Origin of the sequence: Xanthomonas cannabis, from assembly GCF_040616535.1 — a bacterium.
Lineage (GTDB): Bacteria > Pseudomonadota > Gammaproteobacteria > Xanthomonadales > Xanthomonadaceae > Xanthomonas > Xanthomonas cannabis.
On the sequence record NZ_CP136580.1, the window covers coordinates 4028113 to 4141165 of the forward strand.

The following is a 113053-nucleotide window of genomic DNA, read 5'->3' on the forward strand; positions in this document are numbered from 1 at the left end:
CGGTGGCATCGTCCAGCGGGGTCACGAAGCTGTCCCAGTTCACCGGGCTGACCTGTTCGGCCGCTTTCACTGCCGCTTCGGCATCGGCGAGCAAGTGGTCGATCGCCGGGCCCACGTGTTCGGGGCGGATCGCATCGAAGGACGGCAGTCCGGACAGGTCGAGCAGCGGGTTGGTCATGGGGCGCTCCGGCGGGGACTGGATCAGGAATGACGAGGTTATCTGGTGACACGTACCGACAGTTGAGTGTCACTGCGTGGTGGATATGGCGGTCATTCCAGCGCGGCACAAGGCAAGGCGGGCAGATCGCCGCCGTTCACGGCCAGCGCAATGGCTGCATCGCTGCCGCTGACATCGATCTCGCGCGCCACGTACCAGGCCGGGTCGTAATAGCTGTGCGCGTAGCGCTCGCCGGCATCGCACAGGATGGTGACGATGGAGCCCTGACGGCCCTCCTCGCGCATCCGCTGCGCCGCCTGCAGGACGCCAACGAAGTTGGTGCCGGTGGAGCCGCCGACGCGGCGGCCCAGGGTGGCGCTGACATGGCGCATGGCCGCCAGGCTCAGCGCATCGGGCACCTTGATCATCACGTCCACGCAGCTGGCGATGAAGCTCGATTCCACCCGCGGCCGGCCGATGCCTTCGATGCGCGAGCCGCCGGTGATGGCCAGCTCCTTGGGGCATTGCCCATCCACCGCGCGGCAGTAACCGTCGAAGAACACCGACACTTCCGGGTCTGCGCACAGGATGCGGGTGGCATGCCGGCGGTAGCGCACATAGCGGCCCAACGTGGCGCTGGTGCCGCCGGTGCCGGGGCTGCAGACGATCCAGTCCGGAATCGGGTGCGGCTCCTCGGACAGCTGCTTGAAGATCGATTCGGCGATGTTGTTGTTGGCGCGCCAGTCGGTGGCGCGCTCGGCATAGGTGAACTGGTCCATGAAGTGCCCGCCGGTCTCGCGCGCAAGCGCATGCGAGGCGCTGTCCAGGTCGCAGGCGCGCTCCACCAGATGGCAGCGGCCGCCCTGGAATTCAATCGCGGCGATCTTCTCCGGCGAGGTCGACGCCGGCATCACCGCGATGAAGGGCACCCCCAGCAGGCGCGCGAAATACGCTTCGGAAATGGCGGTGGAGCCGCTCGATGCCTCGATCACCGGGCGCCCGGCACGCAGCCAGCCGTTGGTGAGCGCGTACAGGAACAGCGAGCGCGCCAGCCGGTGCTTGAGGCTACCAGTGGGGTGGCTGGACTCGTCCTTGAAGTACAGGTCGATGCCCGGATAACCCGGCAGGTCCATCGGGATCAGATGGGTGTCGGCCGAACGGTTGAAATCGGCCTCGATCTTCTGGATGGCGGCGGCCACCCACTGGCGCTGCGACATGGGCACGGACGTGATGCAAAGGAAGAACGCAATTCTAACGCCGCCAGGTGCGCTGCCGGGGCGGGCGGTCATCCGGCGGACAGTTGCCAGGCCGGTGGTATGCTCGTGGCCCCTGTCCGCTGCCTCCATTGCCCGTGCTGCGTTGCCTGCTCCGCCTGCTGCTGTGCCTGTGCCTGGTCGCCAATACGGCCACCGGCGCGTGGGCGTCGGTGGGCATGGCGATGCCGGATACGGTGATGCCGCAGGCCACGGCGCATGCGATGGCGGCGCACCCGTCGACCGCACCGGCCATGCCCTGCCACGACGCCATGGCGGCGCCGCACGACGCTGCGCCCGACGCACTGGCCGCGCAGGTCAAAGGCGACCAACCGCATGCGGCCGACTGCTGCAAGCTGGGCAGTTGCGACTGCCTGCAGCATTGCAGCCTGGCCCTGCTGACGCTGCCTGCGGTGCCGACGGCGATGCCGGGCCATTTTGCCGTGCCTGCCGCCCTGGACGAGGGCCGCAGCAGCCCGGCGCACGAGCAACCGGTGCGACCTCCCATCGGCTAAGCGGCCGACGGACCCTGTGCCCGCCAGCAGGCGGGCATGCTCGTCACCCGATGTCGTCAGGTCGTGCATGCGCGCTGCGCGTGCAATCGCGCCCTCGCCGCAGCCTGATGCCGGCTCCGCATCGTCTGTCAGCCACGTCTTATGCCCTTCGCCCTGCGTGCCTGCACGCGGGAGTTCCCAGCGATGCGCTGCGTCCGCCAGTTGGCGCAGACGCACCGGAGGTGTCATGTCTTCCGATTCCCATGTGTTCGATCCAACCTCCGTGCCAGGCCTGAGCCGGCGCCGCTTCGTGCAGGGCCTGGCCCTGGGCGGGGTTGCCGCCACCGCCGGGCTGTGGCGCAACAATGCACGCGCAGCCGGCGCCATGGCTGCGCCCGTCCTGCGCGGCAGCAGCCAGTCGCTGCAGATCGGCCGCCTGCCGGTCAACATCACCGGGCGCACCCGCCCGGCGATCACCGTCAACCAGAGCCTGCCCGCACCCACGCTGCGCTGGCGCGAGGGCGACACGGTGAGCGTGCGCGTGCGCAACGCGCTGCCCGACCAGCCCACCTCGGTGCATTGGCATGGGTTGTTGCTGCCGGCCAACATGGATGGCGTGCCGGGCATGAGCTTCGATGGCATCGCGCCGGGGCAGGAGTATCACTACCGCTTCGCGCTGCGCCAATCCGGCACCTACTGGTACCACAGCCATTCGATGTTTCAGGAGCAGGCAGGTTTGTACGGCGCCATCGTCATCGACCCGCTGACGCCAGCGCCGTATCGCTACGACCGCGAGCATGTGGTGCTGTTGTCGGACTGGACCGATCTGGACCCGGCCGCGCTGTTCCGCCGGCTCAAGCAGATGCCCAGCCACGACAACTACGCGCAGCGCACGGTGGGCGATTTCCTGCGCGATGCGCGCGAAGACGGTGTGCGGGCAACGTTGGCAGACCGCGGCATGTGGGGGCGCATGCGCATGACCCCCACCGACCTGTCCGACGTCAACGCCAACACCTACACCTACCTGCTCAACGGCGTGGCACCGGCCGGCAACTGGACCGGGCTGTTCACCCCCGGCGAGAAGGTGTTGCTGCGTTTCATCAATGGCTCGTCGATGACCTACTTCGACCTCCGCATCCCCGGGCTGCGCATGACGGTGGTGGCCGCCGATGGCCAGTACGTCCATCCGGTCAGCGTGGACGAACTACGCATTGCCGCAGCCGAAACCTTCGACGTCATCGTCGAACCGATCGGACAGGATGCATTTACGTTGTTCGCGCAGGACATGGGGCGTACCGGTTTCGCCTGCGGCACCTTGGCGGTACGGCACGGCTTGCAGGCGCCGATTCCTGCACTGGACCCGCGTGCGATTTTGACCATGCAGGACATGGGGCATGGCGATGGGATGCATCACGCAATGCCCGCAATGCATGACGCACCCGGGATGCAGGCCGCACATGCGATGCACGACATGCACTCGCATGACGATGCAAAGGCACACGACAAGACCCCGCACCACCCCGCCAGCGAGGCCGGCAACCCACTGATCGACATGCGCAGCAACGCCACCGCACCGCGGCTGGACGACCCCGGCGTGGGCCTGCGCGACAACGGCCTCCGCGTGCTGCGCTATGGCGATCTGCACAGCCTGTTCGACGACCCGGATGGGCGCGATCCCGGACGCGAGATCGAGCTGCATCTGACCGGGCATATGGAAAAATTCGCCTGGTCCTTCGATGGCATCGCCTTCGCTTCTGCAGAGCCGTTGCGCCTGCAGTACGGCGAGCGGCTGCGCATCGTGCTGGTCAACGACACCATGATGCAGCACCCCATCCATCTGCACGGCATGTGGAGCGACCTGGAAGATGCCGACGGCAACTTCCAGGTGCGCAAGCACACCATCGACATGCCGCCGGGCACCCGCCGCAGCTACCGCGTGCGCGCCGATGCGCTGGGCCGCTGGGCGTATCACTGCCATCTGCTGTACCACATGGAAGCGGGCATGATGCGCGAAGTGCGGGTGGAGGCATGAGCGCGCTTCGGCTCACGGCGCTGGTAGCGAGCAGCGTCTTGTTCAGTGCACCGCTGGCGGCGCAGGAGCACATGCATGCTGCGGTGGACATGGCAGCGCACGACCATCATGCCCATTCGATGCAGGCAGCAGACCAGCCCGGCGAAACCGGCACGCAGGCGCCAGCCTCTCCGGAAGCGCCGTCGTCCGCGCGCGATGCGACGCCCGCGATGGACATGACGCATGCGCATGCGCAGCACGCCAGCGATGACGCCGCTTCGACGGAGCCGGATGCTGCCACGCACGCTCCGGCACATCACCCGGCGCATGCCCACGGCGTAGTGCCCCCGCAGCATGCAGACTTCCCGCAAACACCGCAGCAAGCCGTGTCGCCTTCGCCAGCCGAGCAACGCCAGATGTCGCATGAGGGCATGGACCATGGCGCGATGCATCATGGGCCGACGGATCATGCCGCGACGGAGCACGCTGCAGTCGACCACGCGGCGATGGATCATACGGCGATGGATCACGCAACGATGGGTCATGCAACAGCCACGAGCACGCCCGCGCCCACATATGTCCCACGTGGCAACACCGCACTGCCACGCGAGCCAATTCCCGAGCCCACCAACGAGGACATCGCGGCGGCCTTTGCCCCGTTGCGTAGCCATGCGATGCACGGAACCGGCATCAATCGGTATGTCCTGCTCGATCGCCTGGAAGCCTTCGACACCGACCGCGGCAGCGGGCAAGCGTGGGAAGCACGGGCGTGGGTCGGCGGCGACATCAACCGGCTCTGGCTCCGCAGCGAAGGCGAGCGTCACCGCGGCCGCACACGGGATGCATCGGTCGAAGCGTTCTACGGTCATGCCATCTCACCGTGGTGGGATCTGCTGGCAGGCGTGCGTCAGGACGTGGGTGCAGACCATCGCAGCTGGGCCGCGTTCGGGGTGCAGGGAGTGGCGCCGTACAAGTTCGAAACCGAAGCCACGCTGTTTGTAGGCAATGGTCGCGCCGCCGTGCGGCTGGAAGGTGAGTACGACGTGCTGCTCACCAACCGCCTGATCCTGCAGCCACGTGCAGAGGCGACCATCGCAGTGACCGATGACGATCGACGCGGTATCGACAGCGGGCTGCAACAGGTCGAAGTAGGCGTGCGGTTGCGTTACGAAATCACCCGGCGGTTTGCGCCTTACATCGGCTGGGTGCATCACCGCAGCTTCGGTGACCGGGCCAACGCCACGATGGACGAGGAGCCTGCACGCGACAGTCGCTTCGTCGCCGGCGTGCGCATCTGGTTCTGAGCCAGTGGCAAGGGGGCCCAGACTGCTTATCTGGCCCCTGCCGCTGACACGCGTGGAAGGTGGCAGCGCGCTGCCATGACACGCACACAACCCCGCCCCCGCTAAAATCGCCGCCCGGCGCTCACCCTGCGCACTCAACTTTCAAGAGGAGATCACCATGCCTTTGACCGATCTGCAGCATGTTCCCGGTGCCAGTGCGGCGCCGGCACAGACCTACGGCTTCGTGTTCAACCACACCATGCTGCGCATCAAAGACGCGCCGCGCTCGCTGGATTTCTACACGCGCGTGCTCGGCTTCCGCCTGCTGGATGCACGTCACTACGCAGAAGCGAAATTCAGCCTGTACTTTCTCGCGTTGTTGCCGCAAGACACTGCCATTCCCGATGATGACGCACAGCGTCGCCTGTGGATGGCCGGCATCCCCGGCGTGCTCGAACTGACCCACAACCACGGCACCGAAACCGAAGACGGTCCCGTGTATCACGACGGCAACAGCGACCCACGCGGCTTCGGCCATATCTGCATCTCGGTGCCGGACATCCACGCCGCCTGCGCACGCTTCGACAGCCTCGAGGTGCCGTATCAAAAGCGCCTGGAAGACGGCCGCATGAAGCACCTGGCCTTCATCAAGGACCCGGACGGATACTGGGTAGAGATCATTTCCAATACGCCTCTGGCCTAAGAGCGGCACGCTCGGCAACCCTGACGTTTCAGCGGATGGGAGTAGACATGAAAACTCCTCCCATACCGCCCCAAGGTCCCACGCCACGGCGGAAAGCCGGCACCACCAGGCGCGGCGCGACGACTGGACACAACGGCGGGCTGGAGTAGACTTTCGCCGCCCTCCGCAATGGATGCACCCCAATGCTCGTCAGGAAGATTCCACTGATCCTTGCGCTAGCAACGATCGCCGCGTGCACGCCGGCGGCGCCAGACGCTACGGCTCCAAAGACGGCCACTGCCGACACGGCCAGAGCCACCACCCCTAAATCCGCAGACAAGGAAGCATCTCCCATGCAGGACGCAACCCAGGGATCGACTCAACAAGTGCAGCCGCCGCGACCCGATAGCGTGCTGTATTTCATCAGCAACGTGGACGGCGACGGCGCAACCTCTTACGAGGTCGCCAATGGCAGCTGGATCAATTACTGGTACGGCTTCCAGTTCGAACTTGGCGGTACGCGTTATTACACCGGCTTTGCCTGGGAAACGCCCGAGCTCTACGGTGCGGAGCGCGAGAATCACTACGCTGCCCCTGGTACCAAGGTGACACTTGCTCACGCCACGTTTGTGGCCAGCGAGCCGGGCAGCAAGTCCCCGTGGAAGCTGCTAGGCGTAGAACCCTACATTGGTGAATTCGGGGGTAGCGAAAAAGGCAACGAGATAGATACTGAGCGCAGGCCCCAGACATGGATCGCACCCTCGGGCGACATGCTACTGGCGTTACCCACCTGGTATCTGGTCTCGGGGGTCCGTATGCGGACGATCGAGATACTGCTATTCAATCCGCATGAACTGACGAAAACCGATGAAAATGTGTGGCGCTACCTGGCAACGCTCGAGGCTGGCTCCAATAACGATGCAAGTTGCGGACCGGACTCTCCGGGATCCATCCCTTGCATCGACATCACCGGCACGCTTGCGATCGTGCCGCAAGATGGTAGCGACATGCCCCTGTTGCGGGTAAGCATTCCTGGAGCAGCCGACCAGGGTGACACGGTAACCGAATATCTTTACGATACGTCGCAGAAAACCTACCGGTCGACCTCCCGGTAAGGGCCAATGGATTGGCTCAGGTCGACTTAACGCGGCAGCATCTGTTGCCGCCTCAATCGCATGGAGAACGCGATGGCACGTGACTACAACCGCGCTGAAGTGTTGGACATCATCGAACGTGAAGCTCAGCAGCGCGATATTCCGCGCGACGACTTCATGCGGTTCGCATATATTGAAACTGGCGGCCAGTTTAATGAACTGGCATCGCGCGGCCCCAATAGCGCCAAGGGTTTATTCCAGTTCGTACCAGAAACGGCTGAGCAATACGGCATCAGGGGCCGTGAGTTGGATGCGGTCGCTAACACCGATGCCGCTGCACAACTTTATCAGGACAACCGCCGCATCTTGGTAAACCGCCATGGAAGCAACGGCATGCCATATCTGTCGGGCAAAGAGCAGCCCGATGGAATGGACTTATACATGGCGCACCAGCAGGGTGCGGACGGCTATCGTTCAATCCAGTCGGCTATCACACGCGGCGAATTCATCCGTCCCGATACTCGCGCGAAGATCATCAACAATGTCTCCAGAGAAGACTTGAAGGACGTGACTGGGGTCGAATACGACGCGTTTAAACGCCTCCCCGACAGGGAAATGGCACAAACGTTCAGGCAATACTGGGATACCAAGTTTGATCGCATTCGCATTCCCGAAAAAGGAATTGAACCGGTTAACGATGCACCTTCACGCGCACCGACGCAGGCCCAGGGCACGCCCGCACAAACACAGCATAAGGGAGCTATCGCACTAAGCGCTGCCTATGATTTGACAGAGAAGTACGATCACGTCAAATACGCCATGAGCGGCAAGCATGCAGGTGTGGACGGGAAGCACCCCGAACAGGGATATGTTGATTGTTCTGGCTGGGTTGCCACCATGCAGAACGCAACCATGAAGGAGATCAACGAAAAGGCTGGGCATACCGTTTTCAGTAAGGGCGATCAATTCAAGCTGGCAATTGACGGCGCGGCGATGATCGTGGAAAAAGCGCAGGAGCGCTCCGGGGTTCTGATCCAGGGCAAAGACGTCACTGCCCAGAATCTCAAAGAAGGCATGATCATCGGCGAGGACAATGGCCCGCAGAGTTGGGACAAGGGGCGTTACAAGGGCATCGACCACATCACCATGGTGGTGCGCGACCCCAAGGATGGCGAGCTCAAGATCAGCCAGTCGCGTGGTGGCGAGGGTGTCGAACTCAGCTCGCTGGATTCCTACCTCGAGCGCAAGCACGCCAAGGGCGTCAAACTCTATGCCAGCGACCCGCTCTCCGAGGCGCGCGAGTTGCTGCAGGACCGCAGCCAGACCAAGCAGCAGTCGCACGACAGCAACGCGCACAAGCCCGCGCATGCACAAGCTGCGGCCGAAACCTCCGGCGTGCTGCGCGAGAAGGCCCACGGTGCCGATGTTCAAAAATTGCAGCAAACCTTGCAACAGCTGGGCTACAAGGACGCCAACGGCAATGAACTCAAAGCCGACAGCGCCTATGGCCAGCGGACGGGCGAGGCAGTCAAGGCGTTCCAGCGTGCACACGGGCTACAGGACGATGGCGTGGTTGGCCGCGATACGCTCAATGCGCTGAAGCAGGCAGAAAAAACACCGCTGCTCTCGGAGAAAACCAACCCCGACCACCCGCTATTCAACCAGGCTGTCAGCAAGCTGGAGCAACTGGGTCCGAATGCATTCGCCAACCGGCAGCAGTTGGTGAACGCTGCCGGCCACATGACCTTCGAAGCAAAAGTCAGTGGCCTGCAGCGAATCGACATGGTGGCGCAAAGCAAGGACGGCAGCGGGCTGTTTGCCGTACAGGGCCAGCCGAGCGACCCGGCGCATCAGCGGATCTACACCGACAAGGCAACCGCTGCGGAACGTCCCCTGGAGCAAAGCAGCAATGCCGTGCGGCAGGAAGCACAATCGCAGACGCAGGCACAAGATCAGCACGAGCAGCAACGCAACCAGGCGCGCAGCGTAGGCTGATCGCTCTGCAATGGAAAGACACAAGGGGCACTGATCGATGGATCAGTGCCCCTTGTGGTTTAGCGATATGTTTAGCGTGATTCTTGTCAGAGCACATCGGGTGCCCGATGTCCGGCATCGACAGATCCGGCCGTTCAATTGGACGTCGCAACAGCCTCTCTATCGGGGAACCACTGCGGCAACCGCTCGGCGAATTTCGCTGCGCATTCGTCGCTGTAGGCCTGTGCGGCCTCTTTGACCAAGGCGTAATCGTTGGCTTCCCACTGCTCCAGAGAAGCAGTCCGCGGTGTAGGTGTACAGTGCATGCTGACCGGGCTCGCCTTGCGCTTGAGAAGGCCGGTGCGCTCTCCGCCGATCGTCACTGCATAGCGCAATTCGTAGGGCGATTTGGTATCGGCCAGGCTCTGATACACCAGCAGCCAGTCGGACATCAGCACCTGCAATGGAAACGGATCTACCGGCAGCGCAGTCGGATGCCCGGTGAAATAGGTTTTCAAGTGCGCGTTGACCGCGTCGCGCTGCAATTGATAACCCGGATTGCCTACCCCTTCCATCTTCTCGCCTCTCAACTGCCCCTTGTTGAAGGCCGAGACCACGCCCCCACGCGCAAACAAGCTGGTGGCGATCTGCAATCCCACCACCGCCCCGGTATGCCCGCGACGCACCACGCGCAACATTTCATCGCCATTGGGCAGCCCGTTGGAGCCTACGCGCATGCTGGCATGCAACGGCAGCTGCAAGGCCCAGTCAGCCGATGTTGCAATGACGACATCTGCATCGGCTTGCGTTTGTGACGATGGCTGCCCTTCGGCTGCCGCAACCACAATCGTCCCCGCTTCAGCCGCCGCCGCATAGGCAGTTGCCGCAGAGAAATCACCGCCTGCAAACGCAGGCCCCACTGCCGTGGCTTCGGTCACGCGCGCAGGCGTACAAAACGTCCCGGCTGCACGCATCTGCGCTTCATGAAAGGCGATACCGCTGATCTGGTGCACATCGGCATCCTTGCCGTACCGCTCCACCAGCTTGCCGATCACTGCATCAGATGGCGTTTGCTGTGCGCAGACCTTGGCGGCGGCGATACGCGACCAGGCGAATTGCAGCGCAGGGTCCCAACCCATCGCATCTTCGCCTACGAACCCGTGGTCGTAGTGATACGCATAGATGGCAGGGTCGATTTCCTGCAGCGTCATTCCACCCTGACCGGCATAGCCCGGCGGCAAATCTTGCGCAACGGCAAGCCCAGGCAGTGCCAACAGCACCGCCGCGATACACGTCTTCATTGATCCCTGTCCCTATGGATGACTGCGACGCGCTGCATGTCCCCCATGCAGCGCGACCGATGCACCAACGCTTGCACGCGATGGCCTCCAACACTGCAGGGTTCGGATCGACAGGTAATGGCACAACGCACCCGCAGATCGTCCTGCAGGGATAGTGTGCCCGCACGAGGCAGCCATCGCAGTCGGGGCGGTCCCGACGCCGATGTGGGGACCGCCCCTGCGCACGTTCACTGGTTACGCATGCAATATCCCGCCAGCGCTCGGTTGCCAATCGTGTGGCGTGCGCAATGCAGCGAGTGTGCGCACCAGCTCGCGATAGCTGCCGGCCAGTTGTGCGAACAGTCCTGCATCGCTGTAGCGGGTGTCGGCTACTTCAGAATATGCGCCTCGCCCCAGGTCGATGAAGTAGTCCACACTCAGCCGACGGCGCTGCGCCACACCCGGGAACAGGCCTGCAATCAGCAGGCAACCGTCGCCCACATCGCGCAATGCATCGGCCCGTACGCTGCCGACCTGATCCTGCGCATGCAACCATGCCAGCGCCTGCGTGCGCGACAGCAGATGCGCATCGCGCTGGAAACGCAACAACACAAACACCAGATAATGCTCACGCGACTCGTCCAGCGGACGTGCGATCCGCTGCCCCGCCTCGCGCACCAACGCCTGCCACAATTCCGCTGGCGCCCCCTGTTTGAAAGACTCGTGCATACGTCCTCCTGCATGGTGTGACCCTCGCAAGAAGCTTATGCATAACCTGGGCCAAAGCGTTGGCAGCCTCGGAGCGCGGCTGCTAAGCGGCGTTACACGCAGCCGCCTTGATGGCGGCCTGCCGCCTGGCTGCCCGAGGACGACGATCGCCGCTATCTCTTGCGTAGCAGCAGCGGGGCAGCCACGCAGCCTGGCTGCGCACCGCCGTTGCACAAGGGCCGCAGGCTCACGCTTCGGTGCAGTGGCTCGATACGGCTAACGCACACAGGTCCTCGGCCAGGCCGGCACCGGCAGCGCGCAAGCACTGCATTCGGGTGGCACAGGCCAAGCAGAAACAACGCACTGACCGCGCCTGCCTGACGGCGGGCGCGGTCGTCCACTCGCGCGCTTACTCCACCGTCACCGACTTGGCCAGATTGCGCGGCTTGTCCACATCGGTGCCGCGTGCCAGGGCGGTGTGATACGCCAGCAGCTGCACCGGGATGGTGTGGATCACCGGCGACAGCACGCCGGCGTGGCGTGGCGTGCGGATGACATGCACCCCTTCGGACTCGCTGAAGTGGCTGTCCTGGTCGGCGAATACGAACAGCTCACCGCCACGTGCGCGCACTTCCTGCATGTTGGATTTGACCTTCTCCAGCAGGCGGTCGTTCGGTGCGATCACCACCACCGGCATCGCCGCGTCCACCAGTGCCAGCGGGCCGTGCTTCAACTCGCCAGCCGGATACGCTTCGGCATGGATATAGGAGATTTCCTTGAGCTTGAGCGCGCCTTCCAGCGCGATCGGGTAATGCAGGCCGCGGCCGAGAAACAGCGCATTTTCCTTCGCCGAAAACCGCTCGGCCCAGGCCATGATCTGCGGCTCCAGATTCAGGGCGTGCTGCACGCTGCCCGGCAGGAAACGCAGCTGCTCCAGATAATCGGCTTCTTCGGCCTCGCTGATGCGGCCCTGCAGCTTGCCCAGCACCATGGTGAGCTGGAACAGCACCGCCAGCTGCGTGGTGAACGCCTTGGTCGAGGCCACGCCGATCTCGGCGCCGGCGCGTGTATAGCAGACCAGTTCGCTGGCGCGCGGGATCGCGCTTTCGGGCACGTTGCAGATCGACAACGTATGCAGATGCCCCAGCGACTTGGCGTATTTCAGCGCTTCCATCGTGTCCAGCGTTTCACCGGACTGCGAGATGGTGACGATCAGGTGCTTGGGGTTGGCATACGCGGCGCGGTAGCGGTATTCGCTGGCGATTTCCACGCTGCACGGCAGGCCGGCGATGGCTTCGATCCAGTAGCGCGCAGTCATGCCGGCGTAGTAGCTGGTGCCGCAGGCCAGGATCTGCACGCCTTCGATGTCGCGCAACACCGCTTCCGCGTTGGCACCGAACAGCGACGCCGGAAAGCCCTTGGCATCGATGGCCGCTTCGATGGTGTCGGCCAGCGCACGCGGCTGCTCGTGGATTTCCTTCTGCATGAAATGGCGGAACGGGCCCAGTTCCAGCGACGCCAACGACACGTCCGACAGGTGCAACGGGCGCTCGACCGGCGCGTCGTTGCCATCGAAGATGCGCACGCCATCGCGACGCAGTTCGGCAGTGTCGCCTTCTTCGAGGAAGATCACCTGGCGGGTGGCCTGCACGATGGCCGACACATCGGAGGCGACGAAGTTCTCGCCCTCGCCCACCCCGATCAGCAACGGGCAGCCCATGCGCGCGCAGACAAACCGTTCCGGCTCGGCCTGGCTCATCACCGCCAGCGCGTAGGCACCGGTGAGCTCCTTGACGGTGCGCTGCAGCGCGGTCAGCAGGTCGCCCGCGCTGCCCAGATGGTGATGGATCAGGTGCGCGATGACCTCGGTGTCGGTCTGCGACTCGAAGGTGTAGCCCAGCGCGCGCAGTTTTTCGCGCTGCGCTTCGTGATTTTCGATGATGCCATTGTGCACCAGCGCCACGCCGGCGCTGATATGCGGGTGCGCATTGGCTTCGGTGACACCGCCATGCGTGGCCCAGCGCGTGTGGCCGATGCCCAACGTGGCGCCGAACTGTTCGGCCTGCGCGGCCTGGGCCATTTCGGCCACGCGCCCGGTGCGTCGCACCCGGCGCACCTGGTCGCCATCGAGCACCGCAATGCCGGAGGAATCGTAGCCGCGGTATTCCAGCCGCTTGAGTCCTTCGATCAGGACCGGGACCACATCGCGCCCGGCGATCGCTCCGACAATGCCGCACATAGGGACAGCTCTTTAGGAAGAAGACCGGCATTTTAGCGTGTCCGCTCTTGTCCACTGCATGACCGTCCCCGGACAGCGTGTCCGCGCAGGTGTCCGCGGACACTGCGGACACCTGCGCTGCGACCCTAAAGTGCAAACATTTCAGCCACTTGCCGGTTGGCACGCGTCCTGCTTTGTCATCGTGACGCCACCGAGCCCGCCGACCATGATTCGTGACACCTCTGCCCAGGACCAGGTTCTCAGCACCCCCAGCCGGGGCACGCCGTGGCGCCGCTGGCTGTGGCCCGGCATCGCTGCGGTCGCCGTGTTGGCCGGTATTGGCTGGGCGGTCACTGCATGGAGCGCCGGCAGCCGCTCGTTCGACGCCAGCCGGGTACGCATCGCCACGGTCAGCCAGGGCGACCTGGTGCGCGACATCGCCGCCGACGGCCGCGTCATCGCCGCCAACAGCCCCGTGCTCTACGCCATCTCCGCCGGCACCGTGACGCTGAGCGTGGTCGCCGGCGATGTGGTCAAGCAGGGCCAGGAGCTGGCGCGCATAGACAGCCCGGAGCTGCGCAGCAAGCTGGCGCAGGAGCAGGCCACGCTGGCCGGCCTGGAGGCCGAATCCAGCCGCGCCGCCCTGGATGCCACGCTGGCCCGCGCCAACGCCAGCAAGCTCACCGACCAGGCCCGGATCGACAAGCAGGCCGCCGCACGCGACCTGGAGCGCTATCAGCGCGGCTACGATGGCGGTGCGGTGCCGCAGGTGGAGCTGGCCAAGGCGCAGGACACCTTGAAGAAGACCGACATCGACCTGCAGCACGCCCAGCGCGATGCGGCGCTGAAGAGCCAGGGCGCAGATCTGGATTCGCGCAACAAGCGCCTGCTGGCCGACCGCCAACGCGCGGTGGTGGCCGAGGTGCAGCGCCAGGTGGACGCCCTCACCCTGCTGTCGCCGTTCGATGGCCAGGTCGGTCAGGTGCAGGCGGTGCAGCACACCCAGGTCGCCGCAAACGCACCGATCCTGGGCGTGGTGGATCTGTCCAAGTTCGAAGTCGAGATCAAGGTGCCTGAGAGCTTCGCGCGCGATCTCGCGATCGGCATGCCGGCCCAGCTCACCAGCGGCAGCGGCGAACCGTTCCCCGGCGCCATCTCGGCGGTGTCGCCGGAAGTGGTCAACGGCGAGGTCACCGCGCGCATCCGCTTCACCGACAAGCAGCCGCCGGGCCTGCGCCAGAGCCAGCGCATGAGCGCACGCGTGGTGATGGACACGCGCCGCAACGTGCTCAAGGTCGAGCGCGGCCCCTTCGTCGAACAATCCGGCGGCAGCTACGCCTATGTGATGGATGGCAACACCGCGGTGCGCCGCCCCGTGCGCATGGGCGTCAGCAGCCTGGGCGAAGTGCAGGTGCTGTCCGGGCTGCAGGCTGGCGACCGTGTGGTGGTGTCCGGCGCAGACAACTTCGGCGATGCGCCGCGCGTCACCGTCCACTGATTCAGTCATTCCACCTCGTCGCACTCTCTCTTCGCAAAGGAATCGGCAATGCTCAAGATGCAAGCAGTCTCCAAGGTCTTCCGCACCGAACAGGTGGAAACGCACGCGCTGCGCTCGCTGGACCTGCATGTACGCGAAGGCGAATTCGTCGCGGTCACCGGCCCCTCCGGCTCGGGCAAGACCACCTTCCTCAACCTGGCCGGGCTGCTTGAAACCTTCACCAGCGGGCAGTATCTGCTGGATGGCGAAGACGTCAGCCATCTCTCCGACAATGCGCGCTCGCGCCTGCGTAATCAGAAGATCGGCTTCATCTTCCAGGGCTTCAACCTGATTCCCGACCTCAACCTGTTCGACAACGTCGATGTGCCGCTGCGCTATCGCGGCATGGCCGCGGCCGAGCGCAAGCAGCGCATCGAAGAGGCGCTGACCAAGGTCGGCCTGGGCTCGCGCCTGAAGCACTACCCCACCGAACTGTCCGGCGGCCAGCAGCAGCGCGCCGCGATCGCGCGCGCACTGGCCGGCAGCCCACGCCTGCTGCTGGCCGACGAACCCACCGGCAACCTCGATTCGCAAATGGCGCGCGGGGTGATGGAACTGCTGGAAGAGATCAACAGCCAGGGCACCACCATCGTCATGGTCACCCACGACCCGGAACTGGCCGCGCGCGCGCAGCGCAACGTGCACATCGTCGACGGCCAGGCCACCGACCTGGAACGCAACCCCAGCCTGATGCGCGCGCCCAGCACTGCTGCAACCCTGGCCGACTAAGGAGCCCGCCCATGTTCGGCTATTACTTCACTCTGGCGGTCCGCAGTTTCCGCCGCAACAAGGTGCTCACCGCACTGATGGTGCTGGCCATCGCGCTGGGCATCGGCGCCAGCATGACCACGTTGACGGTGTTCTACGTGTTGTCGGGCGATCCGATTCCGCAGAAGAGCGACCGGCTGTTCAATGTGTTGGTCGATCCGCAACCCAAAGCTGGTTTTCAGCCAGGCGAAGAGCCGGATGATCAAGTAACCCGCTTTGATGCCGAGGCGCTATTACGTGAAAAACGTGCCAACCGCCAGGCACTGATGACCGGCGGGCAAGTGGCCATCGAGCCAGACAAGAAGGGCATCAGCGCATTCAAGTCGGAAGCTCGCTTTACCTCGGCAGATTTCTTCCCGATGTTCGAAACACCGTTCCTGTACGGACAGGGCTGGTCGGCCGGCAGCGACGAAAAACACGAACGCGTCGCGGTCATTACCAAGAAACTCAACGACAAATTGTTCGACGGGAGCAACAGCGTCGGTCGCGATTTGCGCATGGACAAGAGCACTTTCCGCATTGTTGGCGTACTCAATGAATGGAATGTCAATCCGCGCTTCTATGACCTCAGCAATAGCTACGGCTCAGACGAACAGGTGTACCTGCCGTTCTCGGTGGCGATCGATCTGAAGATGGACCATTACGGCGGCATGAATTGCTTTGGCAAGAACGACAATAGCGATCAAACCGCGCTCAACGCGTCCTGCACCTGGATGCAGTATTGGGCAGAGCTGGAAAGCCCGGCGAAGGCTGGTGACTACAAGGCCTACCTGGACAACTACTCCGATCAACAACGCGCTGCCGGACGTTTCCAGCGCCCGAACAACACCCGCCTGCGCAACGTGATGGAGTGGCTGGACTATAAAGAGGTGGTTCCCGGTGACGTGCGCCTGCAGTTGTGGCTGGCAATGGGCTTCCTGCTGGTGTGCCTGCTCAATACCGTTGGTTTGTTGCTCGCCAAGTTCCTGCGCCGCAGTGGCGAGATCGGCGTGCGTCGCGCACTGGGCGCATCGCGCGGTGCCATCTTTGCGCAATGCCTGGTCGAAGCCGGCACCATCGGACTTGCAGGCGGCATTGCGGGGCTGGGGCTGGCATTGTTGGGATTGTGGGCGGTACGCCAACAAGCCGTCGACTACGCCGAGCTGGCACATCTGGATCCGACCATGCTGCTGCTGACCTTCGCACTGGCGCTGTCTGCCAGCCTGCTGGCCGGCTTACTGCCGTCCTGGCGTGCCATCCAGGTTGCCCCCGCGCTACAGCTCAAAGCGTCCTGATCACCAGGCCCGCCGCGCTAAGGCGGGCACGGCCTCTTATCCGAAGGTACCGCCCATGGACATTCGCCCTATCGTTTCCACGTTGCGCCGTCACAAGACCGCAGCGGCATTGATCGTGCTCGAAATAGCACTTGCCTGCGCGATTATCTGCAATTCCCTGTTTTTGATCGGCAACCGCATCGAAACGCTGCAGCAGCCCAGTGGCATTGCCGAATCGGAACTGGTCAGCATCCAGCTTGGGGGTATCGGCACCCAGGTCAATGCAGAAGCGCGCACGCGTGAAGATCTGGCAGCACTCCGCAACCTGCCTGGTGTCCGCAGCGCGGCCGTCATCAATCAGATTCCGTTTGTTCATTACTCATGGAACAGCAGTGTCTCTCTTACTCGAGAACAAGAGCGCCCGACACTCAATGCCGCGCAATACATGGTCAGCGAAGGCACGCTTGGCACGCTTGGTCTGCAATTGCTGGCAGGGCGCGATTTCACCGCAGGCGAATTCATGGATGTGTCGCAGGCCAACAAGGACAGGTCCATCGATGAGAAAGGCCTTTCGATGATCATTACGCAGCACATGGCCAACAAGCTATTCCCCGCCCAAACTGCATTGGGAAAGACCGTTTACGCAGGCGATACTGCACTACACATCATCGGCATCGTGCAGACACTGGCACGCCCCACCAACAATACCGCAGCCGGTGTTGATCAGAGTAATTACTCGATGTTGCTGCCGCTGCGCATCGATTACACCGCAGGCCAATACATCATCCGCGTCACCGATCCAACGCGTCGGGCAGAGGTCTTGCAATCTGCCGTCGCAGCGCTGATGAAATTGGACAATAGTCGGCTGGTCCTGAAACAGGAGACTTATAGCGAAATCCGCGCGGATTATTTCGAGAACGATCGCGCCATGATCTGGTTGCTTGGCGCAGTGTGCATCGCGCTACTGATCGTCACTGCGCTGGGCATCGTCGGTCTTGCCAGCTTCTGGGTGCAGCAGCGCACCAAGCAGATCGGCATCCGCCGTGCGCTGGGTGCAACGCGTAGCCAGATCCTGCGCTACTTCCAGATGGAGAATTTCCTGCTCGCCTCGATCGGTATCGTGCTCGGCATGCTCATGGCCTACTCGATCAACGTGTGGCTGATGGCGCGCTACGAATTGCCGCGGTTGCCGGCGATCTACCTGCCGATCGGCGCCTTGCTGTTGTGGACACTTGGCCAGGTGGCGGTATTCTGGCCCGCGCGCCGTGCGGCTGCAGTGCCACCGGCTGTCGCCACTCGCAGTGCATGATCAACGACGCCTCTTCCTTGCTGCGAGTTGGACGGGACGAAGCGTCGGCGCCTCCTTGCCATCGCCCGCACGTGCGGCAACTTCACTGATCGGGACACATTCCATGCATCCCTTTGTTGCAACACCGGCGCTGATCCTGCTGACAGTCTCTTGCCTCTTGCACGCCGGGCAGGCCAGTGCCGCAACGCAGGCGACCTCCGTGCCAACCACCTCGACCCGCGATGTCCTCGTCATCGAAGACACGCGGCTGGACTGGCGACGTAACGAACAGGTCCTGGAACTCGTCTCGACCGGCGACGGATTGCTGGTGACAAAGGCCAGCGCGGCACTGGCGCTGCAGTTACACCGTGGCGATCGGCTACGCACGGCAGGGCGTACCCAGATCACCAGCGTCGCCCAGCTGATCGCCGCACTGCGTGCCGCTGCAAACGCCCCGATCGAAGTGCACGTGCTACGCGACGGCGTCCAGGTGCGTCTGACCTGGGCCGCAGCAGCGTACGCGCCACTCCTCCCGCCGAGGGCTCCTTCGCCGCCCACGTCCGGCTGACAAGCGGCCAAGTCTCCATCGCGCGCACGGTCGAGTCCGTCGGCATTGCTATCGCCTGCAAATCACGCTCCGCATTTGCAGCACCGTCCTGCACAGTATTCTGTGTCGATCCCTCTTCCCGCGCCTTCCTGAGCACCGCGATGCCGCACATCCTGATCATCGACGACAACACGGCCGTGGCCACTGCGTTGGAGGTGCTGTTTTCGTTGCACGACATCGAGGCACGGCATGCGCATTCGCCGCAGGCCGGATTGGCGCTGCTGGACGAGCAGGTGTTCGACCTGGTGATCCAGGACATGAACTTCACCGCCGACACCACCTCCGGCGAGGAAGGCGAGGCGCTGTTTAGCCAACTCCGCCAGCGTCACCCGGACCTGCCGGTGATCCTGCTCACCGCCTGGACCCATCTGGGCAGCGCGGTGGGCCTGGTCAAGGCCGGTGCGGCCGATTACATCGCCAAGCCCTGGGACGACACCAAGCTGCTGACCACGGTCAACAACCTGCTGGAGCTGTCCGAAGCGCGGCGCGAGCTGCAGCGCCGCCGCGAGCGCGAGCATCGCGGCCGCGAGCAACTCACGCAGCGGTATGACCTGCGCGGCGCGGTCTTCGCCGACCCGGCCAGCGAGCGCGCCATTGCGCTCGCCTGCCAGGTGGCACGCTCGAATCTTCCGGTACTCATCACCGGCCCCAACGGCAGCGGCAAGGAGAAGATTGCCGAGATCATCCAGGCCAATTCCGCCGTCAGGCAGGGGCCGTTCATCGCTCTCAATTGCGGCGCCTTGCCAGGCGAGCTGATCGAAGCGGAACTGTTCGGCGCCGAGGCCGGTGCATACACCGGCGCCAACAAGGCGCGCGAAGGCAAGTTCGAGGCGGCCGACGGCGGCACCTTATTCCTGGATGAAATCGGCAACCTGCCGCTGGCGGGGCAGATGAAACTGCTGCGCGTGCTGGAAACCGGCCGTTACGAGCGCCTGGGCTCCAATCGCGAGCGCCACACCAAGGTACGCGTCATCAGCGCGACCAATGCCGATCTGCAGGGCATGATCCGCGAGGGCAGCTTTCGTGAGGACCTGTACTACCGCCTCAACACGGTGGAGATCGCACTGCCGGCACTGGCCGAGCGGCCAGGCGACATCGGTCCACTGGCCGATCACTTTCTTGCCGGCGAAAAGCCGTTGTCCGCACAGGCGCGCGACGCGTTGCAGCGGCACGCCTGGCCGGGCAATGTGCGTGAGCTGCGCAACGTGCTGCAACGTGCCGCACTGCTTGCGCAGGGCGCGCGCATCGAGGCCAGCGATCTGAATCTGCCACGCGCGCCCGCACCGCGCCCGGTGGCCGCAGTGGCCGGCGAGCCCGATCGCGCGCGCATCGAACAGGCGCTGGCCCGCGCGCAAGGTGTCATCGCCCAGGCGGCCGCCGAGCTGGGCCTGAGCCGGCAGGCACTGTACCGGCGCATGGACCGCTACGGCATCACTGCCGAATGAGCCATCGCATGTGGAATCGCTCCTTCACCCTTGGCTTGTTCTTGCGGCTGTTGCCGGTACTCGCGCTGGCCGCGGCCCTGCCCTGGTTGATCGCGTACTGGCTGGACCGTAGCTGGGAGGTGGCCCTGGTCTCGGCCGTGGCACTGCTGTCGGCCATGTGGTGGAGCCTGCGCCGCGCCACCGCGCCGATGCGCTCGCTGTTCCGGGCGCTGGCCGGCACCACCAGCAGTTACCGCGATGGCGAATACAACTTCGGTGTCCACTGGCGCGGCAATGACGAACTGGCGCAACTGGTGCAGGCGCATGCCGAACTCGGCGATGTGCTGCGTGCGCAACGCCGCGACCTGGTGCAACGCGAACTGATGCTCGACACCATGCTGCAGAACACGCCGGTCGCGATGCTGCTGGTGGTGGCCGGCGGCGATGGCCTGCGACGGATCGGTTTCTCCAACAATGCCGCACGCAAACTGCTGCATGGCGGGCGCAAGCTCGAAGGCCAGCATCTGGACGATGTGCTGGAGCGCATGCCGGGCGAATTGCGCGATGCCCTGGCCCGCGGTGGCGACTGCCTGTTTGCGGTACGCGAAGAGGGTGACGACGAAGACGATGAGCAGATCTACCACCTGTCGCGGCGCAGCTTCCACCTCAATGGGCGCGGCCACGAACTGTTGTTGATCCGCACGTTGACGACCGAACTTCGCCGCCAGGAAGTGCAGACCTGGAAGAAGGTCATCCGCGTCATCAGCCACGAATTGAACAACTCGCTGGCTCCGATCGCCTCGCTGGCGCATTCCGGCGCCGAGCTGCTGCGCCGCGAACGCACCGACCGCCTGGGCACGGTGTTCGAAACCATCGAAGAACGCGCGCGCCATCTGGAAGGGTTTATCCGCGGCTATGCACGGTTCGCAAAGTTGCCGCAGCCGCAGCTGCAGACAATCGCCTGGGAACCATTTCTGGAACGCTTGCGGCAACAGATCCCGTTCCAGTTGCAGGGCGACCTCAGCGATGTCAGCAGCCGCATCGATGCCGCCCAGGTCGAACAGGCGCTGCTCAACCTGCTCAAGAACGCGCACGAAGCCTGCAGCGAAGCGCAGCCGGCCAATAGCGAGGTCGCCGTCCGCGTAAGCCGCGTGCCGCAATGGCTGCGCATCGAAGTGCTCGACCGCGGCAATGGTATGAACGAAGCGGTGCTGCACAATGCGCTGATGCCGTTTTACTCGACCAAGCGCAACGGCACCGGCCTGGGGCTCGCACTGACCCGCGAAATCGCCGAAGCGCACGGCGGGCGCATTTCGCTGCACAACCGCGCGCATGGCGGGCTGTGTGTGACCCTGTTGCTGCCATCGGCTGCATGAAAGCAGCGCCCCGTCCACGCCTGGTAGCGCCTAGGATCAGCACGCGTCATCGTTGCATCAGACCGTCCGCATCAGAACGCCGTCGTTCAGCTGTAAGAGCGCACCCGGGCGCGACCAGGCTTCCCGGCATTGTCAGTCGCGCCCGGGTGCGCTCCTACGCAGTCGATCTGGGGCCGCAGCGCACTGTATTGTCCGCCAACAGGGCGGCCTACTTTTTGCCGGGCCGCTCCCATCCTTCGATCACGGTCTGCCGCGGACGCGACACACTGAGCTGGCCCGGCGGTGCGTCGCGCGTGATCACCGATCCCGCGCCGATCGTCGCATTGGCGCCGATCTCGATCGGTGCCACCAACGCGCTGTTGGAGCCGACAAAGGCGTTATCGCCGATGGTGGTCTGCGATTTGTTCACGCCATCGTAGTTGCAGGTGATGGTGCCGGCACCGATGTTGACCTTGCTGCCGATGACCGCATCGCCCAGGTAGGTGAGGTGATTGGCCTTGCTGCCCACGCCCATCGTAACCTTCTTGGTCTCGACGAAATTGCCGATATGCACGCCATCGGCAAGCACGGTGCCGGGGCGCAGCCGTGCGAACGGGCCCACCAGCACCGCACCTTCGGTGACCACGCCTTCCAGGTCGCAGTGCGCGCGCACCTGCGTACCCGCGCCCAGGTTCACGTCGCGCAACCGGACGAACGGACCGATCACCACACCATCGCCCAGGGTCACATCGCCTTCCAGAATCACATCGATATCCAGCTGCACATCGCGGCCCACCTGCACGCTGCCGCGCTGCTCCACGCGCGCAGGGTCGGCCATGCGCACGCCCTGCAGGCATAGCGCCCGCGCCGCCCGTGTCTGCCACGCACGCTCCAGCTGGGCCAGTTGCCAGGGGTCGTTGGCGCCCTCCACATCCTGCGGGTCGGCCACGTAGACCATGTCGGCCGGCGTGAAATCGCTGGCCGCGCTGGCAAACACATCGGTCAGATAGAACTCGCCCTGCGCGTTGTCGTTGGACAGGCCACCCAGCCAACGGCGCAACGCGGTGGATTCGGCGGTGAGGATGCCGGTATTGATGGTGCGGATACGGCGCTGCTCCTCGCTGGCATCCTTCTGCTCGATGATCGCTGCCACCTTGCCTTCGGCATCGCGCAGGATGCGTCCATAGCCGGTGGGGTTGGCGAGCTCGGCGACCAGCACCGCCATGCGCCCCGGCGCGTGCAGCAGCTGCAGCAGGCTCTCGCTGCGGATCAGCGGAACATCGCCGTACAGCACCAGCACCGTGGCCGCATCCGGAATCGCATCCATTGCCTGCTGCACTGCGTGGCCGGTGCCCAGTTGCTCGCGCTGCTCGGCCCATTGCAGATCCTGCTGCGCAGCGAATGCGTCCCGCACCTGGTCGCCGCCGTGCCCGTACACGATATGGATCGCCGCCGGCTGCAGCTGCCGTGCGGTGGCGATCACGTGCGCCAGCATCGGCCGGCCCGCCAGCGGCTGCAGCACCTTGGGCAGCGACGAGCGCATGCGCTTGCCCTCGCCTGCGGCCAGGATCACAACGTGCAAAGGCAGGGTCATCAACAGTTCCCGAGGCAATAGATGCGTAAATTCTAGTCGCAGCGGTGCAACACGGCGTGCCCGCTATAGATGATCGGCAGGCAATGACACACCGTTAAGCGCGGCGACCGCTAGGATGGGCGCCCTTTCTTCCTCTTCGGTCCGCATGAGCCTGTTCCGCCAAGGCAGCCAGTTCATCCTCATTGGCGCGCTGCAGTTGGCGGTGGATTGCGGCATCTTCATCGCGGCCACCGCCGCCGGCATGCCTGCGGTGCCGGCCAATCTGCTCGGGCGCATCAGCGGTGCGGTGCTCGGCTTCTGGCTCAACGGCCGCTACACCTTTGCCCGGCAAGGCGATGCACGCCTTGGCTGGCAGCGTTTCCGACGCTTTGCGGTGATGTGGCTGGCGCTGACGCTGATCAGCACCTGGCTGCTGTCGGTCACCGTCGATCTGGTCGGCCTGCGTCAGGCCTGGCTGGCCAAACCGCTGGTCGAAGGCGGGCTGGCAATCGTGTCGTTCTTTTTGGGCCGGCACGTGGTGTATCGCTGAGGCCAGGCAAGCGATCACGGCGACCGGGCGCATCGAACGCTCCGCGCCGGCGCGACCTGTCCTGCACAGTCCGCCTGCCTTCGCCTGGGGAGCGCTGGCGAACAGCCGCCATGCGACAGGCATGTCGTTCAACCCCCCCGCCCTTCCCGTCGCAGACGACCGCGCAGCGGCGCACTCGGACCTCAGGCTGACGACCGTGCACGAACCCGGGTTCGCCGTCGTTGGGCGCTATTGGCAAACAACCGCTTCACCCACAGGTCGCCAGACCACGCGGCCCAATCGCTGACCGCGCGGTTATCCGCCTGACCGCAGATACGGTCACTCGTTCCCGCACACGCTGCAAGCGCATAGACCCACACACGCACTGAATCGTCTGCTCGCCTGCATCAAGCCCATCGCGCCGAATTACCGCCCGCTAGGTCTTGTTGCCCACCTGCTGGCAGAAGTCGCCCAGGCTGCGCACCAGTGCCGCGCGATGCAGTGCGTCCAGTTGCCATTGCGCGGCATAGCGCGCGGCCGCGCGCGCGGTGTCGGTCGGGCACTCGCGCGCCGCGCGTGCGGGACCTGCGGCGGCCAGTGCATCGAGCAACTCGCCTTGCAGCTGGTCCAGCCGTGCGCGCAACGCAGCCAGATCCGGCCGGGCGGTATCCGGCGCGCGGCCGCGCTCGTGCCAGCGATTCAGCAGTGCATATTGCACCGCCTTGTTGGCCTCGATCTGCGCGGCAAAAAAACGCACCGCATCATCGGGCTCCAGCCCATGGTGGGACGCCTGATCGCGCACGCTCAGCAACACTGCGGCTTCGCGCGTCTGGTCCAGTACCGGCTTGCCGCTGTCCCACTTGCTCAACGCCACGGCATCGCCGATGGCATTGCGCGCCACGATGCGGTCCAGCAGCGGATCCAGCGACGGCTGGCTGCGCGCCGGCCATGCGCACCCCAGCAGTGCGGCCGTCAGCATGCCGGTCATGACGTAACGACGGAAGCCATCCACCCAGTGGGTCATGTAACGATCCTCCACGACAGGTCGCCTGCGGCGATGACGCGCCAGCGTCAACCAAGGCACACAAACCATGGCAACGGCGTATCCCGCATCGCACCACGGCGCAAGCGCGCAGTGTGCCTGTTACCCACAGAACATGGCGTGCTGTCCCGCAACCGCGGCTCCAGAAACGAAAACGCCGACACGAAGGTCGGCGTTTGCAGTCCACACCTGCGTGCGGCAGTACACGGGCGTCGCGTTGCCTGACCCTTGACGGGCCAGGCAAGCGCTCAGTGCTTGAGATTACGACGCAGGCGTTCGAGCGCCTGCAACTGCACCGTCGCCTCGGCCAGCTGGCGCTGCGCCTGGGCCACGTCCACCGTGTCACCACGGTTGGCCAGCAGCCGCTCGGCTTCTTCCTTGACCTTGCGGACGGCGGCCTCGTCGATGTCCTGCGCACGCACCGCGGTGTCGACCAGCACGGTCACCACCTGCGGCTGCACTTCCAGGATACCGCCGGAAATGGCGAAGTCCAGCTGTTCGCCACTGGCGGTGGTGACCACCACCTTGCCCGGCTTCAGGCGGGTGATCAGCGGCGCGTGCTTGGGCGCAATACCCAGCTCGCCCAGCTCGCCGGTAGCCACGACCAGCGTCGCCTCACCGTGGAAGATCTCCTTCTCGGCGCTGACGATGTCGCAACGGATAGTGCTCATGGTGCCTCACTCTGTGAAGCGGGGATTGGGGATTGGGGATTGGGGATTGGCAACAGCGGCGTTCACCGTCGTTCCCTTCCTCATCGCCGCACCCCGATCACCGCCGTAGCAAATCCCGAATCCCGAATGCCAAATCCCGGCTCTTACGCCTTGGCGCTCATCTTGTTGGCTTTCTCGACCGCTTCTTCGATGCTGCCGACCATGTAGAACGCCTGCTCCGGCAGGTGGTCGTATTCGCCGTCGCAGATCGCCTTGAAGCCGCGGATGGTGTCCTTCAACGAGACGTACTTGCCCGGCGAGCCGGTGAACACTTCGGCCACGTGGAAGGGCTGGCTGAAGAAGCGCTCGATCTTGCGTGCGCGCGACACCGACTGCTTGTCTTCTTCGCTCAGCTCGTCCATGCCCAGGATCGCGATGATGTCCTTCAGTTCCTTGTATTTCTGCAAGGTCTGCTGGACGCGCTGGGCGGTGTCGTAATGCTCGTGACCGATCACCAGCGGGTCCATCTGGCGGCTGGTGGAGTCCAGCGGATCCACGGCCGGGTAGATACCCAGCGAGGCGATGTTACGGCTCAGCGTGACGGTCGAGTCCAAGTGGGCGAAGGTGGTCGCCGGCGACGGGTCGGTCAGGTCGTCCGCAGGCACGTACACGGCCTGGATCGAGGTGATAGAACCGCTCTTGGTCGAGGTGATGCGTTCCTGCAGCACGCCCATTTCTTCGGCCAGGGTCGGCTGGTAACCCACCGCCGACGGCATACGGCCGAGCAGTGCGGACACTTCGGTACCGGCCAGGGTGTAGCGGTAGATGTTGTCGACGAACAACAGCACGTCCTTGCCCTTGCCGTTTTCGTCCTTCTCGTCGCGGAAGTACTCGGCCATGGTCAGGCCGGTCAGCGCAACGCGCAGACGGTTGCCCGGCGGCTCGTTCATCTGACCGTACACCATCGCGACCTTGTCCAGGACGTTGGAGTCCTTCATCTCGTGGTAGAAGTCGTTGCCCTCACGGGTACGCTCGCCCACGCCGGCGAACACGGACAAGCCGCTGTGCGCCTTGGCGATGTTGTTGATCAGTTCCATCATGTTGACGGTCTTGCCGACGCCGGCGCCGCCGAACAGGCCGACCTTGCCGCCCTTGGCGAACGGGCACATCAGGTCGATGACCTTGATGCCGGTTTCCAGCAGTTCGGTGCTGGACGACTGGTCTTCGTACGACGGTGCGCCGCGATGGATTTCCCAATGGTCCGAGGCCTGCACGTCGCCGGCTTCGTCGATCGGGCGACCCAGCACGTCCATGATGCGGCCCAGCGTACCGGCACCGACCGGCACCGAAATGGCGCGTTCGGTGTTGGTGGCAACCAGGTTGCGCTTCAGGCCGTCGGTGGAGCCCAGCGCAATCGTGCGCACGACGCCGTCGCCCAGCTGCTGCTGCACTTCCAGGGTGATTTCGGTGCCGTCGACCTTGAGCGCGTGATACACCTTCGGCACTTCATTACGCGGGAATTCGACGTCGACGACCGCGCCGATGATCTGAACGATCTTGCCCTGACTCATTTTGCTGCTCCGGTTAGCTTTGTTCTGTCCGAGTGGCCGATGCCATCTCGTTGAATTTTGTGATTTGGGATTCGTGATTGGGGATTTGCAAGCGCGCAGTCCGCTGCGCTCCTACCAATCCCGAATCCCCAATCCCGGCCGTGCTTACACAGCGGCCGCGCCGCTGACGATTTCCGAAATTTCCTGGGTGATCGCCGCCTGGCGCGCCTTGTTGTAGACCAGTTGCAAGGTGCCGATCATCTTGTTGGCGTTGTCGCTGGCGGCTTTCATCGCCACCATGCGTGCGGCATGTTCGGAGGCCACGTTTTCCAGCACCGCCTGGTACACCAGCGACTCGATGTAACGCGTCATCACGTGCTCCAGCACGGTAGCGGCATCGGGTTCGTACAGGTAGTCCCAATCGTGCTGCGCCACCTTGTGCTCGGCGGCCGGCAGCGGCAGCAGCTGATCGAAGCTGGCCTTCTGCGTCATGGTGTTCACGAAACGGTTGTAGACCAGGTACACGCGATCCACACGGCCCTCGACGAAGGCATCGATCATCACCTTGATCACGCCGATCAGCTGTTCCACCTGCGGGCTGTCGCCCAGGTGGGTCACGCTGCCGACCATGTTGACCTTGATGCGACGGAAGAACGCCGAGGCCTTCTGGCCGATGGTCACCACGTCGATCTCGGCGCCGGTGTCCTGCCACGGGCGCACTTCGCCGAGCATCTTGCGGAACAGGTTGTTGTTCAGGCCGCCGGCCAGGCCGCGGTCGGAAGAGATCACGATGTAGCCGACCCGCTTGACCTGCTCACGCTCGACCAGGAACGGATGCTGGAAATCGGTGCTGGCCTGCGCCAGATGCCCGATCACCTGCTTCATCGCCTGCGCATACGGACGCGAGGTCTTCATGCGGTCCTGCGCCTTGCGGATCTTGGAGGCCGAGACCATTTCGAGCGCGCGCGTCACCTTGCGGGTGTTCTGCACGCTCTTGATCTTGGTTTTGATTTCGCGTCCGCCTGCCATTGCTCGCTCGCTTCGCTCGTGGGAATCGGGAATCGGGATTCGGGAATGGCCGAAGCCTCCCACGTCCCGCACCACGACTTCCGAATACCTAATTTGGAGATTCGAAACGATGGTCGAGGATCAACAGACCTCGATCCACCGTTCTTACAAATCCCGAATGCCCAATCCCAAATCCCGGCTACTGACTTACCAGGTGCCCGTGGTCTTGAACTCTGCGATGCCCTTCTTGAACGCCGCTTCGATGTCGTTGTCCCAACCGCCGGTGCTGTTGATCTTGCTGATCAACTCGCCCTGGGTGTTGGCGAAATGCGCGTGCAGGCCTTCTTCGAACGCCAGCAGCTTGTTGACCGGCACGTCATCGAGATAACCCTCGTTGACGGCATAGATCGACAGCGCCTGGTTGGCGATGGACATCGGAGCGTACTGCTTCTGCTTCATCAGCTCGGTGACGCGCTGGCCGCGCTCGAGCTGCTTGCGGGTGGCTTCGTCCAGGTCCGAGGCGAACTGCGCGAACGCAGCCAGCTCGCGGTACTGCGCCAGCGAGATACGAATGCCGCCGGACAGCTTCTTGATGATCTTGGTCTGGGCCGCACCACCGACGCGCGACACCGAGATACCGGCGTTGACGGCCGGGCGGATACCGGCGTTGAACAGGTCGGTTTCCAGGAAGATCTGGCCGTCGGTGATCGAGATCACGTTGGTCGGCACGAACGCGGAGACGTCGCCAGCCTGCGTTTCGATGATCGGCAGCGCGGTCAGCGAGCCGGTCTTGCCGGTCACCGCACCGTTGGTGAACTTCTCCACGTATTCCTCGGACACGCGTGCAGCGCGCTCCAGCAAGCGGGAGTGCAGATAGAACACGTCGCCCGGATAGGCTTCGCGACCCGGCGGGCGCTTGAGCAGCAGCGAGATCTGGCGGTAGGCCACGGCCTGCTTGGACAGATCGTCGTACACGATCAATGCGTCTTCGCCGCGGTCCATGAAGTACTCGCCCATGGTGCAGCCGGCGTACGGGCTGATGTACTGCATCGCGGCCGATTCGGACGCGGTCGCAGCCACCACCACGGTGTGCGCCAGCGCGCCGTTCTCTTCCAGCTTGCGCACGATGTTGGCAACGGTCGAGGCCTTCTGGCCGATCGCCACGTACACGCACTTGATGCCGGTGCCCTTCTGGTTGATCACCGCATCGATCGCCAGCGCGGTCTTGCCGGTCTGACGGTCGCCGATAACCAGCTCGCGCTGGCCACGGCCGATCGGGATCATCGCATCGACCGACTTGTAACCGGTCTGCACCGGCTGGTCGACCGACTTGCGCCAGATCACGCCGGGCGCCACGCGCTCCACCGGTGCGGTCTGGGTGGCGCCCAGCGGGCCCTTGCCGTCGATCGGCTCGCCCAGTGCGTTGACCACGCGACCCAGCAGCTCCGGACCCACCGGCACTTCCAGGATGCGGCCGGTGGTCTTGGCCACGTCGCCTTCGCGCAGGCTTTCGTAGTCACCCAGCACCACGGCGCCGACCGAATCGCGCTCCAGGTTCAACGCCAGGGCGAAGGTGTTGTTCGGCAGTTCGATCATTTCGCCCTGCATCACATCGGCCAGGCCGAAGATGCGCACGATGCCGTCAGACACGCTGGTCACGGAGCCTTCGTTGCGCGACTCCGCGGACAGCTTGACCGTCTCGATGCGGGTCTTGATCAGGTCGCTGATTTCGGAGGGGTTGAGCGTGGTTGCCATCGTTCAGTCCTAGGTGCCGGCCGCGAGGGCCATGCGTTTATGTGAATTCAGTGGGCGAGCGAGCTTTGCAGACGCGCAAGCTTGCCCTTCAGCGAGCCGTCGATGACCACGTCGCCGGTGTCGATCACCGCGCCGCCGATCAGCGACGCATCCACCGCGGTGGTGATGTCCACCTCGCGGCCGAAACGCTTCTTCAGCGCGACGGCAATCGTGTCCAGTTCGGCCGGGCTCATCTCGGTGGCCGAGGTCACGGTCGCCTTGACGACGTGTTCGGCTTCGGCGCGCAGCTGTTCGTACAGCCCCGCTACTTCCGGCAGCAGCGACAGCCGCTGCGCATCGGCCAACAGGCCGAGGAAGCGCAGATAGTCTTCGCCTGCCTGCGGTGGCGCCAGCAACGTCACCGCCTGTTCCTGGCCCAGGGCCGGGTTGAGCAGCAGCGCAGCCACGCGCGGATCGCCAGCCACCTGCGCCGAAAACGCCAGCGCATCGGACCAGGGCGCGAATGTGCCGCCCTCACGCGCGATCGCAAACGCGGCACGGCCGTAGGGACGGGCAAGTGTGAGGGCCTGACTCATCGCTTAAATCTCCGCCGCCAGCTCGTCGAGCAGCGCCTTGTGGGCGTTGGCGTCGATTTCGCGCTTGAGCAGCTTTTCTGCACCGCTGACGGCCAGCACCGAGACCTGCCTGCGCAGTTCTTCGCGGGCACGGGTGGCGGATGCGTCGATTTCGGTCTGGGCCAGATCCTTCTGACGGTTGGCTTCGGCGATTGCCTCCAGCTTGGCCGCTTCGATGATCTGGTTGGCGCGCGCATGGGCCTGATCGATGATCTCGTTGGCCTTAGTGCGTGCGTCCTTCAATGCTTCGTTGACCTTTTCCTGCGCCTGCGCCAGATCCTTCTGACTGCGATCGGCCGCAGCCAGACCTTCAGCGATCTTTTGCTGACGCTCTTCGATCGCCTGCAACAGCGGCGGCCAGATTTTGGTCGCGACGATCCAGATCAGACCGGCGAAGGCCAACGCCTGGGCAAAGATGGTAAGGGTGATATCCATGGGTCGCTCAATCGCTGTTTAGGGGTGAAAGCGCCGCCGCACGGGCGACGCTTTCCGACCTTCATCCGCGGAGGCAACCGCGCGCGGCTGCCTCCACATCCTGCTACCGCTGGATCAGCCGGCGGCCTGCGACAGACGCTCGATGAACACCTGGGCCAGCGGGTTGGCGAAGGCGAACAGCAGGCCGACAGCGACGCTGATGATGAACGCGGCGTCGATCAGGCCGGCGGTGATGAACATACGCACCTGCAGCACCGGGATCAGTTCCGGCTGGCGCGCAGCCGATTCCAGGAACTTGCCAGCCATGATGGCCAGACCGAGGCCGGCACCCAGCGCGGCCAGGCCGATCATGATGCCGACGGCGAGGACGGTGGAGCTCTGGACTTGAGCGAGGTTGGTCAGGACGGCGAGGTACATGGTGATCTCCGAACGAAAGTTTCTAAGGGTGATGGATGAAGCGGAATGAAGCAGATGAAGGGGTGACGCAAACTCAGTGACTGTCTTCAGCCAGGCTCAGATACACGATCGACAGCATCATGAAAATGAACGCCTGCAGCGGAATCACCAGCAGGTGGAACAGCATCCAGCCAAGGCCGAACGCGCCGCCAGCAACCATGCCGGCGATGCCCGCACCGCCCAGCACCCAGATCAGCAGGAAGACGATCTCGCCGCCGAACATGTTGCCGAACAGTCGCATCGCCAACGAAATCGGCTTGCTCAGCCACTCGACGATGTTCAAGAGCAGGTTGAACGGCATCATCCATTTGCCGAACGGCGCCGTGAGGAATTCCTTGGTCATGCCGCCCACGCCCTTGGAGCGCAGCGAGAACACGATCATCAGGAAGAACACGCTGATCGACATGCCCAAGGTGGCATTGACGTCGGCGGTCGGTACCGGCTTCCAGGCATGGATACCGGCCCAGCCCAGCGGAATGGCGATGAAATCGGCCGGAATCATCTTGATGAGGTTCATCAACAGGATCCAGAAGAAGATGGTGATCGCGATCGGCGTCACCAGCTTGCTGCTGCCGTGATAGGTGTCCTTGGCCTGGCGGTCGACGAACTCCAGGCAGATTTCCACGAATGCCTGCCACTTGCCCGGCACGCCGGCAGTGGCATTGCGGGTCGCCGTCCAGAATGCCAGCACCATCACCAGGCCCATCAACACGGCCATGACCAGGGTGTCGACGTGGATGGTCCAAAACGTGCCGCCACCCTCGCGAACCGGATAGATCAGGTTCTGCAAGTGATGCTGGATATAGGAGGTAGGGGTTGCTGCCTCGCCCGCCATGTGTCTGGAGCCCTTTAAGTTCGAATCAACGTCTGGCCAAGGCCAGAACCTGAAAAATCAACCCGATGGCGATACCCGCCAACAGAGCCAGAGGAGGCAGCCGCCACAGGGCAAAGCCCAGCGACAACGCCGCAAATACCAATACCCACTTCAGCACCATCGCCAGCACCAACCGCACCATGGCGATACCGGCTGCCTGGATGCCGCCACCGAGCGCCGTGCGTGCCGCCACCCAACCACCCAGCACCGTCGCAAACCCGGTCAATGCCAGACCGGCAGAGTAACGGGGACCGACCAACAGCAACCCCAGACTGGTTATAGCTACGGCGGCAAGCGGATATACCGCAGCGCGCAGCATCAACCGCCGACCCGCGTCAACGGAGTTCAGCACTACGGTTACCTTACGTGTGAATGAGTGGGAAGCGCAGTTGCGCCTCGTCGAGCCGCGAAAGTATAGCAATGGGACAAATTGCGAGACAACCGGCAAAGGTCATTCGTTGTTGCGACGCACCATGTGGCGGCAGCGGCAACGGGTGGGAACTTTGCCACAAACCGACGGTCATAACCGGCGAGGCCTGCACATCCTCGTCGAAAGGTCGCGCCGCAGGCCGCGTCTGGGGGCCCCGGGAAACCGGGGCTCCTGCTTTTTACGCATTTTGTCGCACCCTGACACTTTCCCATCCGCGGTCCAATCCGCTGCGGTGCACGAGCACTCGCTTCGCCAGCGCGCGGAACGAGCGATGGCCCGGCGACATCGGGAGGTCACTTTGCGCACTCTGCGCAGTCAAACGTACCGCAGGGTATGCACTGCCGCACACTTTGGGCCCATCGCAACCGGCAGCGTTTTCAGGGCTGGACAGCGGCGGTGCCTGTGCCTGTTGGCGTTGCGGACCGTTTTGTCCGATTGCTATGCGCACCTTCACGGTCATGCGACGGGTTCTTCACTTTTGGACGACGCCGCCTTATCGAACATGCGCCGCACTGGCTCAACGGCCTGACCATTCCAAGAATTCGGAGCTCCCCATGAAACACCTTCTCGCACTGGCGATCCCGTGCGTTCTGGCCGTCGGCTATGTCGCGCCCGCACACGCCGAAGATACCGACGACCGCTTCCAACTTCGCCTCGGTGCGATGAACGTCGACAACGACAACACCATCCGTGGCAACACGCTGGTGGCTGGCAACAACGTGTCGGTCAACGAAGACTTCAAGCTCGGCGGCAAGGAATGGGAGCCGCGCGTGGATGGCGTGTTCCGCATCAGCACCCGTCAGCGCCTGATCTTCGATTACTTCAAGTACGACAAGGACCGCCGCGAGACCCTGACCCAGGATCTGAGCGCCGGTGGCGTGACCGTGCCGACCGGCAGCTTCATCAAGGGCGAGCTGAAGTACCAGGTTGCGACCCTGGTGTACGACTACTCGGTGATCGACACCCCTGAATTCAGCCTCGGCCTGCAGATCGGTGCCGAGTACGCCAAGGTCGAAGCCAATGCGTATGCCGATCTGGGCAGCGTGTTCTCCGGCGACGTGCTGGACGAAAGCGAAGACGGCGCCGCGCCGGTGGTGGGTATCCGCTTCACCGCACGCCCAAGCGAGCATTGGCTGTTCAACGTGCAGGGCCAGTACCTCAACACCAGCTGGGGCGACTTCGGCGACTACGACGGTGACCTGAGCCGCGCCAACGCGATGGCCGAATACCGCTTCACCAAGAACTTCGGCATCTTCGCCGGCTACGACTGGTTCAAGCTCGACGTCGACCAGCGCGGCAGCGACGGCCTGATCGGCCTGAAGCAGGAGTTCAAGGGCCCGGTCGCAGGCGTGACGTTCGCGTTCTGATTCTTTCGGGCCCCCGGTATCCGGGACCCGAGAAAGCAGCCTTATGCAGAACCCCGCAGCGATGCGGGGTTCTGTCGTTTTACGGATGCATGGCAAGTAACCGACGCGGCTGCAACCCATGGCAGCAGCGGACACACGCTCAGGGCGGCTTGGTCGCACCCGCGACCAACAGATGCCGGTGCGTGGTGCAGTAGCACTCGTCGTGCCAACCGTAGTGCGGGTCGGTGCAGATCGCATGCTGCACCGTTGCCGGCAGCGACGCCACGTCGCTGCGCAAGTCGCGCTTCAGCGAGACGAACACCGAGCCCGGATGTGGCCAGTCGGTTCGCTGCGGCGGCTCGGCGATACGGTTGCCACTGGCCAGTTCACGCTGCAGCAGCGCCTGCAGTTCAGGACACAGATTGCCCTGCCCCATGACGACCTCCATGCGTCGACTCACCACCGCATCGACCGCACCACACGTGGCGGCACGGCCGTGCGGAACGGCGCTTACTTCTTCTTGGGGATGTACAGGTCGGTGATGGTGCCGTCGTAGACCTCGGCCGCCATGCCGACCGATTCGCTCAGGGTCGGATGCGCGTGGATGGTGTGGCCGATGTCTTCGGCTTCGGCGCCCATCTCGATGGCCAGGCCGATTTCGGCCAGCAGGTCACCGGCATGCACGCCGACGATGGCACCACCGATCACGCGATGGGTCTCTTCGTCGAAGATCAGCTTGGTGAAGCCTTCGGTGCGGCCGATGCCGATCGCACGGCCGCTGGCGGCCCACGGGAACTTGGCCACGCCGACCTTCAGGCCCTTGGCCTTGGCTTCGGTTTCGGTGACGCCGACCCAGGCGATTTCCGGGTTGGTGTAGGCCACCGACGGAATCACCCGCGCCACCCATTCCTTCTTCTCGCCGGCAGCCACTTCGGCGGCCAGCTTGCCTTCGTGGGTGGCCTTGTGCGCCAGCATCGGGTTACCGACGATGTCGCCGATGGCGAAGATGTGCGGCACGTTGGTGCGCATCTGCCGGTCGACCGGGATGAAGCCGCGCTCGGTGATGGTGACGCCGGCCTTCTCCGCGCCGATCTTCTTGCCGTTGGGCGTACGGCCCACGGCGACCAGCACGCGATCGTAGGCGGTGGCCTGCAGACCCGGCTTTTCGCCTTCCACCGCCGCTTCGAACGACACGGTGATGCCGCTGGTGTCGGCCTTGACGTCGGTGGCCTTGGTCTTGAGATGGACTTCCACGCCCTGCTTCTTCAGGCGGTCGGCCAGCGGCTTGACCAGGTCCTTGTCGGCGCCCGGCATCAGCTGGTCCATGAACTCGACCACGGTGACCTTGCTGCCGAGCGCGCTGTACACCGTGGCCATTTCCAGGCCGATGATGCCGCCGCCGACCACCAGCAGGGTCTTGGGAATGTCGTGCAGCTCCAGCGCGTCGGTGGAGTCCATCACGCGCTTGTCGTCCCACGGGAAGTTGGGCAGCTTCACCGCCTGCGAACCGGCGGCGATAACGCAGTGCTCGAAACGCAGCAGCTGGGTCTTGCCGTCGTCGCCGACGATCTCCAGCTCGTTGGGCGAGACGAAGCTGGCCACACCGGTGACGGTGCGTACCTTGCGCTGCTTGGCCATGCTGGCCAGGCCGCCGGTGAGCTTGCCGACCACTTTTTCCTTGTACTCGCGCAGCTTGTCCAGGGTGATCTTGGGCTGGCCGAAGTCCACGCCGAAATCGCCGGCATGGGCGACCTCGTCGATCACCGCTGCCGCATGCAGCAGCGCCTTGGACGGAATGCAGCCCACGTTGAGGCAGACGCCGCCGAGGCTGGCGTAGCGTTCGATCAGCACCGTGTCCAGACCCAGGTCGGCCGCGCGGAACGCGGCGGTGTAGCCACCGGGGCCGGCGCCGAGCACCACCATCTTGCATTCGATATCGGCGGGCTTGCCGCTGGCCAGCGCCGGCTTGGGCGCTGCCGGCTCGGCCGGAGCGCGATGCGACGGCGTCACCGGCGGCTTGCTGCCCGGAGCGGCGGCAGGCGCTGTAGCGGCCGGGGCAGCCTTGGTGTCGGCCTTGGCAGGCGCTGCCGGCGCGGCGGCCTCACCTTCGGTCTCGAGCAGCAGCACGACCGCACCTTCGGAAAGGTTGTCGCCCACTTTGACCTTGAGTTCCTTGACCACACCGGCCGCCGAGGACGGCACTTCCAGCGTGGCCTTGTCCGATTCCAGCGTCACCAGGCCCTGGTCCTTGGCCACGCTGTCGCCCACGGCGACCAGCACTTCGATGACGGGGACATCGCTGTAATCGCCGATGTCGGGAACCTTGATTTCAATGACCGCCATTTGCTTCTCCTGTGGCTCAACCGGCCGTGCCGGCAAGCGTCTGCTGAAGTTCATCCAGCGACGATTCGATTTGGGTCCAGCGCTTGTCGCGCTTCTTTTCCTTGCCGTCGCTGGCTTCGATCAGCAGCGCGGCCTGTTGCAGCAGCAGCTCGCCGGCACCGCAGCTCGGGCGCGTGCCGCTGTAGCGCACGCCCTCGACCTGGAACGACACCACCTCGCCCTCGGTCACCGGTGCAGTGCGACCGGTCGGCGCCAGCTGGGTAAGTGCAGCGGTCCAGTTGCTGACCAGGCGCCTGGCCAGGGCCGCCGGAATCGGGATCTCGACCGTTTCCGGGGTCTGTTCGGTACGGAACTGCACGCTGCCGCGATCGGCCTGACTGACCCAGCTGTAGACGCGCTCGTCGGCGAGGCTGTGCCGCAGGGTCCAGTCGGCGCCGTCCTTGCCCGGCACCAGCGACACGCCGCTCTCCACCCCACGTGTGGGCAGGGTCAGCAACGACAAGGCCGGCTTGGTGCCACCATCAAGCAACGTGGTGACCGCAGTGCCGTAGTTGCCCACGGCCGGCGGCCAGCCGCGGCCGAGCGTGCTGTCGCACTCGCGCGCCACGGCACAGGTCCACGGCACCGCGCCAAGCAGGGCGATCGTCAGCAGCGCAGGCTTCACAGCAGGACGCGACGCATGTCGGCCAGCACCTGGCTGAGGTAGGTGGTGAAGCGGGCCGCCAGCGCGCCGTCGATGACGCGGTGGTCGTAGCTCAGCGACAACGGCAGCATCAGCTTGGGCGAGAAGTCCTTGCCGTTCCAGACCGGCTGCATCGCCGACTTGGACACGCCCAGGATCGCCACTTCCGGCGCATTGATGATGGGCGTGAACGCGGTGCCGCCGATGCCGCCGAGCGAGCTGATCGAGAAGCAGCCGCCGCTCATGTCGGCCGGGCCCAGCTTGCCGTCGCGCGCCTTCTTGGCCAGCTCGCCGCTCTCCTGGGCGATCTGCAGCACGCCCTTCTTGTCGACGTCGCGGATCACCGGCACCACCAGGCCATTCGGCGTATCGGCCGCGAAGCCAATGTTGATGTACTTCTTCAGCGTGAGGTTTTCGCCGGCCGCATCGAGCGATGCGTTGAACTCGGGGAATTTCTTCAGCGCTGCGGCGCTGGCCTTGACCAAGAAGGCGAGCATGGTGAGCTTGATGCCCGCCTTCTCGTTTTCCTTGTTGAGGGCAACGCGCAGGGCTTCCAGGTCGGTGATGTCGGCCGATTCGAACTGGGTGACGTGCGGAATCATGGCCCAGTTGCGCGCCAGGTTGGCACCGGAAATCTTCTTGATGCGCGACAGCGGCTGGGTTTCGGTGTCGCCGAACTTGCTGAAGTCCACCTTCGGCCAGGCCAGCAGATTCAGGCCGGTGCCACCGCCGGCCGGTGCAGCGCCGGCTGCGGCAGGTGCGCCGCCGCTGAGTGCGGCCTTGACGAAGCGCTGCACGTCCTCACGGGTGATGCGGCCGCCCTTTTCGCTGCCCTTGATCTGGCCCAGGTCCACGCCGAGTTCACGTGCAAACACGCGCACCACCGGGCTGGCATACGGCACCTTGGAGGGCAGCACGCTGTCGGCATCGAAGGTCACCGGCGGGCTGCTCGGGTTGCCGGCCGACTGGCCGCCCTGCGCGGCACCGGCCGGCTGCGACGGGCCGCTGGAACGGGCACCCTGCACCTGCGCGATTTCGCGCTGGGCCAGCTTGTCCGGCTCGGCAGAGACGGCGACCGGCTCGACCTTGCCCGCCGTCTCGGCGGTGTCGGTGGTGGGCTTGGCCGGGGACTGGGCCGCACCGGCGCCGCCATCGCTGGCGGCGATGATCGCCACCACATTGCCCTGCGACAGGGTATCGCCGACCTTGACCTTGAGCTCCTTCACCACGCCCGCGGCCGAGGACGGCACTTCCATCGTGGCCTTGTCCGACTCCAGCGTGACCAGGCTCTGGTCCTTGGCAACGGTGTCGCCCACGGCCACCAGCACTTCGATCACCGGGATGTCGGTGTAGTCGCCGATGTCGGGCACGGTGGCCTCGATCAGGCCGCCTTCCGAACCGGCCGCCGGCGCAGCCGGCTCGGCCTTGGCGACAGGTGCCGGCGCCGCAGCGGGCGCGGCCTTGGCGGGCGCGGCGGCGGGGGCCGGCGTGGCGGCGGTGCCTGCGCCGGCATCGGCCACTTCGATCAGCGCCACCAGGGCGCCCTGCGACAGCGAATCGCCGACCTTGACCTTGATTTCCTTGACCACGCCGGCCACCGACGAGGGCACTTCCATCGTGGCCTTGTCCGATTCCAGCGTGACCAGGCTCTGGTCCTTGCTGACCGTATCGCCGACGGACACCAGCACCTCGATTACCGGGACGTCGCTGTAGTCACCGATATCGGGGACAAGTGCTTCCTTGATTTCGGCCATACGGGGAACTCCGGCAACAGATGGGGAAACCCCTATTGTGGCCGGCTGCGGGCCGCAGCGCCAACCATTGCCGCGGAAAAAATCGCGCGCCCGGCAGGATGCAGCGTCCGCACGCGCACCTGCACGCTTATTTCGACATGCGCCGATCCACCCGCAACAGTTGCAGTGGCTCGCCCGAGGGCAAACGATACGCCAGCGCATTGTCCAGCGCATCGAGGGCGTGGACCCGTGTGCACAGCTGCTGCGCGCGAGGCCGCAATGCACGCGCCCGCGGCTCGACCATGCGCTCGATGCGCGCTTGCAGGCCATCGAGCGAGCGCAGCTGCCCATCGTTTCCGGTCAGTGCCGACTGCACCGCCGCGGCGATCACATCACCGATCAGCTGCGGCAGCAGCTCGGCAACCAGCGCACCGATCTCCTGGTCGATATCGATGGGCGTGAGCTGGCGCTTGCTGAAGCTTTGCGTCAAACGCCGGTCCAGCTTCTCGCGCACGCCCGCCAGCTGCCTGCGGGTTGCCTCGGGACTGCGACTGAAGCCGGCCGCCACCTCACCCAGCGCCGCGAGCGCGATATCGGCGGCGTCGCGCCCGACGTCCTGCACCAGTGGCACCACCTCGCGCGTCTGGCGCTCGAACTGGATCAGCCGAGTGCGGTCGTCAGCGCTCAGCGCAACCCAGCGGTCGTCCACGAACAATGCGCCCTGGCGCATCACCAGGCGCTGCGGCGCACCGGCGGCACGGATCAGCACGACGCTGCGCGCAGTGAGCGTGAGCTCGTAATCGCTGCTGACATTGCAGTGCAGCTCCGCCGCAGCAGCCACTGGCACTGCACCGAACGACGCCAGGGCCAGCGCGGCCAGTCCCGTCATTGCATGCCTGATCGCCATTGCGTCGCTCCCGTGTGCTGCCTGCACTGTGCCGCCCCTGCCTCCGCTGCACCTGTGCCAGAGGCTGGCGTGACTGATGGCGACCGCCGCCGTACCTGCGCGCTCTGTGTGTTGCACCGGTTGCAGACCAGCGGCGATACGCTGGCGTGTGGCTTACTTCAACGCATCACGCACGGGTTGCCATGCCTGACACAGGCGCGGCAACGACCAGGCAGCATTGGCCGGGCTGGTGGAAGGCAAGGCCAGCATCGGCACCGCGCGCGCCTGCTCCGGGAGCAGGGGATGCACATGCCGCTGCCAGGCCTTGGCGGCAGCGGCGCCATTGCAGGCCACCAGGCGCAGTTGCGGCAACGTGGACAGCAACGTGGGCAGCGGGTTGATCACGACGCTGTCGGCAACGATGGCGGTGTCCAGGCTGCCGGGACGCACGCACTGGCCGATCACGTCCCACAGACCGAGGCCGCCGTGAAGCAGTGCCTGCATGCGCAAGGCATAGGGAAAGGCCGCATCGATGCCCAACAGGGCATGCATGACAGGCCAGAACCGATTACGCGGATGCGCGTAGTAGCAACCAGCATCCAGCGAGGCGATGCCGGGCATCGAGCCGAGCACCAGCACGCGACAATCGTTACGAACGTGCGCTGGCAAGCCCTCACATGTGCCGTTTTTCGTCACGGCATTCGCATCTGCGTGAATGTCTTTTTCTGCCTGCATCGTGCAACCACGGCCTTCTTGGGAATGTTCCTGAACAAACGAAATTTTAGCGAGCCGCAGGTGGGCGTGGATTCAGATTTTTAGGAATAGTTTTGGCGCGGCCCACTCCACGGGCCTAACAACAAGACGAGGAGATCCTCATGCGTTCCATTTCCATCCTGAGCCTGGCTGCTGTATCTGCACTTGCGATTGCACCGTCCGCGTTCGCGCAGGACACCACCTATTCCAGTGACACCTCCTCGACTTCCTCCACTGCTGAAACTGCCTCCGGCAAGCATTGGGCCGTGGTCGGTGGCGTGGCATTGCTGAACCCGAAGAACGATCCGGCTCCGGGCCTGGACGTCGATGGCGGCCCGGCACCGACGCTGAGCGCCAGCTACTACATCAACGACAACTGGGCCGTTGAACTGTGGGGCGCTGCCGACAAGTTCAACCACCGCGTCAACGCCGATGGCGTGGGCAAGGTCGGTACCGTCGAGCAGCAGCCGATCGCCATCAGCGGCCAGTACCACTTCGGCGAAGCCGACAACGTGTTCCGTCCGTTCGTGGGCGTGGGCTACTACGAGTCGAACTTCAGCAACGAGAAGATCGACGCGGCCTCGCCGAGCGGCCAGCACGTCGGCGTGGATACCGCCAAGGGCGTGATCGGCACCGTCGGTGTGGACATGAACATCAACTCCACCTGGTTCGCACGCGCCGACGCCCGCTACATGCGTTCGCGTCCGGAACTGCGCGTTGGCGGCCAGGGCACCGGCAGCGAGCTGGAACTGGATCCGTGGACCGTCGGCTTCGGCATCGGCGCGCGCTTCTAAGCACGCACCTGCCGTACGCAATGTGTCAGTTGACGAAAGACGGGCCGCAAGGCCCGTTTTTTGTGCGCGTCGCTTGCGCGTTGCGCGGTCGCGGTACCTGCCCCGCGCGTTGGCTTGGCCGGTGGCGACATCGGGGTGCCCAGGCGGCGGGTGACCGGTGCGCAGCTCGCCCATCAGCGCACGGGCGATGGCCACGGCAACGCCGCAGCAGCGTTGATCGTCGCGCAGGCAGTGGAGCGTGGCGCTGCCTTCAACGCCAGTAGACGCTGCCGCGCAGGCGCGCGGTGCGCCACCGCCACCACAACAGGGTGGCGTAGGCCAGCGCGTAGCCGAGCAGCACGCCGGCTGCGCCGAGCAGGCTGGCGTGGCTGAGCCAGCCGTCCACCGGCCACGTGGCGCCCTGCCAGGTACTGCGCCAGCCCTGCACCATCCCGGCGATCACCCGCACCACCACCAGCGCCGTCAAGCCCAGCACCAGCCACAGATTCGGCCGATAGAACAGGCCCTGCGCGGTGCGCTCGAAGCGGGTCAGGCGCAAGGCCAGCACGCCCAGCGCCAGCCCGCAGGCCCATCCGAACGCGGCATGGCTGATCGCGCCGGGCCAGAACGCGGCGGCGATCAGGGTAAATACCACGAACAGCGCGCTGGATAGCCCGGCCGAAACCAGGTTGACCATCAGCAGCCAGCCCCGTGCCTGCCGGCGTGCGGTACCGACCCGGAAGCGCTGCAGCAGCGACAACGGCAACAACACTGCGAATACCGCTAACGCAATGATCACGGCCAGTGGAATGGCAAGCAGCAGGGGCATCGAAGGCACGGCCTGGACAAAGGAGCCGACCACGCTACTACGCCTGCGTCAGGTGCGCGTGTTCGTCTGCCAGCCGATGTGTGGCTGCGCCCGCATGTGGGCAGACGCAGGCATGGTGCGTGTTGCTCAGAACGCAGGCAGTACCGCGCCCTTGTACTTCTGCTCGATGAAGGCCTTCACTTCCGGGCTGGTCAGCGCCTTGGCCAGTTTCTGCACGCGCGGGTCGTCCTTGTTGTCCGCTCGCGCCACCAGGAAGTTGACGTAGGGCGACTCCTTGCTTTCGATCGCCAGGGCATCGCGGGTCGGATTGAGCCCGGCATCCAGCGCATAGTTGGTGTTGATCAGCGCCAGGTCGACCTGATCCAGCACGCGCGGCAGCATTGCCGAATCCAGCTCGCGGAATTTGAACTGCTTGGGGTTGTCGACGATATCCCGCTGGGTCGACAGCGCATTGCTCGGGTCCTTGAGTTTGATCACGCCGGCCTTGTCGAGCAGGATCAGCGCGCGGCTGTTGTTGCTGGGGTCGTTGGGGATCACCACATCGGCACCGGTGGGCAGGTCGGCCAGCGCCTTGAAGCGGCGCGAGTACGCACCGAACGGCTCGATATGCACGCCGACCACGGTCACCAGCTGGCTCTTGCGGTCGCGGTTGTACGCGTCCAGGTAGGGCTCGGTCTGGAAATAATTGACGTCGATCTGCTTCTGCACGACCTGGTCGTTGGGCTGCACGTAATCGTTGAACACGCGCACGTCCAGTGTCAGGCCCTGCTTGGCCAGCAGCGGTTCGACCACTTCCAGGATCTCGGCATGCGGCACCGCCGTGGCCGCCACGGTGAGGGTGTCGCCGCCACTGCTGCCGCCGGTGCCGCCGCAGGACGCCAACGCCAGCGTGGCCGCAGCCAGAAGGGAACGAAACGCGAATGTGCTCATGTAGGGATCCGTGGGAGGAGGAGTGCGGAAAGGCCGCAGACGTTAAACCTAGCAGACCGTGGCGGCGGCGGCGATGCAGCGCGCCGCGGCAACGCGCGGCGCACGATGCCATGCAGACAGGCGCGCGCATTGCCCCATCGCGGCCAGCGTGGCCATGGCCAGGGCGCACGACCAGCGTCCGCCGCCCCGCCCCTGCCTTGCGCGGCTCAGCGCCGGCTGTAGTGCGCCACCAGGCGGTCGCCCAGCATCTGCAGCAGCTGCACCAGCACCAGCAGGGCGATGACGGTGATCAGCGCCACATCTGCATGCGAGCGCATGTAGCCCTCGCGGTAGGCCACATCGCCCAGCCCGCCGGAACCGATCGCACCGCCCATGGCCGTGAAGCCGATCAGCGCGATGGTGGTGACGGTGGCGCCGGCGATCAGGCCGGGGCGCGCTTCGGGCAGCAGCACCCGCAGCACCAGCTGGCGGGTGGTGGCGCCCATCGCCTGGCTGGCTTCGATGATGCCGCGGTCCACCTCGCGCAGTGCGGTTTCCACCAGGCGCGCATAGAACGGCGCGGCACCGACCACCAGCGGCAGGATCGCGCCGCGCACGCCCAGCGAGGTGCCCATCAGCATCAGCGTGAGCGGAATCATCGCGATCATCAGGATGATGAAAGGCACCGAGCGCAGCAGGTTGATCACCAGCGCCAGCGCGCCGTACAGCACCGGACGGCGGCGCAGCTGCGGCGCGCCGCACAGGAACAGCGCCACGCCCAGCGGCAGGCCGATCAGCAGGGTCAGCGGCAGCGCGCCGGCCAGCATCAACAAGGTGTCCAGGGTCGCCTGCCCGATGTCGCCCCACTTGGCGGCATCGAGATTGCGGAAGAAACCGCCGGCAGCGGCAACGATGGGGTTCATACGCGCAGATCCTCCACATGCACGCCGGCGGCGACGAAGCCGGCGCGTGCAGCGTTCTGGTCGCCGCCGGTCAGCGCGACGACGAGCTGACCGTAGGGGGTGTCCTTGATGCGATCCACGCGCCCGGACAGGATGTTGTAGTCCACCCCGGTCTCGCGGGCGATGCGGCCCAGCACGGGTTCGTAGGTGCCGTTGCCCAGGAAGGTGAGCCGCACGATGCGCCCGCCGACCGCGGCGAAATCGCGGTGCAGTTCGGCTTCGTCCACATGTTCGGCTTCGGACACGAAGCGCCGGGTGGTGGCGTGTTTGGGGTGCAAAAAGACCTCGGTGACCGGACCGGTTTCCACCAGATGGCCCGCATCCAGCACGGCCACGCGGTCGCAGACGCGCCGGATCACGTCCATCTCGTGGGTGATCAGCACGATGGTCAGGCCCAGCTCGCGGTTGATCTGCGCCAGCAGCTGCAGCACCGAGGCGGTGGTCTGCGGGTCCAGTGCGCTGGTGGCCTCGTCGCACAGCAGGATCTGCGGCCGGGTGGCCAGCGCGCGCGCAATGCCGACGCGCTGCTTCTGTCCGCCGGACAGTTGTGCCGGATACTTGTTGGCGTGGTCCTGCAGGCCCACCCGGGCCAGCAGCTCGGCCACCCGCGCATCGATCTCCGCGCGCGGCGTGCCGGCCAGTTCCAGCGGAAAGGCCACGTTGCCGGCCACGGTGCGCGAGGACAGCAGATTGAAGTGCTGAAAGATCATGCCGATGCGCCGGCGCAGGGCGCGCAGGCCCTGGCTGTCCAGCGCGGTGACGTCCTCGTCGCCGATCAGCAGGCGGCCGCCGCTGGGTTCTTCCAGCCGGTTGATCAGCCGGATCAGGGTGGATTTGCCGGCACCGGAATGGCCGATGATGCCGAACACCTCGCCGGGGCCGATCCGCAGATCGAGCGGATGCAGCGCCACGATCTGGCGACCGTCAACGGAATAGGACTTGTGCAGGCGCTGAAACTGGATCACCGCGCGTGGCCGATTGGGGGGTCGTGAAGCCTACCAGTCAATGTTTAGGGCCGTCATTCCATTAGGTTCTAACGGTTGGGATTCGGGAGTCGGGATTTGGGATTCGCAAAGGCGACGGCCCTCGCCTTTGCGAATCCCAAGCGCCCGCTATCTCCGGCTGCCAAGCGCTAGATCTGGGACTCATCGGAGCGCGCGCGCCTTGCTTTGCCGAATCTCCAATCCCCAATCCCGTTCTCACGGCCGCTCAAGCGGCAACGGGCGATCCGCCTTGCGAATCCGCTCCCGCCGCAACAAATACAGCCCGCTGGCGACGATGATGCCGGCGCCGGTCCAGGTCCAGCCGTCGGGCAGGGTCTGCCACAGCAGCCAGTCCCAGCCGATCACCCAGACCAGGCCGGTGTATTCCAGCGGTGCGATCATCGAGGCTTCGCCGCGCAGGAAGGCCTGGGTCAGCGCGATCTGCCCCAGCGCCCCGGCCAGGCCCATGCCGGCGATCAGCCAGCCGTGGCGCGGCTGCAGCGGTACCCAGTCGGGGATGGCCAGCAGCCCGGCGCCGATGGCCATGAACAGCAGAAACCACACCACCATCGCCTGCGGGGTGTCGGTGCGGGTCAGCAGGCTCACCGTGACCGCGGCGATGGCATAGGCGGTGGCCGCCAGCAGCACCATCAGGCCGGGCAGCGAGATCAGCCCGTCCACGCCCGGGCGCAGCACCACGATCACCCCGACCAGGCCGATGCCGATCGCCGTCCAGCGCCGCGGCCCGACGTGTTCGCCCAGCAGCGGCACCGACAACGCCGCCACCAGCAATGGCGCCACGAAGTACAGCGTGTAGGCGGTGGACAGCGGCATGCGCTTCAGGCCATAGACGAAGCAGCCGATCATCACCATGCCCAGCACTCCGCGCAGCAGATGCAGGCCCCAGCGCACCGGCACGATCGAGCGCGGCCCGGCCGTGGCGAACACCCACACCAGCACGAACGGCAACGAGGCCGCGCCCCGCAGCAAGGTGACCTGCAATGGCGGGTAATGCGCCGACAGCAGCTTCATTCCCGCATCCATCAGCGAGAAGCAGGCCACGGCGGCCACCATCCAGGCGATGGCGGGGAGCGGAGAACGGGTGGTGGGCATGGCCGCATTATCGCCGCCGCGCCCCATCGACCGCCATGCGCCGGTGACGGGCAGCCCGGTGCGATGCCCTAGAATGGCCGCTGTTTTCAGACAGCAGGAGCTTTGCATGCCTTCCTTCGACGTGGTGTCCGAAGTCGACAAGCACGAACTGACCAATGCGGTGGACCAGGCCAACCGTGAACTGGACACGCGTTTCGACTTCAAGGGAGTCGAGGCCAGGTTCGAGCTGGAAGACGGCAAGGTGATCAACCAGTCCGCACCCAGCGATTTCCAGGTCAAGCAGATGACCGACATCCTGCGCGCGCGGCTGCTGGCCCGCGGCATCGACGTGCGCTGCCTGGAGTTCGGCGATGTGGAAACCAACCTGGCCGGCGCGCGGCAGAAGGTCACCGTCAAGCAGGGCATCGAGCAGAAGCAGGCCAAGCAGCTGGTGGCCAAGTTGAAGGAGGCCAAGCTGAAGGTCGAAGCGCAGATCAATGGCGACAAGCTGCGCGTGACCGGCAAGAAGCGCGACGACCTGCAGGACGCCATCGCACTGCTGAAAAAGGCCGATTTCGAGCTGCCGCTGCAGTTCGACAACTTCCGCGACTGAGCGCGGCGGGCATGCCGGTGAACGCGTCGAGCCGCCAGGCCATGCCCGTGGTTGACGTCGGTCGCGTGGCGGCGCATCGCCCCTGCCCGCCGCAGGCAGCGTGCGACAACGCACGCTGCATCGGGCCGCTGGTCTAGCAGCCCGATGTGCGCACTGCTCGGCCGTCTGTTGAATCGCCTGCGCGTCGCCAGACAGACGGGCGCGGCGGTCGCGAGTGGGGGGCAGGCCGCCGCCGTCCAGGCACAGCCCCGCATCGAAGCCGGCTCCACGCTGCACGCCATGGCCAGCCTGGACCCGGTGGCGGCAGCCTCCTTTGCCGATGCCTTCGCGGTGGAGATCGAGCATGCCATCGCGCGCTGCACGCTCGGCCAGGCCGCCACCAGCCGGCAGCAGGCGCTGGAGCAGATCCATGCGTTGAAGAACACGATCTCGCTGACCGGCTCGCAGCAACTGCTCAGGGCCTGCGACCAGCTGCGCCGCGACGTGGAGCGCGACGCCCAGAGCGACACGCTTGCGCACCGCTTCACCGCGGTGGCGACCGCCGCTGGTCTACTGGTCAGGCACTACCGGCGCACCCTTCCCCTCGACGACGCGGAACCTCATGCGTAGTACTTCCCATCGCGCTGCGCCCGGCCTGATTCCGGCGGCCAGGCAGTTGCGCAACGACAGGCTCGTGCAGCTGCTCGAGTCGTTCCTGGAATACCGGGCCTGCGTGGGCCGCGTGATCGTGCAGACCATCGTGATGCTGTGGTGCCTGGGCTGGCTGTACGGGCCGCAACCGGTGCTGGTGAAAGACGCGCACAACGTCTTTCTCACCGCGGTGCTGCTGTGGGTGGTGGCGGTGGCATGGATGGTGGTGGTGCGCAGCAAACGCATTGCGCCGGGCGAATGGATGGATGCCTTCGGCTTTGCGATGAGCCTGCTGTTCATCGGCATCCAGACCTCGCAGGCCTTCATCCTGCTGATGTCGTTGAACGCGTTCCTGCCCTTCATCACCATCGCTGCCGTAGCGCGCTACGGGCAACGCGCGATGGTCCCGGTGCTGCTGAGCACCTTCGTGCTGATGCTGCTGACCGCGCCCACCGGCTACTGGCTGTCGCGGCCCGCGTACTTCGTGTATGCGGTGGCGCTCAGCATGGTGCTGCCGTTCCTGGTGGCCCGCATCGTGATTGCGATGCAGGAAGTGGCGCTGCAGGCGCTGGCCTCGCGCGATGCGCAAAGCCGCTTCATCAGCACCATGAACCACGAACTGCGCACGCCGTTGAATGCGGTCATCAATTGCGCGCAGCTGATCGACACCCAGAGCATGCCGGCAGACCAGCGCGACCTGATGCAGGCGGTGACGGTCAACGCCACGGCGCTGCGCCATCGCGTCAACGAGGTGCTGGACGTGGCCAGCATCGACGGTGGACGGCTGCAGCTGCACAGCAAGCCAGTGAGCCTGCTGGACGTGCTGACCACGGTCAAGGCGGTGTGCGCGACCGCCGCGTCCACCAAGGGCGTGTCGCTGGGCGTGCGCCTGGAGGCTGCGCAGCCGCCGCACGTGCTGGGCGACGAGGGCCGCATCGAGCAGGTGATCAGCAACCTGGTCATCAACGCGATCAAGTTCACTCCGACCGGCGGCGCGGTCGAGCTGCTGGTGGAGGCCACCCTGGCGCACGAGCGCTGGACCATCGAGGTGACCGTCACCGATACCGGCATCGGCGTGCCCGACGACAAGAAGGCCTACATCTTCACGCCGTTCACCCAGCTCAGCACCGGCTTCAATCGCGTCGAAGGCGGTGTGGGGCTGGGCTTGTACATCGCCTTGTCGGTGTCCGATGCGATGGGCGGCAGCCTGACGGTGAGCGACAACCCCCTCGGTGGCAGTATCTTCCGCTGGATCTTCGAATTGCCTGCCACCGCCGCCGAGGGCAGCCGCACGCTGGACCTGCGCGATGCGCTGGCGCAGCACGCGCAGACGGTGCCATCGTTGCACTGCCTGGTATTCGAGGACCTGGATACCAACCGCCTGGTGATCGGCAACCTGCTGACCCGCGCCGGACATCGCGTGAGTTTCCATGTCGATGGTACCGATGCGGTGCAACGCATCGCACAGGCCGCACCCGACATCGTGTTTCTGGATCTGCACATGCCCGGCACTTCCGGCTGGGATGCGCTGGGGCAGGCACGCGATGCGATTGCCACGCTGCCGCCGATCATCGTGCTGACTGCCGACACGCGTACCGACTCGATGCGCGAGGCGTCCGCTGCCGGCGTGGCCGGATACCTGTCCAAACCGATCAACGCGCACGAACTGCTCGCGCTGCTTGCCCGCCATGCCCACCGACCACCGCACTGAACTGAAACCGGGCAATGCAGCACGCCGGCACTGGCGCACCGCCGCGCAGGCGCGCACGCCGCTGGCGCTGCTCTACCTGCACGGGTTTTCCGCAAGCCCGGGCGAAGCCGGCACGCTGCCCGAGCAGATGGCCGATGCGCTGCAGGCCAACTGCTACGTGCACCGCTGGCCCCGGCACGGGCACAGCGCAGCGGACGCGATGCACGGGCTCACCACAGCGGCGTTGCAGGCTTCGGCGGTGGAGGCGCTTGCGCAGGCGCAGCGCATGGGCGAACGGGTGGCGATCGTGGGCTCGTCGATGGGCGGCACGCTGGGCCTGTGGCTGGCCGCACAGCATCCGGCGCCCATCGCGGCCGTGGTCGCCTGGTCGCCCGGCGTCCAGCCTGCCAACCCGGGATTTCTCGACCGGCTATGCGCTGCGGAGGTGCCGGTGACCGACCCGTACCCGCGCACGGCGGCGGCACTGGCGTATTGGTCGGACACCATCCACCCGGACGGTTTTCGTGCATTGCGCGGCCTGTTCCACGCGGTGACCGCTGCGCCGCCGTGGCCGCAGGTGCGCTGCCCGGTGTTGCTTGGCTATTACCGCGCGCCCAACGGCGACGAAGATCAGATCGCCTCGGTGCCGGCAATGCTGGCCATGTTCGAGGCACTGGGCACGCCGCCCTCGCACAGGCAGGCGATGGCATTCGATGCGGGCGCGCATGCGATCGGGTCGCCGCACAAGACGCCGCTGGCCGACCACGTCGCACAGGTGTCGGTGGAATTTCTGCGTACGCAGGTCGGCGCACCTCCCGGCGATGCGAGGCATGGCGAGGCCAGCAGCGCAAGCAAGCGTTGATCTTCGCGCATGCGCTGGAGCACTGCCGCCCGCAGCGGCGCTTGCGTCTGCCGGGTCATTCGCCGTGGATGGATGCGCCGCTGCGCCCACGGCGATCGCATACACTGGCGCGCCATCACGCCGCCGCCACGATGACCACCATGCCTGCCACGACCGATCCGTTGACCGCCACGCGCACGTGGATCGAACGCGCAGTGATCGGCCTGAACCTGTGCCCGTTCGCCAAGGCGGTATACGTCAAGGAGCAGGTGCGGCTGGTGCTCAGCGATGCCAGTACGCCCGAGGCGTTGCTGGAGCAACTGGCCGAGGAGCTGGTGCTGCTGCGCGATACGCCGGCCGAGCAGATCGACACCACGCTGATCGTGCACCCGGACGTGCTCACCGATTTCCTGGACTACAACGACTTTCTCGACAACGCCGACGCGGCGGTGGAAGCACTGGACCTGCAAGGTGTCCTGCAGGTTGCCAGCTTTCATCCCGACTACCAGTTTGCAGGCGCTGCGCCGGACGACGTGGCCAATTACACCAACCGCTCGCCCTTCCCCACCCTGCACCTGCTGCGCGAAGACAGCGTGGAGCGTGCGGTGGCCGCGTTCCCGGATCCGGACGTCATCGTCGAGCGCAACATCCAGACGCTGGAACGGCTGGGCCACGCTGGCTGGGAACGCGTCTTGAACGGCGCCGAGCACTGAGCCTGCAACGCGCCGCGCGCGCCAGCTTGCAGCAGAGCCGAGCGCGCGCGGTGCCATTCGGCAACTGTTGAGCGCAAGGCGGCGCGAGCGCATCGTGCGCGCTGGTGCACGCGGTGTTGCTACGACGCTGACAGCGTGCGCGCTACAGTGCCGCCTTCTTTCGCACGGTGCGCATGCCATGGCCCTGACTCCCGGCGTTTCCGCATGGAACCCCTCCCCCCTGCAGGACCGCGTGGTCGTGATCACCGGCGGTGCGCAAGGTATTGGCCGCGGCATTGCGCAGGCAGTGCTCGGTGCCGGCGGCACGGTGGTGATCGGCGATCTCGACGCCGAGGCCGGAAAGGCCTGCCTGCAGGAGTGGGCGCTGCCGCGACGCAGCGCCTTCGTGCGCTGCGATGCTGCGCGCGAGACACAGGCGGCGCGCTTGATCGCCACCGCGCTCAAACGCTTCGGCAGGCTCGATGGCCTGGTCAACAACGCCGGCGTCCCCGATCCGCACATCGCGCCCTTGCCGCAGTTGGCATGGGACGAGTGGAACCGGCGTCTTGCGAGTCTGCACGGCGCGTTTCTGTGCAGCAAACAGGCGCTGCCAGCGTTGGCCCAGGCCGAGGGCGGCGGCGCGATCGTCAACATCGCCTCCACCCGCGCCTGGCAGTCGGAACCGCATAGCGAGGCCTATGCCGCCGCCAAAGGTGGCCTGGTTGCCTTTACCCATGCGCTGGCGCTGAGCGAGGGCCCGCAGGTACGCGTCAACAGCATCAGCCCGGGCTGGATCAGTACCGATGCCTGGCGCGCACCGCAGCGCCGGCGTGCGCCCAAGGTGTCGCGACGCGACCATGCGCAGCATCCGGCCGGACGCGTGGGGACCCCGCAAGATATCGCGCAGCTGGCGGTGTACCTGCTGTCGCCGCCGCTGTCCGGATTTGTCACCGGGCAGGATTTCGTCGTCGACGGCGGCATGTCGCGCAAGATGCAGTACGTGTGAGGACGTACCGCTGATGCGGCCCTGATGCGTGTCCGCGCGCTCCCGCCATCCGGCGATCAGCCCGCCAGCTGCGCTTCCAGCAGGTGCTGCGCATCGCTTAGCGAGGGCAGGATGCGATGACCGAGCGCGCGCACGTCGGCATCGGGTTCGAGCAGGTCCGGGATCTGGATCGGCGTCATGCCGGCCGCCAGGGCGGCGCGCACGCCGGTGGGCGAGTCTTCCAGCACCAGACACCGCGCAGGGTCCACGTCCAGCGTGCGCGCGGCCAGCAGGTAGATGTCCGGCGCCGGCTTGGGATGTTGCACGTCGCTGGCGGTGCACACCGCTGCGAAGCGCCACAACAGATCCGCAGCCTCCAGCTTGCGCAAGGCCAGCGGGCGTTGGGTGGACGTGGCCACCGCACGCGGCAGCCCTTGCGCCGCCAGATACTCCAGCAGCGCGATGATGCCGGGCCGGTGCGGGATGCCGCGTTCCACCGCAGCGTCATACAACGGCTGGGCGCGCGCCAGCAGGTGCTCGGCAGCGGCATCGCCGACGCGTTCGCCAAGCAGACGGCGGCACGCCGCATCGCCCGTGCCCACCATGCGCAACCAGAAGGCCGGCTCGATCTGCAGCCCCTGCGCATCGGCCGCCTGTGCCAGGCAGGCGGTGATGGCGCGCTCGCTGTCGAGCATCAGGCCATCCATATCGAAGATCACCGCCTGCGGAGGGAACGGCAGCGGTGCGACCGCCGTCATGCAGATGCTCCACGGCCGAACAATACCTCCAGATCGCTCGCCTCCAGCGCGCGCCACTGTCCGGACGGCAGCGCGTCCAGCCCCAACCCGCCGATGCGGCTGCGATGCAGCGCCACCACGTGATTGCCGGCGGCGGCAAACATGCGCCGCACCTGGTGGTAGCGGCCCTCGTGCAGGGTCAGGCGTGCCTGGCGGGGGCCGAGCACCTCCAGTTCGGCCGGCAGCAATGGCTTGGTTTCGCCTTCCAGCAGCAAGGTGCCACTGGCAAACAGCGCGGCTTCGTCGCCACGTAGGTCCTCGGCCAGCGTGATCTCGTAGACCTTGTCCAGCGCGGACTTGGGCGAAATGATCCGGTGCAGCAGCGCGCCGTCGTCGGTCATCAGCAACAGGCCGCTGGTTTCGCGGTCCAGCCGCCCAACCGGCGCCAGCACCGGCGCGCGCGAGCGGAAGCGTGGCGGCAGCAGTTCGTAGATCAGCCGGCCGGTGTCCTTGGTCGAGCAGGTGTAACCGCTGGGTTTATGCAGCAACAGGCTGAAACCCGGGGGCGGATCGAGCGGCTCGCCATCGATGCGGATGGCGTCGTGTTCCACCTGGTCGTCGGCGTACAGCACCTCGCCCTGCGCGTCGGTGACCGCGCCCTGGCGGAACAGCTGGGTCACCTGCTTGCGGCTGCCGTAGCCGAGATTGGCGATGTGCTTGACCAGCTTCATGCGCGCGCTCCGCGTCCACGGGTGGCGGCGATCAGCTTGAAACCGTCGCGCTCGGCAGCCACGCGCACCTGCCCGAAGCTGTCGTTGAGCACCTGTTCGTAGGGCAGATGGCGGTTGGCGACCAGCAACAGCTGCCCGCCCGGGCGCAGCGCCTGCGCGGCCACGGCAATGAAGCGCTGCCCGATATCCGGGCGATCGGCACGGGACGGCGTGTGGAACGGTGGATTGCTGACGATGAAGTCGTACTGCGCCTCCAGCCCGGCGGTGACATCGCGCCAGTGATAGTGCAGCTGCGCCGGATGCGCGAGGCCCTGCAGGTTGCGCTGCGCCAGCTGCAGCGCACGCGCTTCGGCCTCATACACATCCAGCGCAGTGACCTTGGGGCAGCGTGCCAGCACCTCGGCCGAGAGATACCCGAACCCGGCGCCCAGATCGGCGCCATGCCCGGCCAGGGTGGCGGGCAGGTGCTCGACCAGCAACGCCGATGCCGGGTCGATGCGGTCCCAGGCGAACACTCCCGGGCGGCTGACAAAACGCCCGTCCAGGATCTTGCGTGGCGCATCCAGCGCCGCCCAACGCGCCTGCAGCGCGGCGTCGGTCTCGGCAGGCAGCGGCGCAGTCCAGTAGGTGCGGCAGTGATGCTTGGTCAGGCTGCCGGCCAGGCCGGTGAGCTGGCGCAGATCGGCTTCGCCCGAGCGCGCGCCTTCGTTGTTGGACTGACAGGCGACCACGCGGCCGCCAGGCGCGGTCAGGGCCACCGCACGCGCGAACAGCGCACGCGCTTCGTCGCGCTGGCGCGGCGGCAGCACCAGCACCAGGGCATAACGGGTGGTATCGGCCTCGATCTGGCTTTCTTCGCGCACGCTCCAGCCGCTGCGCTCCAGCGCCTGGGCGAACGGACGGAAGCTCTGCTCGCAGATCAACGCCTCCGCGGTGGCATGTTCGCGCAGCGGAAAGCCGTCGCGTGCGCGCAGGAACAACACCGGGCCTTGCGGCCATGGCAGCGCGCCCTGGGCAAAAGGCAGGAACAGGGCTTGAAGCGGGGCATCGGGCGGGCCAGCCATCGGATCATCGGGTCGGGAACAGGCCTCCATTGTAAGGGACCGGTGCCGCCCGCCCGCCGCGCTCGACGCGGGGTTGCCTGCGTGTGTGCGTCGCCGCCACGCGCCTTCCAATGTGTATACGGACTATTGATGCGCACGCAACATCCGCCCGCCTAGGCTGGAATCCAAGCCCACACCGGAGAGACGCGATGCGAGCCTTGTTCGTAGGGGGAGTAGTCGACAACAGCGAAATGGATCTGGACGACACACCACCACCGATGCATTACCCCGAAAACACCGGCGCCGGCCGTCCCCGCTACCGGCTGCACCAGGTAGGTGAGCGCGAAGACGGCACCGTGGCGTATGCGGTCTACGGCGCTCCGGAAATGGCCGACGAAGAGATCAACCGCATCACCGAAGAGCGCGACTACGCACGCCGTTTCAGTGCAACGCCCGAAGCGCCACGCTAGCCCATAGTGGTGCCGCGCGTGCTCTCACGTTGCTCCGTGAAGGGCGCTCGAAGCGTGCAATGCCAATTGATCATCAGGCATGCCGGCGACTCGAACACATATTCAGTAGCTTGCCGCGCTCACGGACAAGCTCAAGGAATAGACGTCGAGCAACGCATGTAGAGCCAACCAGACCGGGCAGCCGCCCGGTTTTTTTGTCAGTCGATGCGTCAGCGCGTCTTCGGTGTCACACGCCAGATCACGTTGCCCACGTCATCGGCCACCAGCAGCGCACCGCTGTTGTCGGGCGCTACGCCAACCGGGCGCCCCTGGGCGTTGCCCTCGGCATCCAGAAAGCCGTCCAGCACCGTGATCGGCGTCCCGCTGGGCTTGCCGTTGGCAAACGGCACGAACAGCACCTTGTAGCCACTGGGCGGGTCGCGGTTCCACGAGCCGTGCTGCCCGATGAAGGCGCCCTGGCGGAAGCGTTCCGGCAGCAGCGTGCCGCTGGCAAAGCTCAGGCCGAGCGATGCGGTATGGGGGCCCAGCGCGTAGTCCGGCTTGATCGCCTTGGCCACCAGCTCGGCATTCTGCGGTTCGACCCGCTCGTCCACGTGCTGGCCGTAATAGCTGTATGGCCAGCCATAGAAGCCGCCATCGCGCACCGAGGTCAGGTAATCCGGCACCAGATCGCTGCCGATCTCATCGCGCTCGTTCACCACCACCCACAGCGCCTTGCTCTGCGGCTCCCAGGCCGTGCCCACCGGGTTGCGCAGGCCGCTGGCAAAGACGCGGCTGTTGCCGGTGGCCGGGTCGATCTCCAGGATCGCGGCGCGATTGAGCTCGGCTTCCATCCCGTTTTCGGCGACGTTGCTGTTGGAGCCCACGCCCACGTACAGCTTGCTGCCATCCGGGCTGGCCAGCAGCGACTTGGTCCAGTGATGGTTGAGCCCGCCCGGCAGATTGGCCACGAACGTGGGCTTGGCGGTGATATGCGTGTCGCCCGGCGTATACGGAAAGCTCACCAGCGCATCGGCATTGGCCACATAGAAGCGGTCGCCGACCAGGGCCATGCCGAATGGCGAGAACAGCCCGCTGATGAATTGGGTACGCACCTCGGCCACGCCGTCGCCATCGGCGTCGCGCAACAAGGTGATGCGGTTGGCGCTGGACACCACCGCACCGGCCTTCTTCATCACCGCACCCTGCACCTTCTTGCGCAGCCCGCCGCCACTCTCGGCGTTTTCAGGCTTGGGCGGTTGCGCGGTCTCCGCGACCAGCACGTCGCCGTTGGGCAGCACATACACCCAGCGCGGGTGATCGAGGTCGCGCGCGAACGCATTGACCTGCAGATCGTCGGCAGCGATCGGCTTGGCCGTGGCGGCCCAGCGCTTGACCGGCGCCACCTTCACCGTGGGGATCAGGCGTTTGACCGGCTCGGGCAATTGCGGGTTCGGGCCGGTGCCCTGTTCGATGGCAAGGGTGGCGGTGTCACCACAGCCGGCCAGGACGGCGACCGCCATCAGCGATAGCGGCCAGCGAATGCGAGAGGGCAGAAAGGCTGTCATTGCAGACGATTCCTGAACGGTTGCGGCAATCGGACATCATGCCGGCAACACTCCAGGGAGAAGTAAACACATCGTCAACACGTTGCCTTCACGGCATGACTTGCGGATCTGCACCCAGGGGCAGCGGATGCACGGCCACGATGCGATCCATCCAGACCCACTGCGGCTCCTGCGAGGCGTCCAACTGGTCCAGGCGCAGTTGCCCGTTGAGCCCTTCGTTGTCGTTGTCGTCGAGATAGGTCTGGATGCTGGGGCGCACCGCAACCGTGCCGCTCAGCATGCTGCCGTCGTCCAGTTCGATCCGCACCCGCTCCTGCCCATCGAGCAAGGACACCCAATGCTCCAGCGTGGCGATCTGCACCTGTTCGGAATACACGTGTGGGGCGTACTTTGGCATTGCGATTTCTCCATCAACGGAGCTCCTCACGCTAGGCCAGGCAGCGTGAAAGACACAGCAAACGCCTCGATGTCACGGTGAGTACGCCTACACGGCGTTGCCAGCCTGCAGGCATGCAGGTAATGGGCACCATGCGATGAGCGATCGGCGACAGGGCGCATCGCCGATCGTGCCAGCACTTGCGAGCGTGGCACTGCGCGGCGTTGCCGCCGCGCCCCGCGTCATTCCACCGCTTCGCGCGCGGCGCGCACTGCGGTGACCAGTTGCGCCACGCTGTACGGCTTGGCCAGATGCTCCTGGAACCCGGATTCCAGCGCGCGCTTGCGGTCGTCGTCGCGCGCCAGCGCAGTCACCGCAACCGCCGGCAGGGCATTGGCATCCAAGCCCAGGTTATCGCGCACGGTGCGGATCAATCCGTAGCCATCCATGCCGGGCATGCCGATGTCGGTCAGCATCACATCGAAGCGCGCATGGCCGCGGTGGTCGATCAATGCCAGCGCATCGGTGGCGCTGCCGGCGGTAACCACTTCGGCGCCCTGCTCTTCGAGCAGACGGCGCAGGTAATCGAGCATGTCGGGCTGGTCTTCGACCGCCAACAGGCGCAGGCCGTTGAGCGCACGCGCCTCGACGATCTGTTCGGACATCAGGCGGCGGCGCAGTTCGCGCCGCGGGCGCTTGGCCTGGTCGGGAACATGCTCGGGCAAGCGCACGGTGAACGTGGCGCCCTTGCCACGGCCACCGCTGGTGGCGCCGACCTGGCCGCCATGCATTTCCACCAGCTGCTGCACGATCGCCAGGCCCAGCCCCAGGCCGCCATGCTGACGGGTGGTGGTGCCATCGGCCTGGCGGAAGCGGCCAAACAGGTGCGGCAGGAATTCGGCGGCGATGCCATCGCCGGAATCGCGCACTGCCACCAGCAGGTGGCCATCGTCGCGCTCGATGGTGACATCGATCCGGCCATGGGCCGGGGTGAACTTGATGGCATTGGAGAGCAGGTTCCACAGCACCTGCTGCAGCCGTGTGGCATCGCCCAGCACCAGGCACGGCGTTGGCGGCACGTGCAGCTCCAGCACCTGGTCCTTGCCTTCGGCGGCCAGTTCCTGGGTATTCAGGGCCTCGCGCACCTGCTCGGCCAGATCCAGCGATTCGACTTCCAGCTGCACCTTGCCCAGCAGCATGCTGCTGAGGTCGAGCATGTCCGAGATCAGCCGCTTTTGCGCGCGTGCGCTGCTGGCGATCACCGACAGACCCTTGAAGTTGGGGTGGCCTTCTTCGACCCGTTGCAGCAGCAGTTCGCTCCAGCCCAGGATGGTGGTCAGCGGCGTGCGCAGTTCATGCGACAGCGTGGCCAGGAACTCGTCCTTCAGCCGCGCCATGCTCTCGGCTTCGTTGCGCGCGCTGCGCTCTGACTCCAGCAATTGCTCGCGGGCCAGTTCGATTTCGCGCTGCTCGGTCACGTCCGGGCTGCTGCCGGCCAGACCGATGAACCGACCATCGGCCGAATAGCGCGGGGTGGCAGTCATTTCGATCCAGCGCCACTGCCCGTCGTGGCGGCGCGCACGCACCAGGGCGCGCAGGCCGTGTTGTTCTTCCAGTGCGGCCGATAATTCGAACTGGAAAATCGGCAGGTCGTCCGGATGCAGCAACTCGCTCCAGGCCGACACGGTGCCGCTGGAAATGTCCAGGCCGAAGAATTCGCCGTAGGCGCTGTTGACGAAACGCACCACGCCCTGCGCATCCAGCACCCAGACCGGCATCGGCAGGCCGTCGGCCAGCGCACTGAAACGCGCCTCGCTCTCGGCCAGTTCGCGCTCCACGCGCTTGCGTTCGGTGATGTCCATGAACAACACCGCCACCCGCGCCTGCTCCGGTTGCCCCACCCGGAATGCGTCCACCGAATACCAGCGACGCAACGCCTTGGCCTGCATCTCGAAGTGGATACGGTTGCCGGTGCGGGCAACCTGCCCATAGCGGTCGAACCATTCCTGCTCATGCTCGGGCAGCATGTTGCGGATGGACACGTTGAGCGCGTTGGACAGACCGGTGTAGCGCTCGAAGGCGCCATTGGTCGTGCGGATCACGTAATCGACGGCCTGATCGCCCTCGAACACCATGTCGATGACGCAGAAGCCGGCATCGATGTTGTGGAAGATCTCGTGGTACATCGCCGGATCGAGAAACGGCTCGGCAATGGCGGCGGGCAGGCCGGCGCTCGGATCGAGGCTGCTCGGATCGAGGTTGGGAGGCGAAGGACGCAAATCGGGGGCCACGGGTGCTGCCAGTGCGGATGACGGACAGATGAAACCATGCCCTATGTCGTCAGCGGGTGCACGGGCGGACCCAGGCGATCACGCCTCCGTCGCATGTCGGTCACCCCCGGCGGGCATTCACCACAAGGTTGCCGCCGCCAATGCGATGCAGGCGGTGATCAGCACGATGCCGGCAATCACGCCGCGGAACACCCATTCGCCCTCGCGGCGTAGCTGTTCGTCCATCCAGCGCTGCGCTTCCTCGCGCCAGGCCGTGGAGCGCGCATAGTCGGCATCGAGCAGCAACAGGCGCACGCGCGACAACCCGAGCGCGGCACATTCGCTGCGGCAGCGCTGACTGAAGCCGTCCTCACCGCTGGCGACCTGCGCGCCAAGCGGCAGCTCCAGTTCGAGTTCATGCCTGGACATAACGGGGACGCTCCTGGTCAAGCTCGTGTTCCAGCGCCATGCGCGCCAGCTGGGTGTAGTTGGCACGTGGCCCCTGCCCGCGACCGGTGAGCATTCCCTGGTAATCCAGGTCCTGCCAGACCCGCCCGGTCCACTCCACGCAGTCTTCGGCAATCACCAGCATCAGCGAATAGCGATACTCCAGCCCGTTGGCAGCGGTGTAGGCGTAGACCGGCGGAAATTGCACCGCCACATCGACCTGGCGTGACAGCCCGGCCAGATGCTCGCGCAGGACATCGCGCGGGTCGGCACCCGGTTCCAGGCGCAGCGTGCGCGTGGCCAGATCCAGATCCACATCGCTTTGCAGCGCAACGAAGGCGGCGGCCCCGGTGGCGGGGTTGTGGCCGTGCTGTTTTGCCCAGTCGATGAATTGCAGGCGCACGTCCGCCGGCATATGCGCCGGCGCCGAAGAAACTGACTTTGTGCGGAAAGAGTGGGTGTCCATGGCGCCGATCTTCCGGGCTGTGCCGTGAAGCGTGGGCGCAGGCGCAGTGAACCCGCCGTCATGGCCGCCACGGCGCGGATTAACCGAGCGGCAATGCCGTGGCGGCCCCGGGCGCAGCGCGCGTTGCGGGCGCTCTTGCGCACCCCCACACTGCCTGCACGCCCGGTATGCGACGTACCTACCGCTTGGAGGCTTTCCATGAGACTTTCCAGTGTTTCCGGCGCCGGCCTGTTGCTGGCAGGACTGCTCGCAGCGACCGGTGTGCAGGCCCGCGTACGCAACGTCACCGACCCGCAGGCGCCGCGCGCGCTGAGCAGCGACGGCAAGGTGGATGTGCGCTGGACCGACCCGGCCGAATTTTCCGAAGTGCGCTTCAGCGGCAATCGCTGGGAGGCGCAGCGCGGTGACTGGGTGACCCAGCTGGCCACCCACTTCCAGCAGAGCGCCGCACGTCAGCTGCCCGACGGCCAGCACCTGAGCGTGACCATCACCGACATCCGCCGCGCCGGCCAGTACGAGCCGTGGCACGGCCCGCGCATGCAGGACGTCCGCGTGGTCAAGGACATCTACCCGCCGCGCTTGAGTTTCAGCTACACGCTGACCGGGGCCGATGGCCGGGTGATCGACCAGGGCGAACGCAAGCTGGTGGATTCGGCCTTCCTGATGAGCGGCCCGCGGCTGACCGACAGCGACCCGCTGCGCTTCGAGAAAGCCATGATCGACGACTGGCTGCGCAAACAGTTCCGTGGCGACCGCAGCACGGCCGGATTGTGATGGTTTGGCGCGGATATCGCCGCCAAACCAGCTAGGCCTCGAAGGGTAACGGCGCGTGGCAACGCGCCGTTTTTGTTTATGGACGCGCAACAACAGTGACGCATCCACACCATGAGATTTGGGTCCTAAGCCCCTTCCCTTCGGGGCGAGAAGGCATTGCTTGCGCGCCACAGGCGCGTGTGCCTCGGAGCGCCTGTGGCGCAAGCGCAGGCAGGGGCGTGGAGCGGGGGTTGGGGTGAGATACGTTGCGAAGCCATCGTGGCGTTCCAACTGCACGAGGCTGCGCCCGTACCCTCATCCGGCGCTACGCGCCACCTTCTCCCGACGGGAGAAGGAAAGAACGCCGCAGCTACCGATCACGCCCCTCTCCCGCCGGGAGAGGGGTTGGGGTGAGGGTACGGGGCGAAGCCCACTTGCCGCTCAAACCGCATGAGGCTTCGCCCGTACCCTCATCCGCCCCTTCGGGGCACCTTCTCCCAGCGGGAGAAGGGAAGAACGCCGCAGCTACCGATCACGCCCCTCTCCCGCCGGAGAGGGGCTGGGGTGAGGGTATGGGGCGTAGCCCACTTGCCGCTCCAACCGCACGAGGCTTCACCCGTACCCTCGTCCGCCCCTTACGGGGCACCTTCTCCCCTATGAAGGGGACACTGTCCCGGCGGAGGAAGGGAATGCATCTATGCTGAAATTTTGCCCACCGCCGCCTCACCCGCATACACCCGCGGCACGCGCTTGAGCCCGCACAGCAGCTGATACGCACTGACGTTGCATTGCGCGGCCAGCGGGCTGACCTGGGGTGCATCGCCCCACAACTGCACCAGCGCGCCGATCCCGGCGTGCGGGTGATCGGTGAGGTCCACCGTCAACATGTCCATCGAAACGCGCCCGATCAATGGGCAGACCTGGCCGTCCACCAGCACCGGGGTGCCGTTGGGCGCGAATTGCGGGTAGCCGTCGGCATAGCCCATCGCGACCACGCCCACGCGTGTGGGCCGTTCGGCCACGAAGCGCGCGCCATATCCCACCGGTTCGCCAGCGGGCAGCTCGCGCACTGAAATGATGCGCGAGCGCAGCGTCATCACCGGGCGCAGTTGCGCGGTGCTGTCGGTGTCCTGCGGGAACGGGTTGGCGCCGTACAACATCAGGCCCGGGCGCGACCAGTCGTTGCGCAGCGCCGGCCAGCCGAGCAGGCCGGGCGAATTGCGGATGCTGGTTTCCGCGCGCATGCCGCCGGCGGTCAGTGCGAACGCCACGGCCTGTTCGTCGGTGCGGCTGCAGTCCAGTTCGTCCGCGCGCGCCAGATGCGTCATCAACACCAGCGAAGCGATCTGCGGCAACCCGCGCAGGCGTAGCCAGGCGGCGCGGAAATCGTCCGGCGACAGGCCCAGCCGGTGCATGCCGCTGTCCATCTTCAACCAGACACGCAATGGGCGCGGGCTCTGGAACTCGGCCAGTGCGCGTACCTGCTGCGGGGTGGCCGCCACCGTCCACAGGTCGTGCTCGGCGATCAGGCGCAACTCGTCGTGTTCGAAGAAGCCTTCCAGCAGCAGGATCGGTGCGCGGATACCTGCCTGGCGCAGCTCCAGCGCTTCTTCGATGCAGGCCACTGCGAAACCGTCGGCCTCCGGCTCCAGCGCCTGCGCGCAGCGCACTGCGCCATGCCCATAGGCGTCGGCCTTGACCACCGCCAGCGCCTTGCTGCCGCCCAGGCGCTTGGCCAGGCGGTAGTTGTGGCGCAATGCATCCAGATCGATCGACGCTTGCGCAGGACGCACTACGCGGCCTCCCGCTGCGGGCGCGCGCTGCGCGGCGACAGGTAACGGAACACGTCCAGGCCCTCGGTATCGATTTCCGGCGTACGGCCCTGCATCAGGTCGGCCAGGTAGCGCCCGGAGCCGCAGGCCATGGTCCAGCCCAGGGTACCGTGGCCGGTGTTGAGGAACAGGTTGGCGTACGGGGTGGCACCCACCACCGGGGTGCCATCCGGGGTGGCCGGGCGCAGGCCGGTCCAGAACTCGGCCTGGGCCAGATCGCCGCCGCCGGGGAACAGGTCGTTGACCACCATTTCCAGGGTGGCGCGACGGCGTGGGTTCAACGACAGATCGAAGCCGGCCACCTCGGCCATGCCGCCGACGCGGATACGGTCGTCGAAGCGGGTCAGCGCGATCTTGTAGCTCTCGTCCAGCACGGTGGAGGTCGGCGCGCGCTGCGCATCGACGATCGGGATGGTCAGCGAATAGCCCTTGAGCGGGTACACCGGCAGATGCAGGCCGAGCGAGAGCAGCAGATCGGCCGAATAGCTGCCCAGCGCCAGCACGTAGCGGTCGGCGGTTTCGATGCGTCCGTCGATCTGTACGCCGGTGACCTGGCCGCCGGCGTGCTCCAGGCGCTCGATCTGCTGCCCGTAGCGGAAGGTGACACCCGCCTGCGCAGCCAGCTCGGCCAGCCGCTGGGTGAACAGGCGGCAGTCGCCGGTCTGGTCTTCGGGCAGGCGCAGCGCGCCGGCCATCTGCGCGCCGCCGCCGGCCAGGCCGGGTTCGAATTGCGCGATCTGGGCCGGGCTCAGCAGCTCATACGGCACGCCGTACTGGGCCAGCACTTCGATGTCCTGGGCAGCGGCGTCCAGTTGCTGCTGGGTGCGGAACAACTGGGTGGTCCCCAGCTGGCGGCCCTCGAATTCGATACCGGTCTCGGCGCGCAATGCGTTGAGGCAATCGCGGCTGTAGTCGGACATGCGCACCATCCGCGCCTTGTTCACCGCATAGCGCTCGGCGGTGCAGTTGCGCAGCATCTGGCTCAGCCACGCCAGCTGGCGCAGGTCGCGGGTGGGGCGGATCGACAGCGGCGCATGCTGCTCGAACAGCCACTTCATCGCCTTGCCGGGCACGCCGGGCGCGGCCCACGGCGAGGTGTAGCCAAACGACAGCTGGCCGGCGTTGGCGTAGCTGGTCTCCAGCGCCGCCGCTGGCTGGCGGTCGACCACGGTCACGTCGCACCCGGCCTGCGCCAGGTACCACGCACTGGTCACGCCGATGACGCCGCTACCGAGAATGAGCACCCGCATGTCGTTCTCCTGAAAAGGGTATTCCCCCACAACAAGACACTGAGAGGGACAGTTAGCCGCAGTATATTGCGATGCAGGCAGTGCCATTTCTGGAATCGGCACGCCTTTGTAGTGAAACTCCCTGCCAAACCTTGCCGAGACAGACCCCATGACCACCCGCACCCGCGAGCTGGACAAGATCGACCGCAAGATCCTGCGCATCCTGCAGCAGGAGGGCCGCATTTCCTTCACCGAACTGGGCGAGCGGGTGGGCCTGTCGACCACGCCCTGCACCGAGCGTGTGCGCCGGCTGGAGCGCGACGGCGCCATCACCGGCTACTACGCGCGGCTGGACCCGCACTATCTCAAGGCCAGCCTGCTGGTGTTCGTGGAGATCAGCCTGGCCTACAAATCCGGCGACATCTTCGAAGAATTCCGCCGCGCCGCGCTGAAGCTGCCCAATGTGCTGGAGTGCCACCTGGTCTCCGGCGACTTCGACTACCTGCTCAAGGCGCGCATCAGCGAGATGGCCTCCTACCGCAAGCTGCTCGGCAGCACCTTGCTGACCTTGCCGCACGTGCGCGAGTCCAAGAGCTACATCGTGATGGAGGAGGTCAAGGAGACGCTGGCGTTGCCGATTGCCGATTGAATCGGGAATTGGGAATCGGGAATTGGGAATTGGGAATTGGGAATTGGGAATGGGATTGGAGAATCGGGACTGGGGTTTCGAGAGTTGTGGGTTGCCGGTACCCGTGGCATCGGGGGGAATCGCTAGCGGTGGTGGCCGGTGTTGGCGGTCGGCGCTCGGCAATAGACCGGATCGCTACCGTCAGCGCACAACGCGCATGCCGTCGCCTGCCGGTACTGCGTCGTAGTAGCGGCCGGTCTTGGTATCCAGCACCCGGTTGGCGCCGGCCGGCTGCATGCCCTGCAGCAAGCGGCCATTGCGGTCGTAGACCATCGGCGTCGTCGGCGACACCTGGCTGCCGGCAGGCGCCACCGGTGTCTGCGCCGGGCCACGGGTGGGGATGCTCGGCGCGACCGGGCGCTGCCCCAGCTGCGAGGGCACGGGGGCGGTCGAGTTAGCCGGCTGTAGCGCGCGCGGCGGCGTCACCGTGGGCTGAACCGGTGTCGGCGTGGTGATGGGCTGCAACGTGTTGGACGAACGCGTGGTGGTGGCCGACTGCGCCACCGCCGCGCCGGCCATCGCCAGCAGACCGCAGAACAGCAGGCCGCGCGTTGAGGAATGGATCGCCATGACAGGCACCGTGATTGATCGGGAGTGGTTAATCGATGGGGGCGCGGCCAGGCGGCAGCAATGCACGCAACCGGCCGGGGGATGAACGCTTTGGTCAGGTCGTTGCACTGCGAAGACGCCAGTCTCCCCGCCGGGCCGTCCCCTTCTCCCGCCAGGACATTGTCCTCCTTCACGGGGGGAGAAGGTGGCGCGTAGCGCCGGATGAGGGTATGGGCGCAGCCTCGGGCTCTCCAGCGCATGCGTGACTTGCTCGAACACGTCAACCGGTTGAACCACCCGCGCAGCGCCCACATCACTGGGGCAGGCGTCGGCACCCCGCCGGCGAGCGCATGCGAGAGCCTCATGAGCCAGTTCGATCTGACCCCTCCCTCCCCCGCCCAGCGCGACGCCCTGATCGCCGGGCTCAGCGATGAGGAACAGCGCGTGCTGCTGCACCACGGTACCGAAGCGCCGTTTTGCGGGGTCTTTCTGGACAACAAGCTGGACGGGGTCTACACCTGCCGCCTGTGCGGGCTGCCGTTGTTCCGCTCCAGCGCCAAGTTCGACTCCGGCACCGGCTGGCCGAGTTTCTTCGCGCCCTACGACACCGCCCATGTGCGCGAGATCCGCGATACCAGCTACGGCATGATCCGCACCGAGATCGTCTGCGCGCGTTGCGACAGCCACCTGGGCCACGTGTTCCCGGACGGGCCGCCGCCGACCGGCGAACGGCACTGCCTCAACTCGGTCTCGCTGGGCTTCACCGAGGACGGCCAGGCACTGCCCAACCCGTTGCACCGCGATGGCGCTGAGGCGCAGCCGGCCTGAGGCCAGACCAGGTGCCGGTCGGCGGCGGTGCCCATGCGTGGCGCCGATCTGGCACCCACTGACGTCGCAGGGCACCATGCGCAGCGCCAGATTCTTTAAGCACTGGCCACACCATGTCCCAACCGTCGCCACGCTGGCGACGGCCCGATCCAGGCAGGAGTACGCAGATGCACACGTCCTCGACCCTGATGCTCGCCGTAGTGCTGGCCGCCGCCATGGCCAGCTGCACCGCAGGCGATCGCTCTGCCGACACCAGACCTGCAGCCGCGACGGACCCACCGCTCATCGCAACCGCAGGCCCGGACGACAGCCCGCCGCCGATGGCCACCGACGCCAGCGTGACCGGCCCGCTGCCCCATGCCGGCCATCCGGGGCCGGCCACGCCGCCACCCGCCCCGACCCAGGCCGCGGACACCGTGGCCTGGCGCTGCGGTGAGCGCGCCATCACCACCCGCTTCGACCCCGCCACCGATGCCCTGCGGTTGACCCTGGACGGCCGTGCGCTGACCCTGCTCAGTGCCCAGGCCGCCTCCGGCGCGCGGTTTGCCGACGCCCATGGCAACCAGTTCTGGGAGCATGCCGGCGAGGCGACGCTGTCGCTGGCGGGCGGCAATGCGGTCAAATGCGTGCATGAGGCCGCAACCACGATCGGCTGACGGTTCAAGCACAGCGCACGCGTTGCCGACGCCCACGGCAATCAGTTCCGGGAGCATGCCGACGAGGCGACGTTGTCGCTGGCGGGCGGCAATGCGGTCAAATGCGTGCATGAGGCCGCAATGACAATCGGCTGATTGTTCAGTCACAGCGCACATCTTCACGCCGTGCGCTTCAAGAATCCGCCGCGCAAGCCGAAACCACTAGCACTCCCAGATTGCTTTCGGCTTCGCCATGCTCATCATCGTTGGCTTCATCGTCGTCATCGTCAGCGTCCTCGGCGGCTATGTGCTGTCGCACGGAAAGCTGGGTGCGTTGTGGCAGCCGTACGAGCTGATGATCATCGGCGGCGCGGCCCTGGGCGCGTTCCTGGTCAGTACGCCGGGCAAGATCGTCAAGGAAACGCTGACCGGCGTGCTGGGCGTGTTCAAGGGCCCGCAGTACAAGTCAGACGACTACAAGGACACCCTGAGCCTGATCTACGAGCTGCTGAACAAGGCCCGTCGCGACGGCTTCATGGCGCTGGAAGACCACGTCGAAAAGCCGCAGGACAGCACCATCTTCGGCAATTACCCCAAGGTGGTGGCCGACCATCACCTGCTGGACTTCATCACCGACTGCCTGCGCCTGATGATCGGCAGCAACATCGAGCCGCACGAACTGGAACCGCTGCTCGAACTGGAACTGGAAAAGCATCACCACGAGGCCCTGGCGCCGGCGCATGCGCTGAGCAAGGTGTCCGACGGCCTGCCCGGCTTCGGCATCGTGGCGGCAGTGCTCGGCATCGTGATCACCATGGGCTCGATCGGCGGGCCGATCGAAGAGATCGGCCACCACGTCGGCGCCGCGCTGGTGGGCACCTTCCTGGGCATCCTGCTGGCGTACGGCTTCGTGTCGCCGTTGTCGGCGGCGATGGAAGCGCGTGCCGAGCAGGACGGGCGCATCTACGAGGCGGTCAAGACCGCGCTGCTGGCCTGCCTGCGCGGCTACAACCCCAAGATTGCGCTTGAATTTGCGCGCAAGACCCTGCCTTCCAACGTGCGTCCGAGCTTCGGCGATTTCGAAACGCACCTGAAGACGATCAAGTAGGACCGCGGTCATGGCCGAGGGCAAATCCACCGTCGTCATCCGACGGGTCAAGAAGGTGCAGGGCGGCGGCCATCACGGCGGCGCCTGGAAAGTGGCGTTCGCCGACTTCGTGACCGCGATGATGGCCTTCTTCCTGGTGCTGTGGCTGATGGCCGCCACCACCAAGGAGCAGCGCGCGGCGATCTCCGAATACTTCCGCAATCCCAGCCCGCTGTCCGGCAAGTCGCCGGCGCCCTCGCCGGGCATGAATGGCCCCGGCGGCGCCAGCACCTCGATGATCAAGCTCGGCGGCACCGCCGACATGGCCAAGGGGCAGAAGGACGAAATGGGCCGCAAGCGCGACAACGCGGCCGACACCGACGTGGACAGCCGCGCCAAGGACAAGCGGCGCCTGGAAGCGTTGATGCAGGACCTCAAAGAGGCCATCGACAAGAGCCAGGCGCTGGAGCCGTTCAAGGACCAGTTGTTGCTGGATCTCACGCCCGATGGCCTGCGCATCCAGATCGTGGACAAGCAGAACCGCCCGATGTTCGATATCGGCCGCGACCAGCTCAAGCCGTACACGGTGGACATCCTGCGCGAGCTGTCCAGCTTCATCAATCAGGTGCCCAACCACATCAGCATCACCGGTCACACCGACACCACCGCCTACAGCAGCGATGCCGGCTACACCAACTGGGAACTCAGCGCCGACCGTGCCAATGCCGCACGCCGCGCGCTGGTGGGCGGTGGCATGGCCGATGCCAAGGTGACCCGCGTGGTGGGGTTGTCGTCCTCGGTGCTGTTCGACAAGACCGACCCGCAGAACCCGATCAACCGCCGCATCAGCATCGTGGTGATGACCCAGGACGCCGAAGAAGCGGCGCTGGCCGGCGCCGGCCAGGGCGTGGCGCTGGGCAAGCCCGTCCATGACGCCGACACCCAGGTGCCCGACCTCAGCGGCGCCGCTGCCACCGGTACCGCGACGGTGGGTGCACCGGCCAGTGGCCCCACGCTGGGCGCTACGGTGCCAGCGGCTGCGGCTGCGACAGGCTCCGCGGCTGCGCCAGGCGCCGCCGGCGGCTCGCCCGCGCCCCTGCCGGGCACCGCCTCCGCACGCCCGGCGGCACCGCGCGTGTCCACCAGCGCTCAGGTCGCCTCGGCCGCCGCACTCGCCAAGGCCGCCGAAGCCGCCGTGGCAGCGCCGCGCGTGGCGGTCGAGGCGCATTGATTGCGAGGCCGGGGTTGCAGTTCCAGATGCGCATGCCCGGCCTGCTTGACTGACGTATCACTGCCAGCGGTGTCGTCGAGCCGGTGATCTGCGGCTGACGTGCCTGGACGGCGGCATGCTCTGGTTGCCCGTCCACCAGACGTGCCTTGCCGAATCCATCGGCAACGCGGCGAACTCGATCTCCACGCCTGCTGCGGGGCCGGCGATGGGGAGGGTCTGGCACACGCGCCGTCTGCCCCGCAGGCCAGGCTGGCGCCCTGCCACCGGCCTGGCAGGTCAGGCGCTTGCCGGACCATCGGCGCGGCTGCCCGCCTCATCCAGGCTCGCGGCGAGCGGGGATTGCCGCGGCATCACGGTCGACACGGTGATCGACAGCAGGCGGGACCGCCTGCGCCTGGTCACCCAAAGCCGGCTGCTCATCGCATCGTGCGGCGCACGCTCTAGAATGGCCGGCCATTCCCAGCGTCGAGAACACCGTGTCCCGCAATTCCAAGGCCAAGCGCGACAAGCGCAAGAAGCAGCAACCCAAGCGCCCCTTCGCCCGTCTGGGCCAGGCTCCCCAGGTCAGCAACCATGCCGTGCTGCAGGATGCCGACGGCCGCGTGGTCGCGGCGATCGGTCTGCAAGGTGGCAGCGAGTGGATGCTGTCGATCGGCGGCCAGACCATGGGCAGCGCCGACAACCCCGTGCCGATGCTCGCCATGCTCAAGCACCTGGCCAACCTGCAGGAAGCCGAAGGCAAGACCATCTCGCTGGAATATTCGACCCAGCTGCAGCAGATGATCGACGACCTGGCCGCCGACGAAGGCCAGACCGCCGAGGAATACCTGACCAAGCTGGTGTCCGAGTTCCAGAACGCCGATGCGGATGAAGACGGCGATGAAAACGCCGACGACGCCGATGCAACACCTGCGGCCGACAGCGATGCCGCTGCCGAAGATGCCGCGACGGCCGAAGACGACAGCACTGCAGACGACGCGACCAGCGACGAGGCCGCCGTCGCGGACGACGCCGACAGCGAAAGCGCCGGCAAGAAGCCGAAGAAGTCCAAGAAGCAGGACTGACCCGGCAGATGGCCGTCTACGTCGACGATGCGGTGCACCTGTGGCGCGACCAGCGCTGGGCGCACCTGCTCGGCGACACCCTGGACGAGCTGCATGCCATGGCGGCGCGGTTGGGCATTCCCCGCCGCGCCTTCCAGAACAAACTCAGCGGCGCGCACTACGACGTGCCCGCACCGCTACGCGCCGAAGCCATCGCCCTCGGTGCCATCGCGATCTCCCGTCACACCGATCGCGTCCTGCTCAAGGCCTTGATCGCCAATGCGCGTGCGCAGGCGCGGGGCGAGGCAGCGTAACGCCAGGCCGGTGACTGCCCGCTCGCTGCATCATTGCAACGCAATCACACCCGCGCTGCACTCATCGAAGTGACCGGCGCAGCCGCTTCCGTGCCGGGCCACCGGCCTGTCACTATCCAAGCGCCCACTTTTCGGAGCCGTTGCAGTGCCTGTCCGCGTCCCGCCGTCTGACGACACCCTCTCCCTATTGCGCATCGCCGTGCTCGAGGACGACGACGTGCTGCGCGACGACATCCTGATTCCGGGACTGCAGGAATTCGGCTTTTCGGTCAGTGGTGCCGGCACGGCCGGGGCGTTGTATCGGCTGATGCTGGAGCAGACCTTCGACATGGTCGTGCTCGACCTCGGGCTTCCGGACGAAAGCGGCCTGAGCGTGGTGGCGCATCTGCGTTCGCTGTTCAACGGGTTGGGCATTGTGGTGCTCACCGGCAACCGTGCGCGCTCCGATCATGTGCACGCGCTCAGCAGCGGTGCCGATGCCTTCCTGCGCAAGCCTGCCGACCCGGAGATCCTGGCGCTGACCCTACGCAACCTGGCGCGGCGATTGCGGCCCAACGACGCCAGCACAGCGGCGAAGCCGGCATGGCGTCTGGAATCGGACGGTTGGTGCCTGGTGGCGCCGGATGCGCGGATTGTGGTGCTGACCTCGCTCGAACGCTGCCTGATGCGCTGCCTGGACGCGCAGCGAGGCCAGGCGGTGGAGCGCGACGCACTGGTGGCGGCGCTGGAACAGCACGCCAGCGATTTCGATCTGCACCGCCTGGAGATGCTCATCCATCGCCTGCGGCGCAAGGCCGCCCGTATTACCGCTGCAGATGCGCCACCATTCCCGCTGCTGTCTTCGCGCGGAATGGGTTATCTGCTGGCCGCGTGATCGGATCGCAGCGGCGCTGCCGCCGCTGGTAGCAGCAACCGGATGCAAGCGCCGCCCTGGGCATTGCCGACCTCAACGCGCCCACCCGCTGCAATGACGATTTCGTTGACCACCGACAGCCCCAGGCCGGTGCCTCTGCCAGGCGATTTGGTGGTGTAGAACGGTTCCAGAATACGCCCGAGCAAAGGTTCGGGAATGCCCGGGCCGGTGTCCGACAGCGCTAGCGTGACCATGCCGTCGTGTTGGTCGCCATCGATACGGAAAACCCCGGGGCCGTCCATCGCATCGCGGGCGTTGGCGGCGATGTTGAGCAGCGCCAGCTCCAGTTCGTCCAGGTCCATCGCGATCCACAGCGGCGGCCCAGGCGCGATGCTGTGCAACCTCACCTCGTGCCCGAACAGTTGCCGCAGCGTGGGCTCCATCTCCAGCAATGCATTGCGCGCGTCGAATAACCGCGCGATGCCGGGTTCGGCGCGGCCGAAGTTGAGAATCCTGCGGCTGACCGTCAACGCGCGCCGCGAGGCGGCCTCGATATTTTCCAGGGTCTTGAGCAGCGGGGCCTCACCGTAGCCTTCCAACGCATCGCGGCGTTGCGCAAAGCCGATGATGACGTTGATGAGGTTGTCGAAATCGTGTGCGACGCCGGAGGCAAGGCGGCCCAGCGCCTCCATCTTCTGCGTGTGCAGCAGCTGTTCCTGGACACGCTCGCGCTCGGCCATTTCGCGCAGCAACTTGCGATTCACCGCCTCCAGCTCGCGCCTGCGCCGCTCCGACTGCACCAGACTGTCGCGCAGCGCGGCGATGGTGCGATCGAGCACGAGGGTGATCAACAGATAGACGGCGACCGTAACGACGCCCAGGCCGACATTGCCCCAGGTCGAACGCGGCGGCGGGAACCACAGTACCTGCACGGCAAGCGCCAGCAGACACACTCCCGCCAACACCGCAAACACGCGCCACAGGCCTTCGCGTCCCAACACCATGCCGGCAAGCACCAAGGCGATCACCGGCATCGGATTGGTGATCAGGTCGTAGACGTCGACCCGCACATAGGTGACGAACGTGCCGATCAATGCCGCCGTAATAAAGACCTTGACCCCGATCGCACTGCGGCCGCGCCGGATCAACGGCACACTCGCCAACGCGCCCAGCGCCGTGAGCACGGTACCAACCAGCGCGCAGGCAAGATCCGGCCGGGCATGCAACCGATTCGGCCCAGCAACGTACAGAAAGAACCCGACATCGCCCAGGTTGTACAGCGCGATCGCAATCAGCAGCACCTGGAGAAAAGCGATCTGACGTCGGTCGATCGGATGCTTATTCCAGCGCATCTCCAGCCAGCGCGGAACGAACACGGACTTTGCGGCAGACAGGATCACGACAACGCTTCTTGAGAGGTTTTTTGAATCCTCACATTCCTGGTGAGTGGATGCAATCGACGCTTGGTGACACGCCGCAGAGGCGCTGCCTATGGTGGGTCGTCCCGCATCATGAAAATTACCGAATTCCAAGGCACGTGGGGATGTCTGGAGGTTGGCATGCGGCGGTCGACCACTTCCATCCATGCGCCAGGGAATCTCCATGAGCACTGCGTTTTTCGACGACCTTTCGAACCGGGCCGGTGTCCGCCACGCCACCGCTGCCGCGCATCCCCACGCCGGCAATCGACCGCAGCGCGTGCTGTTGCACCGTGCGGTGCTGGCCGCGCTACTGTTGACTGGCGGCAGCGCCCTTGCCCACGCCGCGACGCCTGCGGCAACGGTTCCCGCTGCAACCGATGCGCCCGCAGCCGTCAGCGACGACACCGCCGCTCCGGCCGATGCCACGCAGGACGATCCCAACGACACCGGAAAGCATTTCCATATCGTGGGCGGCGCCGATGCCGCCAGCGACGTCGGCGCATTCGCCGGCGAGCAATATGCAGTGGCAATCGGCGAGGCAAGCAATGCGCTGAGCGAAGGCGGCATCGCGCTGGGCGCCGGTGCCACGGTCACCGAAAAGTTCGCCCTCGCCGCCGGCTACGCGGCAGCGGCGACCGGCGAATCGGCGGTGGCGGTGGGCGGCACCACCGATGTTTTTGACTACGACGATAGCGGCAACATTCTCGCTGTACATGCCGAATCCACCGAAGCCACCGGCTTCGTGTCCACTGCGCTGGGCGGCGGTGCCAAGGCGCTGGATGCAATGACCACCGCCGTAGGCAGCGGTGCCGAGGCCAGCGTCTTCGAGGCCACTGCGCTGGGGCATCGTGCGCGTGCACTGGCGCAAGGCGCCACATCCGTGGGCACCCGCTCGCAGGCGCTTGGCTTTGGCAGCAGCGCGCTCGGCAACGGCGCCCGTGCGCTCGCAGACAGCACCGTGGCGGTGGGGCTCAACGCGTTCGCCAGCGGGACCGACAGCGTGGTCGTCGGTGGCATCAGCACTGCTGCCGAAAGCGCCGGCAACAGCGTCGGCATTGCTGCGGCCACCGGCACCGGCGCGATTGCCGTAGGTGCCGGCGCGCAAACGCTGTCCGACTACGCCATCGCGATCGGCTACAACGCCAACGTCTTTTCCAACCTGCCCGGCAACACCGATGCGGTGGCGATCGGCCACAGCGCCGGATCGTTCGGCGCCAACTCGGTGGCGGTAGGTGGATTCGCACTGACGCAAGACACCGGCTCGGTGGCCATCGGTCATCGCGCCGTGACCTACACCGCCAACAGCATTGCGATCGGTGCCAATGCCGAAACCTCGTGGTTCAACCCCAATAGCACGACGATCGGGGCCGACTCCGAAGTCAATGGCGTCGATGCCACCGCCATCGGCTATGGCGCCAAGGTCGGTGACTGGATCGACGATGGCTGGAACCGCTCGGCCAGCAGTGCGGTGGCACTGGGTGCGTATTCGCATGCCACGCGCAGCAATAGCGTAGCCGTCGGCGATGTCGCCTCCGGCCTGACCCGCCAGATCACCAGCGTGGCTGCCGGCAGCGAAGCCACCGACGCGGTCAACCTGGCCCAGCTGCGCAGCGTGGCGACCGCCCTGGGTGCCGGCAGCGCCTTCGATCCCGGCGGCAACCTGATCAGCGGCAGCTATTTGGTACAGGGCAGCAGCTACGGCAACATCGGCGAAGCGATGGGCGCCATCGATGCGGCCTTGACCGGTTTCGATGGGCGCATCGGCGCCTTGCAGAACGTCACCGCGGGTAATGTGGCGGTCGGCGGCGGCAGCCTGGCGCCGGTGGTCGGTAGCGGCACCAATGCCGTCGCGATCGGTTCGTCTGCCACCGCCAATGGCGAAAACGGTCTGGCGGTCGGCGCCGACGCGCTGGCCTACGGCCCGCAGGACACGGCGCTCGGCGCCAATGCCAAGGTCAACGCCGACGGCAGCACCGCGGTCGGCGCCAATACGACGATTGCCAGCGCCGCCACCAACGCGGTGGCGGTGGGCGAAAGCGCCAGCGTTTCTGCGGCCTCGGGCACCGCGCTTGGCCAGGGTGCGCGCGTGGACGCCGACAACGCGGTGGCACTGGGACGCGGTGCGGTGGCCGATCGCGCCAACAGCGTCTCGGTCGGCAGTGCTGGCAACGCGCGCCAGATCACCAACGTCGCCGCCGGCACAAGCGACACCGACGCCGCCAACGTGGGCCAGCTCAACGCCGGCAACAGCCGCACGCTGAGTTCGGCCAACAGCTACACCGACAGCCGGGTGTCGGCGCTCAGCGACAGCTTCACCCAACTGCGCGATGGCAGCGAGCGGCGCTTCCAGAGCATGGACCGCCGCATCGACCGCATCGGGGCGATGAGCTCGGCGATGCTCAACATGGGCATCAATGCGGCTGGCACCCAGAGCGCACGCGGTCGCGTGGCGGTCGGTGCCGGGTTCCAGAGCGGCGAACGTGCCCTCTCCATCGGCTATGCCAAGAAAGTGGGCGAGCGCGCCTCGTTCAGCCTGGGTGGCGCCTTCAGCGGCAGCGAATCTTCGGCCGGCCTGGGCTTCGGCCTGGACCTGTAGCGCCTGCTCCACGCCGTGCACGTCTTCCCCCCTAACTCCATCGATCATTGCGAGACACATTCCATGAACAATGCTTCGCTGCCGCTCAAGTCACTGCTGTTGAGCGCAATCCTGGCCACGGCCACGTTTCAGGCTCACGCCGCCACCGATCGACTCAGCCTGCGCGGCCTGCCCACAGCTGGCACCCCCACCACGCTTCCCACCCGCCTGATCGTCAAATACCACGACAGCGTGCCGTCCGACGGCTCGCGCCTGTCGATCCTGTCTGCAGCCGCCACCCGCGCCGGAGTGACGCGCGCCAGCGGCGCTGCGCGCGCGACGCCGCTGGCGCGCGTGTTGCGCCACACCGGCACCGGCGCCAGCCTGCTGGACGTAACGCGCACGCTCAGCAGCGCAGACCGCGACAAGCTGCTGGCCGAACTCCGCGCCGATCCACAGGTGCAATACGCCGAGTTCGACCGCATGCTGCGCCCGGTCGACGACTTCGCCGGGCCTGCACTCAGGGCCGGCGCCAGTGCGGTGACGCCACAGGCCACGGCTGCGGCCGTCACCCCCAATGACCGGCTGTATGCCGGATTTCAATGGCATCTGCAGGACAGCACCGGCGGCATCCGCGTGCCGCAAGCCTGGGAAACCTCCACCGGTGCCGGCGTGGTGGTAGCCGTGCTGGACACCGGCATCCTGCCCGACCATCCGGACCTGAAGAACAACGACCACATCCTGCCGGGCTACGACTTCATCAGTAATGCAGCAATGTCCCGGCGCGATAGCGATGCGCGCGTGCCAGGCGCGCTGGATTACGGCGACTGGACCGAAGAGGGCAACTTTTGCGGTCTGCCCGCGCAATCCAGCAGCTGGCACGGCACGCATACGGCCGGCACCGTCGGCGAACTCACCAACAACACCATCGGCGGCGCCGGCGTGGCCCACGATGCGCAGATCCTGCCGGTGCGCGTGCTCGGCCAATGCGGCGGCACCGGATCGGACATCGCCGATGCCATCGTGTGGGCCTCCGGCGGCCATGTCGACGGCGTGCCGGACAACACCCATCCGGCCGAGGTCATCAGCCTGAGTCTGGGCGGCCCGGGCACGTGCGACAGCAACACCCAGAGCGCCATCGACACCGCGGTGGCCAACGGCGCAGTGGTGGTGGTGGCGGCCGGCAACCAGGCCAGCAATTCCTCGCTGTTCAGCCCATCGAGCTGCGGCAATGTGATCACCGTTGGCGCCACCCGTATCACCGGCGGCATTGCGTTCTACTCCAACTTCGGCAGCAGCGTGGATCTGGCAGGGCCGGGCGGTGGCGCCAGCGACGACACCGGCAACAACGGCTGGGATGGCGTGGTGCTGTCCACCGGCTATAGCGGCGCAACCACGCCCACTTCCGGCGAGTACGAATATGTCGGCATGGCCGGCACCTCGATGGCCACCCCGCACGTGGCGGCGGTCGCAGCGCTGGTGCAGAGCGCGCTGGCCGCATCCGGCAAGACGCCGCTGGCCCCGGCGCAGATGGAAGCCATGCTGCGTCAGACCACGCGTGCCTTCCCGGTCAGACCACCGGCGGGCCGAGCGATCGGCACCGGCATCGTCGACGCGACTGCGGCGCTGGATTATGTGCGCGACAGCTGCAGCGGCAGCACCTGCACACCGGTCACGGTGAGCCTGACCAACCGGGTCGCCTTGACCGGCCAAAGCGGCGGCCAAAGCGAGGAGAAAACCTATCGCTTCGCTGCAGCCGCCGGTAGCGCATTGAATGTACTCAGCTATGGCGGCGGCGGGAATGTCGGGCTGTACATCGGCTTCGAGGCCGAGCCGAGCACCAGCAGCTACCTGCTGAAATCGGTACGCACCGGCAGCGCACAGACGCTGCGACTGACGGCGCCGCAAACCGGTACCTACTACATCAAGCTGATCGGCGGCGCGGGCGGTTTCAACAACGTGTCGTTGATGGCGCGGCAGTAGTCAGGCACCGGCCGGGGGCGGCGCAGGCCGCCTCCGGCACGGGTTCGCAGATCGCTCAAAATGCCTCGTTGCCCAGCCGCACCTCGACCCCCAGCAACGAGGTCAGCGCCAGCATGGCGTCGTCGTCGCGGCTGAGGGCGATCCAGCCGGCATAGGCGTCGCCGCCGGTGTTCCAGTTCCACAGCGAGTAGCCGTGTTCGCGCAGGCGGTCGAACGCCACGGCCATCAGGTCGGGCACGTCGAGATCGCGGGCGAAGTCTTCGTCGTCCAGGTCGCCGCCCCAGTCGATGCGCAGGTTCCAGCGCGCGCCGAGTTCGTCGATGGCGGCGATGAACGAGTCGGTGTCCTTCCAGTCCACATAGAATCCCGAGCGCCAGTCGATGACGTCTTTCAGCGTCCACAGCCACGCATCGTCGCCGTCGCCATCGTCTGCATCGGCCTGCGCTTCGCGCCAGGCATCGAACTGGGCCAGCGCGGTGTCTTCGTCGCCGGGGTTGATCAACACCAGCAGATTCCAGACCCGCGCCGGATGGTCGTCGACATCGTCTTCGTCGCTTTCGGGCTGCAGGCCTTCGTCGTCTTCGTAATCGGCACTGTTGTCGGGCATGGCGGTCTCGCTGAAGGATTGCAGGCGCCAAGTGTGAGGCCTGCGGCGGCGCAAGCAAACCGAGGCCGGCCCGCCCGCTGCGCCAGCAGGGCTGGTCTTCCCGGCGCAGGTCCGTATCCTGTGCGGCCGAAGACGGCCATCCGGCCCGTCATGGCGCCTTCCCCATGAGCGATACCCCTCCCGATCACCTGGCCATCGACGCACGTAGTCCGTTCCACGATGCCGACGCCCTCAACCGCGGCATCGGCGTGCGCTTCAACGGTATCGAACGCGACAACGTGGAGGAATATTCGGTGAGCGAAGGCTGGATCAAGGTGCAGGTCGGCAAGGCCCGCGACCGCCGCGGCAATCCGATGACGATGAAGATCAAGGGCGAGGTGGTGGCGTATTACCTGGACACCAAGAACGACGCCGCGCCTGCTGCCGAGTAAGCGCGGCTGACCAAACGACTTCACGTTGTTCTATTGCAAAGCTGCTGAGCTGCGACTCGGCTGCAGGGCCCTTGCCCGCCCACCATCGCGGGACACGCCGTGAATCCGTCCCTGGAGGCTCTGGCGCAGCATCCATGCCGCTCAAGGTCCCGCGACGGTGAGCGGGCAAGGACCAGTCAAGTTGGTCGGTGCGCAGAGTCTTCAACAAGCGATTAGCTAACTTGCGACGCGGTGCCCTCGATCTTCAACAAAACCACCAGCCAACTATCTGGTGCGGTGTCCTCACCGATTGCGGGACCGTTGGCGGCATGGATGCCGCCACCGAGCCCCCATGGACGGGTTAACGGCGTGTCCCGCGAGCGGTGAGGGCACCGCGCACTCGACGTCTTTGCGTTTGCTGCAGGGCCCTTGCCCGCCCACCATCGCAGGACACGCCGTGGATCCGTCCCTGGAGGCTCTGGCGCGGCATCCATGCCGCTCAAGGTCCCGCGACGGTGAGCGGGCAAGGACCAGTCAAGTTGGTCGGTGCGCAGAGTCTTCAACAAGCGATTAGCTAACTTGCGACGCGGTGCCCTCGATCTTCAACAAAACCACCAGCCAACTATCTGGTGCGGTGTCCTCACCGATTGCGGGACCGTTGGCGGCATGGATGCCGCCAACGAGCCCCCATGGACGGGTTAACGGCGTGTCCCGCGAGCGGTGAGGGCACCGCGCACTCGACGCTGCGCCTTTGCTTCAGCCCACCCTCGCAGGACACGCTGCAAGTACGGCCTTATGAGCTCTGGCGCGGCATCCATGCCGCTCAAGGTCCCGCGACGGTGAGCGGACAAGGACCAGTCACGTTGGTCGGTGCGCATGGCTTTTGATCAAACAGCCAGCAAGCGGTGAGGACACCGCACACGCGACCCGCTCAGGCCTTGAGCCGGTAGCCGCTGCGGAAGATCGCCGCCACCACGCCCAGGCACACCAGCAGGAACAGGAACGTCATGCCGGTGCTCACCGCGATGTGCACGTCGGCCTTGCCGTAGAAACTCCAGCGAAACCCGCTGATCAGGTAGACCACCGGGTTGAACAGCGTGACCTTCTGCCACACCGGCGGCAGCATGTTGATCGAATAGAAACTGCCGCCCAGAAAGGTCAGCGGCGTCACCACCATCAGCGGGATGACCTGCAGCTTCTCGAAGCCGTCGGCCCAGATGCCGATGATGAAGCCGAACAGGCTGAAGGTCAGCGCGGTGAGCACCAGAAAGCCCAGCATCCACACCGGATGTGCAATCTCGTACGGAACAAACAGCCGTGCGGTAAGCAGGATCAGCAAGCCCAGCATCACCGACTTGGTGGCCGCCGCGCCCACGTAGCCGATGACGATCTCCCACCAGGCCACCGGCGCGGACAGCACCTCGTAGATGGTGCCGGCCCAGCGCGGCATGTAGATGCCGAACGAGGCGTTGGAGATGCTCTCATTGAGCAACGACAGCATCACCAGGCCGGGAATGATGAAGGCGCCGTAGCTGATGCCGTCGATATCCCCCATGCGCGAGCCGATGGCTGCGCCGAACACCACGAAATACAGCGAGGTCGACAACACCGGCGAGGCGATCGACTGGGTCAGCGTGCGGAATGCGCGCGCCATTTCGAAGCGATAAATCGCGGCAATCGCATGCAGGTTCATGCGCGCATCTCCGGTTGACGGGCGCCATGCACGAGGGTGACGAAGATCTCTTCCAGCGAGCTCTCGCTGGAATGCAGGTCCTTGAAGTCGATGCCCTGCTCGTTGAGCCGGCGCAACACTGCCCCGATGCCGGTCTGCTCGGCCTGCGTGTCGAACGTGTAGATCAGGCTGCTGCCGTCGGCCGACAACTCCAGCGGCAGATCCGCCAGCCCGGCCGGCACCGCCTGCAGCGGCGATTGCAGGCTCAGGCTGAGCTGCTTCTTGCCGAGCTTGCGCATCAGCGTGTGCTTGTCTTCCACCAGTACCAGCTCGCCGCGGTTGATCACCCCGACCCGGTCGGCCATGTCTTCGGCTTCTTCGATGTAATGGGTGGTCAGGATGACGGTGGTGCCCTGCTCGCGCAGCCGGCGCACCATCTGCCACATCTCGTGGCGCAGCTCTACGTCCACGCCGGCAGTGGGCTCGTCCAGGAACAGGATGCGCGGCTCGTGCGCCAGGGCCTTGGCGATCAGCACGCGTCGCTTCATGCCGCCGGACAATGTGGAAATCTTGCTGTTGCGCTTGTCCCACAGCGACAGCTCGCGCAGCACCGTTTCCAGGTACTGCGGGTTGGCCGGCTTGCCGAACAGCCCGCGGCTGAAACGCACCGTGGCCCACACCGTTTCGAAGGCGTCGGTGGCCAACTCCTGCGGCACCAGCCCGATGCTGGCACGTGCCGCGCGGTAGTCGCGCACGATGTCGTGACCATCGGCCAACACGGTGCCGGTGCTGGGGTTGATCAACCCGCAGATGATGCTGATCAGCGTGGTCTTGCCGGCACCGTTGGGGCCAAGCAGCGCGAAGATCTCGCCGCGCTGGATCTGCAGATCCACCTGCTTGAGCGCCTGGAAACCGCCGGCGTAGGTCTTGCTCACTCCCTGGATGGAAACGATGGGCGTCATGGGTTGTGCACGGGGACCAGAAGCGCCACAGGGTAGGCGCTGTGCCGTGACGATGGGAGGGGGGCTGATGGGATGGTGTCTCCCGACGCGCGCCAAGGAGCGTCAGCGAACCAGCCGCGCACGCTCGCTGCGTCCGTGTGATGGCGCATCTCCATGTAGGAGCGCGCTTGCGCGCGATGGGGCGTTGGCGGGAAAGCCCCATCGCGCGCAAGCGCGCTCCTACGCAACCACGACTGCACGAGCGCCGTGGCTTTACGATTCCCCAATCCCGATTCCCCATTCCCGCGCGCTCACGCGCGCTTGCGCGACTCGATCAGGTCCAGGTTGCGCACCAGCCGCCGCGACAGGTCGTCGGAAATCTCGCGACGGCGCGCAAGCTTGAAAAGCTCGTTGCGCTCGGCCACCAGGGCGGTGTGACGGAACTGGCGCAAGGCCTGCTCGTAGGCGCCGGCCTCTTCCGGATCGGTTTCGGCCATGTCCACGGCACCCAGCTTGCGCTGGTAACGCTGACTGACCTGGTTGGCGGCGGCGTTGTAGCGCTCGGCATGCGCGCTGTCTTCCACCAGCCGCTGGCGCAGCTTTTCCACTGCCTCCAGGGCCGCCTGCGAGGCGGCCTTGACGGCCAGGTCTTCCTTTTGCTGTTCGTCTTCTTCTTCCGGTAACTCCAGCCCGCGCAACAGCCGCGGCAACGCCACGCTGGCCACCAGCAAGGAGACCAGGATCACCGAGGCCGCCAGGAAGATCGCCAGCTGGCGGGCCGGAAACGGCGAGCCGTCTTCCAGCATCAGCGGCAGCGTCAGCACGCCGGCCAGGGTGATCGCCCCGCGCACGCCCGCCAGCGACACCGCCACCACGATTCGCCAGGGCGGGCTGACATGCGCCTCGCCCCGCCGTTGCGCCTTGAAGATGTTCCAGCGCAGCGACAGGAACACCCACACAAAGCGCAGCGCCATCAGGCTGGTGCTGATGGTGGCCACGTATACCGCCAGCCACCACGGATTGAGGTGCCCGGCCTCCTGCACGCTGCGCACCGCCCCGTCCAGGATGCCCGGCAACTGCTCGCCCAGCAGCACGAAGATGATGCCGTTGAAGGTGAACTGCACCGTGTCCCACACCGCCGAGCGCTGCAGGCGCATGTTGCCCGGCGCGTTGCCGGCCATTTCCACGTAGCTCATGGTGATGCCGGCGGCCACCGCGGCCAGGATTCCGGAGGCGTGGAAGGCTTCGGCCAGCAGGTACGCGGCGAACGGCGTGAGCAGGTTGACCAGGATCGCCGAGCCGGGCTCCTCGCCGAAATGGCGCCAGATCCAGGCCTGGATCCGGCTCAGGCCGAAGGTGGTGGCCACGCCCAGCGCCAACCCGGCCAGCGCCACCCACAGGAAGGTGAGCGAAGCGGTCGCCACCGAGAACGTGCCGGTCAACACCGCGGCCACGGCGAACTGGAAGCACACTAGGCCGGAGGCGTCGTTGAGCAGCGACTCGCCTTCCAGGATGTGCATCAGGCGCTTGGGAATCGGCACCTTGGAGGCGATCGAGGACACCGCCACCGGATCGGTCGGCGAAATGATGGCAGCCAGCGCGAACGCCACCGCCAGCGGCATGGCCGGGATCAGCCAATGGATCAACAGGCCGGCACCGATCACCGTGAACACCACCAGGCCCAGCGCCAGCTCCAGGATCGCCGCCTTGTCGCGGAACAGGCCTTGTTTGGGAATGCGCCAGCCGTCCAGGAACAGCAGCGGCGGCAGGAACAGCAGGAAGAACAATTCCGGTTCCAGCTCGTGCCCGGCATCGAACACACCGGAGACCACCGCGCCCAGCGCGATCTGGACCAACGGCAACGGCAGCGAGAACGGCAGGATGCGGATCAGATAACCGCTGGCCGCGACCGCCAGCAACATGGCGAGGACGACATCGATCGAATGCATGTAAAACCCGGAAGAAGAAACGGCCACACGTGCGGCATCATCTTGCGACGCACAACAACGCACTGACGGGAACATACCGGTTTGCAACCGGTGATGAAACCATCAGGCGCGATCAATTCGGCCCTGCCAGCCCATCGCGCCGCCTGTCCTCGGCCACGCGATCGCAGGTGACCTGCGCAGCGCCCGGATACGAACAGTCCGCCAATGCTGCGGAGACTGCCGCATCCCGAGACGTGAGACAGGCCACGCAACACCGATACCAATCGGGCAACCGGCGGCAGCGCACCTGATGCTGCACACGCGACCAGCAGCCATCGCGTCGACAGCCAGGCGAAGCGATTCACGTTGTTCCTGACGCCGCACTCACCACGCCAAACCCCGTAATGAACATCAAGACCACGTGATGCATCCGGCCCGCAGCGGCAGGCGTATTGACCCTACGGTTGCCATCCAGGCGATCGCCAACCCAAAGGATCGATGCCTCATGAAGACGTCACTGCAGTCGCTTGCCATTGCTACCGCCATTGCCCTGACCAGCGCGATGGCTCCTGCTTACGCTGCGTCCAACCCGACGGTGGGTGGTGCGCCGATGCTGGTCACCAAGGACATCGTCGACAACGCCGCCAACTCCAAGGATCACACCACGTTGGTTGCCGCAGTGAAGGCCGCCGGCCTGGTCGAGACCTTGAAGGGTCCGGGCCCGTTTACCGTGTTTGCGCCGACCAATGCGGCGTTTTCCGCACTGCCGGCCGGTACGGTGGACACCTTGCTGAAGCCCGAGTCCAAGGCGACCTTGACCAAGGTGCTCACCTATCACGTGGTGCCGGGCAAGGTGGACGCCGCAGCGCTGATTGCCAAGATCAAGGCCGGCGGCGGCAGCGCCCCGCTGACCACGGTGCAGGGCGAGCCGCTCACCGCAAAGCTCAATGGCAAGAAGGTCACCCTCACCGACGCCAAGGGCAATACCGCCACCGTCACCATCGCCGATGTCAACCAGAGCAACGGCGTGATCCACGTGATCGACAAGGTGTTGATGCCGTAACGGCAGTTGCTGCACGCCTGCAAGTGGCTTGCGCGCGACGTCACCGGCGGAACGGAGCCACGTTCCGTCGATGGTCGACGCCGACCGTGCATGCGGCACTTTCAGGGAATTCAATCGTAATGAGCATCCGGCGGTTGTGGGTGTCCCGACAGATGCGCTCCAAACCGGAGCGCACTGGTGGTAAGCGCTGATCCCGACACCATTCGATGACGGCTCAGCAGCCACTGGCTGCACTTGAGTGACCTGTCTGGATGCGATGGCGTTGCACTCCGGCGCCATCGCGTCCGCTTCCCGCTACGACACATAGACACGAGTGATCAGCGAAGCCGCACGCGTCCGGGCACCAGACGTCGGGCGGCGCCACCACACCGCGAAGCGGCGGTGCGGGACCACCGGTTCGCCAGTGGCCCCGATTGGTGTCATCGTTCTCCGACACCATGCGCGTGCAGCTGCACGCGCATCTTTTATGTCCTCACGGTGCGATCTGCGGCGACCGGTGCATGCAGCAGCTGGCGCAGGTCGTCGACAAAGCCGCGGTAGCCTTCCTCGCGCGCGGCCTCCGAGCCTTGCCGCAGGACCCACGAGGGGTGCACGGTGGCCAGCACCGGCGTGCCATCGTCCAGCACCTGCCACTGGCCGCGCTGCTGCATCAAGCGAAAGCGGCTTCCCAACACCGCCTGTGCGGCCGTCGCCCCGAGACAGACGATATGCGCCGGTCGCAGTTGCGCGCGCTCGGCGTGCAGCCAGCCGCTGCAGGCCTGTACGTGCGAACGCTCCGGGTTGCGATGCAGGCGGCGCTTGCCGCGCTGCTCGAACCGAAAGTGCTTGACCGCATTGGTCACGTAGAAGGTCGTGCGGTCCACACCCAACTCGCCCAGTGCCATCGTAAACAGGCGCCCGGCCGGGCCGACAAACGGACGCCCACTCAGGTCCTCTTCGTCGCCCGGCTGCTCGCCGATGACCATCACCGCTGCATCGTCCGGCCCTTCGCCGAACACGGTCTGGGTGGCCGGTTGCCACAGCTCGCAGCGCCGGCAATCGCGCGCTGCCACACGCAGCTGCGCAAGGCTCTGGGTGGCCACTTCCACGGCTGGTACAGGTGCCACCGGCACCCGCCGTCGCACCGGCTCGGGCGCGCGCTCGGCCATCTCGCGCACCCGCACGCCGGCGCCGCGGATCAGCTCCGGCAGCAGCGCCGCTTCGGGCAGGTTCTTCCAGTATTTCTGCGGCATCTCCTGCCGCATCATGGTGGGATTGAGCCGCGCCGGATTGAAGATATGCGCGTAATAGGTGCGCCACAGGGCTTCCTGCGCATCGTCAGCGGGCACCTGCGTCCGCACCGCACCCTCGCCGAACGACAATGCCTCGCCATCCCAGCGCACGCTGCGATACGGCGTCAGGATCGCCCACTGCATGCCGGCAAACCGCCGCGCAAAAAACGGGGCGACGCGGTCCACGATGCAGTGATCGGGCTCGAACCAGGCAACGAAGTCCTCCACCTCGCCCGGCAGGCGGCGAAACCGCACAAACGCCTTCATCTTGTGGGTATCGCGCTGCACCGCTTTCTGCCATTGCCGCAAACGATGCACATCCACGTCGGTGGCGCGCTCCAGCAGCGCCTTCTCGCCGGAGGCGATCCGCCACAGCAACCGATACAACACCGCATGCCGCTGCGGGTCACGATGGCATAGCACCGACGCCGCCAATTGCATGAAGTCCGCCGACACCCGTGGCGGTGCCACCACCACCGGCAGGTCCTGCAGCCGCTGCCCCATCAGCAACCCGCCCTGCGCCCCGCCGTTCCATGCCACGTCATCCGGCTCGGCCTGCGCACACCAGCCGGCCCGCGCCAACGCACGCCACGCCTCGAAACTCCACGGTGGATCCACCTCAGCGCTGAACATCACTCACACCCGATCATCCTGGTTCCCACGCAGCAACGCGCACTGGCCAGCCACCGCCGACGCGGCTGTACCCGATCTCGCCAGCGCTGCTGCGCAACCGTGACCGCGCCGGCCCCTGAGGTTGCTGTCCCACCCCACCTTGACGCAGCAGCGCCCCACGCCGCCAGGTGCCGCAGCGCCTGGGGCAGAGCGTGGGATGATGGGAGCGGGAATTTGCAAGGCAGCGCCATGTTGCTGCGCCAACACACGGCCGTGCGCCGCACGTCCGGCGAGCGGCCTGCCCCTCATCCGCCCGTCGGGCACCCTCGTCCGGGGAGAAGGCGGCGCCCTGCCGACGATGAGGCATCACTCAAACAGGCTCGCCTGCCGCGGTGCAGGCGCCAGCTGCGCACGCAGGCGCACCGGGTCGTCCAGGCGTTGCCGCGGATGATGATCCAGCACACTCACAAACGGCAGCAGCTTCTTCATCGGTACCCGCAAGCGGGCAAGGTCGCCCACCCGCAACCGCGCGTGCCGCCGTGACAACAGCAGCCGCTCCACGTTGCGGGTGCCCAGCCCCGGCACCCGCAGCAACATCTCGCGCGGCGCCTGATTCAGATCCACCGGAAACCGCTCCGGGTTGCGCAATGCCCATGCCAACTTGGGGTCCACGTCCAGATCGAGCATGCCGCTGGACTGCGCGGGCGCAATTTCTTCCACGCTGAATTCGTAGAAGCGCAGCAACCAGTCGGCCTGGTAGAGCCGGTGCTCGCGCTGCAGCGGCGGTGCCTGCAAGGGCAGCTTCGACGAGGCATCGGGGATCGGGCTGAAGGCCGAGTAATACACCCGCCGCATGCGGTAATTGCCGTACAGGTTATGGCTGGTGTCCAGGATGCTGCGGTCGTTGGCATCATCGGCACCGACGATCATCTGCGTGCTCTGCCCTGCCGGGGCAAACCGCGGCGGCTTGGCCCGGCGTACCTTTTCGGCCTTGCGTTCGAGCTGGTTTTCTTCGATGCGCCAGCGCAGCTCGCCCATGGCCGAGCGGATGCCGCCGACGCTCTTCTCCGGTGCCAGCTGGGTCAGCCCCTGCTCGGTGGGCAACTCCACGTTGATGCTCAGACGGTCCGCATAGCGGCCGGCCGCCGCCAGCAGTTCGGGCGCTGCATCGGGAATGGTCTTGAGATGGATGTAGCCGGCAAAGTGATGCTCTTCGCGCAGCTGGCGCGCCACTTCCACCAGCTGCTCCATGGTGTAGTCGGAGTTGCGGATGATGCCGCTGGAGAGGAACAGGCCCTCGATGTAATTGCGCTTGTAGAAGTCCAGCGTCAGCGTGACCACTTCTTCGGGCGTGAAACGTGCGCGGCGCACGTTGCTGGAGACGCGGTTGACGCAGTACGCGCAGTCGAACACGCAGAAGTTGGTCAGCAGAATCTTCAGCAGCGACACGCAGCGGCCGTCCGGCGTGTACGAGTGGCAGATGCCCATGCCCTCGGTGCTGCCGATCCCGCCGGTGCCGAGCGAGTTGCGCTTGTTCGCGCCACTGGAGGCGCAGGAGGCGTCGTATTTGGCGGCGTCGGCAAGGACGGCGAGCTTGTCGAGGATTTTCACGCAAGCAGCATGCAGCCGGGGCGTCTCAGCCTATGAGACTGCGCGGCAGCCGATCGTGAACGCTTCAGAGCGCAGCGCTGCCGGCGCACACGCCGGCACCGTCCTGCGGCCCGGTCAGACTGCGGTAGCCGCGGCGCCATCGAAGCGATAGAGATCCATCGCCAGAAACCCCGCATCAATGCCGGCATCAATGCGCTGCGCGCCGAGCTGGTCGCCCCCGGCCGCACCCATCGCGACGTAGAGCGGCAGCAGATGCTCGTCGCTGGGATGTGCGCGCGCTGCATCCGGTGCCTGGCGGCGGTAGTCCAGCAATGCCGGGATGTCGTTGTCCGCCAGTGCGCGCTCGGTCCATGCGATGAAGGGACGCACGTAGGGCGCTTCGCGCTCGGCGCTGTAGCCCTGGCCGAAGTCGTGCAGGTTATGGGTGATGCTGCCGGAGCCGATGACCAGCACGCCTTCGTCGCGCAACGGCGCCAGCGCGCGGCCCAGCGCGAACTGGTGCGCCGGCCCGAGCTCGGGCTGGATCGACACCGACACCACCGGGATGTCGGCCGCCGGGTACAGCAGGCGCAGCGGCACCCAGACGCCGTGGTCGAAACCGCGTTGCGGGTCCAGGTGCGGATGCAGCCCGGCCTGCTCCAGGCGGCGCACGACCTGTTGCGCCAATGCCGGCTCGCCCGGCGCCGGATAGTCCAGCGCATACAGCGGCGCAGGGAAGCCTCCGAAGTCGTGGATGGTCTGCGGCCGCGCTGCACCGCTGACCAGCGGGCGACGGCCCAGCCAATGCGCGCTGGCGACGATGATCGCGCGCGGCCGCGGCAGCTGCTGACGCAGTTCCTGCAGCCGCTGCCCCACCTGGCCCGGCTGCAACGCCGTCATGGGCGATCCATGCGAGATGTACAACGACGGCAGGCGGCTCATGCGCAACTCCATGCGCCCAGGCTGATGCGCAGGAGGGCCGCGCCGTAGGCCGCGGTGCGCGGGCGTGCAAGGGTGGTGGACATGCGGGCACTCCGTTGTGGACCGCACTAGCCTATGACCCACGGCATTCGGATAAAGGACGCGAGGTCGGATAATTTATTGCACCACAAGCAATAATCGGAGCCCGGATGGATACCCTGGATGCGATGCGCGTCTTCACCGCCGTGGCCGAACGCAGCGGCTTCAGCGCCGCGGCCGATGCACTGGACCGCTCCACCGCCAGCGTCACCCGGCAGGTGGCTGCGCTGGAACAACGCCTGGGCACCCGCCTGCTCAATCGCACCACGCGCCGGGTCAGCCTGACCAGCGCCGGCACCGCGTATTACCAGCGCTGCCTGCAATTGTTGGCCGACCTGGACGACCTGGAGGCCACCATCGGCGCGCAGGCGCTGGAGCCTGCCGGCGTGCTGCGGGTCAATGCCCCGGTGAGCTACGGGATCGAGCGCCTGGGGGCCTTGCTGCCGGGCTTTCGTGCGCGCTACCCGCAGGTGGAGCTGGACCTGTCGCTGACCGATCGCCTGGTCGATATGGTCGAGGAAGGCTTCGATGTCGCCATCCGCATCACCCGCGAGCCGGCACCGATGCTGATCGCCCGCCAGCTGGGCACGGTGCGGCTGCTGCCGTGCGCGGCGCCGGCCTATCTGGCGCGGGCGGGCACGCCGGCACACCCGGCCGATCTGGCTGGCCACGAGTGCCTGCTCTACCACTACTCGCCCACCGGCGACGCGGTGCGCTTCCACGGGCCCGATGGCGATGTGGATGTGCGCCTGCACGGTGGGCTGCGCGCCAACAATGGCCATGTGCTCAATGCGGCGGCGCTGGCCGGCCAGGGCATCGTGATGCAGCCGGACTTCCTGGCCGACGCGCATCTGGCTGCAGGCCGCCTGGTGCGCATTCTTCCGGCGTACGAACTCGGCCAGATCGGCATCTTTGCCGTCTACACCAGCCGCAGCCACCTGGCGCCGAAGGTGCGCAGCTTCATCGACTACCTGCTCGAGCACCTGGCCGCACCGGCACCCGGCTGAACGGGCCCGGCAACAGTTCGTCCCGCGCGTGGTCATTCTTCTGTCGCGGCCGGTATGCACACAATCCCCCTCCCCTCGTTGAGCAGGAGCATCCATGAGCAAGATTGCCATCGTGTATTTCAGTGGCTACGGCCACACCGTCAAGCAGGCCGAAGCCGTGCATGCCGGGGCCGCCAGTGTGGCCGAGGCCACGCTGTACCGCATCGACCAGGACGGCAACCTGCCCGACGACGCGTGGGACGCGATCAGTGCCGCCGACGCCATCATCTACGGCAGCCCCACCTACATGGGCGGGCCGGCGTGGCAGTTCAAGAAATTTGCCGATGCCAGCTCCAAGCCGTGGTTTACGCAGGCGTGGAAGGACAAGATCGCCGCCGGCTTCACCAACTCGGCCTCGGTCAATGGCGACAAGGCCACCACCATCCAGTATTTCTGGACCCTGTCGCAGCAGCACGGCCAGATCTGGGTGGGCACCGGTTTGCCGCCAGCCAACACCAAGGCACACGGGCCGCAGGACGTGAACTGGACCGGTGGCTGGGGCGGCGCGCTGGCGATCTCGCCATCGGACGCTTCGCCAGACGAAGCCCCGCGCGCAGGCGATCTGGAAACCGCGCGGCTGCTGGGCAAGCGCGTCGCCGAATTCACCAACAAGCTCAAGGGCTGAGCTGGCGTATCACCGCACCCGCGCGCGTGCCGAACCAGGCGATGCGCGCGGGTGTGGTTGAACAGCGTCGCCACGCCGCCATACGCCAACGCTGCCGCACCCACCGCCACCAGCGCCACGCAAGACGTGTGCACGGCCAGGTCGCCAGCGCATCGCATGCGCCTGCCCATCGCAGCCGCTCCGCCATCGGCGCAGGCTGGAACCATGCAGTCCACTTCGATTCGCGCTGCACTCCCAGGCGTCGCAGCGCACTCGTTGCCGTGCCGTGTCACACCTGCACCACCGCACACCGACCTCAGGCGTTAGCGCCTGGGCCACGCCGCGCTAACGCATACCGCGCCACTCTCCCCCGCCTACCCTGCTGCACGGAGCCTCCCCCACCATGCAAACCCGTACCCTCGGCCGTTCCGGCCCCACCGTTTCCGCACTCGGCCTTGGCTGCATGGGCATGAGCGCGTTCTATGGCAACCGCAGCGACGAGGCTGCCTCGATCGCGGTGATCCATCGCGCGCTCGACCGCGGCGTCAGCCTGCTCGATACCGCCGACATGTATGGCCCGCATACCAATGAAGTGCTGGTCGGCAAGGCCATCGCCTCGCGCCGGCACGAGGTGTTTCTGGCCACCAAGTTCGGCATCAAGCTCGACCCCGGCGATCCGTCGGTACGTGGCATCGATGGCAGCCCGGCCTATGTGCAATCTGCCTGCGAAGCCAGCCTGCGCCGCCTGGGCGTGGAGCACATCGACCTGTACTACCAGCACCGCGTCGATCCCAACGTGCCGATCGAAGACACCGTCGGTGCCATGTCGCGGCTGGTCGAACAGGGCAAGGTGCGTTTCCTCGGGCTGTCGGAAGCGGCCGCCGCCACCATCCGGCGCGCGCATGCGGTGCATCCGATCACCGCCGTGCAGACCGAGTATTCGCTGTGGTCGCGCGAGCCGGAAGACAACGGCGTGTTCGCCACCGTGCGCGAACTCGGCATCGGGTTCGTGCCGTACTCGCCCCTGGGGCGCGGCTTCCTGACCGGGGCATTCTCCTCGCCGGACGATTTCGACGCAGACGACTACCGCCGTCACTCGCCGCGCTTCCAGGGCGAGAACTTCACCCGCAACCTGCAGCTGGTGGAGCAGGTCAAGGCGATCGCAGCGGACAAGGGCGTCACGCCCGGGCAACTGGCATTGGCCTGGGTCCTGGCACAGGGCCAGGATCTGGTTCCGATTCCCGGCACCAAGCGTCTGGCGTATCTGGAGGAAAACATCGCAGCGCTCGACGTGGCACTGATGCCCGACGAACTGGCGCGCATCGATGCGATCTTCCCGCCGCAGGCCGCCGCCGGTACGCGCTACCCGGAAGCGATGATGGGCGCGGTCAACCGCTGAGCCGACGCGGCGTGATTGCGCCTGGACCGCATGGCCGTGGTACCGGGCCGTGACAGAAACCGTCGCAACCGGTTGCCGGTCGCCGCCATCCGGCCGTAACGGCGCGCTGGGCCGGCGCGCTCGAGCATGCAGGCGTGGGTGCCTGCCATCCGTGGAAGATGGCCGCGTTCCCGGTGCGGGTGCGCGGCCGTTGCGGTCGCTTCGCCGTCGCGCCACCGGATTGACTGCGACTACTCACACCATCGCATCGCCGGCGCCTGCACACTTGGCAGCACCTCACACCACGCACGCCCATGCTGTCCTTCGTGATCCCCGCCCATGACGAGGCCGCGCTGATCGGCGACACGCTGCAGTGCCTGCACGCCTGCGCATGCGCGCTCCAGCTGGACTATGAAGTGATCGTGGTGGCCGACGCCTGCGCCGATGACACTGCCGTCATCGCACGCGGCAACGGCGCGCAGGTGCTGGAGGTCCAGCTGCGGCACATTGCGGCCACGCGCAACGCCGGCGCACAGGCGGCGCAGGGCGAGCGGCTGCTGTTCCTGGATGCCGACACCCTGATCAATCCGCAAGTGGTCGGCGCCGCACTGTCAGCGCTGGACGCCGGTGCGGTGGGCGGCGGCGCGCAAGTCCACCTGCACGGCAACCGGGTGTGGTCCGAACGCACCGCGCAAGCGGTGTTCGGCTGGTTCTTCCGCATTGCCGGCATCGCGCCGGGGTGTTTTCTGTTCTGCACACGCGCGGCCTTCGCCACGGCCGGTGGTTTCGACACGCGCTACTACGCCGGCGAAGATGTTGCGCTCAGCCGCGCGCTGGCACGCTGCGGGCGCTTTGTGATCCTGCGCCAGACCGTGCATACCTCCGACCGCAAGCTGCGCAGTTTTTCCAAACGCGAGCATCTGGGCCTGCTGCTGCGGTTTCTGTGGCGCGGACGGCGCATGTTGCAGACCCGCGATGCGCTGGGTTTCTGGTACCAACGACGGCGATGAACCGAGCGTGTCCGCACCGGCGCGTGATGCGGCGGTGCCTGCCCTCAAATCGGGACGTGGCACCGCAGGCCACTTACACTGCGACACCTGTCCCGGTTTCGAGTCGCGCCGCATGGCCTCTTTGCATCGCCCTGTCCTGATCGCCGCCATGGCCGCTGCGGCATTGACCGCCGCAGCGTGTCACCGCGAGGGCGCGCAGCCTGCGGCCGACAGTCACGCCGAGCACGCCCCCAGCACACCCAAGCTCGGCGATTTCGGCTTCGACGCGGCCGGCATGGACCGCAGCGTCGCGCCGGGTGATGACTTCTTCGCTTATGCCAGCGGCAACTGGGTCAGGACCACGCAGATTCCCGAGGACCGCTCCAGCTTCAACAGCTTCGTCAGCATCGCCATCGAGACCGAACGCCACAGCCGCGACATCATCGAAGGCGCGGCCGCCAACGACCGCGTCACCGGTGAAGACAAGCAGATCGGCGACTACTACGCCGCCTACATGGACGAGGCCAGCATCGAGACCAAGGGCGTGCGCCCGGTACAACCGGAACTGGAGGCCATCGCGCAACTGGGCGACAAGCAGGCGCTGGCGCGCACGCTGGGCGGGCAGTTGCGCGCCGACGTGGACCTGCTCAACGCGACCAACTTCTACACCGACCGCCTGTTCGGGCTGTGGGTGTCGCAGGATCTGCACCATCCCGGCCGCTACGCGCCGTATCTGGTGCAAGGCGGCCTGGGCATGCCCGAGCGCAGCTTCTACCTGGACGGCGGGCGCATGGCGGATCTGCGCGAGGCCTACCGCGCGCACATCGTCAAGGTGCTGGAGCTGGCCGGCATCGCCGACGCGGCGGCCAGGGCCGAGCGCATCGTCGCGCTCGAAACGGCCATGGCACGCGTGCATGCCACGCCCGAACGGACCAACAACGTGCAGGCCGGCGCAAACGCCTGGAAACAGGCCGATTTTGCGCACAATGCCCCCGGCCTGGAGTGGACGCTGTTCTTCGATGCCGCCGGGCTCAAGGCGCAGCAGGACTTCATCGTCTGGCAACCGGAGGCGGTGCGCGGCTTGTCGGCCCTGGTGCAATCGGAGCCGTTGCAGACCTGGAAGGACTACCTGAGCTTCCGTGCCCTGGACCGGGCTTCGCCGTATCTGTCCAAGGCCTTTGCCGACGAGCGCTTTGCGTTTTATGGCACCACCCTGGAAGGCACGCCGCAGCAGCGCCAGCGCTGGAAGCGCGGGATCGACGCCACCAACGCCGCGTTGGGCGAGGCGGTCGGCAAGCGCTATGTGCAGAAATACGTCAGCGCCCAGACCAAGACCCGCGCCGAAGAGATGGTCAAGAACCTGGTCACCGCATTCGGCCGGCGCATCGACGCGCTGGAATGGATGACCCCGGAGACCAAACAGCACGCCAAGGCCAAGATCGCCGGGCTGACGGTGGCGGTGGGCTACCCGGACAGCTGGCGCGACTACAGCGCGCTCGAGGTGCGTCGCGACGATGCGCTGGGCAACGTGGAACGCGCCCAGCTGTTCGAGTATCGCCGCAACCTCGCCAAGCTGGGCAAGGCGGTCGACCATCGCGAGTGGTACATGCTGCCGCAGGAAGTCAACGCGTTGAATGTGCCGTTGGAGAACCGGCTGATCTTTCCTGCCGCGATCCTGCAGCCGCCGTTCTTCGACCCGGCCGCCGACGATGCAGTGAATTACGGCGCGATCGGCGCGGTGATCGGGCATGAGATCAGCCACAGCTTCGACAACATGGGTGCGCTGTTCGACGAACACGGCGAGCTGCACAACTGGTGGACGCCGCAGGACCTGAAGAAATTCGAGGCCGCCGGCAATGCGCTGGCCTCCCAGTTCAGCGCATACAAGCCGTTCGACGACCTGAGCGTCAACGGCAAGCTGACGCTGGGCGAAAACATCGCCGATGTTGCCGGCCTGGCCACCGCCTATGACGCGTATCAGCTGTCGCTGCAGGGCAAGCAGCCACAGACCATCGATGGCTTCAGCCCGGACCAGCGCTTCTTCCTCGGCTTCGCGCAGGCCTGGCGTGGCAAGTATCGCGATGCAGCGCTGCGCAACGCCGTGCTGACCGATGTACACGCGCCTGGCCGCTTCCGTGCGCAGACGGTGCGCAATGTGGACGCGTGGTATCCGGCGTTCGACGTGAAGCCGGAGCAGCAGCTGTATCTGGCACCGGAGCAGCGGGTCAAGATCTGGTAAAAGGCGGCACGGACGATGCCTGTGCTGGAGTCCTTGCTTCAACACCCGTGATGCATGGGCTGCTGCTCGACCTGCGCCCTACCCTCACCCCAACCCCTCTCCCGAGGGGAGAGGGGCGTTAGACCTCTGCTGCGGCTGCTACGTACAGCGCCGCGTGCCGCATAGACTCGCCCCTCTCCCGCCGGGAGAGGGGTTGGGGTGAGGGTACGGTGTCGCCACACGCTGCCGCCCACGCATATCACCCAGCTTTTAAGCTAGACAACAACGCGATACATCGGTGCGCCAGTCCTGCACGCACACACGCGCGGGCGCCGCAACGCAGCTGCCGATGGCGCCCGAAAGCGGCACGCCCGCTCGCACGCTCCGATGAGCAGTGCTCCACGCCAAACACTCCGTCCGCACCTGCTCCACCACGCTGCAGCAGGTGTGTCAGCCGCTCCTGGAACACGCCACGTCGCTTGCCGCGATAGAACGCTCAGCCAACCCTGACATGCAATATCAGGCCTTGTCAGGCCACTTCAGCAACATCGCCGGGGGCAGCTGCATGCGCCTGCATGCGCGTGCCGAAAGGCCGTCGCGTAACGCAGTGCGGAACAGCGGCGCCAGGCCGCGCAGGACGCGCGCGGATGCCCGCGCCTGGACGCGCTGCGTGGCGGTGCGGCCCAGCATGTCGCTCGCCCAGCCCGGCAACAGGGCGGTACCCGCACCGAGGAACACGCCGCGCGACAGGCCTGCAGCCGGCACCGGCAACTGGATGCTGGTGAGGATGTCGAGCACCTCGCGCGAGCGCGCGTCCATGCGCAGTTCGCCACGCACCGACGCAAAATACGCGTCCACCCCGGCCTCGCTGGCGGGTACGTCGCGGGCGCCCAATGCTTCGGCCACGCGGCGCGCCTCGTCGTAGTAGCGGTCGGCAATCGCGGTCGGCACGTCGCGGCAATAACGGCGGCAGCCGTGCAGGAACCCGTAGGCCTCGGTGACGTGCACCCAGGTCAGCAGCGCCGGATCGTTGGCCTCGTACGGCACGCCATCGGCGGTGTGGCCGCGGATATGCGAATGGATGCGCCGCACGCGCGCGATCAATTGCTCGGCTTCGGCCTGCGGCGCGTAGGTGGTGCCGGCAACGAAGTTGGTGGTGCGGCGCAGCCGCCCGACCAGGTCGGCACGAAAGTTGGAGTGGTCATAGACCCCGGCCAGCGCGCGCGGGTGCAGCAGCTGCAGCATCAAGGCGCATAACCCGCCCGACAGCATGCCGGGAAATTCGGAGTGCACGCGCCAGGTCACGCTGTCAGGGCCGAACAGGCCGGGGTCGCCCAGCGGCTGGTCGTATTCGATGGTGCTCTGACCACGCGGAAACGCGCCAAGCACCCAGCGGCGGATCTGTTCGGCGGCGGGGGCGGTGAGGGTACGCAGGACGGCTGACATGCCGCAATGATACGCAGGCAGTCGCAACGCCACGTCAGTGTGCCCGGCACGGCATCGCGGCCTTCGACCGGTTCAGTCGCGCGCGAAGCAGCCCGGTACGGCCCGAAGCAGGCTCGGCGAGTGCGCCACGCAACACAGGCCACTTCGTCGCGACGATACCCGGCAATGCGGCTTGCCCACATCCGCCGCAACGCGTCATTGCCGCATCACCTGGTGTGCAGTGCAACAAGATCGGGCGAGCGAAACATGCGCGATGTAGCACCGCCGCGCCAAATTCGCCTGAATTCAGCGTTTTGCGCGCAGGTGCGCAGGATTTCGCGGCCACCGGTTCGCCTCGGGCATTGCCATGCACGGCGAAAGTGCTAGAACTAGGGCCGTCCGACATCGGCACGCCGCGCGAGTGGCACACCGGTCGCTCCAGGGCACGGCAACCGCCGTTGCAGCAAGCCGTTCGTACCAGCCATCCGTCAGGAGCTTGTCATGATCGCTTTGTTCCAGGGTTTGGGCCTGCTATTGCAGGACAATGCACTCCATCGGCGCTCCTTCGACGAGCAGGTGGCCTACTGGCGCGACAAGACCGACGCGCAGCTCGACGAAGAGCTTGATCTGCTCAAGGTGGCCAAGAAGCAATGGGTGATCGCCTCGATCATCGGCTGGCAGGCGATCTCGCTGGTGCTGCTGGGTGTGATCACGCACCAGCTGTGGCAGAACGACTACCACCTCACCTTCAGCCGCATCGTCATCATCTTTACCTCGTGGGCATCGATCCTGTTCATCATGTGGTACATCGCCGACCTGTTCGACCACAGCGCCGGTTTCGAGCGCTGGTTGCGCGCCTTCAACAGCCGCGCACGGGTGACGCCGGACGCCGACTCGGTGGAGTGCGTTGCCGACGCGCTGGACATGACCCGCCGCTACCCGGAAGTGCTGCGTTACAAGCAGGAAGTGACCTCCAAGCGCGAGCTGCGCCACGAGGACATCGTCAACATGCGCGAAATGGGCCGGCTGCGCCGCTATACGGAGCTGCTGCGCGACCTCGACCGCTTCGACGGCGCGCCACGGCTGGTGGTCAATTCCTGACCAGGGCCGGCGTGGCGATGCAGCGACGCGCTGACCGATAAACGCGCTGCCTGCAGCAATGATTTCGCTGCAAACAAGAACGGCCGGTGCGCACTGCACCGGCCGTTCTTGTTGATTCCTGGGGTCACTGCCAGCCGGTTGACGGGCGCCGGCTCCTGGCAGCGCACCCGAACCTGTGACCACTCACGCCTGCGCCACCGCCTTCTCCACCGAGGGAGTGCGCCAACCGCTGCGCACGCCCCAGATGTAGAACACCGCGCCGACCGCGGCGACCACGGCCAGGTCGGTGCCGTAGCTGAGGTAGCCATGGCCACCGAAGTCGGTACTGCCAGCCCAGGACACCAGCGCGATGGTGGGCAGGTAGCAGATCATCCATGCCGCACCCTTGAGGTTGCGGCGCAGGTCCGGCCAGCCCTGCTTGGCCTGGTAATAGCAGTACACCGGCAAGGCCACGACCATCAGCAGGATGATCTCGCCGGTCAGCGGCCAGCGCGCCCAGTACAGCAGCTCGGTCGCCATCACGAACGCGACGCCGGCCAGCACCGGCAAGGCGGCGATGCGCAACGGGCGGTGCAGCTCCGGTGCGTGGCGGCGCAGCGCCATCGCACTGATCGGCCCGGTGAGGTAGGAAATGATGGTCGCCACCGAGATCACCGCGGCCAGCGTGCCCCAACCGCGGAAGAAGAACAGGAACACGAACGACACCGCCAGGTTGAAGAACATCGCCATGCGCGGCACGCCCCACACCGGGTGCAGCTTGCCCAGCACGGCCGGCATGGTGCCGTTCTTTTCCATGCCGTAGACCATGCGCGCGGTGGTGGCGGTGTAGGTGATGCCGGTGCCGCTGGGGCTCACGAAGGCATCGATGTACAGCAGCATCGCCAGCCAATGCAGGTTGACGATGATGGCCAGCTCGGCGAACGGCGAGCGGAAATCGATGCCGTGCCAGCCGGCCTTGGCCAGCAGGTCCGGCGGCACCGCGCCGATGTAGGCCACCTGCAGGATCACGTACACCACCGTGGCCAGCGCGATCGAACCGAGCACCGCGAACGGAATGCTGCGCCCGGGATTGCGCGCTTCGCCGGCCAGGTTCACCGGGCTCTGGAAGCCGTTGAAGCTGAAGACGATGCCTGCGGTGGCCACCGCGGTCAGTACCGCGGCCAGATCGATCACGTGCGCATCGCCGTGGATGCCCACGCTGAAGTTCTCGCTGTGGAAGCCGCTGGCGATCAGCGCCACGCCGGTCGCTGCGGGCACCACCAGCTTGAACACGGTGATCAGCGTGTTGGAGCGCGCAAACAGCTTGACGCTCCAGAAATTCAGGAAGAAGTACACCAGCACCAGCACCGCCGAGATCAGCAGGCCCGGCACCGACAATTCACCGGCCCCGCCAGGCGCCTGCACGTAGAGCCCTTGCGCCCACGCCCAGGGCCAGGAGGCCATGTACTGCACCGAAGCCTCGGCTTCCACCGGGATCACCGACACGATGGCGATCCAGTTGGCCCAGCCGGCGATGAAGCCCACCAGCGAGCCATGCGAGTAATGGCTATAGCGCACCATGCCGCCGGATTCGGGGAACATGGCGCCCAGCTCGGCATACGACAGCGCGATGGTGGTGATGATGGCCGCGCCCAGGATCCAGGCCCAGATCGCACCCGGGCCGGCCAGGCCGGCCGCGCGCCAGGCGCCGAACAGCCAGCCGGAACCAATGATCGAGCCCAGCCCGGTGAGCATGAGCGCAAAGGGGCCGACGTCGCGGCGCAACGAGTGTTCGGACATGAGTAGCCTGGCAGTGAGGGCGCCGTGAACCGGCAACAAGCCGGCAATGATCGCAGAAGCCGCCGCTGATCGTCAGTGCGTATTCAGGCTTGTCTCGAAACGGCCATGCGGCAGCCTGTGCCAGAACGCGGCATCGGCCTCACGGGGGTACCAGAGGCAGGCTGCGCGCTGCGGCTCAGCCGTGGCAATCGGCGCCGGGCACGCTCGAATCCACGCAGGTGTGTGCCGCTGCCGGGATGCCATGCACTGCGCGGACCTGGCCCGGTGTCAGCGCAAAGCTGTCCAGGGTCCGGCGCACGCAGGCCGGCGCCGGCACGTTGCCAGTAACCGTGGCCGGCGGGCAGTGCTCCTCGTAGATCAGGTAGTGGCAGCGGCCACTGCTGCTGGCCAGGCAATGCACGTTGGTTTCGGTGGCGGTGACCAGGGTCTTGCTGAAGATCACCTCGCGGCCATCGCTGATGGCGCGGGTGATCGAGGTGGTGCCGTTGCGTTCGTGGCAACCGGCCAGGGCGAGCAGGCAATACACCAGGGAGGCAATCAGGCGCATGGAGGCAGTCCTTTCGTATCGATGCGGAATGGGGGATGGGCGGGATTACATGCCGCGGAACAGGCTCATGAACGGCTGGCTGACGGTGAGCGTCTCGCTGCGCCCGCGCAGCGCCAGGCGACCCTTGCCGGTGTCCTCGCGGATCACCGAGGCCACCGCCTTCATGTTGACGATGGTCGAGCGGTGGATCTGCTTGAACACCTGCGGGTCCAGCACGTCGAGCAACTCGCGCAATGGCGTGCGCAGGAGCGCTTCGCCGGCGGCGGTCATCACCGTGGTGTATTTGTGATCGGCCTGGAAATACGCCACCTCGTCCAGCGCGATCAGACGCGTCTCGCGGCCGCTGCTGGCGGTGAGCCAGGCCAGCGGCGGCGCGGCCGCGGGCGCGGCGGGACGCGCGGACAGGCGTTGCAACAACGCCTCCAGCAGGCTGCTGTCCGGCTGGCCGGCGGCGGCACGTTGCTGCACGCGTTGCCAGGTGGCCTGCAGCCGCTCGCGGCTGATCGGTTTGAGCAGGTAGTCCACCGCGCCGTGTTCGAACGCATCGATGGCGTACTGGTCGTAGGCGGTGACGAACACCACCTGCGTGCGCGGGCTGACCTCGCGCATGCCACGCGCCACCTCGATGCCGGTGAGGCCGGGCATGCGGATATCCAGAAACACCACATCCGGTTGCTCGGTGGCGATGGTCTCCAGCGCGCCGGCACCGTCCTCGCATTCGCCCACCACCTGCAGCTGCGGGCACACCTCGCCCAGCAACGTCAGCAGCGACTGCCGCAGCAGCGCCTCGTCCTCGGCGATCACCGCACGCAGCGCGCTCATGCCTGCACCTGCGGGGCGGGTGCGGCTGCGGTGCCGGGCAACGGCGGCGGCGACCGCGTCGCAACCAGCTGCGCCGGCAGCGGCAGGGTGAGGGTGGCCGCCACGCCACTGGGAAAATTGGACACGATGGCAAAGCTCGCCTTGCCGGCATAGATCAGCTGCAGGCGCTCGCGCAGGTTCTTCAGGCCGATGCCGGTGCCCTGGCTGTGCGTGTTGAAGCCCTGGCCGTCGTCGGCCACGGTCAGCGTGGCGTGGTCGTCCAGGCGACGCGCCAGGATCCACACCGTGCCACCGCCGGGCTTGGGCTCCAAGCCGTGCTTGATGGCGTTTTCCACCAGCGTCTGCAGCATCATCGACGGCAACTGCAGGCCGCGTAGCTCGTACGGCACTTCCACCTGCAGGGCCAGCCGCGTGCCCATGCGGATGCGCAGGATCTCCAGGTAGGCCTGGGTGCGCTCGAGTTCTTCGCCCAAGGTGGAGATGGCGCCGTCGGCGCTGGGCAGCGAGCTGCGCAGGTACTGGATCAGGTGCCCGAGCATGATGTCGGCGCGTGGCGGGTCGGTACGTGCCAGCACCTGCGCGCTGGCTAGGGTGTTGTACAGAAAGTGCGGTTCGACCTGGGCGTGCAGCAGGTTCAGGCGCGCCACCGCCAGTTCCTTCTCCATCACCGACTGCTCGGCCGCAGCCTGTTCGTCGCGACGTTGCTCGCCGACCCGGCGCACCACCGCGCGATTGATCGCCTCGGCGTTTTCGAAATTGCTGCCCTCGTCCACCGCAAACAGGTCCACCCAGGCACCGGCGTCGGGCTCGCACAGCACGGTGACGCTGCTGGTGCCCTGCCCTGGCGCAATCGTCACCAGCACCGTGTTGTGGGTGATGGCAAAGCGCGCGAACAGATTCCAGCGCGACGGCTGGCGCCCTTCGTACGGGTCGATGCGCCGGATCTTGGCGCGGATCAGCAGGCTGCCCGGCGCGCATTCGATGTCCTGCACGCGCGGCAGGGCGCGCACCGCCTCTTCCACCACCGCAAAGCTGGCCCGCACATCCAGCGGCACTTCGATCTGGCGCCGCTGGCGGGTGGACAAGGTGTCGTGATCCAGCCGGCCGGCGATCAGCCGCACGCGTCGCACATGCGTGATCGAACTCATCAACGCCAGCGTCAGCAGCACGGTGCAGATCAGGCCGAAGAACGCCCCGGTGGAACCGAACAGCTGCGCCCACATGATGGCGGCCACCACCAAGGCGGCAGCCCAGGCAAACACGATGCGCACGATCAGGAAGACGCTGGCAGACACGGACGGGCAACTCGCAGGGCTGGGACGGGAGCGAGCATAGCCGGCACGTGCCGTCGCCAACGCCCGAGGCGACGAATGGCCACCAGCGCCGCCTCAAGTGCCGCGATCGGGCGACGAACCCCGGCGGCGTACCCGCACGGCAGGCCCGGTGTGCGCAGCCGGCGCCACTGTGTGGGTCATCCGGTGCGGCCGCGCCAGCGCGCGTATCATGCCGGGCGGAGCGGCGTTGCCGCACGCTGCAGCGTGCCGCCCACACCCGATCAGATCGTAAGGAGTCGCATGGACCGCCGTCACTTCCTGCGCAGCGCCGGCGTGGCGCTTGCGGCTGCATCGACCGGTGGCTTGGCCGCGAGCCGCACGCCGGCGGCCGATGCACTGCCCTCTGCTGCGCTGCCGATCGGCGCACCGCTGCCCTTCGCCACCGCACCTGCACTGGTACCGATCCGCGCCTCGGTCGATCGCATCATCGCCATCGACGGCTGCACGCGCCCGTTCCGGGCGCAGGGCCCGCGCATCGAGGCCGAGCGCATCGGGCGCAAGACGGTGGTGCACAACTACGGCCATGGTGGCAGCGGCTGGTCGCTGTCGTGGGGTGCTGCCGAGCACGCAGTGCGGTTGGTGCGTGCCGCCGATGCGGATGTGCGCGAGCTGGCGGTGATTGGGTGTGGCGCGATCGGGCTGACCACGGCGTTGGTGGCGCAACGCGCAGGGCTGCGCGTGCGCATCTATGCCCGCGAGCGCCTGCCGGACGTGCGCTCGTTCTATGCCACCGGCGTGTGGTCGCCGGATTCGCGTGTGTGCACCAGTGAGTACGCCACGACGGACTTCAAGACACGCTGGCAGGAGATGGCGCGGATGTCCTTTCGCCGATACCAGACCTTGCTGGGCCTGCCGGGCGAGCCGATCGAATGGCGCGATGGCTACGCCTTGTCGGATGTGCCGTTCGACCAACCGATCGCCTCGGCCGAGGCGCACGAGCCGGACTATCCCGCGCTGGAACGCACGCTATTGCACGATCTGGGCCCGCGCTCGCAACCGGTCGCTGCCGGTAGCCATCCGTTTCCGGTGCCGTTCGTGCGCCGCTACAGCCAACTGACCTTCAACATTAGCGCCTATGCACGCCTGTTGCTGCAGGACTTCCTGCAGGCCGGCGGCGAGCTGGTCACGCGCAACTTCGACAGTCCGCGCCAGTTCGGCGAGCTGCGCGAAAAGATCCTCATCAACGCTACCGGCTATGGCGCACGCGCCCTGCTGGGCGACGAGAGCGTGATCCCGGTGCGCGGGCAGACCGCGCGCCTGATCCCGCAACCGGAAGTGACCTACGGGCTGGTCTGGCGCGGCCACAATCTCAACGTGGTGCCGCGGCGCGACGGGCTGCTGGTGCAGTCGCAAGGTGCCAACGACTTCAACAATGCCGATGCCGCACCGGACCGGGCCGCCTCCGAAGCGGCGGTACGCGAATTGGCGCGCCTTTTCGCATCGGGCTGAGCTGCATTGCGCGGCGGGCTTAGGCTTCGCCCAGCGATGCCTGCAACGCGGTGGCCAGCGCCGCATCGCCACTGACCAGCGCGTCCCAGCGCAAGGTCACGCCCTTGCGCTTGCCTTTCTCCACCAGCTTCAGGCCGTTCGGATCGATGATCAGCGTATAGGCCTGCTCGCCGATCTGCAGCTCGCGGCGTAGCGGTTTATCCAGTGGCGTCATGCGCATCTCCCGGGCATAAGGAAATACGGTTGTAGCGCATCTGCGCGCGGCATGCGCAGACATATCCTCGACAAGACGTTCATTGCCGATGTACGCCGCGCGCATAGCCTGCCCACATCCCCAACGATGAGGTGCACGCGCAATGGTGTTCGATCTCACGCTGCACACAGGCATGGCCCTGCCGACGCACGCAGCCACGTCCGCACGACACAACGCCAGCGCACCGCGTTGCGCCGGAGGTGCCGCATGAGCCTGTCACGCCCGGCCTTGCTGATCATCGACATGTTCAACCGCTTCGACTTCGACGGCGGCGAGCAGCTCGCACACCGTGCACAAGGTGCGGCCCACAGCATCCACGCACTGGCTGCGCGCTTCCGCCAAGCACAGCGGCCGGTGATCTACATCAACGACAACGTTTCAGACTGGCACGCCGACCTGCCGAGCATCATCGCCCTTGCTGCGCAGCCCGACGCGCGCGGTTGCGACATCGCACGGCTGCTGGCGCCGCAACCGCAGGACTACCGGATGCTTAAACCCACGCATTCGGCGTTCGGGCATACGCCGCTGGCGCCCCTGTTGAAAGACCTGCAGGTCGACCAGGTGGTGATCACCGGCGTGGCACTGGACGTGTGCGTGCTGGCCACCGCCGTCGACGCCGTTGCGCGCGGCCTGTCCATCGCGGTGCCACGCGATTGCACGACGGCCGAGACCGATACGCGCGAGAGCTGCGCACGCACCGTGCTGCAGGAGGGCTTCCACGCCAGCCTCGCACGCTCCGGCTCGATCACCCTTGGGTAACGCGCATCGCGTCACGGCCCAGGCCGGCATCGCATCGGGATCACCGTTTCCACCAATCGCGCTAACACTCGCAGGACTAGCTTAGCGATCACGCAGCAACGCTTCGAGTTGACGGTAGTCATCGTGCTCGCGCTTCTCGAACGCGCACAACAAGTCAGGCGTCACCGCCAAGCGGTGAAGTGCCGCGTTTCAACCTCTGACCAACCGAAAGGAGCCATCCATGGCGATCAAGACTGTCGAAGAGCTTTTCATCCACGAACTGTCCGATATCTACAGCGCCGAGAAGCAGCTGACCAAGTCGCTGCCGCGGCTTGCACGTGCTGCCACCGAGCCGAAGCTGAAAGAGGCCTTTGAAACCCATCTGGAAGAAACCCAGGGCCAGATCGAACGCATCGACCAGGTGGTCGAGGTGCTGGGTATCAAGCTCAAGCGCATCAAGTGCGCCGCAATGGAAGGCCTGGTGGAAGAGAGCCGCGAAGTCATCGACGAAATCGAAGCCGGCCCGGTGCGCGATGCCGCATTGATCGGCGGCGCGCAGAAGGTGGAGCATTACGAGATCGCCTCGTACGGCACCATTGCCGCGATGGCCAAGCAGCTGGGCTATGCCGATGCGCTGCCGCTGTTGCTGGCCACGCTGGAAGAAGAAAAAGCCACCGACGAGAAGCTGACCCTGCTTGCAGAACAGGGCGGCAATCAGAAGGCATCCAAGGCCAGCAAAGCGGCCTGAGTCATCGCGCAGGGCGGCCCTGCCGCCCTGCGTTTGCCGCCCCGTGCGGTCATCCCGAAAGCCAAGCCCCACGTTTCTGCCCGCTCCCTGAGTGGTTGTAGTTGCCGGGCGCCAGCCATGGAGCATCTCTATGTTTATGCACAACAAGCGGTTGATGTACACCGTCCGCGTTGCCCAGCCCAATCCGGATCTGGCCACGCTGATGCTCGAACAGTTCGGCGGACCGCAAGGCGAACTCGCCGCAGCGATGCGCTATTTCACCCAGGCGCTGGGTGAAGACGATCCGGGCCGGAAGGACCTGTTGTTCGATATCGCCACCGAAGAAATCAGCCATCTTGAAATCATTGGCTCGATCATCGCCATGCTCAACAAGGGGCCGAAGGCGGTGTTGTCCGAAGGCATGGAAGAGGCCATGGAGATGCGTTCCATGACCCAGAACAGCACCAGCCACACCCAGCAGATTCTGTATGGTGGCGGCCCGGCGCTGGTCAATTCCAGCGGTGTGCCGTGGACGGCGGCGTATGTGGACAGCATCGGTTGTCCCACCGCCGACATGCGCTCCAACATCGCCGCCGAAGCACGCGCCAAGCTGGTCTACGAGCGCCTGATCAACGTCACCGACGACCCGGGCATCGTGGATGCGTTGCGCTTCCTGATGACGCGCGAAGTGGCACACCAGAAGTCGTTCGAGAAGGCGTTGTATTCGATCGAACCCAACTTCCCGCCGGGCAAGTTGCCGGGCGACCCGCGCTTCACCGACAAGTACTACAACACTTCGCAAGGCGAAGGCGACATGGTTGGCCCGTGGAATGCGGGCGAGCAGTGGGAAGTGGTGGCCGACCGCGAACAGCAGGCAGCAGTGGACGGTGGCGATGGCTCGGCGACGGTGGCACTGGACAAGACTCAGACCGCTGCGCTGGATGCGATGTCGCAGCGTCTGCTGTCGAACCCGGAACTGGATCGGGTGACCGGTGCAGACCTGGGGGCAGGCCCGGGCGCCGGCTCCACCACCGGCGACATTCAGCGCTAGACCCGATGGGCGCCACCGTGCCCATCCCGGCCCGGGCCGTCAGCGACCCGGGCTTTTTATTGGCACTTCTTCAGGAGTTGGCATGAACGACAAGACCACACTCGATACGCACGACGCGCGTCAATCGGCTTACCGCGGTAGCGGCACCGACGCATCCGAAGATGGCCGCGGCCGCGCCGATCCCTCCGCGTCGCAGACAGGCGACATGCCGCCGCCGCGTGACGGCAAGCCGGAAGAACTTACGCAGCGTGGCCATGGCCGTGGCGGCAGTCTGGGCGAAGGCGAGCCCGACGGGCACGCCGAGCGCGATGGCAGCACGCAGCCCAACTTTGGCCAGAGCGGCACCTATGGCAAGCAGCAGCACATCGACGCACAGCAGCAGGCCCGTGAGCAAACCGACGACGACGCGTCGCAGACATAGCTTGGCGATGCGCGGGCGCACGGACCGATTGCACGACGTCATCGCCTGAAGGACCGAGCGGATCGCTGTTGGTGATGACCGCTCGCTGTGGCAGACGTCACCGCAAGACGTTACCGCAATAAAGAAGGGGCCCGACGGGCCCCTTGTCATTGCTGCGTACTGGCATGATCACGCGCGTGCCTCCGCTGGGGGATGTGTCTCGTTCGCCCATTCCGGCCGCACGCCCGCCGCCGCCGTGCAACGCTCCAGCCGCCACGGCGCCAGATGCCGCATGGCCTCGGTGCCGCCCATCTGCAACCATGACCGCACGTCGCCAGCGATGCAGAGCGGACGATGCGTGGGCATGCTCGCCGACGAGGCCACCAACAACGAAAATCCCATCTGCAGACGACCGCCGATGTCCATCACGTTGCGCAAGCCTGCCGCATACAGCGCGCCGCCATCCGGGCTCAGCCAGGTCGCTGCGGTGGTGCCATCGGCGGACGCCGTGCAGACAAATCCGCACAACGGAATGGCGCAGCGCTGGGTTTCCCAGATGGCCAGGTCCACACCGCCCAGCCAGGCCGGCTCCTGCATATGGATCGAGCGTTGTTGGCCGGGCGGACGCCGTCCAAAGGTGGCGCGCTCCTCGCGTTTGCCACCACGATCTGCGACCAGGATGTCGGCATCGGCCCCCACACCGACCTCGACCCACGCGTTGCTCGCCACACGGGCGGACAACTGAAAAATGCGGGTAATCATGACTACTCCACTGTGCATCTAGATGACATCAGTGCTTACGCACAATGCGCGCCAAGTTTTTGACTTACGCAGACCTTGACGGTGCAGGCGTTTGCGCTTGCTTCACCCAGCACGCTGTCATCGCGACGCGCGAATGGGTCGCAAGATATGCACCGCAGCGCAGGATTTTCCGCATCGAGCGCACCTGCCGCGAGCAGGTGCGCCAGATTCGCGCAGCAGAGGCTGCTCTGGCGGACGGCAGCTGCAGGATCTGCCGTGGACATCGGCACAACCGTACGCTGCATGCTGCTCCACCGCAGCGCCGAACGCGACGGCAGCGCCTTGCTCATCACGTGCAGCAATGACGCAGCACCAACGCTGTGCGCACCTTGCCCGCAGCGCTCGCTGACCTCGGCTGAGCAACACGATGGCCAGGTTGCGGCATGCACGCGCGCTTGTGCGTTCGCATGCAACGACACACAACAAGGCAGGCAGCCGTTGCCCTAACGCGCACTGCATCCTGCAGGTCGCTCAGACAACCTGCGTTGCGGCACCCTCACCCATCCACACGCAGCGAATGCTCGCCGGCTTACCCATTCACGGGATTGAGCGGCAGCTGGATCTCGCACTCCAGCCGGGTGTCGCTGAGCTCGTAGCGGGTCTGCGCGCCGTGGCTGTAGGGCAGCGCTTTTTCGATCAGGCGGCGTCCGAACCCGCCGGCCTCGTCGCGGTCGTCGTGCAGCTGCTGGTTGGCACCTTCCTCGATCCACCGCAACACCAGGCGCGCCGGGATGTCGTCGGTCGTGACCACGTCCCAGCGGATAATCAAGGTGCCGGTGTCCACTGCCAGCGCCCCGTACTTGAGCGCGTTGGTCGCCAGCTCGTGCAACGCCAACGCAAGCGTCTGCACGGTGGATTTGCGCAAGGCCACATCCGGGCCATCGACGATGATGCGATGCTGATCCGGTGCGGCACCCAGCGCATCCAGCTCCATGCGCAGCAAGGCGCCGATGGTGGTTGGCTCGTTGTCCGATTGCGACAACAGCCCCTGCACGCGCGACAACGCCGATAGCCGGTCCTCGAACTTGGCAGCGAAGTCCTGCATGTCGTGGCTGCTCTGCATGGTCTGCTTGGCCACCGATTGCACCACGGTGATCAGGTTGCGGGTGCGATGCTGCAGCTCGGTCACCAGCACGCGCTGTTGTTCCTGCAGCCGGCGCAGGTTGTCCGATTCGGTGGAGGTGCCCAGCCACTCCAGGATCTGGCCGCGCTCGTCACGCACCGCTGCACTGCGCGTATGAAACCAGCGATAGCCACGCTCGGCCGCATTGAACAGGCGGTGCTCCACATCCAGCCCGCCGGTCCGTGCACTGGCGTGCCACGCGTTCATGGTGAGCTCGCGCTCATCCGGGTGCACCGCCTGCAACCAGCCCAGCTCCAGGCTTTCGGCATCGCTCTGCCCGGTATAGCTGGACCACTGCGGGCTCGACCATGTCCAGTGGCCTCCATCGAGCGAGCGCCAGACCAGTTGCGGGATGCCTTCCATCAGGGTCCGCAGGCGCTGCTCGCTGCCGCGCAGCGCGCGCTCGGCGCGCGTCAGCGGGGTGACGTCCATGAAGGTCAGCACCGCGCCGCCGATGAAGTTGTCCACGGTGCGGTACGGCAGCACGCGCACCATGTAGCGCGCGCGCGTGGACGGGTTCTCGACCTCGCGGTCGAGCACGGCCAGGGTGCGGATCACCCGTCGCACGTCGTCCTGCAATTCGTCGTAGGCCACATGCAGCTTGATATGGCTGATCGGCCGGTGGATATCGCTTTCCACCAGCGGCAGGATGTCGGTCACCGCCGGGGTGAAGTTGGTCACGCGCAGGTCGTTGTCCAGGAACACCGTGGCGATCTGGGTGCTTTCCAGCAGGTTCTTCAGGTCGCTGTTGGCATGCGCCAGCTCCTGCACGCGGTGCGCCAGCTCGCCATTGACGGTGGTGACTTCCTCGTTCACCGACTGCAGCTCTTCCTTGGAGGTTTCCAGTTCCTCGTTGGCGCTCTGCAGTTCTTCGTTGAGCGATTGATATTCTTCGTTGGAGGACTTGAGCTCTTCGTTGGTGCTCTCCAGCTCCTCGATCATCGACTGCAGCCGTTCACGGGTGATGCGCAGCTCGTTCTCGAGCACCTGCACGTGACCGCTGTCGGCAGCCGCGTCGCGCGGGCCGGTCAGTTCCAGCAACTCGCGCGCTTCCACCTCCTGAAACAGCACCACGTAGCCGCGCGGAACTTCCGAATCGGAGGTGGGCTCCACGAACAGGTCCACCGCCCATGCCGAGGCATCTTCGTGTATCTGGATGCCCCTGATCTGCACCGGTGCCTTTTCCGCTTCGGCGCGGGTCAAGGCACTGCGCAGGTCCAGTCGCAGGTCGCGATGGATGAGGTTGACCAGGTTGAGGCTGGGCGCGCCGCCGCCGGGACGGATGAAGCGCCCGGCCTGCGAAGAGAAATGCAGCACGTCGAAATGCTCGTCGAGCACTGCATACGCCGGCGCGTAACGGTCGGCGATCCGCTCGCCGGCACGCACCAGCGCATTGCTGGAGCTGCGCTGAGGCTGCGGCGGTGCCAGTACCCGGCTGGCGGGCGCGTGCGGCAACGTCGGGAACGTGGCATGCACACGGTTGTCGGCATCGATCTTCTGGAACACCCGAAAGCTGCGCTCCACCGGTGCGAACAGCTTGGCGTGCCGCGAGACGTTTTCCGCGTTGCCCAGGAACAGGTAGCCGCCTGGCTTGAGCGCAAAATGAAAGATCGGGATCACCCGGTTCTGCAGCTCTGCATCCAGATAGATCAGCAGGTTGCGGCAGGACACCAGATCCAGCCGCGAAAAGGGCGGGTCCTTGACGATGCTGTGCTGGGAAAACACGCACAGCTCGCGCAGCTCCTTGCGCACCACGTAGGTATCGCCTTCCTTGACGAACCAGCGCCGCAGGCGCTCCGGTGCCACTTCGCCGACGATGCTCGACGAGTAGCGCCCTACCCGCGCGGTGGCCAGTGCCCGCCCGTCGATGTCGCTGGCGAAGATCTGGATGCGCGGTGGTGCGTCCAGCGTTTCGGCATGTTCGCGCAGCAGCATCGCCAGCGAATAGGCCTCCTCGCCGGTGGAGCATCCCAGCACCCATACGCGCAGATGATCGCCCAGGTGCTTGCCCTGGAACAGGCGCGGAATCACCTGCTCTTCGAGAAACTCGAACTCGCGACGATCGCGGAAGAACTGGGTCACCCCGATCAACAGATCGTTGAACAGCAGCAGCGGTTCGTCGAAACGGTTACGCAGCACATCCAGGTAATGCTCGAGTGCCTCGACCTGCACCACCTGCATGCGGCGCTGCACCCGCCGCAGGAAAGTCGCGCGCTTGTAGCCGTGGAAGTCGTGCCCGGTGGTGTTGCGCAGGATGCTGGCAACCTGGCTCAACTGATCGTTCTCGCTGCCGTCGCGCACGCCGACCGGCAGCGCGTGCCCGAAACTGTGGTGACGCTGCATGTGCGCGGCGATACGCGCAGCCACCCGTGGCAACGGCAGGATGTCGTCGGTGATTGCGGCCGGGTTGCTGGCGCTGCGCAGATCCAGTTCGTGCAGGGAGGGGTCGTCCACCGCCAGCGCCAGCCCACCGCACTCTTTGATCGCTGCAGTGCCCAGGGTGCCGTCGCCTTCGGTATTGCCCATGATCAGACCGATCACGTTGCCATCCTGATCGTGCGCCATCGACACGAAGAAGCTGTCGATCAGGCCGTGCTCGCCTTCGCCATTGAGCGGCCGCAACCGCAGGCAGCCCTCTTCCAGGGTGACCACGGTGCGATCGGGCGGCAGGTAGAAACGCCCCGGCTGCAGGCGGTCGCCATCTTCGGGCACCAGCAACAGACTGGCCTGCGCGCCAAGCAGTTCGCGCAGGCGGACCTGGTCGAGCAGTTTCCGATCGCGCAGCAGCAGCATGACCGTGAGGTTGGCCGCGCCTGCAACCGCGTCCAGCAGCTCGGCAAGCCGCGCGGCATCCAGGCCGGCCGCACCCACGCCGAGAATGAACACTGGTGCGTGCCTGGAGGACTCGGGCACGGTGTCGTCGGGAAAAGCGTCGTCTTCGATCATGTCCGCGTCGTATCGTCGGCGCCGGTGATCAAGCGCAAGCCGGGATGATCGCGCACACGCGGCACTTGCAGCAAACCTCAGGTGTGCCGACTGCGTTGCACAGACCGGTCTTGGAAGCGCCTGCTTACGCACTGCGTTAACCGCCGCTACGCGCACCATGTGCTGCGCATCGGCTGATTGCGCGTCGCTCAGGAGGTCACATGCTCGACAATCCGCTCAACGGCCGTCGCATCCTCGTGGTGGAAGACGATTACCTGTTGGCCGAATCGCTCAACGACCTGCTGGTGGAAGCCGGTGTCCGCGTGGTGGGGCCAGTGGGCAACGTCCCCGAAGCGCTGTCGCTGGTCGCTTCGGGCCAGGCCATCGATGGCGCGCTGCTGGACGTCAACGTGCGGGGGCAGGCGGTATTTCCGGTGGCAGACGCCTTGCTCGAGCGTGGCGTGCCGTTCTCGTTCTGCTCCGGCTACGACCGCTACACCTTGCCGCCGCGCTTTGCGCATCTGTCGTACTGCATGAAGCCCTACAACCCGCGCACCATCACCACGCTATTGAGCGACCAGGCGCAAGCGGCCGAGCATCACTGACCGGCGGCATCGTTGCGGGACAGATCGCCCGGCAGCATCTCCGCCTGGAGGCCGTCGGCCCGGTGCTGCGCGCGTTCTTCTTCGCCCAGCTGGTTGAGCAACTCGGTGGCCGATTGATGTGCGTTGCGCAGCGTCTCCAGCGGTTTGGAGGCCTCGCTGCGCAAGGCATACAACGCAAAGCCCATCACATTGAGCCGGTTGCGCAACTGATGCAGCAGCTCGCGCCGCCGTCCCTGCGAAGCGTCGACCACTAGGCGTCCTTGTCGCTGAGGCGATTGTGCAGGGTGCGCACGCTGATCCCCAGCTCGCGTGCGGCCGCCTTCTTGTTGAAGCGCGTGCGTGCCAGCGCCGACTCGATCATGGCGTCCTCGGCTTGGCGCATGGTCCAGCCGGCCGGAATCAGCAACCCGTCTTCGTCGGCCTGCGGCACGGTCTGCTCCACATCCGGTGCACTGAGCAGATCGCCGTCCGAGCGCAGATACAGATAGTGGATGAACGAGCGCAGCTCGCGCACGTTGCCGGGCCAGGTGTGGTACGCCAGATAGCGCAGCAGCGACTTGGTCGGCAGCTTGCGCTTGCCGTACTTGACGTTGAGCTCGTCGATCACCCGCAGCCCCAGCACGCGCGCATCGCCGCGCCGTTCGCGCAGCGGCGGCACCTGGATCGGATACTCGTTGAGGCGATAGAACAGGTCCTCGCGCAATACCGCCTGCTCGCGCTGCACATGCTGATGCGTAGCCGCCACCACGCGCGCGTCCAGCGGGATTTCTTCGTTCCCGCCCACGCGCATGAAGCTGCGCGACTCGATCGCGCGCAGCAGGTAGACCTGCAGCCGCTTGGGCATCTCGCCGATCTCATCCAGAAACAGCGTGCCGCCGGCCGCCTGCTCCAGAAATCCGGCATGGCGGCGATCGGCGCCGGTGAAGCTGCCGCGCTCGTGGCCGAACAACTGGCTGGCCAGCAGCTCTTCCGGGATCGCGCCGCAGTTGACCGGCACGAAGCGGCCGCGGCGGCCGGACACCCGATGGATGGCATGCGCCACCAGATCCTTGCCGGTGCCGGTTTCGCCGGTCACCAGCACATTCAGATCGGTTGGCGCCACACGCACGATGTCCTTGCGCAGCATCACGATGCTGTCGCTGTTGCCGACGATGCCGAGGTTGCCCTGCTGCGCTTCGCGCAGGCCGCCGAGCACCCGCTCCAGACGCTCGGGCGCAAACGGCTTGGTCAGGAACTCGCTGACACCGAACTGCTGCGCGCGGCCCTGGGTTTCGTAGGCGTAATCGCCCGAGACCACCACGATCTGCGGGGTGTGGTCCGGGTCGAGCCGTTCGATGAGATCGAAACCGCTGCCGTCGGGCAGGCCAACGTCCACGACCAGCAGGTCGGGAAAGTTGCTGTCCAGCCAACGGCTGGCCTCGCCAAGGGTGTGGATGCCCTTGGCACGGAAGCCGCTATCGGTGGCTAACTCCACCACCTGATCGCAGAACTCCACGTCGTCGTCGATGATGGCGCAGGAAAGACGGTCCATGAGCGCTTCTGTCCGCAATGACTAATACATGTTCAGTTGAGAATTGTGACGGCGGCGCGAAAAAGCGCCTGCGCGTCACCACGAGATTGCACGTTGCGGTTACGACCATCGTGATCGTACGGCGCTCTTCCCCCAAGTCGAGCTCGCCGGAATGATGTGCCCGAAGTACGCACGGCTGCGCTGGAATTTGCCAGTGCCAAGGGTCATGGTCGGGTCTGGTCGCCGTACCGGGAGTGCCGAAACGCCAAACAGTGCAAGGTTTGCGACTGCTGCAGCGCGTCGTCGGCGTCAGGTCGTGTGATCGAGCCAGTGGATCAGCTCGCTAGTGCGTTGCAGGGCGACGGGATGTGGCCGGCGCCGACGCGAGTGGCCGCAGCTGCAGCCGGAACAGCCCGTTCGATGACGATGTCGGGCCCGCTGGGTTACCCACAGCCTACGCACACCGTGTGGAGAGCGCGTGCACGGCGCGCTCACGTGCCCGTTCTGTGTTGCCGCAGACATTGGCGCCATTGTGTCGCAAGAGGTGTCCCATGCAGGCAGTTTCCGCACATCGCCCGGCCGATGTGCAAGACCAACTGGAGTACTGGCGTGGCGAACATCGCCGCGGACAACTCGGGTATTACCCGTTCGACGGCGTGCCCGATGCCACCGTGCGTGCAGTGTGCGCGGCCTACAACGCCCGCCCGCAGCTCAGCGAACAGGAGGCGATCAAGGCAGTCCGCGATGCACTGTGCCTGACCCCGGGTTCGATGAACGCTGCACTGGCGGACTGGCTGGCGCCACGCTGCCTGCGTCATCTGCGCAGCGCCTGAGGTCGCCTGCGCTGAGGTGCGGCCCTTGCGCGGTCACCGGCGATTCCCTGCGTTGCAGCTGCGTCCGGTGCAGCAGGTCACGCTTTTTGCGGTCGCATGCGCGCACGCTGGCGATAGACGCCCGACGGC

106 protein-coding genes (1 of these 106 cut by a window edge) are annotated in these 113053 nt (G+C 66.1%); 49 read left to right on the top strand and 57 right to left on the bottom strand.

What is annotated here, in order from left to right; genetic code table 11:
- Together RZV17_RS16925 and RZV17_RS16930 are read right to left on the bottom strand one after the other, a co-directional pair.
- A protein-coding gene (locus RZV17_RS16925) for a M3 family metallopeptidase (protein WP_047692958.1) crosses the window boundary here: on the bottom strand, positions 1-178 show its 5' portion. 1847 nt of this gene lie to the left of the window's left edge; the window shows 178 of its 2025 coding nt (coding positions 1-178); its start codon is at positions 176-178; its stop codon lies beyond the left edge, outside the window.
- A gap of 92 nt (positions 179-270) precedes the next feature.
- The gene (locus RZV17_RS16930; RefSeq protein ID WP_039403655.1) at positions 271-1374 is read right to left on the bottom strand and encodes a PLP-dependent cysteine synthase family protein; all 1104 of its coding nucleotides are present in this window, start codon (positions 1372-1374) and stop codon (positions 271-273) included.
- Between the two features lie 134 nt (positions 1375-1508).
- Between RZV17_RS16930 and RZV17_RS16935 the strand changes: the two genes are divergently transcribed.
- From RZV17_RS16935 to RZV17_RS16960, 6 genes are all read left to right on the top strand, one after another.
- Positions 1509-1925 (top strand): CopL family metal-binding regulatory protein, encoded by a 417-nt coding sequence (locus tag RZV17_RS16935; RefSeq protein WP_047692994.1) that lies wholly within the window; start codon positions 1509-1511, stop codon positions 1923-1925.
- A gap of 226 nt (positions 1926-2151) precedes the next feature.
- Positions 2152-3936, top strand: coding sequence for a copper resistance system multicopper oxidase (locus tag RZV17_RS16940; protein WP_047692957.1), 1785 nt, complete (start codon positions 2152-2154; stop codon positions 3934-3936).
- A 209-nt stretch (positions 3937-4145) separates the two neighbouring features.
- Positions 4146-5219 (top strand): copper resistance protein B, encoded by a 1074-nt coding sequence (locus tag RZV17_RS16945; RefSeq protein WP_355609450.1) that lies wholly within the window; start codon positions 4146-4148, stop codon positions 5217-5219.
- A 157-nt stretch (positions 5220-5376) separates the two neighbouring features.
- On the top strand, positions 5377-5901 hold the full coding sequence (gloA, locus tag RZV17_RS16950) for a lactoylglutathione lyase (protein ID WP_355605162.1): 525 nt from the start codon (positions 5377-5379) through the stop codon (positions 5899-5901).
- Between the two features lie 332 nt (positions 5902-6233).
- Complete coding sequence (locus RZV17_RS16955; protein WP_355609453.1) at positions 6234-6995, top strand: hypothetical protein; 762 nt, start codon at positions 6234-6236, stop codon at positions 6993-6995.
- Positions 6996-7094: 99 nt separating this feature from the next.
- A complete protein-coding gene (locus RZV17_RS16960) occupies positions 7095-8969 on the top strand; it encodes a peptidoglycan-binding protein (protein ID WP_355609455.1) in 1875 nt (624 codons plus the stop codon).
- 134 nt (positions 8970-9103) lie between these two features.
- Here the strand turns inward: RZV17_RS16960 and RZV17_RS16965 are convergent, their stop codons facing one another.
- From RZV17_RS16965 to glmS, 3 genes are all read right to left on the bottom strand, one after another.
- Positions 9104-10249, bottom strand: coding sequence for a hypothetical protein (locus tag RZV17_RS16965; RefSeq protein WP_355605165.1), 1146 nt, complete (start codon positions 10247-10249; stop codon positions 9104-9106).
- Between the two features lie 234 nt (positions 10250-10483).
- Complete coding sequence (locus RZV17_RS16970; protein WP_039564281.1) at positions 10484-10957, bottom strand: hypothetical protein; 474 nt, start codon at positions 10955-10957, stop codon at positions 10484-10486.
- A gap of 388 nt (positions 10958-11345) precedes the next feature.
- Complete coding sequence (gene glmS, locus RZV17_RS16975) at positions 11346-13175, bottom strand: glutamine--fructose-6-phosphate transaminase (isomerizing) (RefSeq protein WP_104579455.1); 1830 nt, start codon at positions 13173-13175, stop codon at positions 11346-11348.
- 205 nt (positions 13176-13380) lie between these two features.
- Here glmS and RZV17_RS16980 point away from each other — a divergent pair, with 205 nt between their 5' ends.
- From RZV17_RS16980 to RZV17_RS17010, 7 genes are all read left to right on the top strand, one after another.
- The gene (locus tag RZV17_RS16980) at positions 13381-14652 is read left to right on the top strand and encodes an efflux RND transporter periplasmic adaptor subunit (RefSeq protein WP_104579456.1); all 1272 of its coding nucleotides are present in this window, start codon (positions 13381-13383) and stop codon (positions 14650-14652) included.
- 48 nt (positions 14653-14700) lie between these two features.
- Positions 14701-15420, top strand: coding sequence for an ABC transporter ATP-binding protein (locus RZV17_RS16985; protein ID WP_166744225.1), 720 nt, complete (start codon positions 14701-14703; stop codon positions 15418-15420).
- Between the two features lie 11 nt (positions 15421-15431).
- Entirely contained in the window at positions 15432-16733 is a 1302-nt protein-coding gene (locus RZV17_RS16990) for an ABC transporter permease (protein ID WP_166744224.1), read from the top strand.
- Between the two features lie 55 nt (positions 16734-16788).
- Positions 16789-18021, top strand: coding sequence for an ABC transporter permease (locus RZV17_RS16995; RefSeq protein ID WP_047692948.1), 1233 nt, complete (start codon positions 16789-16791; stop codon positions 18019-18021).
- 199 nt (positions 18022-18220) lie between these two features.
- Complete coding sequence (locus RZV17_RS17000; protein ID WP_047692991.1) at positions 18221-18568, top strand: hypothetical protein; 348 nt, start codon at positions 18221-18223, stop codon at positions 18566-18568.
- 140 nt (positions 18569-18708) lie between these two features.
- On the top strand, positions 18709-20052 hold the full coding sequence (locus tag RZV17_RS17005; RefSeq protein WP_166752258.1) for a sigma-54 dependent transcriptional regulator: 1344 nt from the start codon (positions 18709-18711) through the stop codon (positions 20050-20052).
- 8 nt (positions 20053-20060) lie between these two features.
- Positions 20061-21407: a PAS domain-containing sensor histidine kinase gene (locus tag RZV17_RS17010; RefSeq protein WP_184384862.1), complete on the top strand. Its 1347-nt coding sequence runs from the start codon at positions 20061-20063 to the stop codon at positions 21405-21407.
- A 208-nt stretch (positions 21408-21615) separates the two neighbouring features.
- Here the strand turns inward: RZV17_RS17010 and glmU are convergent, their stop codons facing one another.
- The gene (gene glmU, locus RZV17_RS17015) at positions 21616-22980 is read right to left on the bottom strand and encodes a bifunctional UDP-N-acetylglucosamine diphosphorylase/glucosamine-1-phosphate N-acetyltransferase GlmU (RefSeq protein ID WP_184384860.1); all 1365 of its coding nucleotides are present in this window, start codon (positions 22978-22980) and stop codon (positions 21616-21618) included.
- A 145-nt stretch (positions 22981-23125) separates the two neighbouring features.
- Here glmU and RZV17_RS17020 point away from each other — a divergent pair, with 145 nt between their 5' ends.
- Complete coding sequence (locus RZV17_RS17020; protein WP_047692945.1) at positions 23126-23509, top strand: GtrA family protein; 384 nt, start codon at positions 23126-23128, stop codon at positions 23507-23509.
- Positions 23510-23924: 415 nt separating this feature from the next.
- Here the strand turns inward: RZV17_RS17020 and RZV17_RS17025 are convergent, their stop codons facing one another.
- The 10 genes from RZV17_RS17025 to RZV17_RS17070 form a co-directional block, all read right to left on the bottom strand.
- Positions 23925-24512: a chorismate mutase gene (locus tag RZV17_RS17025; protein ID WP_228888613.1), complete on the bottom strand. Its 588-nt coding sequence runs from the start codon at positions 24510-24512 to the stop codon at positions 23925-23927.
- 266 nt (positions 24513-24778) lie between these two features.
- The gene (locus RZV17_RS17030) at positions 24779-25201 is read right to left on the bottom strand and encodes a F0F1 ATP synthase subunit epsilon (protein ID WP_005992065.1); all 423 of its coding nucleotides are present in this window, start codon (positions 25199-25201) and stop codon (positions 24779-24781) included.
- A gap of 143 nt (positions 25202-25344) precedes the next feature.
- Positions 25345-26751 (bottom strand): F0F1 ATP synthase subunit beta, encoded by a 1407-nt coding sequence (atpD, locus tag RZV17_RS17035; RefSeq protein ID WP_047693886.1) that lies wholly within the window; start codon positions 26749-26751, stop codon positions 25345-25347.
- Positions 26752-26895: 144 nt separating this feature from the next.
- A complete protein-coding gene (atpG, locus tag RZV17_RS17040; RefSeq protein WP_355605178.1) occupies positions 26896-27759 on the bottom strand; it encodes a F0F1 ATP synthase subunit gamma in 864 nt (287 codons plus the stop codon).
- A gap of 186 nt (positions 27760-27945) precedes the next feature.
- On the bottom strand, positions 27946-29493 hold the full coding sequence (atpA, locus tag RZV17_RS17045; RefSeq protein WP_047693888.1) for a F0F1 ATP synthase subunit alpha: 1548 nt from the start codon (positions 29491-29493) through the stop codon (positions 27946-27948).
- 47 nt (positions 29494-29540) lie between these two features.
- Positions 29541-30068 (bottom strand): F0F1 ATP synthase subunit delta, encoded by a 528-nt coding sequence (locus tag RZV17_RS17050; RefSeq protein ID WP_039409206.1) that lies wholly within the window; start codon positions 30066-30068, stop codon positions 29541-29543.
- A gap of 3 nt (positions 30069-30071) precedes the next feature.
- Entirely contained in the window at positions 30072-30542 is a 471-nt protein-coding gene (locus RZV17_RS17055) for a F0F1 ATP synthase subunit B (protein WP_039409208.1), read from the bottom strand.
- Between the two features lie 114 nt (positions 30543-30656).
- Positions 30657-30959 (bottom strand): F0F1 ATP synthase subunit C, encoded by a 303-nt coding sequence (gene atpE / locus RZV17_RS17060; RefSeq protein ID WP_002814105.1) that lies wholly within the window; start codon positions 30957-30959, stop codon positions 30657-30659.
- A gap of 73 nt (positions 30960-31032) precedes the next feature.
- Entirely contained in the window at positions 31033-31833 is an 801-nt protein-coding gene (gene atpB / locus RZV17_RS17065; protein WP_047693890.1) for a F0F1 ATP synthase subunit A, read from the bottom strand.
- 25 nt (positions 31834-31858) lie between these two features.
- Complete coding sequence (locus RZV17_RS17070) at positions 31859-32224, bottom strand: hypothetical protein (protein ID WP_074059361.1); 366 nt, start codon at positions 32222-32224, stop codon at positions 31859-31861.
- A gap of 632 nt (positions 32225-32856) precedes the next feature.
- On the opposite strand from RZV17_RS17070, the gene RZV17_RS17075 reads away from it, so the two are divergent.
- Entirely contained in the window at positions 32857-33669 is an 813-nt protein-coding gene (locus tag RZV17_RS17075) for a hypothetical protein (RefSeq protein ID WP_039409218.1), read from the top strand.
- Positions 33670-33808: 139 nt separating this feature from the next.
- On the opposite strand, the gene RZV17_RS17080 is transcribed toward RZV17_RS17075, so the two are convergent.
- From RZV17_RS17080 to RZV17_RS17105, 6 genes are all read right to left on the bottom strand, one after another.
- The gene (locus tag RZV17_RS17080) at positions 33809-34096 is read right to left on the bottom strand and encodes a hypothetical protein (RefSeq protein ID WP_104579463.1); all 288 of its coding nucleotides are present in this window, start codon (positions 34094-34096) and stop codon (positions 33809-33811) included.
- A gap of 62 nt (positions 34097-34158) precedes the next feature.
- Complete coding sequence (gene lpdA, locus RZV17_RS17085) at positions 34159-35991, bottom strand: dihydrolipoyl dehydrogenase (protein ID WP_355605183.1); 1833 nt, start codon at positions 35989-35991, stop codon at positions 34159-34161.
- Between the two features lie 16 nt (positions 35992-36007).
- Positions 36008-36655: a hypothetical protein gene (locus RZV17_RS17090; RefSeq protein ID WP_355605186.1), complete on the bottom strand. Its 648-nt coding sequence runs from the start codon at positions 36653-36655 to the stop codon at positions 36008-36010.
- A complete protein-coding gene (locus RZV17_RS17095; protein ID WP_355605189.1) occupies positions 36652-38427 on the bottom strand; it encodes a dihydrolipoyllysine-residue acetyltransferase in 1776 nt (591 codons plus the stop codon). Before RZV17_RS17095 ends, RZV17_RS17090 begins: the two co-directional genes overlap by 4 nt.
- 127 nt (positions 38428-38554) lie before the next feature.
- Entirely contained in the window at positions 38555-39313 is a 759-nt protein-coding gene (locus RZV17_RS17100) for a DUF2884 family protein (RefSeq protein WP_355605192.1), read from the bottom strand.
- A 153-nt stretch (positions 39314-39466) separates the two neighbouring features.
- Positions 39467-40027 (bottom strand): DNA-deoxyinosine glycosylase, encoded by a 561-nt coding sequence (locus tag RZV17_RS17105; protein ID WP_047693897.1) that lies wholly within the window; start codon positions 40025-40027, stop codon positions 39467-39469.
- Positions 40028-40167: 140 nt separating this feature from the next.
- Between RZV17_RS17105 and RZV17_RS17110 the strand changes: the two genes are divergently transcribed.
- Positions 40168-40839: an OmpW family protein gene (locus tag RZV17_RS17110; RefSeq protein WP_047693898.1), complete on the top strand. Its 672-nt coding sequence runs from the start codon at positions 40168-40170 to the stop codon at positions 40837-40839.
- 250 nt (positions 40840-41089) lie between these two features.
- Here the strand turns inward: RZV17_RS17110 and RZV17_RS17115 are convergent, their stop codons facing one another.
- The 5 genes from RZV17_RS17115 to RZV17_RS17135 all read right to left on the bottom strand — a co-directional run bounded on the left by RZV17_RS17115 (position 41090) and on the right by RZV17_RS17135 (position 45614).
- On the bottom strand, positions 41090-41647 hold the full coding sequence (locus RZV17_RS17115) for a DUF1453 domain-containing protein (protein ID WP_104579468.1): 558 nt from the start codon (positions 41645-41647) through the stop codon (positions 41090-41092).
- A 126-nt stretch (positions 41648-41773) separates the two neighbouring features.
- The gene (locus RZV17_RS17120) at positions 41774-42577 is read right to left on the bottom strand and encodes a MetQ/NlpA family ABC transporter substrate-binding protein (protein ID WP_104579469.1); all 804 of its coding nucleotides are present in this window, start codon (positions 42575-42577) and stop codon (positions 41774-41776) included.
- A 206-nt stretch (positions 42578-42783) separates the two neighbouring features.
- A complete protein-coding gene (locus RZV17_RS17125) occupies positions 42784-43479 on the bottom strand; it encodes a methionine ABC transporter permease (protein ID WP_039564295.1) in 696 nt (231 codons plus the stop codon).
- Positions 43476-44483, bottom strand: a complete 1008-nt coding sequence (locus tag RZV17_RS17130; RefSeq protein WP_047693900.1) for a methionine ABC transporter ATP-binding protein — start codon at positions 44481-44483, stop codon at positions 43476-43478. Before RZV17_RS17130 ends, RZV17_RS17125 begins: the two co-directional genes overlap by 4 nt.
- Before the next feature lie 234 nt (positions 44484-44717).
- Complete coding sequence (locus RZV17_RS17135) at positions 44718-45614, bottom strand: DMT family transporter (protein ID WP_047693918.1); 897 nt, start codon at positions 45612-45614, stop codon at positions 44718-44720.
- A gap of 106 nt (positions 45615-45720) precedes the next feature.
- Here RZV17_RS17135 and RZV17_RS17140 point away from each other — a divergent pair, with 106 nt between their 5' ends.
- The 6 genes from RZV17_RS17140 (at position 45721) to RZV17_RS17165 (ending at position 51065) form a co-directional block, all read left to right on the top strand.
- Positions 45721-46206 carry a YajQ family cyclic di-GMP-binding protein gene (locus RZV17_RS17140; RefSeq protein WP_047693901.1) on the top strand — a complete coding sequence of 162 codons (486 nt, stop codon included), beginning with the start codon at positions 45721-45723 and terminating at the stop codon, positions 46204-46206.
- A gap of 144 nt (positions 46207-46350) precedes the next feature.
- Positions 46351-46815, top strand: coding sequence for a hypothetical protein (locus RZV17_RS17145; protein WP_355605198.1), 465 nt, complete (start codon positions 46351-46353; stop codon positions 46813-46815).
- A complete protein-coding gene (locus tag RZV17_RS17150) occupies positions 46808-48547 on the top strand; it encodes an ATP-binding protein (RefSeq protein WP_166752264.1) in 1740 nt (579 codons plus the stop codon). The genes RZV17_RS17145 and RZV17_RS17150 overlap by 8 nt, the downstream gene beginning before the upstream one ends.
- Positions 48525-49388 carry a carboxylesterase gene (locus RZV17_RS17155; protein WP_166744209.1) on the top strand — a complete coding sequence of 288 codons (864 nt, stop codon included), beginning with the start codon at positions 48525-48527 and terminating at the stop codon, positions 49386-49388. Before RZV17_RS17150 ends, RZV17_RS17155 begins: the two co-directional genes overlap by 23 nt.
- A 131-nt stretch (positions 49389-49519) precedes the next feature.
- On the top strand, positions 49520-50080 hold the full coding sequence (locus RZV17_RS17160) for a DUF1415 domain-containing protein (RefSeq protein WP_047693919.1): 561 nt from the start codon (positions 49520-49522) through the stop codon (positions 50078-50080).
- A gap of 178 nt (positions 50081-50258) precedes the next feature.
- Positions 50259-51065: an SDR family oxidoreductase gene (locus RZV17_RS17165; RefSeq protein ID WP_355605203.1), complete on the top strand. Its 807-nt coding sequence runs from the start codon at positions 50259-50261 to the stop codon at positions 51063-51065.
- A 56-nt stretch (positions 51066-51121) separates the two neighbouring features.
- Here RZV17_RS17165 and RZV17_RS17170 read toward each other — a convergent pair whose 3' ends face one another.
- From RZV17_RS17170 to RZV17_RS17180, 3 genes are read right to left on the bottom strand one after another with little or no spacing between them, the layout of a single operon-like run.
- Entirely contained in the window at positions 51122-51802 is a 681-nt protein-coding gene (locus RZV17_RS17170) for an HAD family phosphatase (RefSeq protein WP_355605206.1), read from the bottom strand.
- On the bottom strand, positions 51799-52512 hold the full coding sequence (locus RZV17_RS17175) for a pseudouridine synthase (protein ID WP_039414172.1): 714 nt from the start codon (positions 52510-52512) through the stop codon (positions 51799-51801). Before RZV17_RS17175 ends, RZV17_RS17170 begins: the two co-directional genes overlap by 4 nt.
- Complete coding sequence (locus tag RZV17_RS17180; protein ID WP_166744206.1) at positions 52509-53576, bottom strand: class I SAM-dependent methyltransferase; 1068 nt, start codon at positions 53574-53576, stop codon at positions 52509-52511. Before RZV17_RS17180 ends, RZV17_RS17175 begins: the two co-directional genes overlap by 4 nt.
- A gap of 188 nt (positions 53577-53764) precedes the next feature.
- Here RZV17_RS17180 and RZV17_RS17185 point away from each other — a divergent pair, with 188 nt between their 5' ends.
- The gene (locus RZV17_RS17185) at positions 53765-54025 is read left to right on the top strand and encodes a hypothetical protein (protein WP_081422346.1); all 261 of its coding nucleotides are present in this window, start codon (positions 53765-53767) and stop codon (positions 54023-54025) included.
- Positions 54026-54234: 209 nt separating this feature from the next.
- Here the strand turns inward: RZV17_RS17185 and RZV17_RS17190 are convergent, their stop codons facing one another.
- From RZV17_RS17190 to RZV17_RS17210, 5 genes are all read right to left on the bottom strand, one after another.
- Positions 54235-55572: a sorbosone dehydrogenase family protein gene (locus RZV17_RS17190; RefSeq protein ID WP_047693910.1), complete on the bottom strand. Its 1338-nt coding sequence runs from the start codon at positions 55570-55572 to the stop codon at positions 54235-54237.
- Positions 55573-55660: 88 nt separating this feature from the next.
- On the bottom strand, positions 55661-55969 hold the full coding sequence (locus tag RZV17_RS17195) for a DUF3247 family protein (RefSeq protein ID WP_355605211.1): 309 nt from the start codon (positions 55967-55969) through the stop codon (positions 55661-55663).
- Positions 55970-56190: 221 nt separating this feature from the next.
- Positions 56191-58134: a PAS domain-containing sensor histidine kinase gene (locus RZV17_RS17200; RefSeq protein ID WP_243840268.1), complete on the bottom strand. Its 1944-nt coding sequence runs from the start codon at positions 58132-58134 to the stop codon at positions 56191-56193.
- Between the two features lie 222 nt (positions 58135-58356).
- Positions 58357-58647, bottom strand: coding sequence for a hypothetical protein (locus tag RZV17_RS17205; protein WP_047693911.1), 291 nt, complete (start codon positions 58645-58647; stop codon positions 58357-58359).
- Positions 58634-59080 carry a hypothetical protein gene (locus RZV17_RS17210; protein WP_047693912.1) on the bottom strand — a complete coding sequence of 149 codons (447 nt, stop codon included), beginning with the start codon at positions 59078-59080 and terminating at the stop codon, positions 58634-58636. The genes RZV17_RS17205 and RZV17_RS17210 overlap by 14 nt, the downstream gene beginning before the upstream one ends.
- 249 nt (positions 59081-59329) lie before the next feature.
- On the opposite strand from RZV17_RS17210, the gene RZV17_RS17215 reads away from it, so the two are divergent.
- A complete protein-coding gene (locus RZV17_RS17215; protein WP_355605214.1) occupies positions 59330-59905 on the top strand; it encodes a DUF3016 domain-containing protein in 576 nt (191 codons plus the stop codon).
- 674 nt (positions 59906-60579) lie between these two features.
- Here the strand turns inward: RZV17_RS17215 and alr are convergent.
- The gene (alr, locus tag RZV17_RS17220) at positions 60580-61677 is read right to left on the bottom strand and encodes an alanine racemase (protein ID WP_355605217.1); all 1098 of its coding nucleotides are present in this window, start codon (positions 61675-61677) and stop codon (positions 60580-60582) included.
- On the bottom strand, positions 61677-62966 hold the full coding sequence (locus tag RZV17_RS17225; RefSeq protein WP_355605220.1) for a D-amino acid dehydrogenase: 1290 nt from the start codon (positions 62964-62966) through the stop codon (positions 61677-61679). The genes alr and RZV17_RS17225 overlap by 1 nt, the downstream gene beginning before the upstream one ends.
- A gap of 148 nt (positions 62967-63114) precedes the next feature.
- On the opposite strand from RZV17_RS17225, the gene RZV17_RS17230 reads away from it, so the two are divergent.
- Positions 63115-63594: an Lrp/AsnC ligand binding domain-containing protein gene (locus tag RZV17_RS17230; RefSeq protein ID WP_047693916.1), complete on the top strand. Its 480-nt coding sequence runs from the start codon at positions 63115-63117 to the stop codon at positions 63592-63594.
- Between the two features lie 180 nt (positions 63595-63774).
- On the opposite strand, the gene RZV17_RS17235 is transcribed toward RZV17_RS17230, so the two are convergent.
- The gene (locus RZV17_RS17235; RefSeq protein ID WP_039566476.1) at positions 63775-64203 is read right to left on the bottom strand and encodes a hypothetical protein; all 429 of its coding nucleotides are present in this window, start codon (positions 64201-64203) and stop codon (positions 63775-63777) included.
- Positions 64204-64545: 342 nt separating this feature from the next.
- Between RZV17_RS17235 and msrB the strand changes: the two genes are divergently transcribed.
- The 7 genes from msrB (at position 64546) to RZV17_RS17270 (ending at position 70194) form a co-directional block, all read left to right on the top strand.
- The gene (gene msrB, locus RZV17_RS17240; protein ID WP_104579479.1) at positions 64546-65010 is read left to right on the top strand and encodes a peptide-methionine (R)-S-oxide reductase MsrB; all 465 of its coding nucleotides are present in this window, start codon (positions 64546-64548) and stop codon (positions 65008-65010) included.
- 167 nt (positions 65011-65177) lie between these two features.
- Positions 65178-65666 (top strand): MliC family protein, encoded by a 489-nt coding sequence (locus RZV17_RS17245; RefSeq protein ID WP_355605223.1) that lies wholly within the window; start codon positions 65178-65180, stop codon positions 65664-65666.
- A gap of 232 nt (positions 65667-65898) precedes the next feature.
- Positions 65899-66753: a flagellar motor stator protein MotA gene (gene motA / locus RZV17_RS17250; RefSeq protein WP_039405757.1), complete on the top strand. Its 855-nt coding sequence runs from the start codon at positions 65899-65901 to the stop codon at positions 66751-66753.
- A gap of 10 nt (positions 66754-66763) precedes the next feature.
- A complete protein-coding gene (motB, locus tag RZV17_RS17255) occupies positions 66764-67963 on the top strand; it encodes a flagellar motor protein MotB (RefSeq protein ID WP_104579481.1) in 1200 nt (399 codons plus the stop codon).
- Positions 67964-68439: 476 nt separating this feature from the next.
- Entirely contained in the window at positions 68440-69027 is a 588-nt protein-coding gene (locus tag RZV17_RS17260; RefSeq protein ID WP_179456766.1) for a hypothetical protein, read from the top strand.
- An 8-nt stretch (positions 69028-69035) separates the two neighbouring features.
- Positions 69036-69320 (top strand): DUF4031 domain-containing protein, encoded by a 285-nt coding sequence (locus tag RZV17_RS17265; protein WP_355605227.1) that lies wholly within the window; start codon positions 69036-69038, stop codon positions 69318-69320.
- A gap of 187 nt (positions 69321-69507) precedes the next feature.
- The gene (locus RZV17_RS17270) at positions 69508-70194 is read left to right on the top strand and encodes a response regulator transcription factor (protein ID WP_166752363.1); all 687 of its coding nucleotides are present in this window, start codon (positions 69508-69510) and stop codon (positions 70192-70194) included.
- On the opposite strand, the gene RZV17_RS17275 is transcribed toward RZV17_RS17270, so the two are convergent.
- Positions 70176-71525, bottom strand: coding sequence for an ATP-binding protein (locus RZV17_RS17275; protein ID WP_355609460.1), 1350 nt, complete (start codon positions 71523-71525; stop codon positions 70176-70178). The genes RZV17_RS17270 and RZV17_RS17275 overlap by 19 nt on opposite strands.
- 535 nt (positions 71526-72060) lie before the next feature.
- Here RZV17_RS17275 and RZV17_RS17280 point away from each other — a divergent pair.
- The gene (locus RZV17_RS17280) at positions 72061-74190 is read left to right on the top strand and encodes a YadA-like family protein (RefSeq protein WP_355605230.1); all 2130 of its coding nucleotides are present in this window, start codon (positions 72061-72063) and stop codon (positions 74188-74190) included.
- Positions 74191-74253: 63 nt separating this feature from the next.
- Positions 74254-76152 (top strand): S8 family serine peptidase, encoded by a 1899-nt coding sequence (locus RZV17_RS17285; RefSeq protein WP_355605233.1) that lies wholly within the window; start codon positions 74254-74256, stop codon positions 76150-76152.
- Between the two features lie 55 nt (positions 76153-76207).
- Here the strand turns inward: RZV17_RS17285 and RZV17_RS17290 are convergent, their stop codons facing one another.
- Entirely contained in the window at positions 76208-76759 is a 552-nt protein-coding gene (locus tag RZV17_RS17290) for a hypothetical protein (RefSeq protein ID WP_047696425.1), read from the bottom strand.
- 164 nt (positions 76760-76923) lie between these two features.
- Between RZV17_RS17290 and RZV17_RS17295 the strand changes: the two genes are divergently transcribed.
- Positions 76924-77190 carry a DUF3297 family protein gene (locus tag RZV17_RS17295; RefSeq protein ID WP_047696423.1) on the top strand — a complete coding sequence of 89 codons (267 nt, stop codon included), beginning with the start codon at positions 76924-76926 and terminating at the stop codon, positions 77188-77190.
- 910 nt (positions 77191-78100) lie between these two features.
- Here the strand turns inward: RZV17_RS17295 and RZV17_RS17300 are convergent.
- The 3 genes from RZV17_RS17300 to RZV17_RS17310 form a co-directional block, all read right to left on the bottom strand.
- The gene (locus tag RZV17_RS17300; RefSeq protein ID WP_166752275.1) at positions 78101-78862 is read right to left on the bottom strand and encodes an ABC transporter permease; all 762 of its coding nucleotides are present in this window, start codon (positions 78860-78862) and stop codon (positions 78101-78103) included.
- The gene (locus RZV17_RS17305) at positions 78859-79803 is read right to left on the bottom strand and encodes an ABC transporter ATP-binding protein (RefSeq protein WP_104579484.1); all 945 of its coding nucleotides are present in this window, start codon (positions 79801-79803) and stop codon (positions 78859-78861) included. Before RZV17_RS17305 ends, RZV17_RS17300 begins: the two co-directional genes overlap by 4 nt.
- 290 nt (positions 79804-80093) lie before the next feature.
- Positions 80094-81731 (bottom strand): Na+/H+ antiporter, encoded by a 1638-nt coding sequence (locus RZV17_RS17310; protein WP_039405778.1) that lies wholly within the window; start codon positions 81729-81731, stop codon positions 80094-80096.
- A 484-nt stretch (positions 81732-82215) separates the two neighbouring features.
- On the opposite strand from RZV17_RS17310, the gene RZV17_RS17315 reads away from it, so the two are divergent.
- On the top strand, positions 82216-82773 hold the full coding sequence (locus tag RZV17_RS17315; RefSeq protein ID WP_355605240.1) for a fasciclin domain-containing protein: 558 nt from the start codon (positions 82216-82218) through the stop codon (positions 82771-82773).
- 464 nt (positions 82774-83237) lie between these two features.
- Here the strand turns inward: RZV17_RS17315 and RZV17_RS17320 are convergent, their stop codons facing one another.
- From RZV17_RS17320 to RZV17_RS17330, 3 genes are all read right to left on the bottom strand, one after another.
- Positions 83238-84677: a UdgX family uracil-DNA binding protein gene (locus RZV17_RS17320; protein WP_355605243.1), complete on the bottom strand. Its 1440-nt coding sequence runs from the start codon at positions 84675-84677 to the stop codon at positions 83238-83240.
- Between the two features lie 345 nt (positions 84678-85022).
- On the bottom strand, positions 85023-86267 hold the full coding sequence (locus RZV17_RS17325; protein ID WP_039405785.1) for a putative DNA modification/repair radical SAM protein: 1245 nt from the start codon (positions 86265-86267) through the stop codon (positions 85023-85025).
- A 114-nt stretch (positions 86268-86381) separates the two neighbouring features.
- Entirely contained in the window at positions 86382-87188 is an 807-nt protein-coding gene (locus RZV17_RS17330; RefSeq protein WP_228334832.1) for a dioxygenase, read from the bottom strand.
- 188 nt (positions 87189-87376) lie between these two features.
- Between RZV17_RS17330 and RZV17_RS17335 the strand changes: the two genes are divergently transcribed.
- The 5 genes from RZV17_RS17335 to RZV17_RS17355 all read left to right on the top strand — a co-directional run bounded on the left by RZV17_RS17335 (position 87377) and on the right by RZV17_RS17355 (position 93522).
- Positions 87377-88273 (top strand): LysR family transcriptional regulator, encoded by an 897-nt coding sequence (locus tag RZV17_RS17335; RefSeq protein WP_047696409.1) that lies wholly within the window; start codon positions 87377-87379, stop codon positions 88271-88273.
- Between the two features lie 94 nt (positions 88274-88367).
- Positions 88368-88937 (top strand): flavodoxin family protein, encoded by a 570-nt coding sequence (locus tag RZV17_RS17340; protein WP_104579487.1) that lies wholly within the window; start codon positions 88368-88370, stop codon positions 88935-88937.
- 382 nt (positions 88938-89319) lie between these two features.
- Positions 89320-90315: an aldo/keto reductase gene (locus RZV17_RS17345; RefSeq protein ID WP_104579488.1), complete on the top strand. Its 996-nt coding sequence runs from the start codon at positions 89320-89322 to the stop codon at positions 90313-90315.
- A 293-nt stretch (positions 90316-90608) separates the two neighbouring features.
- Positions 90609-91304 (top strand): glycosyltransferase, encoded by a 696-nt coding sequence (locus tag RZV17_RS17350; protein WP_166752279.1) that lies wholly within the window; start codon positions 90609-90611, stop codon positions 91302-91304.
- Between the two features lie 148 nt (positions 91305-91452).
- Entirely contained in the window at positions 91453-93522 is a 2070-nt protein-coding gene (locus RZV17_RS17355; protein WP_355609463.1) for a M13 family metallopeptidase, read from the top strand.
- Between the two features lie 498 nt (positions 93523-94020).
- On the opposite strand, the gene RZV17_RS17360 is transcribed toward RZV17_RS17355, so the two are convergent.
- A complete protein-coding gene (locus tag RZV17_RS17360) occupies positions 94021-94947 on the bottom strand; it encodes an oxygenase MpaB family protein (protein ID WP_355605249.1) in 927 nt (308 codons plus the stop codon).
- Between the two features lie 462 nt (positions 94948-95409).
- On the opposite strand from RZV17_RS17360, the gene RZV17_RS17365 reads away from it, so the two are divergent.
- Entirely contained in the window at positions 95410-96027 is a 618-nt protein-coding gene (locus tag RZV17_RS17365; protein ID WP_166752366.1) for a hypothetical protein, read from the top strand.
- A gap of 183 nt (positions 96028-96210) precedes the next feature.
- On the opposite strand, the gene RZV17_RS17370 is transcribed toward RZV17_RS17365, so the two are convergent.
- From RZV17_RS17370 to RZV17_RS17385, 4 genes are all read right to left on the bottom strand, one after another.
- Positions 96211-97806 (bottom strand): APC family permease, encoded by a 1596-nt coding sequence (locus RZV17_RS17370; RefSeq protein ID WP_047694783.1) that lies wholly within the window; start codon positions 97804-97806, stop codon positions 96211-96213.
- 175 nt (positions 97807-97981) lie between these two features.
- A complete protein-coding gene (locus tag RZV17_RS17375; RefSeq protein WP_166744195.1) occupies positions 97982-98353 on the bottom strand; it encodes a hypothetical protein in 372 nt (123 codons plus the stop codon).
- 45 nt (positions 98354-98398) lie between these two features.
- A complete protein-coding gene (locus RZV17_RS17380; RefSeq protein ID WP_104579491.1) occupies positions 98399-99175 on the bottom strand; it encodes a LytTR family DNA-binding domain-containing protein in 777 nt (258 codons plus the stop codon).
- On the bottom strand, positions 99172-100470 hold the full coding sequence (locus RZV17_RS17385) for a sensor histidine kinase (protein ID WP_047694779.1): 1299 nt from the start codon (positions 100468-100470) through the stop codon (positions 99172-99174). Before RZV17_RS17385 ends, RZV17_RS17380 begins: the two co-directional genes overlap by 4 nt.
- 279 nt (positions 100471-100749) lie before the next feature.
- Between RZV17_RS17385 and RZV17_RS17390 the strand changes: the two genes are divergently transcribed.
- On the top strand, positions 100750-101958 hold the full coding sequence (locus RZV17_RS17390; RefSeq protein WP_355605255.1) for an FAD-dependent oxidoreductase: 1209 nt from the start codon (positions 100750-100752) through the stop codon (positions 101956-101958).
- A gap of 19 nt (positions 101959-101977) precedes the next feature.
- Here RZV17_RS17390 and RZV17_RS17395 read toward each other — a convergent pair whose 3' ends face one another.
- Positions 101978-102172, bottom strand: coding sequence for a hypothetical protein (locus tag RZV17_RS17395; RefSeq protein WP_104579729.1), 195 nt, complete (start codon positions 102170-102172; stop codon positions 101978-101980).
- A gap of 246 nt (positions 102173-102418) precedes the next feature.
- Here RZV17_RS17395 and RZV17_RS17400 point away from each other — a divergent pair, with 246 nt between their 5' ends.
- The 4 genes from RZV17_RS17400 to RZV17_RS17415 all read left to right on the top strand — a co-directional run bounded on the left by RZV17_RS17400 (position 102419) and on the right by RZV17_RS17415 (position 105148).
- Entirely contained in the window at positions 102419-102970 is a 552-nt protein-coding gene (locus RZV17_RS17400) for an isochorismatase family cysteine hydrolase (RefSeq protein WP_047694775.1), read from the top strand.
- Between the two features lie 220 nt (positions 102971-103190).
- A complete protein-coding gene (locus RZV17_RS17405; RefSeq protein WP_039405821.1) occupies positions 103191-103697 on the top strand; it encodes a ferritin-like domain-containing protein in 507 nt (168 codons plus the stop codon).
- A 130-nt stretch (positions 103698-103827) separates the two neighbouring features.
- Positions 103828-104727 carry a manganese catalase family protein gene (locus RZV17_RS17410; protein WP_039405823.1) on the top strand — a complete coding sequence of 300 codons (900 nt, stop codon included), beginning with the start codon at positions 103828-103830 and terminating at the stop codon, positions 104725-104727.
- A gap of 82 nt (positions 104728-104809) precedes the next feature.
- Positions 104810-105148 (top strand): hypothetical protein, encoded by a 339-nt coding sequence (locus tag RZV17_RS17415; protein ID WP_166744192.1) that lies wholly within the window; start codon positions 104810-104812, stop codon positions 105146-105148.
- 168 nt (positions 105149-105316) lie between these two features.
- Here RZV17_RS17415 and RZV17_RS17420 read toward each other — a convergent pair whose 3' ends face one another.
- The 3 genes from RZV17_RS17420 to RZV17_RS17430 all read right to left on the bottom strand — a co-directional run bounded on the left by RZV17_RS17420 (position 105317) and on the right by RZV17_RS17430 (position 109997).
- Positions 105317-105889, bottom strand: a complete 573-nt coding sequence (locus RZV17_RS17420) for a hypothetical protein (protein WP_047694771.1) — start codon at positions 105887-105889, stop codon at positions 105317-105319.
- 35 nt (positions 105890-105924) lie between these two features.
- On the bottom strand, positions 105925-106218 hold the full coding sequence (locus RZV17_RS17425) for a hypothetical protein (RefSeq protein ID WP_355605261.1): 294 nt from the start codon (positions 106216-106218) through the stop codon (positions 105925-105927).
- Positions 106219-106457: 239 nt separating this feature from the next.
- The gene (locus RZV17_RS17430; RefSeq protein ID WP_355605264.1) at positions 106458-109997 is read right to left on the bottom strand and encodes a CheR family methyltransferase; all 3540 of its coding nucleotides are present in this window, start codon (positions 109995-109997) and stop codon (positions 106458-106460) included.
- A gap of 200 nt (positions 109998-110197) precedes the next feature.
- Between RZV17_RS17430 and RZV17_RS17435 the strand changes: the two genes are divergently transcribed.
- Positions 110198-110581, top strand: coding sequence for a response regulator (locus tag RZV17_RS17435; RefSeq protein WP_047694768.1), 384 nt, complete (start codon positions 110198-110200; stop codon positions 110579-110581).
- On the opposite strand, the gene RZV17_RS17440 is transcribed toward RZV17_RS17435, so the two are convergent.
- Both RZV17_RS17440 and RZV17_RS17445 read right to left on the bottom strand, forming a co-directional pair.
- The gene (locus tag RZV17_RS17440; RefSeq protein ID WP_052077036.1) at positions 110575-110832 is read right to left on the bottom strand and encodes a hypothetical protein; all 258 of its coding nucleotides are present in this window, start codon (positions 110830-110832) and stop codon (positions 110575-110577) included. The two genes, RZV17_RS17435 and RZV17_RS17440, sit on opposite strands and share 7 nt — an antisense overlap.
- Positions 110832-112112 (bottom strand): sigma-54 dependent transcriptional regulator, encoded by a 1281-nt coding sequence (locus RZV17_RS17445; protein WP_355605272.1) that lies wholly within the window; start codon positions 112110-112112, stop codon positions 110832-110834. The genes RZV17_RS17440 and RZV17_RS17445 overlap by 1 nt, the downstream gene beginning before the upstream one ends.
- A gap of 530 nt (positions 112113-112642) precedes the next feature.
- Here RZV17_RS17445 and RZV17_RS17450 point away from each other — a divergent pair.
- Positions 112643-112924: a hypothetical protein gene (locus RZV17_RS17450; RefSeq protein ID WP_047694764.1), complete on the top strand. Its 282-nt coding sequence runs from the start codon at positions 112643-112645 to the stop codon at positions 112922-112924.
- The last annotated feature ends 129 nt before the right edge of the window (positions 112925-113053 follow it).

Bases quoted from the DNA above. Each gene is read 5' to 3' on its own strand.
- RZV17_RS16970 (WP_039564281.1), bottom strand. From the start codon at position 10,957: ATGCACGAGTCTTTCAAACAGGGGGCGCCAGCGGAATTGTGGCAGGCG.
- RZV17_RS17210 (WP_047693912.1), bottom strand. From the start codon at position 59,080: ATGCCGGCGGACGTGCGCCTGCAATTCATCGACTGGGCAAAACAGCAC.
- RZV17_RS17160 (WP_047693919.1), top strand. From the start codon at position 49,520: ATGACCACCATGCCTGCCACGACCGATCCGTTGACCGCCACGCGCACG.
- RZV17_RS17300 (WP_166752275.1), bottom strand. From the start codon at position 78,862: ATGAACCTGCATGCGATTGCCGCGATTTATCGCTTCGAAATGGCGCGC.
- RZV17_RS17175 (WP_039414172.1), bottom strand. From the start codon at position 52,512: ATGAAGCTGGTCAAGCACATCGCCAATCTCGGCTACGGCAGCCGCAAG.
- RZV17_RS17185 (WP_081422346.1), top strand. From the start codon at position 53,765: ATGCGAGCCTTGTTCGTAGGGGGAGTAGTCGACAACAGCGAAATGGAT.
- glmS (WP_104579455.1), bottom strand. From the start codon at position 13,175: ATGTGCGGCATTGTCGGAGCGATCGCCGGGCGCGATGTGGTCCCGGTC.
- RZV17_RS17135 (WP_047693918.1), bottom strand. From the start codon at position 45,614: ATGCCCACCACCCGTTCTCCGCTCCCCGCCATCGCCTGGATGGTGGCC.
- RZV17_RS17155 (WP_166744209.1), top strand. From the start codon at position 48,525: ATGCCCACCGACCACCGCACTGAACTGAAACCGGGCAATGCAGCACGC.
- atpB (WP_047693890.1), bottom strand. From the start codon at position 31,833: ATGGCGGGCGAGGCAGCAACCCCTACCTCCTATATCCAGCATCACTTG.
- RZV17_RS17030 (WP_005992065.1), bottom strand. From the start codon at position 25,201: ATGAGCACTATCCGTTGCGACATCGTCAGCGCCGAGAAGGAGATCTTC.
- RZV17_RS17295 (WP_047696423.1), top strand. From the start codon at position 76,924: ATGAGCGATACCCCTCCCGATCACCTGGCCATCGACGCACGTAGTCCG.
- RZV17_RS17285 (WP_355605233.1), top strand. From the start codon at position 74,254: ATGAACAATGCTTCGCTGCCGCTCAAGTCACTGCTGTTGAGCGCAATC.
- glmU (WP_184384860.1), bottom strand. From the start codon at position 22,980: ATGACCCTGCCTTTGCACGTTGTGATCCTGGCCGCAGGCGAGGGCAAG.
- RZV17_RS17215 (WP_355605214.1), top strand. From the start codon at position 59,330: ATGAGACTTTCCAGTGTTTCCGGCGCCGGCCTGTTGCTGGCAGGACTG.
- motA (WP_039405757.1), top strand. From the start codon at position 65,899: ATGCTCATCATCGTTGGCTTCATCGTCGTCATCGTCAGCGTCCTCGGC.
- RZV17_RS17110 (WP_047693898.1), top strand. From the start codon at position 40,168: ATGCGTTCCATTTCCATCCTGAGCCTGGCTGCTGTATCTGCACTTGCG.
- RZV17_RS17105 (WP_047693897.1), bottom strand. From the start codon at position 40,027: ATGCAGGCAGAAAAAGACATTCACGCAGATGCGAATGCCGTGACGAAA.
- RZV17_RS17370 (WP_047694783.1), bottom strand. From the start codon at position 97,806: ATGTCCGAACACTCGTTGCGCCGCGACGTCGGCCCCTTTGCGCTCATG.
- RZV17_RS17330 (WP_228334832.1), bottom strand. From the start codon at position 87,188: ATGAGCCGCCTGCCGTCGTTGTACATCTCGCATGGATCGCCCATGACG.
- RZV17_RS17180 (WP_166744206.1), bottom strand. From the start codon at position 53,576: ATGGCTGGCCCGCCCGATGCCCCGCTTCAAGCCCTGTTCCTGCCTTTT.
- RZV17_RS17305 (WP_104579484.1), bottom strand. From the start codon at position 79,803: ATGACGCCCATCGTTTCCATCCAGGGAGTGAGCAAGACCTACGCCGGC.
- lpdA (WP_355605183.1), bottom strand. From the start codon at position 35,991: ATGGCGGTCATTGAAATCAAGGTTCCCGACATCGGCGATTACAGCGAT.
- RZV17_RS17410 (WP_039405823.1), top strand. From the start codon at position 103,828: ATGTTTATGCACAACAAGCGGTTGATGTACACCGTCCGCGTTGCCCAG.
- RZV17_RS17245 (WP_355605223.1), top strand. From the start codon at position 65,178: ATGCACACGTCCTCGACCCTGATGCTCGCCGTAGTGCTGGCCGCCGCC.
- RZV17_RS17435 (WP_047694768.1), top strand. From the start codon at position 110,198: ATGCTCGACAATCCGCTCAACGGCCGTCGCATCCTCGTGGTGGAAGAC.
- RZV17_RS17200 (WP_243840268.1), bottom strand. From the start codon at position 58,134: ATGTACCACGAGATCTTCCACAACATCGATGCCGGCTTCTGCGTCATC.
- RZV17_RS17195 (WP_355605211.1), bottom strand. From the start codon at position 55,969: ATGCCAAAGTACGCCCCACACGTGTATTCCGAACAGGTGCAGATCGCC.
- RZV17_RS16965 (WP_355605165.1), bottom strand. From the start codon at position 10,249: ATGAAGACGTGTATCGCGGCGGTGCTGTTGGCACTGCCTGGGCTTGCC.
- RZV17_RS17080 (WP_104579463.1), bottom strand. From the start codon at position 34,096: ATGGAGGTCGTCATGGGGCAGGGCAATCTGTGTCCTGAACTGCAGGCG.
- RZV17_RS16980 (WP_104579456.1), top strand. From the start codon at position 13,381: ATGATTCGTGACACCTCTGCCCAGGACCAGGTTCTCAGCACCCCCAGC.
- RZV17_RS16955 (WP_355609453.1), top strand. From the start codon at position 6,234: ATGCAGGACGCAACCCAGGGATCGACTCAACAAGTGCAGCCGCCGCGA.
- RZV17_RS16990 (WP_166744224.1), top strand. From the start codon at position 15,432: ATGTTCGGCTATTACTTCACTCTGGCGGTCCGCAGTTTCCGCCGCAAC.
- RZV17_RS17115 (WP_104579468.1), bottom strand. From the start codon at position 41,647: ATGCCCCTGCTGCTTGCCATTCCACTGGCCGTGATCATTGCGTTAGCG.
- RZV17_RS17055 (WP_039409208.1), bottom strand. From the start codon at position 30,542: ATGGATATCACCCTTACCATCTTTGCCCAGGCGTTGGCCTTCGCCGGT.
- RZV17_RS17420 (WP_047694771.1), bottom strand. From the start codon at position 105,889: ATGATTACCCGCATTTTTCAGTTGTCCGCCCGTGTGGCGAGCAACGCG.
- RZV17_RS17225 (WP_355605220.1), bottom strand. From the start codon at position 62,966: ATGCGGGTGCTCATTCTCGGTAGCGGCGTCATCGGCGTGACCAGTGCG.
- RZV17_RS17380 (WP_104579491.1), bottom strand. From the start codon at position 99,175: ATGAGCGCGCTGCGTGCGGTGATCGCCGAGGACGAGGCGCTGCTGCGG.
- RZV17_RS17405 (WP_039405821.1), top strand. From the start codon at position 103,191: ATGGCGATCAAGACTGTCGAAGAGCTTTTCATCCACGAACTGTCCGAT.
- RZV17_RS17415 (WP_166744192.1), top strand. From the start codon at position 104,810: ATGAACGACAAGACCACACTCGATACGCACGACGCGCGTCAATCGGCT.
- RZV17_RS17390 (WP_355605255.1), top strand. From the start codon at position 100,750: ATGGACCGCCGTCACTTCCTGCGCAGCGCCGGCGTGGCGCTTGCGGCT.
- RZV17_RS17355 (WP_355609463.1), top strand. From the start codon at position 91,453: ATGGCCGCTGCGGCATTGACCGCCGCAGCGTGTCACCGCGAGGGCGCG.
- RZV17_RS16945 (WP_355609450.1), top strand. From the start codon at position 4,146: ATGGACATGACGCATGCGCATGCGCAGCACGCCAGCGATGACGCCGCT.
- RZV17_RS16995 (WP_047692948.1), top strand. From the start codon at position 16,789: ATGGACATTCGCCCTATCGTTTCCACGTTGCGCCGTCACAAGACCGCA.
- RZV17_RS17340 (WP_104579487.1), top strand. From the start codon at position 88,368: ATGAGCAAGATTGCCATCGTGTATTTCAGTGGCTACGGCCACACCGTC.
- RZV17_RS17430 (WP_355605264.1), bottom strand. From the start codon at position 109,997: ATGATCGAAGACGACGCTTTTCCCGACGACACCGTGCCCGAGTCCTCC.
- RZV17_RS17205 (WP_047693911.1), bottom strand. From the start codon at position 58,647: ATGTCCAGGCATGAACTCGAACTGGAGCTGCCGCTTGGCGCGCAGGTC.
- RZV17_RS17190 (WP_047693910.1), bottom strand. From the start codon at position 55,572: ATGACAGCCTTTCTGCCCTCTCGCATTCGCTGGCCGCTATCGCTGATG.
- RZV17_RS17375 (WP_166744195.1), bottom strand. From the start codon at position 98,353: ATGCGCCTGATTGCCTCCCTGGTGTATTGCCTGCTCGCCCTGGCCGGT.
- RZV17_RS17150 (WP_166752264.1), top strand. From the start codon at position 46,808: ATGCGTAGTACTTCCCATCGCGCTGCGCCCGGCCTGATTCCGGCGGCC.
- motB (WP_104579481.1), top strand. From the start codon at position 66,764: ATGGCCGAGGGCAAATCCACCGTCGTCATCCGACGGGTCAAGAAGGTG.
- RZV17_RS17290 (WP_047696425.1), bottom strand. From the start codon at position 76,759: ATGCCCGACAACAGTGCCGATTACGAAGACGACGAAGGCCTGCAGCCC.
- atpA (WP_047693888.1), bottom strand. From the start codon at position 29,493: ATGGCAACCACGCTCAACCCCTCCGAAATCAGCGACCTGATCAAGACC.
- RZV17_RS17335 (WP_047696409.1), top strand. From the start codon at position 87,377: ATGGATACCCTGGATGCGATGCGCGTCTTCACCGCCGTGGCCGAACGC.
- RZV17_RS17425 (WP_355605261.1), bottom strand. From the start codon at position 106,218: ATGAGCAAGGCGCTGCCGTCGCGTTCGGCGCTGCGGTGGAGCAGCATG.
- RZV17_RS17315 (WP_355605240.1), top strand. From the start codon at position 82,216: ATGAAGACGTCACTGCAGTCGCTTGCCATTGCTACCGCCATTGCCCTG.
- RZV17_RS17095 (WP_355605189.1), bottom strand. From the start codon at position 38,427: ATGGCCGAAATCAAGGAAGCACTTGTCCCCGATATCGGTGACTACAGC.
- RZV17_RS17140 (WP_047693901.1), top strand. From the start codon at position 45,721: ATGCCTTCCTTCGACGTGGTGTCCGAAGTCGACAAGCACGAACTGACC.
- RZV17_RS17265 (WP_355605227.1), top strand. From the start codon at position 69,036: ATGGCCGTCTACGTCGACGATGCGGTGCACCTGTGGCGCGACCAGCGC.
- RZV17_RS17020 (WP_047692945.1), top strand. From the start codon at position 23,126: ATGAGCCTGTTCCGCCAAGGCAGCCAGTTCATCCTCATTGGCGCGCTG.
- RZV17_RS17145 (WP_355605198.1), top strand. From the start codon at position 46,351: ATGTGCGCACTGCTCGGCCGTCTGTTGAATCGCCTGCGCGTCGCCAGA.
- RZV17_RS17120 (WP_104579469.1), bottom strand. From the start codon at position 42,577: ATGAGCACATTCGCGTTTCGTTCCCTTCTGGCTGCGGCCACGCTGGCG.
- atpD (WP_047693886.1), bottom strand. From the start codon at position 26,751: ATGAGTCAGGGCAAGATCGTTCAGATCATCGGCGCGGTCGTCGACGTC.
- RZV17_RS17010 (WP_184384862.1), top strand. From the start codon at position 20,061: ATGTGGAATCGCTCCTTCACCCTTGGCTTGTTCTTGCGGCTGTTGCCG.
- msrB (WP_104579479.1), top strand. From the start codon at position 64,546: ATGAGCCAGTTCGATCTGACCCCTCCCTCCCCCGCCCAGCGCGACGCC.
- RZV17_RS17075 (WP_039409218.1), top strand. From the start codon at position 32,857: ATGAAACACCTTCTCGCACTGGCGATCCCGTGCGTTCTGGCCGTCGGC.
- RZV17_RS17395 (WP_104579729.1), bottom strand. From the start codon at position 102,172: ATGACGCCACTGGATAAACCGCTACGCCGCGAGCTGCAGATCGGCGAG.
- RZV17_RS17450 (WP_047694764.1), top strand. From the start codon at position 112,643: ATGCAGGCAGTTTCCGCACATCGCCCGGCCGATGTGCAAGACCAACTG.
- RZV17_RS16985 (WP_166744225.1), top strand. From the start codon at position 14,701: ATGCTCAAGATGCAAGCAGTCTCCAAGGTCTTCCGCACCGAACAGGTG.
- RZV17_RS17445 (WP_355605272.1), bottom strand. From the start codon at position 112,112: ATGGACCGTCTTTCCTGCGCCATCATCGACGACGACGTGGAGTTCTGC.
- RZV17_RS17165 (WP_355605203.1), top strand. From the start codon at position 50,259: ATGGCCCTGACTCCCGGCGTTTCCGCATGGAACCCCTCCCCCCTGCAG.
- RZV17_RS17235 (WP_039566476.1), bottom strand. From the start codon at position 64,203: ATGGCGATCCATTCCTCAACGCGCGGCCTGCTGTTCTGCGGTCTGCTG.
- RZV17_RS17170 (WP_355605206.1), bottom strand. From the start codon at position 51,802: ATGACGGCGGTCGCACCGCTGCCGTTCCCTCCGCAGGCGGTGATCTTC.
- RZV17_RS17350 (WP_166752279.1), top strand. From the start codon at position 90,609: ATGCTGTCCTTCGTGATCCCCGCCCATGACGAGGCCGCGCTGATCGGC.
- RZV17_RS17320 (WP_355605243.1), bottom strand. From the start codon at position 84,677: ATGTTCAGCGCTGAGGTGGATCCACCGTGGAGTTTCGAGGCGTGGCGT.
- RZV17_RS17100 (WP_355605192.1), bottom strand. From the start codon at position 39,313: ATGGCGATCAGGCATGCAATGACGGGACTGGCCGCGCTGGCCCTGGCG.
- RZV17_RS17050 (WP_039409206.1), bottom strand. From the start codon at position 30,068: ATGAGTCAGGCCCTCACACTTGCCCGTCCCTACGGCCGTGCCGCGTTT.
- gloA (WP_355605162.1), top strand. From the start codon at position 5,377: ATGCCTTTGACCGATCTGCAGCATGTTCCCGGTGCCAGTGCGGCGCCG.
- atpE (WP_002814105.1), bottom strand. From the start codon at position 30,959: ATGTACCTCGCCGTCCTGACCAACCTCGCTCAAGTCCAGAGCTCCACC.
- RZV17_RS16930 (WP_039403655.1), bottom strand. From the start codon at position 1,374: ATGTCGCAGCGCCAGTGGGTGGCCGCCGCCATCCAGAAGATCGAGGCC.
- RZV17_RS17310 (WP_039405778.1), bottom strand. From the start codon at position 81,731: ATGCATTCGATCGATGTCGTCCTCGCCATGTTGCTGGCGGTCGCGGCC.
- RZV17_RS16940 (WP_047692957.1), top strand. From the start codon at position 2,152: ATGTCTTCCGATTCCCATGTGTTCGATCCAACCTCCGTGCCAGGCCTG.
- RZV17_RS17345 (WP_104579488.1), top strand. From the start codon at position 89,320: ATGCAAACCCGTACCCTCGGCCGTTCCGGCCCCACCGTTTCCGCACTC.
- RZV17_RS17005 (WP_166752258.1), top strand. From the start codon at position 18,709: ATGCCGCACATCCTGATCATCGACGACAACACGGCCGTGGCCACTGCG.
- RZV17_RS17125 (WP_039564295.1), bottom strand. From the start codon at position 43,479: ATGAACCCCATCGTTGCCGCTGCCGGCGGTTTCTTCCGCAATCTCGAT.
- RZV17_RS17400 (WP_047694775.1), top strand. From the start codon at position 102,419: ATGAGCCTGTCACGCCCGGCCTTGCTGATCATCGACATGTTCAACCGC.
- RZV17_RS17230 (WP_047693916.1), top strand. From the start codon at position 63,115: ATGACCACCCGCACCCGCGAGCTGGACAAGATCGACCGCAAGATCCTG.
- RZV17_RS17025 (WP_228888613.1), bottom strand. From the start codon at position 24,512: ATGACCCACTGGGTGGATGGCTTCCGTCGTTACGTCATGACCGGCATG.
- atpG (WP_355605178.1), bottom strand. From the start codon at position 27,759: ATGGCAGGCGGACGCGAAATCAAAACCAAGATCAAGAGCGTGCAGAAC.
- RZV17_RS17360 (WP_355605249.1), bottom strand. From the start codon at position 94,947: ATGTCAGCCGTCCTGCGTACCCTCACCGCCCCCGCCGCCGAACAGATC.
- RZV17_RS17275 (WP_355609460.1), bottom strand. From the start codon at position 71,525: ATGCGCTGGAATAAGCATCCGATCGACCGACGTCAGATCGCTTTTCTC.